Source organism: Pseudarthrobacter sp. 05T312, from assembly GCF_056396685.1.
The window spans coordinates 113,828-225,610 of sequence record NZ_JBFTLY010000004.1; the positions used below are offsets into that span (position 1 = coordinate 113,828).

Sequence of the window (111,783 nt, forward strand, 5' to 3'; positions counted from 1 at the left end):
TTGTTGTCGGCGTCGTCGATGTCCACGATCCGGCCGAAAAGGCCAAAGCTGGTCATGACCTCCACGCCCGGGCCAAACTTCGACTGGAGCTCTGCCTGCTGCTGCTGCGTCTTCTTGTTGCGGCGGAACATCATGAAGATGAACACGCCGAGCATGACGAACAGGAGAATTGACATTGGATCCAAGGGGAATTCCGTTCTTTTGCGTGGTGCTGCTGGTTTTCCAGCGACGTCGGCCTCGCTTCGGCCGGGGTGGTTGGCTGCGCAGGCAGGACGCCTTACAAGTCCTTCCCCAAGCGACGGGGGCGTCAGGGCCACCCGCGAAACAAAGACCCGAGCGTGCCGGGCGTCATACCAGTCTAAAGGGAAAAGCTGAACGGAGCCTGCTATTGGCTCTCCGGGGCCCAGTCCCCGGCTGCTTCGGCGTCCCCGCCGGGTTCGAAAAGGTCCAGCTGTTCCTGCGCGAAGACGCCGGACGGAATGGCGTACCCCAGATGGGTCCAGGCCGGCGCCATCGCGATCCTGCCCCGGGGCGTACGTCCCAGCAGGCCTTCGCGGACCAGGAAAGGCTCGGCCACGGTTTCCACCGTTTCGGTTTCCTCACCCACCGCGATGGCAAGCGTGGACAGGCCGACAGGACCGCCGCCGAACTTGGTAATCAGGGCGTCGAGGACGGCGCGGTCCAGCCGGTCCAGCCCCTTCTTGTCCACCTCGTACATGTCGAGGGCGGCGGAGGCGGCCCGGGCATCGATTTGCTCGACTCCGTGCACCAGCGCCCAGTCCCTGACCCGGCGCAGCAGGCGGTTGGCGATACGCGGCGTGCCGCGCGAACGGCCGGCGATTTCGGCGAATCCTGCGGAGTTGACCTTGAGGTCCAGCAGCCCGGCTGAACGGCGCAGGACCAGCTCCAGCTCCGCGACGGAGTAGAACTCGAGGTGCCCGGTGAAGCCGAACCGGTCGCGCAACGGCCCCGGGAGCAGCCCGGCCCGGGTGGTGGCACCCACCAGGGTGAACGGCGGCAGCTCCAGTGGAATGGCGGTGGCACCGGCGCCCTTGCCCACCACGATGTCGACGCGGAAGTCCTCCATGGCCATGTACAGCATTTCCTCGGCGGGCCGCGACATACGGTGGATCTCGTCGAGGAACAGGACCTCGCCCTCTGACAGCGAGGACAGGATGGCGGCGAGGTCGCCGGCATGCTGGATGGCAGGGCCGCTGCTGAGGCGCAAGGGAGCGTTCATTTCCGCGGCCACGATCATGGCGAGGGTGGTCTTGCCCAGGCCCGGCGGACCGGAAAACAGCACGTGGTCCGCGGTCCGCCCACGCATCCGGGAAGCCTGCAGCACCAGCGAGAGTTGCTTCCGTACCCGGTGCTGGCCCACGAAATCATCAAGGTTCTTGGGCCGCAGGGCCGCTTCGATGGCCCGCTCCTCCGGCTCCTCCCCCGCTGCGACCAGTGACGGTTCAGCCACGGGTGCCTACGCGGTTGCCGGCCCGGGCCCCGTCCTGGCCCAGCCACCGGAGGGTGGTCCGCAGGATTTCCGGCACGTTGCCGCGGAACGATACTTCCGGATCATCGGCGAGGGCCTTGTCGATGCTGGCTGAGGCGTCTTTTTCGGACCAGCCAAGGCTGGTCATGGCGGCCACCACCTGGGGCTTCCAGGCAGCTTCGGCAGGGGTGGCGGCGCCGGCAGCTGCGGGGGTTCCGTGCGGGACGAGCTTCCCGGCCAGCTCCAGCACGATTCGGCCGGCCACCTTGGGCCCGATCCCGGGAACCTTGGTGAAGGTCTTGCTGTCCCCGGTATGCGCGGCAACCCGGACCGCTTCAGGATCGTGGACGGCAAGCACGGCGAGTGCCAGCCGGGGGCCGACCCCGCTGACGCTGAGCAGGACGTCAAAGACTTCCCGTTCGTCGTCGGAAGAAAAGCCGAAGAGCGTCAGCGAGTCCTCCCGGACAATCAAGGACGTGAACAGCTGGCCCTCTTCGCCCACGCGCAGCCGGCTGAGCGTCTGCGGAGTGGCGTTGACGCTCATCCCGGCACCGTTGAGGTCAATCACGGCCGTGGACAGGCCTACGTGCGCTACGGTTCCGCGGAGGAAACTGATCAAAGCCGGGCTCCCGTTGTACTGCCGGACTCGTAAGCGAGAACCCGGCTATCCGAACATATCTACGAATACCCTAGCAAGCGGCAGGGACAATCAGCGTGCACGGCGCGCTTTCGCCTCGGCTTCCGCCCAGGCCCGCTGGGCCGGCGTCAGGGCCGAACTGCCGGGACCGGTGGTGGCCACGGCGGCCCCGCTCCCGGCCCGCCATGCATGGGTGATGGCCAGCGCCAGCGCATCGGCGGCGTCAGCCGGCCGGGGCGGAGCGTCAAGCCGGAGGATCTTGGTGACCAGCTTGGTTACGGCATCCTTGTTCGAGGTTCCGCTCCCGGTCACGGCCGCCTTGACTTCCGACGGCGTATGCAGCGCCACCGGGATGCCGCGGCGGGCCGCCGCGGCGATCACTACGCCGGACGCCTGGGCCACACCCATTACCGTGCTGACGTTGAGCTGCGAGAACACGCGTTCGACGGCGAGGACTTCCGGTTCGTAGCGGTCCAGCCACTCGTCGATGGCCGTGGCGATCACCAGCAGGCGCCGGTCAAGGGTCTCGTCCGGGGACGTGCCCACGACCCCTACCGCCACCATGCTGGCCCGCCGGTTGCGTTCAACATCCACCACGCCGATGCCGCAACGGGTGAGGCCGGGGTCTACGCCAAGGACGCGGAGGGTCACTTCCGGCCCGCCGCGGCCGGCAGGCCGGGGCGGGCCTTGCGTGGTGGTTTAGCTGGCAAAGCCGGACGTCACTCTGATTCCAGGGCGGCCTGGACTTCGTCGCTGAGGTCGGCGTTGCTGTAGACGTTCTGCACGTCGTCGAGTTCCTCCAGGGCGTCTGCCAGCTTCAGGAACTTCCGGGCGCCGTCGACATCGAGTTCCACCTGCATGGAAGGAACGAACTCAACTTCATCAGTGTCGTATTCAATGCCGGCTTCAGCCAGTGCTTCGCGGATGGCCTGGAGGTCACCCGGTTCCGAATGGATCTCGAAGGTCTCGCCGTTGTCCTTGACTTCCTCCGCGCCCGCGTCCAGCACGGCCATCAGGACGTCGTCCTCGCTCAGGCCGTTCTTGGGCAGGTTCACCACGCCCTTGCGGGTGAAGAGGTAGCTGACCGAACCCGGGTCGGCGATGGTTCCGCCGTTGCGGGAGATGGCAAGGCGGACTTCGGAAGCAGCCCGGTTCTTGTTGTCGGTGAGGCACTCGATCAGCAGGGCGGAGCCCTGGGGGCCGCGGGCCTCGTACATGATTTCGGTGTAGTCCACCACTTCACCGGTCAGGCCGGCGCCGCGCTTGATGGCGCGGTCAATGTTGTCGTTGGGGACCGAGGTCTTCTTGGCCTTGGTCACGGCAAGTTCCAGGCCGGGGTTGCCGGCGAGGTCCGGTCCGCCCATGCGGGCGGCAACTTCGATGTTCTTGATCAGCTTGGCGAACGACTTGGCGCGGCGGCTGTCAATGATCGCCTTCTTGTGCTTGGTCGTTGCCCATTTGGAGTGGCCTGACATGGCTTTACGCTTCTCCTCTGATCATGCGGATAAAAAGTTCGTGTACGCGTTTTTCGCCGGTCACTTCCGGATGGAAGGAGGTGGCCAGCAGCTGGCCGGAACGCACTGCGACAATTCTAGCCGCCCCGGGGAGCGCTGCGGCGTGCGATGCCTGGCCGGGGTCCGCAGGTTCCACCTGGGCCAGGACCTCCACGTCCGGCCCCGCCCGTTCCACCCAGGGGCCGCGGATGAAGACGGCGTGCACCGGTTCCACCCCCGAAGCGGTCGCGCTGAAGTCCAGTCCCTTGAAGTCCAGGTCCGTTTCGAAGGACTCCCGCTGCCGGCCGAAGGCGTTGCGGCGGACGGTGATGTCCAGGCCGCCAAAGGTCTGCTGCGGGGCCCCGGAAAGGTCGGTGGCAGGATCGGCGATGTCTGCGGCCAGCAGGATCATACCCGCGCAGGAGCCATAGACAGGAAGGCCCTCGGCAATGTACTTGCGCAGGGGGTCCGCAAGGTCGAAGGCACGCGCCAGCTTATCGATCGTGGTGGATTCGCCGCCGGGAATGATGAGGCCGTCCAGGCCATCCAACTCAGCCGGCCGGCGGACCGCGATGCCCTGTGCGCCGGTGGCTTCCGCGGCGCGCAGGTGCTCGCGGAAGTCGCCCTGGAGGGCCAGGACACCAATCCGAAGGCCCGAGCCCACGCGCGCAGGATCAGCAGAAGGGGGGTTTGTCATCCTTCCAGCATACGGTCCCGGCCTGCCGGCTGCTGCAGGCAGGTGGCCCCCGGCAAAGGTTGCATGCCGCTGCTGGGATATATTCGAAACATGGTCTTCTTCAGTGTTCCGCTCGGCAAGCTGGTCCGCAGGGTCTCCCGGCTGCGCGGCGGCGGCTCCGCACTTCCAGGCCTGGTGGTGGAGAAAATCGACCCCGGCTTCATGCGGCGGACACTCACCACCCTTCCCCACGGCGTGGCTGTGGTCAGCGGCACCAACGGCAAGACCACCACCACCAAAATGGTGGTTGAACTCCTGGAAAGCCAGGGCCTGAAGGTATTCACCAACCGGACCGGCAGCAACTTCACCAGGGGCGTGGCGGCGGCCCTCCTCGGCGAAGTGGACTGGCGCGGCAGGCTGGACGCGGACATTGCCGTCCTGGAACTTGACGAGGCCCACGCCGTCCATTTCGTCAACAGTGTCCCGCCCCGCTATTGCCTGCTGCTCAATGTGCTTCGCGACCAGCTGGACCGCTTTGGCGAGATCGACAAGACCGCACAGCTGCTCCAGCACATCGCCGCCAAGACCACGGGAACCGTGGTCCTGAACCGTGAGGACCCGCGGGTTGCCAGGATCGCGGAAACGCTGACCGGGCAGGACGTCAAGTACTTCGGCCTCGACGATTCCCTGCTGGCCACCTTCCCCAACGACGATGACATGCGCTCCGCTCCCGGGAGCCCCGCCCCGGCGGGCCTGCCCGCAAAGCCGCAGGCCGACGTCGTACTCCGCAAGGTGGGCGCGGACAGCGCCGAATTTGAGTACGACGGCGGTACGGTCACCACGGCGATGAAGCTGCGCGGCGTCTACAACATCTTCAATGCGGCCGCGGCCCTGACCCTCGCCCGCAGCATTTGCGGCGGCGGCGCCGCCACAACGAACCACGAAACCCTGCTGCAGGCGCTGTCCCAGGTGGCGCCCGCCTTCGGCCGCGGTGAAAGCCTGACCGTTGACGGCCAGCCCCTGGACCTGGTGTTGGTCAAGAACCCGAGCGGCTTCCGGCTGGGGCTGAAGTCCTTCCCCGCAGGCGGCTACGCCACCATGATCGCCATCAACGACAACTACGCCGACGGCCGGGACATGTCCTGGCTGTGGGACGTGGAATTCGATTCGCTTCGCGGCGGCGGTGTGGACCTGCTGACCGGGTCGCGCGCCTACGACATGGCACTGCGGCTGCAGTACGACGAAGTTCCAGTGGGGGGTGTGGACACCGACATCCCCGACGCCCTCGCCGCCTTTATCCGGGAAGGCCAGGGCAAACCCAAGCGGATCTTCTGCACCTACACCGCCATGCTCGCCATCCGCCGCGAACTTTCCAAAATCACCACCGTGGAGGTTGTCTCATGAGTCCGGCAGAAGCAACGGAAGCTGGCAACCAGTCCAAAGGCACCCTTCGGGTAGTCCAGCTGTACCCGCGGGACATGAACATCTACGGAGACTGGGGCAATGCCCTGGTCCTCCAGCGCCGCACCGCCTGGCACGGCTATACGCCCGAACTGCTCGAGTACAACGTGGGCGACCCCTTCCCCGAGGACGTGGACATCATCGTCGGCGGCGGCGGGCAGGACAGCGGGCAGCTGGTCATCCAGGACGACCTGCAGGCCCGGGCCGGCCACGTGAAGGAGCTGGCCGAGGACGGCGCCCCCATGCTGGTGATCTGCGGCCTGTACCAGCTTTTTGGCAGGTTCTTCAAAACGCGCACCGGCACCGTCATTCCGGGCATCGGCGTCCTGGACGTGGAAACGCACGGCACGGATGAGCGCCTGATCGGCAACGTCAAGGTCTCAACCACCGAGTTCGGCGAGGTCCTGGGCTACGAAAACCACAGCGGCCAGACCACCCTGGGCAGCGGCGTACGCCCGCTGGGAACCGTGGCAAAAGGGACGGGAAACAACAGCAACGACGGCCAGGAAGGGGCTCGGTACCGCAACATCGTAGCCAGCTACCTGCACGGTTCCCTGCTTCCCAAGAACCCTGCCATCGCCGACTTCCTCATCCGCACCGCCGCGGAGCGCAAGTTCGGCAGCTTCTCCCCCGGCAGCCCTGACGACACCTATGCGGTCCTGGCACGGGAGCACGCCGGACGCCGGCCCCGTTAGGCGGCAACTGCCTGGATTACCGCCACTGGAAGTACTCCCGGTGGATGTTGGCCCGGCGGACACCGGCTGCCCGGAAGGCCCTGCGGAACTGCCGCAGCATGGCATCGGGTCCACCCATGAAGACGGACAGCTGACGTGGCTCCGTGTCCACAGCCGCAAGGACCGCTTCCGGAGTCAGCCGCCCGTCTGTTTCGGTGTCGACCACATGGATATGAAGCCACGGGTGGTTCCTGGCGGTGGCGAGGATCTCATCGGCAAACGGTGAGGGGCCGGCCGAGGTAACGAAGAAGTCCACCTCCCCGGGCACGTCCGTCCCCGCTGTTTCCAGCGACCGCACCCAGCTGAGGAAGGGTGTGATCCCCACGCCGCCCGCTATCCAGACCTGGCGGGCAGTGCCCCTGTGCCGGTCAAAGCGGCCGTAGGGGCCGCCCACAACGGCAGGCATTCCCGGCTGGACCACGTCGGGCAGCCGTGTGGTGTGGTCTCCCAGCGCTTTGACCGTGATGCTGATTCCACCTTCCGGTGCGGGACCCGAGATGGAAAAAGGGTGCCGCTGCCAGCCATCCGCCGTTTCAAGGTAGACCATGGCGAACTGCCCGGGTTTGAACTCCAGCGGACGGCCCAGTGGCCGGAGGGCTACTTCCACCAAGTCTGCAGCGACCGGGCGGACACCGGCCACCTGGTAGTCGTGATGGGGCAGGAACCGCCGCGCCAGCAGTTCCCGGTAAACGTAGAACGCCATCCCCGTTCCGCCAATTGCCACATAACTCCACCGCAGGCCGGGCGCCGCCTCAAACGCGCTGGCATCGAACAGTCCGTGCAGGAACCCGGCTGCGACGAACAGCCCTGTGAGGCGGTGGAAGCCGCGCCAGCGTTCATAACCGCCCAGCAGCCGTACCACCAGGCGGACTCCTTTGGCCTGCAGCGCTGCAACGACCAGGCGTCTGGCCGGGGCGGGCAGCATGGTCCGCCAACGCGGCAGCACCGCCCACACCACCAGGGCGGCCAAGCCGGATATGGCCACCACCGCCAGCGTCTTTCCCACGCTTGTTGCCTCCGGGTTTGAGGCCAGCTCGATGTGCGGCAGAAGCAGGACAGTAGCCGTTATGGCCGCACGGCGGTGCCAGATGGCGGCGTGGTCAATTCCACCGAACACTGGTTCCACGTGCGGAAGGGTGCTGACCAGGACCAGGGCGACGGAATACAGCAGCACGGATTCACCGCCGAAGAGCTGGCCAACGTGCCTGGGCAACGGTTCGCCCGCCGGCCGCGCCAGGTACCAGAAGATGCCGTAGGCAGCCACGACGACTGTTATTGCGCCCGGACCGATCCATCGGAGCGGGATACCCAGGAAGGCAGCTGCCGGCGTCGTTCCATGGTTGCTCATTGAGCAAGGTCCCTTCGTCACTGCCAATCCCGTGCGTCTGCCCTGCAGGACGCGCGAAATGGGGTCCGGACCGGACCCCATAGCCGCAATTGTAGGTATGCCGGCTGGGATCACCACGCCCATTGCATGTGATTGAGAAGCGCGCCCCGCTGTGAAAGGTTTAGCCCATGACCAACCCCCTCCTTGCCGCCAGCCCCCTGCCCTATGGCCTCCCCCCTTTCGAGGCCCTCACCGCAGGCCAGTACGGCGCCGCAATCGAAGAAGGATTGGCAGCACACCTGGCCGAGATCCAGGCCATCACTGGCAACACCCAGCCGGCAACCTTCGAAAACACGGCCCTGGCCATGGAACGCTCCGGACAGCTCCTTAACAGGGCAGCCGCAGCGTTTTACACCTTGGTGTCAGCGGACGCCTCCGCGGAGATCCGGGAACTTGAGACCAGGCTTTCGCCGCGCTTCCCGGCCCACGAGGACGAGGTGTACCTCAATAGAGCGTTGTACGAGCGGTTTGCCGCCATCGATACGGACGGCCTGGATCCCGAATCAGCGCGCCTGGTGGAGGAGTACCTCAAGGAATTCCGCCAATCCGGCATCCAGCTCGACGCACCGGGCCAGGAGCGGCTGCGTGCCATCAACGCGGACCTGGCACGGCTGGGCACGGAGTACGGCCAGCGGGTCAAGGAAGGGATGAAGTCTGCGGCGCTGCTGTTGGAGGACGCCGGCGAGCTCGCAGGCCTGCCGGCTGACGACGTCGCCAGCGCCGCGGAAGCAGCCCGCACTGCCGGACACGAGGGCAAGTACCTGCTCACCCTGGTGCAGCCCGGCAACCAGCCTGCCCTGGCCTCGCTCGAGAACCGGGACGTCCGCCGTCGCCTGTTCGAGGCATCCGTGGCAAGGGGCAGCGGCGGCGGAAACCTGGATGTCCTGGACCTCGCCAAGGACATGGCCGGGTTGCGGGCCGAAAAGGCCCAACTGCTGGGTTTCGCGAACTACGCCGAACTTGTCGCGGACCGCCAGACGGCGCCGGATTTTGAGGCAGTGCAAGCGATGCTGGGCCGGATGGCGCCGGCGGCTGTCCGCAACGCCGACGCCGAGGCAGCTGCCCTGGCGGACGTCGCCGGGCATCCCCTGGAGGCCTGGGACTGGGCTTACTATTCGGCAAAGGTACGGCGGGAGAAGTACGACGTTGATGAGCAGGCCCTCCGTCCGTACTTTGAGCTGGACCGGGTGATCACGGATGGAGTGTTCTTTGCCGCCACGGCGCTGTACGGGATCACCTTCCACCAGCGGCCCGACCTGACGGCCTACCACCCGGACGTCCGGATCTGGGAAGTCCGGGACGGGGACGGAACCGGGCTGGGGCTCTTCCTGGGCGACTACTACGCGCGTGAAAGCAAACGCGGCGGAGCGTGGATGAACTCGCTCGTGGACCAGTCGGGACTGCTGGGCACCAGGCCCGTGGTAACCAATACGCTCAACATTTCCAAGCCGCCGGCGGGCGAGCCGACGCTCCTCACCCTGGACGAGCTCCGGACCCTGTTCCACGAGTTCGGCCACGCGCTGCACGGCCTGTTTTCCAGCGTCACGTACCCCCGCTTCTCCGGCACCTCCGTGCCGCGGGACTTCGTGGAGTATCCCTCGCAGGTCAACGAAATGTGGATCATGTGGCCGGAGGTGTTATCCAACTTCGCGCGCCACCACGTCACCGGCGAACCCCTTCCCCGGGACGTGGTGGACCGCCTGGAGGAATCCCGGCTCTGGGGCGAAGGGTTTGCCACCACCGAGTACCTGGGCGCAGCCCTCCTGGACCTGGCGTGGCACACGCTGGAGCCGGGCGACGTTCAGGATGATGCCCTGGAGTTTGAGGCAAAGGCCCTGGCTGCGGCAGGGATTGCGCATCCGCTGATCCCGCCCCGCTACCGGACGGGCTACTTCCAGCACATCTTCGCCGGCGCCGGCTACGCGGCGGGCTACTACTCCTATATCTGGAGCGAGGTGCTGGACGCCGAAACGGTCGACTGGTTCACGGAAAACGGCGGCCTCACCAGGGCCAACGGCGACCGCTTCCGGCAGGAACTGCTCAGCCGCGGCAACAGCCGGGACCCCCTGGAGTCCTTCCGGATCCTGAGGGGCCGCGAAGCCGGGCTGGATCCCCTGCTCAAGCGCCGCGGCCTCGAGTAACCCCCATCGATTGCTCCGTAAACGCCGTTTTGAGCCTCCAAAAGGGCCGTTACGGAGCAATCGACGGGGTTTCAACAAGCTCAACCAACAACGACACCGGTCCCCCACCTAAAAAGGTGAGGGACCGGCGTCGTAAGTTAAAAACAAAGCCGAAGCGCCAGGCGGTGGTGATCCGGCAGCGTGCGTAAAAGGGGCCCCGCGTCCCGGCTCGCCGCGAAGCGGCTTTAGCGGGACGCGGGGAATAGCACGCAGAGGATCAGCGCCGCCGGGCGCCCCACAACAGCGAAATTACCAGCCGCGCTCGGCGAGGCGGTGCGGCTGGGGGATCTCGTCGACGTTGATGCCCACCATGGCTTCGCCGAGCCCGCGGGAGGCCTTGGCGATCACGTCGGGGTCGTCGAAGAAGGTGGTGGCCTTGACGACGGCGGCGGCGCGCTGGGCGGGGTTGCCGGACTTGAAGATGCCGGAGCCGACGAAGACGCCGTCGGCGCCGAGCTGCATCATCATGGCAGCGTCAGCGGGGGTGGCGATGCCGCCTGCGGTGAACAGGACCACGGGGAGCTTGCCGGCAGCGGCGACTTCCTTGACCAGTTCGTACGGGGCCTGAAGTTCCTTGGCGGCCACGTACAGCTCGTCCTCGGGCAGTGCGGCGAGCTTGGCGATCTCGGAGCGGATCTTGCGCATGTGCCCGGTGGCGTTGGAGACGTCGCCGGTGCCGGCCTCGCCCTTGGACCGGATCATGGCCGCACCCTCGTTGATGCGGCGCAGGGCCTCACCGAGGTTGGTGGCACCACAGACGAAGGGAACGTTGAAGTTCCACTTGTCGATGTGGTTGACGTAGTCGGCCGGGGTGAGCACCTCGGACTCGTCGATGTAGTCGACGCCGAGGGACTGCAGGACCTGGGCCTCCACGAAGTGGCCGATGCGGGCCTTTGCCATCACCGGGATGGACACGGCGTCGATGATCTGGTCGATCATGTCGGGATCGGACATGCGGGACACGCCGCCCTGGGCGCGGATATCAGCCGGAACACGCTCCAGCGCCATGACTGCCACGGCACCGGCGTCTTCGGCGATGCGGGCCTGTTCGACGTTGACGACGTCCATGATGACGCCGCCCTTGAGCATCTCGGCCATGCCACGCTTCACGCGGCTGCTGCCCGTGACGCTGTTCGCGGACGAACCGGCCTCGTTGCTTACATCAGGTGTAGACACAAAAACCCCTATGGGTAGACAGATGATCTTCGCCGGGCATGCGGCGGCAGCTGCCGGAGGTGCACGCACGGGTTGCCGGGTCGCTTGACCGGGCACTTATATACTAGACCCCCGCTGCACGGCAGGCTTAATCATGCTTAATCAGCGGGCGTAGGCTCCGCCAGAGCCTGCCGGCGCACCGAAAGAACGCGCTGTACCACAGTGACGAGGCTCGCCGCCGCCAGGAGGACAAGGGTCGCCAGGAGCACCACCTCCGGCAGCCCCAGTCCGGTCAGGCCTGTGACCACCAGCACCGAAACCAGGCGTTCGGCCCGCTCAGCGATGCCGACGTTGGCGGTAAACCCCAGCGACTCTGCCTTGGCACGGGCGTACGAGACCACCATGCCCAGCACCAGGCACAGCAGGGCGCAGACGGCGATGGCCGCGTTGGTGCCTCCGGTGAAGAACCAAATGGACACCCCGGCGAAGAGTGCACCGTCGGCGATGCGGTCAAGCGTGGAGTCGAGGAAGTTTCCCCAGCGGCTTTTGACGTTCTGCATCCTGGCCATGATGCCGTCCAGGACATCGGAAAAAATGAAGGCGGTAATGAAGACCGTCCCCCAGAAAAGCTGGCCCAGCGGGTAGAAAACCAGGGCTCCGGCGGCAACCCCGGCGGTTCCGAGAATGGTTACCGCGTCCGGGGAGACACCGATTTTCAGGAGCCAGCGGGCCAGCGGGGTGAACAGTGCGGTGAAGAAACCGCGGGCATGCCTATTCAGCATCCGATTCCCCGGGCCAGGCGTCAGCCACTTGCTGCCGGACCTCGTCAAGGGTCTGGGTGATGGCTTTGGTCTGGGCGATGATGGGGAAGAAATTCCCGTCCCCGCCCCAGCGCGGCACAATGTGCTGGTGCAGGTGTGCGGAGATTCCCGCACCACCAACCACGCCCTGGTTCATGCCCAGGTTGAAGCCGCCGGGATTGGAGACCTTTCGGAGGACCCGCATGGCGGTCTGGGTGAGTTCGGCGAACTCCGCTGTTTCCTCGACCGTGAGGTCGGTGTAATCCGGGATGTGCCGGTAGGGGCAAACCAGCAGGTGGCCCGGGTTATAGGGGAACAGGTTCAGCACCACATAGCAGGTCCGGCCACGGTAGACGATGAGCGCTTCTTCGTCTGTGCGGGCGGGGCCGACGCAGAACGGGCAGTCGTCCTCATTTTTGAACTGGTGCTGGCCGCCCTTGATGTAGGCCATGCGGTGCGGAGTCCACAGGCGCTGGAAGGCGTCCGGGACACCGGCGAGGGCAAAGTCGTCGGTAACGCCGGCATCGCCTGGATATCCTGCGCCTGTGTTCTCCTGCACTGTGCTGTTTCCGTTCGGCTAGCTGGTCCGGTTGCGGACGGCTTCGGTGATGCGCTTGACTGCCTCAGCAACAGGCACACCGTTGTCCTGGCTTCCGTCGCGGAAGCGGAATGAAACGGCGCCCGCCTCGGCGTCGTCCCCGCCCGCGATCAGCACGAACGGGATCTTGTCCTTGCTGGCGGTGCGGATCTTCTTGGGGAAGCGGTCCGAGGTCGTGTCCACCTCGGCACGGATACCCGCCGCCTTGAGCTGGCCTACGACGTCGAACATGTAGTCGTTGAATGCCTCCGCCACCGGGATGCCCACGACCTGGACCGGGGCCAGCCACGCGGGGAAAGCCCCGGCGTAGTGCTCGGTAAGGACACCCATGAAGCGCTCCACCGATCCGAAGAGTGCACGGTGGATCATCACGGGACGCTGGCGGCTGCCATCGGCGGCCTGGTACTCGAGCTCGAAGCGCTCGGGCAGGTTGAAGTCCAGCTGGATGGTGGACATCTGCCAGGTGCGGCCCAGGGCATCCTTGGCCTGCACGGAAATCTTGGGGCCGTAGAAGGCGGCTCCGCCCGGATCGGGCACAAGCTCCAGCCCGGACTCCTGGGCCACCTCGGCGAGGGTGGCGGTGGCTTCCTCCCAGGTGGCGTCGTCGCCGACGTACTTCTCAGGGTCCTTGGTGGAGAGCTCCAGGTAGAAGTCATTCAGCCCGTAGTCCTTGAGCAGGTCCAGGACGAAGGTCAGTGTCTTGGTGAGTTCGTCCTTCATCTGCCCGCGGGTGCAGTAGATGTGGGCGTCGTCCTGTGTCATGCCCCGGACACGGGTGAGGCCGTGCACCACGCCGGACTTCTCGTAGCGGTATACCGAACCGAATTCGAACAGCCGCAGCGGCAGTTCGCGGTAGGACCGGCCGCGGGAGCGGAAGATCAGGTTGTGCATGGGGCAGTTCATCGGCTTCAGGTAGTAGTCCTGGCCGGGCTTGCGGACGGTGCCGTCCTCGTTGAGTTCAGGGTCGACGTGCATCGGGGGGAACATGCCGTCCCTGTACCAGTCCAGGTGGCCCGAGACCTCGTACAGGTGGCCCTTGGTGATGTGCGGGGTGTAGACGAACTCGTAGCCGGCCTCGACGTGGCGCTGGCGTGAGTAATCCTCCATCTCCTTGCGGATGATGCCGCCCTTGGGGTGGAAGACAGGAAGGCCCGAGCCCAGTTCGTCAGGGAAGGAGAACAGGTCCAGTTCGGAGCCGAGCTTGCGGTGGTCGCGGCGCTCGGCCTCGGCGATGCGCTCCTGGTAAGCCTTCAGGGCATCCTTGGTGGGCCAGGCGGTGCCGTAGATGCGCTGGAGCTGCTGGTTCTTCTGGTTGCCCAGCCAGTAGGCCGACGACGAACGGGTCAGGGCGAAGGCGTTGGAGATGAGCTTCGTGTTGGGCAGGTGCGGGCCGCGGCAGAGGTCGCACCAGACGGTGGTGCCTTCCTTGCGCTCGACGTTGTCGTAGATGGTGATGTCGCCGGCGCCGACTTCGACGTTCACGCCTTCCCCGGCTTCGGCGGCTTCGTTCTTCTTGCCCAAAAGTTCAAGCTTGTAGGGCTCGTTCTTCATGGCTTCGCGGGCCTCGTCCTCGCTGACCACGCGGCGGACGAACTTCTGGTTCTGGTTGATGATCTTCAGCATCATCTTTTCGAGGGTCTTGAGGTCCTCGGGGGTGAAGGGCTCGGCAACGTCGAAGTCGAAGTAGAAGCCGTCGGTGATGTACGGGCCGATGCCGAGCTTGGCGTCGGGGCGCAACTGCTGCACAGCCTGGGCCATGACATGGGCGGTGGAGTGGCGCAGGACGTTCAGTCCGTCGGGCGAATCAATGGTGACGCCCTCCACCTCGGCGCCTTCGGGAAGTTCCTGGTCAAGGTCCTTCAGCTCGCCGTTGACGCGGGCAACAACAACGTCACGGCGCTCAAAGAAGAGTTCCGCACCGGTTGTCCCGGTAGTCACCTTGGTCTCTTCGCCATCGACGAGAAGGGTGATCTGCTGGGCATCTGACACGGGTGTCTCCTATTCAAAGTTAAGGCTTCATAGCTTGTGGCATACGGGGACCACAGCCAGCCACCGTCAATGCTATCGGTTCCGGTATGGGGCGACCAACGCGGCACACGGGGGCAGCGACGCAGCTCTCACCCGTTGAACCCGGTGATCGCAAGCGTCCTGCTGATGCCATCCAGCGGATGCGGCCCATCTCCGGCGGCATCATGCCTGGACACAGGGGCGGGCCCTGTGCCGGATTCCGGGAAGGGCAGGCTCTCCGTTCGGCTCAGGTCCCACGCCATGGACGCGCTGATGCTGATGCCCCTGGGACCGGTCCTTCTGGTGGTTCCACGGATCAGCAGCAGGCGGGTACCAAACAGCAGCGGACCGGCGCTTTCCTGGGCCTCGTGGAAGAACACTGAATCCACGCAGCCGGTACCGTCATCGATGCTGATGAACACCACCCGCCTTCCGCCGCGCATGGGCGGCGTCTGGGTGGCAACCCGAACCCCCGCCACCAGCACTTCGGTGCCGTTGCGCAGGCTGAGGAGCTTATCTGCCGTGGTGACGCCCAGCCGCTCCAGCAGGGGCCGGTGGCTGTCCATCAAGTGGGTACTGACATCCACGGCCATGAGGTCAAGTTCCGCCCGGACGTTTTCCACCACCGTGGGGGCTGGAAGCCCGGGTTTGATATTGCGCAGTTCGATGTCGCCCAGGGGCAGGGACAACTGCCCTTCCAGGACCTCAACGCCCTTCTTTCCTGTCTTTGCTGTTTGGAGCTGCTGCAGATGGTGCACCAGGTCCGCGCGGTTGGCAGGGCCTCCGGCTTCCCGGTGCAGGGAATCAAAAGCCCCCAGCTGCGCAAGGCGCCTGATGCTGGGCTTGCTCAGCCGCGAGCGCGCCCGAAGGTCCGCCAGCGAGTCGTAAGGCTGGCCGGCGACGATCCGTTTCAGTTCTGCAGCAGACAGGCCGTAGATTCCGTTCAGACTGAGCCGGATTCCGAGCCGGCCCGCATCCGCGCCTGACGCGATCCGCTCCACCCGGTATTCGGCTTTGCTCCGGTTAATGTCCAGGGGAAGGATGGGGATACCCAACCGGCGGGCTTCGGCCACCAGCAGCCGTTTGGGATACATGCCGGGGTCGTGCTCCCACAGGCCTGCAAGGAAAGCTTCGGGGTGGTGTGTCTTCAGCCAGGCGGACTGGTAGGTGGGGACGGCGAAGGCGGCCCCGTGGGCCTTGCAGAAACCGAAACTGGCAAAGGACTTCAATGTCCCCCACACCTTGTCCACTACTTCAGGGGTATACCCGTTGCCCTTGGCATGGCGCCGGAAGTACTCCTCCACCCTGGCTTCACCGGCCTCGTTGCTCAACGCCCTGCGGAATTCATCGGCTTTGGCCAGCCCGCAGCCGGTCATGACATCCAGCGTCTTCAGGATCTGTTCGTGGAAAACCGTGACCCCGTGGGTTTCCTGCAGCACTGGTTTGAGGTCAGGGTGCGGGTAGACCTCGGGGGCGAACCCGTGCCGGTGTTCCAGGAAAGGCCGTACCATGTCCGATTTCATGGGCCCCGGGCGGAACAGGGAAATATCGATGATGAGGTCGTTGAACTCCCGTGGCGCCATCTTGCCGATCAATTCGCGCTGTCCGGGGGATTCGATCTGGAAGCAGCCAAGGGTATGCGTGCTCCTGATCAGCTCATAGGTGGCTTCGTCGTCGAGGGGGACGGCATTCAGGTCGATCCTGCCGTTGGCGGCAATGTAATCCGGCCCCGAACCAACAGGTCCTGCGGGGTGGGTCCCGGCCTCCACCACTTCTTCCTTTGAGGGGTGGATCCTGATGATTTCCCGGACGGCAAAAGCCATGGCGCTTTGCATGCGGACACCCAGGACATCGAGTTTGAGCATGCCCATGGGGTCCATGTCGTGTTTGTCGAACTGGCTCATGGGCAGGCCAAGTCCGCTTGGCTGGACCGGTGTGCGGTCCAGGAGCGTGGCATCGCCCAGGATCACCCCGCATGGGTGCATGGATATGTGGCGCGGCAACCGGTCGAGTCGTTCGGTCAGGTCTACCAGCAGGTCAAGTTGCTGGTTTCCCTGCGCGTCGGACTGCTCCACCCTTCCGGCAAATTCCCGCAGTTCGGGTTTTTCCTGGAGGGCTTCACGGAATTTCCGTGCGGAAAACCGCCACAGCTGCTTGGCGATCTCCCCCACCTCGCCATCATCCATGCCCAGCGCCAGCCCGGCGTCGCGGACTGCACCACGGGCCCGGTATCCGTTCTGCATGCTCATCAGGGTTACGCGCTCGGAGCCGAAACGCTCGAAGATCCGGCGGTAGACGTTGTGGCGTTCGGCGCTTTCGACGTCAATGTCGATGTCCGGGAGCGTGGCACGGTCGTTGGAGAGGAAGCGTTCAAAGATCAGGTCATGCTGGAGGGGGTTCACGTGGCTGACGTCAATCAAGTAGTTGACCAGGCTGGATGCTCCCGATCCCCTGGCTGCCGCCCTGACCCCCATGTCCTGGATCATCCTGGAGACCTCGGCAACAGTGAGGAAGTAGGAGGAAAAGCCCAGGTTGTTGATGATCCCCAGTTCATGGTCCAAACGGGCCAGCATGTCCCGTTCCGCCGTACCTCCGATGCCAGGGAACCGCCTGCCGATTCCCGCATGGCAGCGCTGGAGGAGTTCTGTATGGGGATCCTGGCTGATACCGATGACGGCAGCTTCCGGCACCACGGGCTGTTTCCATCCCATGTCAGTGGCGGGGTCGATCCTGCAGAGGTCGGCGAGCGCCTCGGTCTGCGCCATCAATTGCTTGAGGTCTGCGGCACCATAACCGGCGGCGGAGATGATTTCCTTGCCAAGGCCCAGCATTTGATCCGCTGATTTCAACCACCCCTGGCCAGTGGGTTGCAGCAGTGGTTCCCCTGCCAGTTCAGGCAGGGACTTCAAGGTCCGTGCAGAGTCCAGGACATCTGCGGTTGGTGCGCCGTCCGCTGCGCAATACCGGACGGCGTTGGTGAGGACTGCAGGAACGTGGTGTTCCTCCGCGAGCCGCAGCATGCGCACAGCGTGCGCCGTGCTGAATGGGCTGCCTGGCGCGCTGAGTTGGGAGACGGTTTCCGCCACCACCGTTCCGGCGGGCATTGCGTCAAGCCATTGCTTGAACAGGGTCCTGGGACGCAGGTAGCGCCGCCCGCCCATGGCCCGGCCCACGTCCGAGTCCGGGCCGAGCAGTACCGTCAGCACCGGCTTGAGGGTCTTGGGGTCAAGGGTGCGGGAGGCCAGCTCGGCCCGGGTAACCGCTGCCGGCACCACTCCCCCGGCTTTCCCGGAGGTCCTCGCGTGCGCATCGGAAACAAGCCGGCACAAGGCGCGGTAGCCGGCACCGTTGTTCTGCCCCCTGGCCAGCACCACCACCCTGCCGGCTACCTGGGTGCGGTGATCGCCGTCGTCGTCAAATACCGCAAGGTCCACCCCCACAATGGGGTCGATGCCCGCCGCCATGCAGGCTTTGAGGTGCTTGATGGTGCCGTACAGGCCGTCCCGGTCGGTGCAGGCGAGGGCTGTGGCGCCATCGGCGGCGGCAGCCATGGCCAGTTCCTCCGGCCAGGAAACTCCGTAATGGGCGCTGAAGGCTGTGGAAACGTGCAGGTGGGTAAAGCTCATGCTGTTCCGGGTCAGGCAGTTCTGGGGTGAAGGGCGTCATGGATGCGCACCAGCCGCCAACGGTTGCTGCGGAGATGGCGGGAAAGGTCAAGGGTCAGGGCTTCTTCCCCGGGCTGGTCCTGCGCGGCGGCGGAACGGGAGGCCCCCCGGGCTGGCAGCACCTGGACCCGCCAGATTTCGTGGTCCACTACTCCGGGCCCGCTGCCCAGCGGAGCCCTGCTGTCCTCAGCCCACCACTGCCGGCGTTCGTACCAGCGGACGGGTTCTGCGCAGACGGTGTAGGACACACCGGCCCACACCAATGATTCCGGCTCACCGGTGGCAGCACACGCCACGTCAACGGATTCGCTGAACATGCCCATGCGCACCTCCCGGACCTGGCCCATCACAACTATATTCGAACATGTATTCGAATAAAATCAGTCTACGCCGGGTTCGCACCAAAACATAGGCGGGGGTGGACGGGGCGTGCGGCAGGGAGCAGGATGTTGGCATGAGTACCGATGACGCGCTCCTGAAGCAGGCCAGCATCAAGACCCAGGACTCCACCCTGGTTGCGACGTTCGATATCGACGGCACCATTCCGGTATCGGGCGCCTACGTGGTGGGGCTGATGGGGGCCTCGCCCGACTATTCGGCGCAGCGCCGGCTGTGCATTGAATTCATGAACGGGGAGGCAATCGCCTGCTACTCGTTCAACCGGGACCAGGGAATCGAGGAGGATTTCGACCTGTCCGGAGTGTCCCACTCGGAGAACAGCATCACCGGAAGCTTTCCCATGACGGCCTTGAACGGGCTCGGGAAGGGGCACGTCCTGTCAGCCTTCAGTGAAGCGGACGGCCGGGAGTTCCAGCACGGGGTGCCGGTGGAGGAAGCTCTTTAGGCTTCCTCAGCTGTTTTCTTTGTGGATCCGCAGTTCAAGTTCAATGAATGCGGAGATCATGGCCCGGTAGGTTGCTTCAACGATGTCCGGGTCGATGTCCTTTTTCTCCGCAGCCGACCGCACGTGTTCGATGATCCGCTCCACGCGGCCCGGGGCACGCACTTCCGCGTCGTCGCCCTTCAGCGTGCCGGCGATCCTGATCAGCCGCTCGCGGCGGGCGATCAGGGTGACGATCTGGTCATCGACTTCGTCAACGGCCACCCGGACAGCAGCGAGCTGTTCCCTGTCGGCGCGGGCATCCCGGTCGTTTCCTTGAATTGTCGCCATCATCTGACACTATCGAAGCATGGAGCCCAGAGTCGACTTTATTTCCCTCGGCGTGCGCAGTGTCGAGGAGTCCCGTGCCTTCTACGTTGATGGCCTCGGTTGGCCGGTCCACCGCGAAGTTGCCGGGGAAGTGCTGTTCATCCAGGTGAACCACGGCCTGGTGCTTTCGCTCTGGGATGCCCGCCAGATGCAGGCCGAAGCCGTTACCGGCCGACCTGACGGGATTCCCTGCATTACCTTGAGCCACAACCTTGGCAGCCCCGAAGAGGTGGACAGCGTCATGGAACAGGCCGCTGCCGCGGGGGCAGCAGTTATTGCCGAGCCCGTCACCAAGGCCTGGGGCGGCTACACGGGGTACTTTGCCGATCCCGACGGTTTTCGCTGGGAAGTGGCGTACAACCCCACCTGGGCAGTGGACGACGCCGGTACGGTCACCGTCTGAGGGCAGTACACCCCGCGCAGGGCTGCTAGAATAGCGCTTCCACCGGGCGGATGAGTTCCGGACCGTTGTTGCGGACGTTGCCCACTTCCTTGCCCACCGATTCCACGTGCCAGTCCGCAGCGGCGTCCTTGACCCCTGACCGCACCAGGTCAACCAGCGCGGCGGCATCATCGGCCTGCGGGTCCAGCCAGGCCTCCATGGTGGACTTATCCATGGGCAGCGGCACCCTGTCGTGGAGTTCGGTCAACTTCCCAAAGATGGTGGATTCCGCCCCGGGCGGAGGGGTGTCCGCCGTGAGGATCGAGGTGGACAGCAACCAGCGGCCCGGCTCCCCCTCCGGAACGGACGGGTCCTTCCACCACTCATACAGGCCGGCGAAGGCCAGGCCGCGGTCCCCACCGGGATGGACGTAGTACGGCTGCTTCGCCTTCCCCGGGCCTTGCTTCCATTCGTAGTAGCCATCGGCCGGGACGGCACAGCGTCGGGACTGCACAGCCTTGCGGAAGGCAGGCTTGTCCAGCACCGATTCACTCCTGGCGTTGATCATGCGGGAGCCGATGCCTGGATCCTTGGCCCAGGACGGAACCAGGCCCCAGCGCGCCACGTGCAGCTGGCGCACCTGGCGGGGCGCGGCACTGTCCTCCACCAGCCGCTCCAGCACGATCGGGACGGCGTCGGTGGGTGCGACATTCCACGACGGCGGGATGCTCACCTCATCCTCGAGTTCGGCGTCGAACTCGGCCAGGAGGTCCCCCACGGCTCGTGCCATTACGTAGCGTCCACACATGGCACCAGCTTGCCACCGCGCGCCACAAACTGTCATCCGGGCACCGCAGCAGCCTATCGACACCCGGGAATACCGGCCGCCGCGCTACGGTTGACAGTAAGGAAACCTTTCAAGCGACGTTTAGGAGATCCCTGTGGACTTCACTCCCGAATCCGGCACCATCACCATGTTTTCCACCACGTGGTGCGGCTACTGCAACCGGCTCAAGAAGCAGCTGGACGCCCAGGGGATTGGCTACAACGAAATCAACATCGAAGAGGTGGACGGCACTGCCGAGCTCGTGGAGCAGCTGAACGGCGGCAACCGCACCGTCCCCACGGTCCTCTTCCCTGACGGCACCGCGGCCACCAACCCCTCCGCCGCCGAGGTCAAGAGCCGCCTGGCTGCCTGACCGGCCGCCCCGGACCCCTTGCTGCGGGTCATGCCCCCAGGCTGCTGAAGGAAGCAGTTTCCAGGGTGGCATGGCCCGCATACGTTTTCAGGAGGGCCTGTTCCACTGCGGCCACGTCCACACCCGGCACCAGGTCATTGGCGGCGCCGGCGGTGGCAGGATCCCAGTCCAGGCCAAGCGCCGCGTAACTGTCGGTAAGCACTTTGCGGATCGGGGCGGAGTCCTCCACCACGATCACCGAGCTGAAGAGCCACGCACCGGAGACCACCCTTTGGGCGGTGCCCACCAGTTTCACCCTGCGGGAACTGTCCGTGGCATCGGTTCCGTGGACGCTGAACTCGCCGGGACAGTACTCGCCGGGGATCTCCCCTACCGCCGCCTGCACGCCTACGTGCTGCAGCGCGTCCGCGAACAGGCCGCCGAAGTACCCGAACCGGGCCTTGGATCCGGCGACGGCATCCGTGTCCGGCTCGATGTGGTCCACCACCAGGGTGCCCCGGTGGTAGGCGGCTGCGCGTCCGCCTGCCCTCCGGACCAGGGGTTCGAAACCGTTGTCGCGGCATGCCTGGGCAGCGGCCTTAAATCCCGGCAGGCGCGTATCCCGCTGCCCGAACGCCACCGTGGGCGCGGGCCGGTACAGCCGCAGGGTGGGACCGATTCCGCCGCTTCGCGCCCTCGCCAGCAGCTCCAGCCCGAATTCAAGGTCGCGGCCCGCGCCGAGCGACACATCCTGCCGCACCACGGTGAGCGTGCTGGATCCGGTACCGGTGTGGTGCATAGTGCGGGGCTCCCAGGCATTCAGCGTCGACAGCTTCGGTGGCGACAGGTTCAACACCTGCGGATGGGCAGGCCATCCCTAGGTTACGCCCGACGCCGGCGGCGGCCTTAACGCCCCCGGCGCCCCACCCACAGGGCATGCAGCAGCGGAACGGCGGATGCGGTCATCAGCACATTGCCCAGGGCAACATCGTCGGGCCGGACCACTGCCCCGGCGAGCAGCAGGGCTCCGAAGACCAGGGCGGACGCCGAGCGGCGCACCGCCCGGTCCAGCCGGGCAGCCTGGCGCTCCAGGCGCGGGACGGCAACCTGCAGCGATCCCTCCTCCAGGCGGCCTGCCAGGGCGTCGAGCCGGCCTGGCAGGCGGAAGGCAACAGCGGCGGCGTCGATGGCCTGGCGGGCCGCGTCCTGCACCACGTTGCCCCGCTCGTTCCGCAGCAGCCGGGCGGCGTACGGCTCCACCGAGTCCCAGAGGTTGAAACGCTCGTCCAGGGCACTGCATACTCCGGAGGTGAGGGACATGGCCCGGATGATGAGCAGGAAGTTTTCCGGCAGCTGGAACGGCAGTGAGCGGACCACGTCGCCGAACTCCACTGCGAAGTCACGGAACTCGCGGGGGTCCACGTCGCGGAGTTCGGCGAAGCCCATGCCGCCGAAACGGGCAAAGAGCTGGGTCATGGCGCGCTCCAGGCCAACGCTGTCCGCGGACGGCATCAGGACGCCCACGTCGTTGATGGCCGCCACCAGGCCCTTCCCGTCCCGGGCGGCGGCCGCAATCAGCAGCTTCCGCAGCCCGCTGCGCGTGGAGGCAGTCACCTCGCCCATCATGCCGAAATCGATGAACGTCAGTTTCCAGGGCAGTTCCCCTTCCCCTGGCGGAACCGGGGTGACAAAGATGTTACCCGGATGCGGGTCGGCGTGGAAGAAGCCGTTGGTGAACAGCTGGTCGAACATGATGGACGCGAACACCGGGGCCACGGTTGCTGGATCGATGCCGGCGGCACGGAGGGACTGGACGTCCGTGATCTTGATCGCAGTGACGTCTTCCAGGGTGAGCACCCGGCGGGTGGTCCGCTCCCACACCACGCCCGGAACTTCCACCCGGCTATCACCGGCGAAGTCCGCGGCAAAACGCTCGGCATTGATGGCTTCATGCAGGTAGTCGATTTCCAGCAGGCTGGTCTGGGCGAACTCCTCCACCAACGCCGGCATGTCCGCCCGGCGGGAAACGAGCCGGATGTGGCTGAGCCAGCCGGCAACCCTGCGCAGGGCGGCGAGGTCGACGTCGACAATAGCGCCGATGCCCGGCCGCTGCACCTTCAGGACCACGGCATCCAGGCCGGTGTCCCCGGCATCGACGGAATCCAGGCGTGCCCGGTGCGCCTGGCCCAGGGACGCCGCCGCGATGGGGGCTGGATCGACGGAGGCAAAGACGCGCTCCAGCGGCGTCCCCAGTTCCTGGGCCGCGAGGGCAGAGATGGCGGGGAAGGCCACCGGGGGCACCTCGTCCTGCAGCCCCTCCAGTTCCTTGGTGATTTCCGGCGGCAGGACATCAAGCCGCGAGGACAGGAACTGGCCCACCTTGATCATGAGCCCCCCAAGTTCCACGGCCAGGTCGTGGAACCGCTGGGCGAAGCGCCGCATCCGCCGGGAACGGCTCCGCGCGGCCATCCGGCCGAGTCCCACCCGCGGCAGGAACAGCTCGAACCACCAGGTGGAGGCAAGGTTCCATGCCGCGAAGCGCAGGATCCGCCGGTAGCGCCCGCGGTGCTCCCGCAGGGGTGGCGGAGGGTTGGCCCCGCCCTGGACCGTGGACGCCACCCGGTTCAGTCCTGGGCGAGGATCGCGTACAGGCGGCGGCGGGCCTCATCCAGCACCGCCACGGCCTGGTGCACCTGGTCCTGGGACCCCGTGCGTCCCACCTGCGCCGCGGCCTGGGCCAGCTCGATCCCGGCTTTGGGGAGGGAAGCAACGCCGCCGGACATCTGACCGGCCGGATCCCAGGGGGCCGAGCCATGGGTGGCCGCCACTTCCTCGCGGCCGGCTTCGGTCAGCGAATAGATCTTGCGGCCGTTCGCTTCCTCGGCACTGATCGATCCTTCATCCGCCAGCAGCTGCAGCGTCGGGTACACCGAACCTGCGCTCGGCTTCCAGCTGCCGCCGCTGCGCTCCTCGATCTCCCGGATAATCTGGTACCCGTGCATGGGCTGCTCCGCGAGCAGTGCCAGGACCGCCGCCCGCACTTCGCCTTTTCCGGCCCGGGTTCCGGCCCGCTTCTCAAACCGGGAACGCAGCTCCTCGACGGCCTGCCACATGCCATCGAGGTTGTTTCCGCCAAATCCGCCTGCAGGGTGTGAAGCACGCATGATGAACTCCTTTGCCGATCGCGAACGATATACAACGATACTCAGCGATACATGCCTGCACCATAGCCGGGGAAAGTCAGGATTTGCGCAGTGTCAGGATTTGTTCGGCCCGGCCGAACGGGCCCTGCAGGTCGTGGAGCACGGTGGATGTCAGCCCGATGCCATCGGTGCCGAAGGAGACGGCGTTGTCCAGTCCCAGCCATTCCCCCTGGGGACGGCGGTACATGTGGATCTGCAGGTCCAGGTTGGGGAACGCGTAGCTGCCCTCTCCCGGCGGAACCCGGGCAGCGATGCCGTTGGCTGTATCAACCAGGCCCATGAGCCGGGCCAGGTCGCCGCTGTCGGCGGCGCTGGTCAGCGGGTGGTCGGTGCGGAGCCACACCTTGCCGGACCCAGGGCGGTGGCCCTCAGCCACCCTCATTTCGAGGGAGCGGATGTAGCCGCCGGGCCAAATGGCTGCGGCGTCGTACGGTTTGCATTCGTCCGGGCCGGGAATGGCGGTGTCCTCGACGGCGGCAACGCCGGCGGTATCGCTGGTCAGCATGCGCCACCCGGTGGCGCGGATGGCGGTGCGCCCGCCGGCCACCAGTTCCGCCTGCACCAGTTCGATGGTTTTGCCGGGCCGCAGGGTGGCGGTGTCGATCCGGAATTCCCCGCCGGGAATCAGCCCAAGGATCTCGTAGCTGATGCGGGCCATCCGCATGTCGTCCCGTGGCTGGTGCCGTTCAAGGACGTCCGCCATGAGGCCCGATGCCGGCGCCATGTGCTGTTCGTGGACGTTCCAGGCGCCCTGGGCATGGATGGTGGACCGGAACCGGGCGCCGCCCAGGTCCTGGTAGTAGAAGTTGCCTTCGGCGAGTTCAGGCAGGTCTGCGGTCAAGGCTGGCCCCTTACGGAAATTCAGTGAATTGCCACTAACTCTATCTCCCGGGGACATGGCACGGCACGGCAGCGCAGGCAGCGAAATGTTGGAGGGTGCGGGTGGCAATCGGACTAGAGTAAGGAACTGGTCCTGTCAGCAACCCTCAAAAGAGGTGTTTCATGCGCGTCATCAGCTACAACCTCCGCAAGCACAAGGCCAGCGGCGAGCTCCTCGCCCTGGCCCGGAACCATGACATCGATGCGCTGTGCCTCCAGGAAGTGGACGCCAGCGACCTCCCGGAAACCCTTGGACCCCTGCACCTGGCGGATGCCACGAAGGGCAACCGGCTGGGGCTGGCCATCTACTACCGCACCAGCCGCTTCACCGCCCTGGACACGCAGTCCTTCGCGTTGAAGAAGTCCATGCACGACAGGGTGCTGGCGCCGGCACACGAGCGGCTGATCGGCACCCGGGTGATGGACACCGAGACGCAGCATGAACTGGTGATCGGCTCCTTCCATGCAGCCCCGTTGACGGCATCAAACTCTTTGCGGCGGAAACAGATCCATGCTGCCCATGCGGAACTGCTGAGCATGGGAAGGGGCCTGATGACCCTGATGGTGGGCGACTTCAACTACCCGTTCTTCACCAAGAACCTGGACATGCATATGAAGAACTCCGGGTACGCCCTCTCCCTGAGCAACCGGCGGACCTACACCCGGTACAAGGTGTTCAAGGGCCATTTCGACTTTGCCACGTCCTTGGGCCTGGACATCGCCAGCGTGGAAACGCTGCCGCGCGGAAATTCCGACCACTTGCCCATCCTGGTCACCGCGGAGTACGGCGAGGGGTACTAGCCCCGGTATCCCGGCGCCGGCCCTTGGTCAACGGTCCGGGAGGCCGGCCTACCAGCGCTCGCCGGCCCAGGGTTCGTCAGTGTCCAGCCCGGCGTCCAGCCGTGCCAGCAGGTCCGGCCAGGCCGCGGCGAAACCGGGGTGCAGGTCCAGGGCGTCCACCTCCGCCACCGGGATCCAGAGCAAGGCGATACTTTCGGGGTCGCTGATCACCGGTTCAAAGGATTCCCGCACCCGCACCACCACCGTGGTGTAGGACCAGTAACCATGGTCCAGCACGGAAGTGAACAGCACTTCCACGCTCTCAGACGGGACGGCGGCTTCTTCATAGGCTTCACGAAGGGCGCCGTCAACGGGTTCTTCGCCCTGGTGCAACGCGCCGCCGGGCAGGCCCCAGGTGCCCCCGTTGTGGCTCCAGACGGCACGGTGTTGAAGGAGCACCCCCTTGGCGGGGTCCCACGCGAGGACGCCGGCCGCGCCGAACCGGCCCCAGTAGCGGCCGCGGTCCCCTTCCACCCAGGCGTCCCCCGGGTCACGCGGACCGGTGCGCTGCGGTGAAGTGGCGGACATGCCGGCGGACGGGAAATGATCCATTGGTCCAGTCTGACAGGTGCAGCGGGGGGCTGCAGTCCCGCTGGACCGTCAGGTGCCGTGTCCGTGGTCGACGGCGAAATCGCCGCCGGGATACATGACGGTTTCGTGCCCGTCATCAAAGCGGACAAGGTACGGCGGGTGCCCGCCCTCGCCCCGCACCTCGATGATCACTCCGTGCCGGTCCGTGGACCCCACGGTCCTCCCGTGCACCACGATGCGGTCGCCTTGGGCTGCCTCCATGGCAATCACCTCCCAGCCCCCAGATTACGACTCCGGGCAGCACGGGAACAGGGCGTCATGGCAGGATTCGGATATGCCGTTGAACCTGCTCCTGATCGCCGACACGCACGTGCCCAAGCGGGCCAGGAGCCTGCCGGCGCAGGTGTGGCACGCCGTGGACGAGGCCGACGTGGTGTTCCACGCGGGTGACTGGGTAGAGGCTCCGCTGCTCGACGAGTTCGAGCACCGGAGCCGGCGCCTGCTGGGCGTTTACGGCAACAACGACGGCCCCGACCTTCGCAGGCGGTTGCCCGCGCAAACCACCGCGGTCCTGGACGGGGTGCGTTTTGCGATGGTCCACGAGACCGGCCAGGCAAAGGGCCGCGAACTGCGGTGCGAGGCACTGTATCCGGGCACTGACGTGCTGGTGTTCGGGCACAGCCACATTCCCTGGGACACGGTGTCGCCCGGTGGGTTGCGGCTGCTGAATCCCGGCTCGCCCACCGATCGGCGCCGCCAGCCGGCCTGCACCTACATGGAGGCCGTGGTGGACGGCGGGCGCCTGGCCGAAGTCAGGCTGGTAGAGGTCCAGCGCGGCTGATCGCGGGGCCGCTTGGCAGCGCGGCAACTTTTGCCTAGGCTGGAACGGTAAGCATGCTTAGTTTTTCAAGGCTGCCCTGCGCAGCCTTGCTGCTTCACCATCCCGGGCAACGAACCAGCCCGTGTCCCGCACGAACAGGAGTACCACCATGACCGACCAGTACACCTTCCGTAATCCCGTGACTGCCTACGAAAAGATCTCCCCGCCCAAGCAGCACCAGCCGGAGCCGGGACTTGATGCGGCACTGGCGCCCAAGGCCGACCTCGGCGAAGAAACCTACCGGGGCACAGGCCGCCTCGATGGCCGCCGGGCCATCGTGACCGGCGCGGACTCAGGCATCGGAGCAGCAACGGCGATCGCCTTTGCCAGGGAGGGTGCCGACGTCGTGCTTTCCTACCTGCCGCAGGAAGAGGAGGACGCCGCGCGCATTGCCGGAATCATTGAGGCTGCGGGCCGCAAGGCCGTCAAGGTACCGGGGGACCTCAAGGACTCCGCCGCCTGCCGGGAACTGGTGGACACGGCGGTGGCGGTGCTGGGCGGGGTTGACATCCTGGTCAACAACGCCGGAAAGCAGGTTGCGCAGGAGGACCTGGAAGACATCAGCGACGAGCAGTTCGACCACACCCTGAAGACGAACGTCTATGCCATGTTCTGGGTGACCAAGGCCGCGGTGCCGCATATGCCGGCAGGCTCAACCATCATCAACACCACGTCCATCCAGGCCTACAACCCGTCGCCGACCCTCGTGGACTACGCCACCACGAAGGCCAGCATCAACAACTTCACCAAGGGCCTGGCGCAGCAGCTGGCCCCCAAGGGCATCCGGGTGAACGCCGTGGCACCGGGCCCCATCTGGACCCCGCTGCAGGTCAGCAGCGGCCAGCCCAAGGAGGAATTGCCGGAATTCGGCCAGTCCACTCCCCTGGGCCGGGCGGGCCACCCTGCTGAGCTTGCCCCGGCCTACGTGTTCCTGGCCTCGCCCGAATCCAGCTACGTGGTGGGCGAAACGCTCAACGTCAACGGCGGCAGCCCGACGCCGTAACCCCCCGGCCGCCTGGGCGGTGCGGCGCACACGCTGCCGCCGCACCGCCTCCGCGGTCAGTCCCCCGCGTCCAGGCCGGCCAGGAGTTCGTCGGTGGCCGGGTCCGGTTCTCCGTTGAAGAACTGGGCCAGGACGGTCTTGAACACTGTTTCTCCGGGCGCCGCCCGGAGAAACAGTGTCATGGAGGAGCGGAGCTTCTTGGCATCGATGCCACCGAAGATGTTTTCGGCGGACTGGTCGGCATGGTTCGCCAGGACCAGCGCGCACTCCAGCAGCCGTGGACCCAGCACCTCGTGGTCCAAGTACGCGCGCGCCTCCGCAAGGGACGAAATGGCATACCTGCGTGACGTGTCGCTCTGCCCCAGCCCGGCAAGCTGCGGGAAGACAAACCACATCCAATGCCCCGACTTAGTGCCCACCTGCAGCTCGCCCAGCGCCTGCTCATAGGTTCCGCCGGTGTTTTGCGCGGCAACAAAACGCTCAAGGTCAAACGGCTCATTCATGTGGATCTCCTCGGTGCGTTTCAAATGGACAAGTCTTCTTCAAGGGCGTCCGCTGCCGCCCGGAGCCCGGGGTCCGGATCTTCCCGCCACCGGGCCAGGACAACACCGGCCCGCTGCCGCTCACGCCCGCCCAGCCCCGCCAGCAGCGGGACCAGGACGTCGGAAAGCAGGGGCGCCGCCAGGTCCCCTGCCCGGGCGGAACGGAGGAACCCCTCCAGCCGGGTCAGGTCGGAATGCCGGAGCAGCCTTACCCGCGTCTGCAGCAGCACCACGGCGGCGAGGCGGCGCTCGAACACCGGCCGCGAACCGGGCCGCGGCTGTCCCCACAGGGCGGAGGCCAGCATGACGGTACCGTCGTGGTCCAGGTCCTTGAATTTCCGCAGCGCGTCACGGACCGTCCCCCGGACGGCCCCCACCGACGATCCATAGGAGGCCAGCTGCCCGCCCAGCCGGCTCCCGACGTCGTCGGCCCGGTACCAGGAGCCCTCATTCTGCAGCGTCCGGTCGACGAAGTCCGCCGCCGCCGACACCACCTCCGCGGTCCCGGTCATCGCCCGCGGCCGGACGAGGCGTGCAGGATGCAGAACGGCGTCCACGGCCGCGCTTCCAGGCGGCCCTCGGCAATAGGCTCCCCGCACACCGCGCAGGTACCATAGGTTCCCGCGGCCAGCCGCGCCAGGGCTTCCTCAATCTGTCCAAGCCCGGCCGAGCTTTGTTTCAGGAGCGCTGAAGCCTGGGAGAGTTCGAAGCCAATGGTGGCACCCTCGGGATCGTGCTCGTCATCCACATTGGAGTCCTGGCGCGCCGAATTTGCGGCTTCGATATCTGCCCGCAGCGCCGGCAGCAGTGCCAAGCGCCGCGCCCGCTCCTCTTCGAGCAGCGCGCGGAACCGTTCGAAATCAGGCATGGAAACAGCCTAACGCGTCAATCAGTACCAGTTCAGGGCCACAGAGTGGTTCCAGGCCGCGCACGGGGAACCATACCGGTCCTTGATGTAGCCAAGGCCCCAGTCGACCTGCGTGCGGTAGCTGGTGAGCCAGTCGCTGCCGGCACTGGCGTACTTGCCCGGCGGCAGCGCCTGGGCTATTCCATAGGCACCGGAGTAGGCGTTGGTGGCGGTGGTCAGCCAGCTGGACTCCTTGGTCCACAGCTGGGCCAGGCACAGGAACTGGTCCTGGCCCCACCCGAAGGCGGCCAGGCGCCCGGATGCGTAGCTTTTCGCTCCGGCCGGATCGTTCACCGCGCCGCCGGGAATGGAAGGAACGACGACGGCGGGCGGAACCGGCAGGGCCGGCGCTTCCGGGGCGGCCGGTCCGGGATCGACGGCGGGAAGCGGGGCCGGAACGGGTTGGACACCGCCGGGCTGGTCAGGACCCGCCGGGGCAGGGTTTGCTGCGGGCGCTGGCGCCTTCGGCTGCTGCGCCGCCGCGGCGGCAGCCCTGGCCGCCGCCTCCGCCTGCTGCCGTGCCTGCTCCTCCGCGGCGGCGCGCTTGGCCGCCTGGGCCGCCTCGTAGGCTGCCTGCGCCGCCTGGCCCTGGCGGTACTCACCCTCAAGGGCCGCCGTCGTGCCCTTCAGGGCTGCGAGCTGGGCTGTCAGTTCGCCGCCATGCCGCTGTCCCTCCGCGACTTGCCGGGCCAGCGAATCCTGGGCCGCGCGGGCGGAATCCAACGTTGCCTTCGCCTCCGCGGAAAGCCGCTCCTGCTCGCTCCTGGCAACCTTTTCCTGGTCGGCAAGGGCGGCGGCGGTCTTTTCCGCAGCCGCCGCCTTAGCGACCAGGGCCGCAGTCTTGTCCCCCACGAGCTTTACCAGGTTGAGTCCCTGGACACTGTTGGTTCCCAAGGCATCCAGCGCCACGAAGAACCCTGCGTTGGTTCCGCCGGTCTTGTAGGACTCGACTGCCAAGGCGCCGAGGTCTTTCCGGTACCGCGCCAACTCCGCGTTGACCTGGGCGGCCCGGCCGGACAGTGTTTCCAGGCGGGAAGAAGCTGCCTGCAGCCCGGCGGCGGCGGCAGCATACCCGGCCGCCGAGCGGACGGCCGCTTCCCCTGCCGCCGCAGACTTTGCCTCAAGGCCGGACAGCAGCCCGTTGATGGTGGTGATCTCCGCTGCCTTCGAAGCTTCCGAGGACTGGGCCGCCTGCACGTCTGCCCAAGAGGGGTACCCGCCGGGCGGAGGCGGGTCGTCGGCAGCGGCCGGAAGGACAACGGTGGCGGCCAGGGCAACAGCCACCAGGCTCCCGAGCAAAGGGAACCTGGCGGTGGTCACGAACAGGGGCATAGTCCCGAAGCTTACCGGCGGATTGGTGGGTCACACAGGAAGCCGTTTCCACATTGTTACCGTGAACGGCGGCGCTGGCATCAGCCGAGGTCAGACCGCAGGCAGGCTTATCGTCCACACGTTTGCGCAATTCGAGAGGGCAGCCTCGTATGTTATCTAAATGTGACAATCGGCGTGCACATGGGTTAGGGTCGTCAGGTGTCCCTCCCAGACGGGACATTCCCGTCAGTATGCCGAGCCCTGCCGCTGACCATGGGATCCAACCGCTCCAGTTGGCAGGGACGGGGGAACCAAGTTTCCACGGCCACATGTGGCCTAGGGGTTAAGTCGAAAGCGCCTCCCTCCATCGCGGGGCCGCTTCCGGCCGGGTATCTCCAGCCCGAACCCGACAGCTCACCCCGCAGGCATGGGAGAGGCGATCAACCGTGTCAAAAAATTCCATTCCAGCCCGTCACCGCGCGACTCCGGCCCGCTCCATTGTGCTCGAGGGCCTCGCCGTAACCGCCAAGTCGCAGGCCCGCTCACTGGGCCGCCCGGCGCTTGCTGTGGCAGCAGCGTCCGGCATTGCGTTCGGCGTCGGCGCCCCGGCGCACGCTGGTGTAACCGCACCGGACACCACTGAACAGACCAGCGTGCAGGCCACCGCCCCGGCACCGGCTGCAGCCCCTGCCGCTGCAGCAGGGAATGTCCACACCGTCGTTTCCGGCGACACCCTCGGCGCCATTGCCGCGGCGTACGGCGTCAACCTCAATGACGTCCTGTCCGCCAACGGCCTGGGCCTTTCCTCGGTCATTTACCCGGGCGACCAGATCCAGATTCCCGGCGCCGGCTACACCGCAGCGCCGGCACCGGCCCCTGCTGCAGCACCCGTGCAGGCGGCAGCCGCCACCGCACCGGCCAACACCGGCATGAACATGTCCTACGCCTCCGCCACGCCTGTAGCTTCCACTACCGGCTCGGGCACCGGAGCCGCGATCCTCGCCTCGGCCTACAGCCAGCTGGGCGTCCAGCAGGACTGCACCGCAATGGTTGAGAAGGCACTGCGCTCGGTCGGCAAGTCCGTAGGCGACCTGGCCCCCACCCAGTTCTTCCAGTACGGCACGGTGGTGGGCGCTCCCGCCCCCGGTGACCTGATCATCACCTCCGGCCACGTGGGCGTTTACGCAGGCAACGGCCAGGTTGTCAGCGGCGGCGTCAACGGCTTCGACACGGAGGTGCACTCCATCAGCTGGCTCGGCGGGTACTCCGCAGTGCGCGTAGCCTAGTCTTCGCCGGTCCGGCCCGCTTGGCGGTGCCGACCATTGTGGGAGGGTGGCAGCCGGGAAACCGGCTGCCACCCTCCTGCCGTTAAAGCACTCGACGGGCCGCCGCGGTCAGGTCCCGCAAAACGTCATGTAGCTGCCGAAGTCCTCAGGGGGCCCTTGAAGATAGCGTTCGAGGCCGGGCCGTTCATTGAAGGGGTCGCTGACAGCCGCCAGCAGTTGCTGCAACGGCCCCCGGTCCCCGCCGGTTGCTGCCGACAGCGCCTCCTCCACAAGGTGATTCCGGGGAATGTACGCGGGATTCACGCTGTCCATCAGCTCCGCGGCCGGCTTGAGCTCGTGCCACCGCACCAGCCAGGAATCGAGGGCGGCAAGGTCAGGGACCATGCCGCGCACGGGCCGGCGGTCCCCACGGGCGGCTTTACCCAGGTTGCGGAAGAACAGGGTGTAGTCCACGGGTCCGTCCTTGAGGATGTCGAGGACATCATCCACCAGGGCCCCGGCAACGCCGTTTTCATCGGCGCTGTCCAGGCCCAGCTTGGCCGTCATTCCGCGGGTCCAGGCCTTGCTGTACTGGCCCCGGAAACCGCCCAGGACCTCCACTGCCGGGGCCACGGCTTTCTCCGGGTCCTGGTCAATCAGCGGCAGCATGGCCTCGGCGAGCCTGGCCAGGTTCCATTCGGCCAGGACCGGCTGGTTGGCATAGGCATAGCGTCCGCCGACGTCGATGGAACTGTAGACGGCGGCGGGGTTGAAGGCGTCCATAAACGCGCAGGGCCCGTAATCGATGGTCTCCCCCGAGATGGTCATGTTGTCCGTATTCATGACCCCGTGCACGAAGCCGACGAGCATCCACCGGGCGATGAGCTCTGCCTGGGCGGAAACGACCGCGGCGAACAGCGCAAGGTAGGGGTTGGCGGCACCGGCCGCATGCGGGTAGTGCCTGCTGATGGCATGGTCCGCCAGGCGCTTCAGGAGGTCCATGTTTTCGGTTGCGCGCGCGTACTGGAAGCTGCCAACGCGCAGGTGGCTGCCCGCTACCCGCGCCAGGACGGCGCCGGGCAGCATATCATCGCGCCGGACCTGCCGCCCGGTGGCCACCACGGCGAGCGAACGGGTGGTGGGGATGCGCAGTGCATGCATGGCCTCACTGACAATGTATTCACGCAGCATGGGCCCGACGACGGCACGGCCATCCCCGGCGCGGGCGAAGGGCGTCCGCCCCGAGCCTTTGAGGTGGACGTCCAGGAGGCGGCCCCGCCGGTCAATGACCTCGCCCAACAGCAGGGCCCGCCCGTCACCGAGCAGCGGCGAGTACCCGCCAAACTGATGTCCGGCGTACGCCTGTGCCACAGGTGTAGCACCCGCTGGAACGTGGTTTCCCACCAAAAGCCGCACACCCTCGGGGCTGCGCAGGTACTGCGGGTCAAGGCCCAGGTCTGCTGCCAGTTTGTCATTCAGGACGAGAAGCTCCGGGCTGGGCGCTTCCTCGGCCCGCCAGGGTACGGCGAGTTCCGCCAGTTCCCGGGCGAAACGGCCATCGAACGTGACCGTGGATTCAGCTGCTGCCGTCATGGTTTAACCCTATCGCCGTTGTTGGGCCGGCAGCCTCCCGCTCCGGCTGCCGCCGCCGCGGAACAGGGATGCGGTCAAGGTCCTTGGCGGCGATCACGGTAACCCCCGGGGCCCGCGCCTGGGCCTGGTCTGCCAGGACGGAAACGTCGTCACCGTACCGTGCGGAAAAGTGGGTGAGCACCAGGGTGCGTGCGCCGGCGGACGCCGCGAGGGCCCCCGCCCGCCCGGCAGTGAGGTGGAGGTACCGACCTGCCAGGGCGTCGTCGTCGTCACTGAAGGTCGACTCGGCGACCAACAGGTCCGCCCCATCCGCCAGCTCTTCGGCGCCGGGGCACGGCGCCGTATCCATGATGAAGGCGAAGCGCTGGCCCGGCCTGGGGATGCTTACGTCCTCCAGCCTGACTACCCCAAGGACGCCGTCGCGTTGCAGCCGGCCCACGTCCGGGCCGGCAATTCCTGCCGCCCGCAACCGCTCCGGCAACAGTGTTCGCCCGTCAGCCTCCCGGAGCAGGTAGCCGAACGTCTCGATGCGGTGCTTGAGCGGCCGGACCTCCAGGCCCTCCGCCACGGGCCCGGGACCCGAATGCGGGTGGAGCCGAAGGTCGATTCCGGGTGAACTCACCGACACCAGCGCCCGCACCACCGCCTCGCCGGAGGCCGGATAGTGCAAATGGACGGGGTGCGGCACGCGGTCCAATGCCATGCGGGACAGCACCCCTGGCAGGCCGTAGCAGTGGTCTCCGTGCACGTGGGTGAGGCAGATCCTGGTGATGTGGCCGGCCGCCACGCCGGCGTGGATCATCTGGCGCTGTGTGCCCTCGCCGGGGTCGAAGAGCAGGCCCGCACCGTCCCACCGCAGAAAGCAACCGTTGTGGTTCCGGGTCCGCGTAGGGACCTGGGAGGCGGTGCCCAGTATCACCAGTTCACGCACCCCGGGCGTCCGCCGTCCCCGGGTGCAGGCCCCGCGCGTAGGCTGCCTGGCCGACATGCTGGAGGCAGTCCCCCAGGATGCTGACGAGGCGCACCCCAAAGGTCACCGGCGGATCCCAGTGCCTGTCAACCACGCGGTCCAGGTCGGAGTCGCCGATGCCATCGAGCACCCTGGCGGTCTGGCGGTGAACCGCATCGTAGTACTCCTGGAGCAGTTCCCGGGGCGCCGTGACGGCATCGACCTGCTCACTGGAGTGCCCATAGCCTGTGTCGCGCTCGCCGAGCGGAAGGCCAAAGCGGCCTACGAATCCCTCCGCCATCCAGACCTGTTCCAGGCCCGCGGCGGAGGCCATCTGCGCATCTTCGACCCGGCCCGTATGCCAGATCAGCCAGGCTATCGAATTGCCGTGGCCGCCCGGGCGGTGCTGCAGCTGCGCTGCCTCGAGGCCGTCGAGTGCCTGCCGGACCAGGCCGGGGAGCCGGCCGAAGGCTTCCTGCAGCAGTTCCTTGGATTGCATGGTTCTCCTCCCCCTTCGGGCCGGGCCTGATTCCCGGCCGGCAGGGTTGCTAGCGTTCCAGGTCGTCAGGCTCGAACTCGCTCAGGGGCGAGCCGCCAAAGTTCTCCTCGTCGTCGTTGGCATCGGCCTCAAGGCCAGTGGGGACTTCCCCAAAATCGACGTCCGCGGCGGCTTCACCAAGGGTGGGGGCGTCCGGCGGCACCTGCTCATCGCCGGAGCGGTACCGCGCCTGGGCGCTTTCATCCCGCAGTGCCTGGTCGCTCGGGAAGTCTTCCTCCCCGTCCGCACGGGCCTCGTCCTGCAGCAACGGGTCTTCCTGCCAGCGGTCCGGGTTGTTTTCGGCAGCACCGGGATAGTTGTCCGGCTCCCCCGCTACGGGGTCCAGTTCCAAGGAGGACGCCGCGCCCGGGCTCTCATCCAGAAGGACGTCGTCTTCCGCCACGATTTCCAGTTCATCGTCGGGGACGTTTTGTTCAGTCATGATGGTGCCTTTCTGGTTGACTGTTGGGCAGACAATAGTAAGCATACTGACCAACCAATGCCGATGGAACCTTGGGTGCACACGGCAGGCAAGGAGAAAGCCCATGGAACGGATTGTTCCACCCAACGGGGACGCGGCAGGCCCGTCCCGTCCGCAGTCCTTCACCGCCAGGATGTCGGTGCTGTGGACCGATGGCCTGGGCCGGGCAAGCATACGGGCCGTCCAGACGCTCGCCGTGCTGGCGCTCGCCTGGACGGTGGTGACGGCGGCTGTCCGGGTTCCTCTCGTCACCATCCCGGTCCTGGTGGCGTTGATCCTGGCCTCGGCGATGGCTCCCGCGGTCCGTTGGCTCGCGGCGCGCGGCTGGCCCCGCGCCCTGGCGGTCCTGTCGTCCTTCCTGCTGATCCTGGCCATTGCCGCAGGCGTGGTGGGTGGAATCATCGCCCTGGTCCGCCAGGAAGCCTCCGTGCTGGCGGCCCGGGCAGAAGCAGGAATCGGACAGTTGCAGCAATTCATCACCACCGGACCCGTCGCCCTGACAAACGAACAGATCGATGCCGCCCGCGCGGAGTTCCAGAAATTCCTGGCCGGGGGCACCCTGGGGGCCGACGCGCTGACCGGGTTGAGGACAGCGGGTGAGATTGCTGCCGGCACGGTACTGACGGCGGTCATCCTGTTCTTCTTCCTCAAGGACGGGGAGAAGATCCGGGCCTTCCTGATCGGCTTCCTTCCCGGAAGACGCCAGGGAAAGGCCCATCTCGCTGCCGACCGCAGCATCGTGGTGCTTGGCGGATATGTGCGGGGAACCCTTGTCATTGCTGCCATTGACGCCGTCATCGTGCTGATCGGGCTCCTGGTACTGAGGGTTCCGTTGGCAGTCCCCCTGGCGGCGGTGGTCTTCCTGGGCGGCTTCATTCCCATCATCGGCGCGACCACCGCGGGCAGCCTGGCCGTGCTGGTGGCCCTGGTCGAAAATGGGCCTGTTCCCGCGCTCATCGTCCTGGTGCTCCTGGTGGCCGCCAACCAGTTTGAACACCACATCCTGCAGCCCCTCTTCATGGGCCGGGTACTGCGGATCCACGGACTGGTGATCATCCTGGCCCTGGCGGCTGGAGCCACCCTCGCAGGTGTCATCGGTGCCCTGCTGGCGGTCCCGCTCACCGCCGTCGGCTGGACCATCTACAAGGCCCTGGCAGAAAGCGATGCGCCCGGGCCGGAGCCCGCCGCTCCCGCCGCTCCCGCCGGACCCGGGCCTGCAGGGTCCTGACCAGCGCTTCGGTGACCTTTGGCCCTACAGCCCGGCGGGGGCCGCGGACAGTCTTGAAAGGCAGGAACCCAGTTCACGACGAGCAGGAAGTGCGGCCATGACATCCCAGAAACCCATCGCTGTGGGCACCAACGACTCTGCCCAAAGCCAGGCCGCCGTCCTGTGGGCAGCCCGCCGCGCCCACCGCGCCGGCCTGCCACTGGTGGTCCTCCACGTGGTGGACGACCGCTGGGTTGCCGAGCCCTACCCATGGTTCGGCACACTCCAGCAGGCGGGCGAGGAACTCCTCAAGACCGCCGCAGGACGCCTCGAAGGAGCCGTTCCCCTCACCCCTGCCACTGAACTGCTCACCGGAAGCGTGGGCGGGTCCCTAGCCAAATACTCCAAGAAGACGTCGATGATGGTGATCGGCTCCGGCAGCGGGCACCTCGGCGGCTCCCTTGCCGACCGCGCACTCCAGGTCGCCACCGCCGCCAAAGTCCCTGTCGCCGTCGTCGGAACCCAGGACCTCGAAGGCAGGTCAGGGGTGGTGGTGGGCGTCGACGGATCCCCCGAAGCCTCCCAGGCCGTTGCCTTCGCAGCCGCCGAGGCGGACCGGGAGGGAGACGAGCTCACGGTGGTTTATGCGGTGAGCGTGCCCAACCCCATTGTCGATGCCGGCCTGACCCCGGCCGCGCTTGCCGACCTCATTGTGGATGAGGACAGGGTGGTCCTCTCCGAAACCGTCGCCGGGCTGAAGGAGGACTACCCCGACCTCACCGTCCACCAGCGGCTGGAAACCGACAGGGGCCCGGTGGACGCACTTGTCGACGCCGCCGCCGGAGCCCGGCTACTGGTGGTCGGCAGCCGGGGCCGCGGCGCCTTCAAACGGCTCCTGCTCGGTTCCACGGCCCACGGTGTCCTGAAGCACCTGCCCTGCCCCACCATCATTACCCGGACGCAGGCCGCCAAGAACGCCATCTAGGCCGCAGCGCCGGCCGCCCTGCAACGCGGAAGGTCCACTGCCATGAAGAAGACCGCGGCCATCATCATGCTGATCCTCGGGATCCTGCTGACACTCCCGGGCCTGGCCGCGTTGGCAGGCGGGGCCGTGGCATCAGCCGTGGGAACCATCCAGGGAGATGGCTTCCTGACGTCCGGCACGTCGCGTTTCTCCGTCACTTCCTACGCCCTGACTTCCCCGCGCGCCGACGCCATCGGAGACGATGTTCCGGGCAGGCTGCCCTTCGACGTTGGCACCCTGCGGCTGCGCATCGAACCGGTGGCCCCTGGCAAACCGGTCTTCGTCGGCATCGCCCCGCAGGCGGACGCCGAACAGTACCTCTCAGGGGTTCACCACTCGGAATTGCTCAACATCCGCCAGCGGCCCTTCCGCGCCGAATACCGCGACGTACCGGGCGGCAACCCGGCTTCACCGCCCGCGGACCAGCTGTTCTGGACCGCCTCCGTGTCAGGAACGGGAGCACAGGAGCTTAGCTGGAACATCACGCCCGGCACCTGGGAAGTGGTGGTAATGAACGCCGACGCCTCCGCCGGGGTCGATGTGCAGGCGCAGGCCGGCTTCCGTTCCGACCTGATCCGGCCGGCCGCCACAGGGCTGCTGGTGGGCGGCACCATAGCCCTGCTGATCGGTGTGCCCCTCCTCATTATTGGCGCCACCGGACTGGGCCGCCACGCGGTTCCCCCACCGCCATCCACCGTGGGAACAGTCGCGGCGGGAGGGCGCCCCGGCTACCCTGCACGGCTCTTCGGCGAGATCGATCCGGCCCTTACCCGGTGGATGTGGCTGGTCAAGTGGTTCCTGGCGATACCCCACTTCATCCTGCTCTTCTTCCTCTGGTTCGCTTTCGCCATCACCACCATCGTGGCAGGATTCGCCATCCTGTTCACGGGCCGCTACCCGCGGGCACTCTTCGACTTCAACGTCGGCGTCCTGCGGTGGAACTGGCGTGTGGCCTTCTACGCCTACGCCGCCGTGGGAACCGATCTTTACCCGCCGTTCACGCTCAAACGGGCCAACTACCCCGCCGACTTCGAAGTGGACTACCCCCAGCGGCTCTCGCGCGGACTGGTCCTGGTGAAGTGGTGGCTCCTGGCCATCCCGCACCTGCTCCTGGTGGGCGCCTTCGCGGGGACAACGGGCGCTGTCTGGCGGTGGCAGGGCGACGACAACGTCATCGGCAGCACCTACGAACGGGGATCCGGACTGTCCCTGCTGGGACTGCTGGTCCTGGTCGCGGCAGTGATCCTGCTGTTCACCGGCCGGTACCAGCGCCCACTCTTCGATTTCATCCTCGGCATTAACCGCTGGATCTACCGTGTAGTGGTGTACACAGCGCTGATGCGGGACGAGTATCCGCCCTTCCGGCTGGACCAGGGCGCCGCTGAACCCGGGTGGCCTGCAGCGCCCCTTCCCCCAGCCGTGCCCCCAGCTCCCGGAGCGCCATGACCTTCGTCCCTAGCCCCGGCACGCATCCGCAGGCATGATGGGCGTGACAAACGCGGGTCCAATGAGGGAGCAGACATGAGCATTGCCGGGGCACCAATAGCCAGGATCGTGGTAGGCGTCGACGGGTCGGAAGCGTCCGTGGAGGCACTTCGGCAGGCCCAACGGATGGCCACCCCACTGGGCGCCAAGGTCCAGGCCATCGCCTGCTGGGAATACCCGCAAATGTACAGCGGCTACGTGATGATGGGCGTCGAGGGCTTCGAGGAGGGTGCCCGGAAAGTCCTGGACGACACCCTGGCCCAAGCCTTCGGAGGCGAGGCACCGGCCAACGTCACGTCGACCCTGATCCGCAGCCATCCCCGCGAAGCGCTGATCGACGCCAGCCGCGAGGCCGACATGGTCGTGGTGGGCCGGCGGGGGCACGGCGGATTCGGCGGCCTGCTCCTGGGCTCGGTCAGCTCCGCCATCGTGGCGCACGCCCATTGCCCGGTGCTGGTAGTCCACACTCCGGAGAGCGAACCCGGCGGGTCCGGGGATTCCTGACCACCCGGCGTTCATCGGCCTGGACACTGACCCAATCGCCCAGCAGGTGCGCGGTGCAGAGCGGGCCATCCCGCAGGTGGTCGACCGCGTCACGGCCGCGGGGTACGGTTTCGCCACGCCCGGCGCCCTGCTGGGGCTTTGACGCAGGCCGAAACGGGACCAATGGCTCTCCCCGGCAACCCTGCGGGGGCCCAATACTGGAACGGAAAGCAGACGGCTGGCGTCCGCCTTCATGGGACCGGAGGTCGCGGAAGTGTACGGCTGGAACGATGGCATGGGCCTGTGGGGCTACGTCCTGATGAGCATCAGCATGGTGGTGGTCTGGGGCGCCATCATCACCGGCATCGTGCTGCTGGCCCGTTCCCTGCGGGCCCCCTCCCCCTACGGCACCCACCCACAGCCCCCTCGGATGGCCGAGGACGTATTGGCCGAGCGCTTCGCCCGCGGGGAGATCGACGCTGCGGAATACCAGAACAGGCTGGCCGTCCTGCGCGGCCACCCGGGTACCTGAGACCGTGGCTCCCGCAGGCAAAGGACAGTGGGCTGCAGCCATGCCACTCTCTGAATTCGAGAAACGCGAACTCGACCTGATCAGCAACGCCCTTGAGTCGGAAGACCCAAGGCTGGCAGCCATGCTCAACAAGGATGCCTTTGCCGTTTCACTGCGTACCCGCTTCCGGCGCGGACTTGCGCTGGTTGCCGCGGGCGCGGCCGTCCTGATCCTGGGGCTGGTGGTCCGGGTACCGCTGCTGGGCATCGCAGGTTTCACGGTGATGAACGCGGCGGCCTACTGGGCCATCAAGGACCTCCGCTGGTCCCTGCGCACCACCAGCCGCCATGCCACCCACGTGGAGGGCAACAGCGAATGAACGCCGAACCCGGGACTGCCAAGGATGCCTCCGCCGAGGCAGCGGCACTGCAGGCGGTGGAGGCGCACCATGGCGCCATGCTGCGGCATCTGAACGGGCTGGTGGGCCTGCTCACCGAAGCGGTGGAGGCGGGCGGTTCCGGCGCTGCGGAGCAGGCACAGGCTGCCCTGCTGGACTGGTGCGACAAAGAGCTGGTGCCGCATGCCCTCGCGGAAGAGGGCCCCCTTTACAGCGGCCCCCACGGCATGCCTGAGGGCAGGCTGCTGGTTGACGGAATGCTGGCCGAGCACCAGGCCATCGTGGGACTGGTGGACGAGCTCAGGACGGCCGGGGGCGTTGCGGCCGCCGTGGCCGCGGGCGCCATCCAGCGGATCTTTGCCCTGCACCTGGACAAGGAGAACCGGCTCCTGATGCCTTTGATCGTCGACTCCCCCGGCCTGTCACTCGCCAGGGCCGTCGAAGGGCTTCACGAACTGGTGGGGGAAGAGGCAGCACACCACCATGGGCAGGGCCGGCACACGCACTAGGACCTTCCGGCGCCCGTACGACGACGGCGCCCCCACCGTGCCCAGCCTCACGCGGGCACCCGGCCAGGGCGCCGGAGGCGCCCTGTCGTATTAGGGGGCGGCAGCGGAATGGGTTTCGCCGGCGTCAGCCTTGTCTCTGCCTTCCGGGGCGTGCACCACGAGCACCGGGCAGTAGGCATGGCTCACGCAGGCTGAACTGACCGATCCCGGCACAAAGTTTCCGTGCCCCCGCCTTCCGACAATCAGCAGTGAGGCGTTTCGGCTCGCATCGATCAGCGCGGGGCCGGGCCTGCCCCGTACCAGGCGGGGGTGCACGAAGGCCGGCACCTCACCGAAAGCGTCCACCAGCGTTTGTTGGAGTACCTGGTCGGCGGCATATTTGAAGCCTTCGATCCCCACGGCGAGGTACACCCCGTAGCCGGCTGGAACGTCCCAGCATGCCCAGGCTTCCACCGGCGCCGAGAGCGGCTCCGCCAGGGTCCGGGCCACCCGCAGCGCTGCGACGGACGCCTCGGATCCGTCCACGCCCACAATGATCCTGGGACGCTGGCCGGAGCCAGGCACCGCCGCCCCGTTCCCTTGGTCTGCCACGTTGCCTCCTGTTTCTCCCACCCCAGCGTGGACTGGAACCGCAGCGGAGGACAGGGCCAAAGGTCATCACGGCGGGACGGTGCCACGGTGCCCGGCCGCAGCCGCGGCGGCGACATGCCGGGCCTGCCGGACTTTGGTCCCTTCCCGCGCCCCGCGGCGCAGGGAACAATGGGACCAGGCCCTTCCTGGGGGCCGCCCCGCGCAGGCGGGTTGAATCGTGGAGATTGTGGGAGCGTTCGGTGCAGATGCATGAGACTGGGGCTGACGAAGCGGCGGGATCTCCCGAGCAGGTCCGTGTGTTCATCCTTGATGACCACGAACTCGTCCGGCAGGGACTGAAGGACCTGTTGGAGGGTGAGGGGTTCCTCGTGGTGGGCGAGAGTGGCTCCGCGGCCGAAGCCACGCGGCGTATCCCCGCCCTGCACCCGGACATCGCCATCCTCGACGGCCGGCTTCCGGACGGCACCGGGATCGAGGTCTGCCGGGATGTGCGCTCGCTTGATCCGCGCCTGCGCTGCCTGATCCTCACCAGCTACGACGACGAACAGGCCCTCCGGGGAGCGGTCCTGGCCGGCGCATCGGGGTACATCCTGAAGCAGATCAGGAGTGATGATCTCCTTGCCGGAATCCGGAGGGCTGCTGCCGGCGAGTCCCTCTTTGATCCGGGAGTTGAGCAGCAGATCATTGCTGGCCTGTCCACGGCGCCTACCGACCCCCGGCTGGACGGCTTGAGCGCGCAGGAGAAGAAAGTGCTCGCTTTGATCGGCCAGGGGCTGACCAACCGGCAGATCGGCGATGACCTGTTCCTGGCCGAAAAAACCGTCAAGAACTACGTTTCGTCAATCCTGGCCAAGTTGGGCTTCGAGCGGCGGACGCAGGCAGCCGTCTTCGTCACCAAGAGCTCCACGGACCCTGCCTGACGCCCCGCTGGCCGGGGCTACGCCAGCGGGACCGTCCATGTCAGGCTGGTACCCGTTCCGGGCGCGCTGTCGATGGTGCAACTGCCGTTCAGTTGGCCTGCTCGTTGGCGCATGTTCGCCAGGCCGCTTTCGTGGTCCGGTTCGGTGAAGCCCCGGCCGTTGTCGCTGATGAGGAGCTGCACCTGGTCCGGGCCCACGGCCACCGAGACCTGGATGTCCTCCGCACCTGAATGCCGCAGGGCATTGCTGAGTCCCTCCGACGCCACGCACAGCAGGTGGACGGCCACGTCTTCCCCCACCGAGTCCACCGGCCCGTCCAGGGATACCTTGGGCGTCACCGCGTAGCTGCGGGAGCTTTCCCTGACCACGCGCAGGATCCGGCCGGTCAACGGTTCGCGTTCCTCGTCAGCGGTCCTGAGCGAGTAGATGGTGTCCCGCAGCTTGCGGATGGTGTCATCGAGTTCGGTGGTCACGGCGGCAATCCGTTCGTGCGCTACCGGATCAAGGGTGTAACGGCGCAGGCTCTGGATGCTGAGTCCGGCCGCAAACAGGCGCTGGATCACCAGGTCATGCAGGTCCCGGGCAATCCGTTCCCGGTCGGTGAAAAGGAGGTTCTGTTCACGCAGGGCGTTGACGCGCGCCAGGTCAAGCGCCAGGCCTATGCGGCTCCCAAAAATGGCACTGGATTCCGCCTCCGCCTGCGCGAACACGGGTGACCCGTGGGCGCGGGCCAGCAGGAGCACCCCGTTTTCGGTGGAGCTGTGCCCCAGGGAGCACACCAGGACGGAACCGAGTTTTCCTGCCATCCCGTCGTCGAAAACCTGCCGCGGGTCCCGTGCCACGACTGAACCGCCGTCCAGGATAACGTTGGACACTGCACTGGAGGCCATCAGCTCCTGGCCGGATTGAATGCCCTGGACGCCAAGGGACGACCGGCACCGCAGCGCTCCGTCGCCGGCAGGAACGGCAATGACCGCGAGCACCGAGTCTGAGACCTTCAAAGCGGTGCCTGCAACAAGGTCGAGGTCGTCCGGATCACCCGGCTGGGAGGCCATGATCAGGCGGCTGCTCAGTTCCATGCCTGCCTCCAGCCATTTCTGCCGGCGGCTGCTGTTTTCAAAGAGGCGGGCATTCTGGATTGCCACTCCGGCCGCTGCCGCCAAAGCAACGGCGAGGTCTTCATCCTCCGCGGTGAAGTCCTGCCCGCCCTGTTTCTCGGTCAAATAGAGGTTTCCGAAGACTTCGTCGCGGACGCGGACAGGGACGCCAAGGAAGGTTTTCATGGGCGGGTGGTTCGGCGGGAACCCGGAGGTGATGGGGTGCCGGCCCAGGTCGTGGAGGCGCAGGGGCTTCGGTTCGCGGATGAGCAGCCCCAGGACGCCATGGCCAGTGGGCAGTTCGCCGATGGCACGGATACCTTGCTCATCGATTCCCACGGTTATGAAGTGGCTCAGCGTGCGGTCCTCGCCGATGACCCCCAGCGCGCCGTACCTCGCGCCAACCAGGGCGCAGGCCGAGCGGACAAGGCGGTCCAGGACAGCCTCCAGGCTGAGATCCTGGGCGAGGGCAACCACGGCAGCCAACAGGCCGTTGATCCGTTCCTGGTTATCCGGCGGTTCGTCTCCCCGGGCAGCGAAGTCCCGGAGCGGGTCCTCCACAGTGTCCCTCGTCGGGGAGCGCCACGGCTGCTCAGTGCCCACGTCCCACCTCCTGCGGAAGGAACCTGCGGCGCTGCGGATCCCTGGCGCGGTCTAAGTATCCGAAACGGAAGTGCCGGCCTCCGCCCCCAATTCCGCCTTCACAAGAGCATGAAGACGCTTCTCCTCCAATGGTAGGAGAGCACGGCGAAAAATACCCTCAGTAGTCTTGGTATCGGGCCCGGGCCGTGGGGCGGGACCTTCTTCCCTAGCCGCAGCGGGCCTGCCGCCCTAAGCTACGGCCATGAACAGCGCAGCGACAGAACCGGAAATCAAGGAACTCGGCGTCCACGACTGCTGGCGGTACCTCCGATCGACGTCCCTTTGCAGGATCGCCTTCGCCGACGGGGCCGGGGTGGAAAACTACCCGGTGAACTTTGTTCCCACCAATGGCACGCTGCTCATCCGTACCGGCGAAGGAACCAAGCTGGCCTCCCTTCCGGACCGGAAGGCGGTGGCCGTCGAAGCAGACGGAATGAACCAGTACGGCACCATCGCCTGGAGCGTCATCCTGAAGGGCCATGCCATGGTGGTGTCCGACGACGAGGAAATCAGGGATGCCATGGAGGCGGGCCTGTCCCCGTGGCAGCCCGGCCAGAAAAACGTCCTGCTCCGGATCACGCCGGAGGACATCAGCGGCCGCAGGTTCGTCATCGCCGCCCCAACCCACTGGTGGCCGCCCCGGGAGCCCACCGCAGACTAGGCCGTGCAGCCCCACCCGTCACCACTTACATAGAACCAGCAAAGGATGGTCCCCATGGCACCTGCCAAGCCAATCGCCGTCGGCATCTCTGAAACGTCCGCTGCCAATGCTGCCCTGATGTGGGCAGCTGCCCGGGCCAACAGGCTCCACTGCCCGCTCGCCGTCGTGAACGTTGTTGACGACCGGTGGATGGCAGCAGAAGTCCTGCCCTACCTGGAAGTCCTGCGGGAATCCGGGCTGGGGCTGCTGAAGGAGGCCGGCGAAAAGGCCACCGCCGCCGAACCGGGCTTGGAGGTCTCGCTGCAGCTCCTCGAAGGCGGTGTGGGGGCTGCATTGGGTGATTATTCAAAGAATGCGTCCATGCTTGTCCTCGGGACCAGCGGGCACAACCGCGGCGCCCTGACGGACCGGGCGCTCCAGGCAGCTGCGACGGCCGAGTGCCCCGTGGCCGTCATCGGCGACGGCCAGGCGGAGGGCCGCGGCATCCTTGTCGGCGTGGACGGCTCACGGGAAGCAACCCAGGCGGTAGCGTTCGCGGCCGCCGAAGCTGACGCGCTCGGCGAGGAACTGACCATTCTCTACGCCTTCACCGGCCCCAACCGGTGGATCGCTGCAGGGCTCCCGCAGAGCAGTTTTGCCACCCATGTGGTCGAGGAGGAACGGATCGTGCTGTCCGAAACGGAGGCCGGCCTCCGGCAGGACTACCCGGACCTCGCAGTGCACACGGTCATGGAAACCGTGCTGGAACCGGCCGATGCGTTGCTGCGCGCTGCCGCCGGGGCCCGGCTGCTGGTCCTGGGAAGCCGCGGAAAAGGTGGCTTCGGAAGGTTCGTCCTGGGGTCCACGGCACATGCCGTGCTCAGCCAACCACCGTGCCCCACCGTGATCACCCGGATGCACAAGCAGCACGACGGCTGACCGGGGCCTGCCGCCTCGCCGCGCGATGCCGATACCTGGGGACCACAGCGCACCGGGCCCGGGAGTGGACATCCGCCATTCCCGGGACGGGCTCTCCACCGCCGAAGTACTCGAACGGACCGCTGCCGGGCGCGTCAACAGCGTGCCGACGGCAACCAGCAGGAGCGTCCGCGAGATCGTCCAGGCGAATGTGTTCACCCTCTTCAACGCGGTGGTGGGAGGGTGTTTCATCCTGCTGCTGGTCCTTGGCCAGTGGCGGGATGCGCTCTTCGGCCTGTCGGCAGTCAGCAACTCGCTGATCGGCATCATCCAGGAGTACCGGGCCAAGCGGTCCCTGGACCAGCTGGCCATTTTGCAGGCTGCCAGGAACACGGTGGTCCGGAACGGCGCCCGGGAAACCATCTCCTCCGAGGACCTTGTCCCCGACGACCTCGTGGTCCTCAACGCCGGGGACCAGGTCACCGCTGACCTGTTGCTCCTGGCCGGAGCCCCGCTCGAGGTGGATGAATCCCTCCTGACCGGCGAATCCGAACCGATACCCAAAACCGGCGGCGCGGTGCTGCTGTCCGGTTCACTGATCCTGGCCGGCACCGGCCGGGCCACGGTGCTCCGCGTGGGTCCAGAGACGTTCGCCTACCGGCTGGCAGCCGAAGCACGCAGGTTCTCCCTGGTCACGTCCGAGATCCGCAGGGGGCTGGAAAAAGTCTTTGCCGTCATCACGTGGCTGCTCCTTCCGACGGCCCTGCTGCTTACGAATGCCCAGATGCTGGAGCAGGGCGGCTGGGCCGGGGCCATGGGATCGGGACAGTGGGTCCCGGCCGCGGTCGGCGCCATAGCGGGCATCATGGCCATGATTCCCCTGGGGCTCCTCCTGATGACCAGCGTGGCGTTTGCCGTGGGCGGGCTCCGGCTTGCCAGCCAAAAGGTCCTGATCCAGGAACTTGCCGCGGTGGAGGTCCTGGCCAGGGTGGACGTCCTGTGCCTCGACAAAACCGGGACCTTGTCCTCCGGGGCCATCGAATTCGACGGCCTCCACGACACCGGGAGGGCCCGGGCAGCGGGCTGGCAGGCGGCGCTGGAATGGTTCGGCGGCAACGCTGACGCCAGCAGCACCGCTGCCGCCATCGGAGCCGCCTTTCCGGTCCTGCTGCCGCTTCGTGAGCAGGATTCGGTGCCGTTCTCTTCAGCCCGGAAGTGGAGCTCGGTCACATTCGCGCCGGAGTCGGCGGCCCCGGGCACCTGGATCCTGGGAGCACCCGACGCGGTCCTTGCCTCACCCGGAAGCGCCGCGGCGCACAGCCAGGCCGCGGCCCTTGCCACCACCGGCCTCCGGACCCTTGCCTTGGCGCATCTGCCTGCCCCGCTCCCGCAGGGAGCCCCGGAGGATGGCCTCCCGATGGATCTGGTGCCGGTGCTGCTGCTGACCTTCCGTGAGAGCATCCGCCGTGATGCCGCCGACACGCTCGACTACTTCCGGCGCCAAGGGGTTTCGGTCAAGATCATTTCCGGTGATGACCCCCGGACCGTTGCTGCACTGGCGCGCGCCGTCGGATTTGGAACCGGCGTTGCCTTCGACGCGCGCAGCCTGCCCGAGGACCCCCTCCGGCTTGAGGAGACGGTAGAGGGCTGCGACCTTTTTGGAAGCGTAACGCCGTCGCAGAAGCGGGACCTGATCCAGGCCCTGAAACGGCGCAGACATACCGTGGCGATGACCGGGGACGGAGTGAATGACGTCCTGGCCCTCAAGGAGGCGGACCTGGGCATCGCCATGGACTCGGCGTCACCGGCAACCAAGGCGGTGGCGCGGCTGGTGCTCCTTGATGGACGGTTCGAGAGGCTGCCGGCGGTGGTGGACGAGGGACGCCGGGCTATCAGCAATATCGAGCGCGTCTCCCTGGTCTTCCTCAGCAAGACCGTCTACGCCACGGTCATCTCCGTCGTGACCGGCATTATGCTGCTCGCCTTCCCGTTCCTGCCCCGGCAAATGTCCGCGCTGGACGGCTTGACCATTGGCCTGCCGTCGTTCTTCCTGGCCCTGCAGCCCGGCGGACAGCGCTACGCACCCGGATTCCTGCGGCGCTCGCTGGCCTTCGCCCTGCCGGCTGGTGCCTGCGCGGCCCTGTGCGTCCTGGCCGTCAGCGTCTACGCCCAATCCTGGGAAGGCTACGGCCAGGAAGACGCCCAGTCCGCGGCAACGGTGACCCTGGGCCTGGTGGCGGCGTGGATCCTGGTGCTGGCCTCCCGCCCGCTGAACTGGACCAAGGTCCTGATCCTTGCCGGAATGTACGGGGGGCTGGTCCTGCTGTTCACGGTGCCGTTGACGCAGGACTTTTTCCGTGTGAACGTGCCGCCTGCCGGCCTGCTGGTGCCCGCGGCAGCAGTGGCCGCCGCGGGATGCGTGGCCATCGAAATCATCGGCCGGCTTACCCGCCGCCCGCCCGCCGCGGCCAGCGGACCGGGGCTGGGACCTTTGCCTCTGGAACCGGATTCCCGGGAAGGGGATGGTGGAACTGCCGGGCAACGCGATGGGCCGGCATCCACCTGAGCAGGAGACAACAATGACTGACCTGATGAAATGGTTCGAGAACCGCCGCTCCCCCATGGACGTCATCGAACGGCTTTTTGAAGGCGATGTGGGGACGTCCGCCATCCGGGTTGAAGAAATGGTGGACGGCAATACGCTGGTGGTGCGGGCCGAGCTGCCCGGCGTCGACCCGGAGAAGGACGTGGACGTGACGGTTACAGACGGCGTCCTGACGATCAAAGGCGAACGGCAGGAAAAGCAGGAACACAAGGACAAGGACAGCTACCGTTCCGAGTTCCGCTACGGTTCGTTTGTCAGGCGGATTCCCCTCCCAAGTGGAGTTCAGCAGGGCGACATAACGGCATCCTACAAGGACGGAGTCCTTGAGGTGCGGGCGCCAATGCCGGAGCAGGGACAGACAGCCGCGGCGTCGAAGATCCCCATCAGCAGGGATTGAGGACAGTCAAGGTACGACGCCGGTGCGTGGCCCTGTGGGGGCCACGCATTTTATTGCCCCTTGGCCAAGGCTGCCTCTGCCGCAGCAATAACGGGCAGGGTCCTGACGTAGGTATCCGGGTTCAGCGAGACGGAGTCGATTCCCTGTTTGACCAGGAACTCCGCCAGGTCCGGATGGTTGCTGGGCCCCTGCCCGCAGATCCCGATCTTGATCCCGGCGGCGTGGGCCTTGCTGATCGCCTGGGCAATCATCGACATCACTGCCGGGTCCCGCTCATCGAACAGTCCCGAAAGCTCTTCCGAGTCGCGGTCTACCCCCAGTACCAGCTGGGTGAGGTCGTTGGACCCGATGGAGAAGCCGTCGAAGCGCTTGGCGAATTCCTCCGCCAGGACCACGTTGGAGGGGATCTCGCACATCATGTACAGCTGCAGCCCGTCCACGCCGCGCACCAGCCCCTGCTCCTCCATCGCCTGGATGACCTGGTCGGCCTCCCGCACCGTGCGGCAGAAGGGAACCATGACAATGACATTGGCGAACCCCGCCTGTTCCCGGACCCGTTTCAGTGCCCTGCACTCCAGGGCGAACCCCTCCCGGTAGTGGCTGCTGTAGTAGCGGGATGCCCCGCGGAACCCCAGCATGGGATTCTCCTCCGGCCGCTCGAAGGCACTGCCTCCGATCAGGTGGCCGTACTCATTGCTCTTGAAGTCGCTGAGCCGCACAATCACCGGCTTGGGGTGGAAAGGTGCGGCGATCTTGGCGATTCCCGTGGCCAGTACGTCGATGAAGTACTCCTGCGGGTCCGGGTAGCCGCTGGTGAGCTGACGGATCAGCGCCGACTCCTCCTGGTCCGCCACCTTTTCGGGGTGGACCAGGGCCATCGGGTGGATACGGACCAGGTTGTTGATGATGAATTCCATCCGGGCCAGGCCTACGCCGGCGGCGGGTAAACGCCACCACTTGAAAGCTGCCGCCGGGCTCGCGATGTTGATCATCACGGCCGTGCGGGTGGCTGGCAATGCGTGCATGTCCACGTCTTCCACGGAGAACTCCAACAGCCCCTCATAGACGCGGCCCTCCTCGCCTTCCGCGCAGGACAACGTGACGGGGACGCCGTCGGGCAGTACCTCCGTGGCGTTCCGTGTTCCCACCACGGCGGGCACCCCCAGCTCCCGGCTGACGATCGCGGCGTGGCTGGTTGGACCGCCGTGGTCGGTGATGATGCCCGCGGCCCGCTTCATGATGGGCACCCAATCCGGGTCAGTCATCCGGGTGACCAGCACGGAGCCATCAACAAAGGATTCGATGTCCTTTGCATCCTGGACCACGCATGCCCGGCCTTTGGCGATGGAGTCGCCGATTGCTGCGCCGGTGACGAGGACGCGGCCGGGCTTTTCCAGGTGGTACGTGCGGAAGCTGGATGTGCTCCGGCGCGCCTGCACGGTTTCCGGCCTCGCCTGCACCATGAAGAGGTCGCCGGTCACGCCGTCCTTGGCCCACTCCATATCCATCGCACGGCCGTAGTGGTCCTCAACGGCCACTGCCCACCGGGCCAGCAGGACCACTTCCCGGTCATCCAGCACCAGCGAGCGCCGCTCCCGCTCCGTAGTATCGACCATCCGGGTCCGGGCATCCCCGCCCTGGCTGTAAACCATCTTGCGTTCTTTGGCCCCGATCTCCCTCTCGATGACCGGGCTGAAGCGCTGGTCTGCGAGGAGCCCCTTGAACACCTGGTACTTGTCCGGGTTGATGGTCCCCTGCACCACTGTCTCCCCCAGTCCCCAGGCCGCACTGATGACCACCACGCCGGGAAATCCGGATTCGGTATCGAGCGAGAACATCACCCCGGATGCGCCAACGTCCGAGCGGACCATGCGTTGCACGCCGACGGACAGGGCAACGTCCAGGTGGTCATACCCCTTCATCTCGCGGTAGCTGATGGCCCGGTCCGTAAACAGCGAGGCATAGCAGCGCCGGCACGCGTCGAGGACCCCGCGCTCGCCGGCCACGTTAAGGAAGGTTTCCTGCTGCCCGGCAAAGCTGGCATCCGGCAGGTCTTCAGCTGTAGCACTGCTGCGGACCGCTACGGAAACGGCGGGCTGCCCGGCCCGTTGGCAGAGATTCCGGTAGTGCTCCTGGATATCCGCGGCGATGCTTTCCGGAAAGGTTGCCTGCAGGAAGAGTTCACGGATCGCGGCCCCCGCCTGGCGCAGCGTGAGAGTCCCGGCGCGCTGTTCCTCCATGTGCATCTCGATCCGGGGTTCGAGGTCGTTCGCGGCAAGGAAAGCACGGTAGGCGGAGGCCGTGGTGGCAAACCCCTCAGGAACCCGGACCCCGGCTGATTTCAGTGCCCGGCTGAGCTCCCCGAGGGAGGCGTTCTTTCCTCCCACCGAGGGGATGTCCGCGATCCCGGTCTCCTCGATCCAAATGACGTTGGTGGCAGTAACGGAGGATTCTGCGGCGGCACTCATGGCTCGATTCTTGCCCGGGGGCAGCTGGGGCAGTCAGAGGCTTTGGTCCCGGCGCCCAGTGCCTAAGTGCGGCGCAGCCGCCCCCGGACGGATTTGTGGATCCAGTCCGCCAGCAGGACGGCAGGGGCTGCCAGGAGTGCGAGGAGGAGCCCTTCGGGGGGCGGCGGGGACTGGCCCAGCAGCGCGGCGAGCGACGGCAGGTACAGGCATGCCCCCAGGATGGCCGCTTCTGCGAGCGCGGCCCACACCAGGAGCCGGTTCGTTCCCCAGCCCAGCTTCCATGGGGGCACCGTTGCGCTGCGGCAGGCAAACGCGTTGGCGAGTTGTCCCAGGACGACGGCGGTGAAGGCGGCCCCGGAGGCGGCCATCAGCAGGGGCACCGGTGGGTCCTGTCCCCGGGTCCAGCCACCGCCTGCCAGGACAGCGGAGAACACGGCCAATTCGACGGCTGCTTCAACCGGGCCCAGGATGCAGAACACCCGGATGATCAGGTGCCGGTCCATCAGGTGCCGGCGTTCGGGCGGACGGGACAGCACCCCTCTGCCCGGCGGCTCGGCGCCCAGGGCGAGTGCCGGCAGCAGGTCGGTGCCGATGTCCAGGGCAAGGATCTGGAGGACGCCCAGGGCCAGCGGGAAGTGGCCGCCGGAGAGCGCCCAAATGACGAAGGGGGTCAGTTCGGCCACGTTGTCGGTCAGATGGTAGGTGAGGAACCGGTGGATGTTGGCGTAGGTTGCCCGGCCTTGTTCGATGGCGGCCACAATGGTGCCGAAGTGGTCATCGAGGAGGACCAGGTCCGCGGCTTCGCGGGCCACATCGGTTCCGCTCAGGCCCATTGCCACCCCGATGTCGGCTTCGCGCAGTGCCGGGCCGTCGTTGACGCCGTCGCCGGTCATGGCCACCACGTGCCCGCGGGACTGCAGGGCCTTGGCGACGCGAAGCTTCTGCTCGGGTGAGACCCTGCTGACCACCACTCCGTCACGGTCCAGGAGTGCTCCGAGTACCTGGTCGTCTTCCGGAAGGTCTGCGCCTTCCAGAACGTATTCGGGTGTCCCGGTCAGGCCGATCTGCCGGGCAATTGCCGCCGCGGTGGCAGGATGGTCGCCGGTGACCATGGCTACCCGCAGCCCTGCCTGTCGCGCGGTACGGATCACGTCCCCAACATCCGGCCGCGGCGGGTCCTGCAGCCCGATCAGGCCCAGGAGTTCCATGCCCGTTTCGAGCTCTGCTGCGGACGCGGACTGCCATGTTCCAGGGGCGCCTCCAAGCCGCCTGCGGGCCACCGCAATGACCCGCAGGCCCCGGTTCGCCATCACGTCCACCTGGTCCCTGACCGGGCCAGGCACTGACTCACACACGGGAAGGACGGTTTCCGGGGCACCTTTGCAGAAAAGGTCCTGCCCCAGAATCGCCGACTCCCTGCGCCGCACAGGATCGAAGGGGAACCGCTGCAACGGCACGGGCCCGGCCACGGTGCCCGTCAGCCTGCGTGCCAGGACGTCCATGGCCGCTTCCATCGGATCACCCAGGGCCCGCCATTGTCCGTCGTGAAGCTCAGCGCGGCCCTGGGAAGCGGTGCGGGCGGCGAGCGCGGCCTGGGCAGCCTTCTCGACGCCGCCGCCCTCGATGCGCGCCTCAGGGGCATACCCGTCCCCTGCCACCTGGATGGCGCCGTCGGGGGTGAAGACTTCGACGGCGTTCATCCGGTTCTGCGTCAGGGTCCCGGTTTTGTCCGTACAAATGAAGGTCGTTGAGCCCAGGGTTTCCACTGCTTCCAGGTTGCGGACCAATCCCTGGCGTGCTGCATACGCTGGGCGCCCATGGCCAGGGACAGTGTGACGGTGGGCAGGAGTCCTTCCGGGACCAGCGCCACGGCGACGCCGATGGAGAACAGGAAAGAATCCCGCCATTGGAAACCCACCAGCAGCGAGGCCAGAAAGAAGACCGCCGCAATGCCCAGTGCCATGCCCGCAGTGACCCGGACGATCCGCCTCAGTTCCAGGGACAGCGGTGTTGGTGGCGGAACCGCGGCGCTGGTGAGGGCCGCGATCCCCGCCAGCCTGGTCCTGGCGCCTGTTGCGGTGACGGCGGCCTCCCCGTAACCGTTGACCAGGAACGTGCCGCCCCAGGCCTGGTCCCCTGCGGCTTTGGGCACCGGGTCGCTTTCCCCGGTCAGCATCGATTCGTCCACCGCGCAGGCGGAAGCGGCGAGGAGTGCCATGTCTGCCGGGACCCGGTCCCCGGCCGCCAGCAGCACCACGTCCCCTACCACCAGTTCTCCGGCGTGGACCTTCCGTACCTTCCCGTCCCGCCGGACCAGCACGTCGGCAGGCAGCAGGCCCCGCAGTTTCGCGGCGGCGTGCTGGGCGCGTTCCTGTTGGATGTGGGCGAACACCCCGTTGACTATGACGACGACGATGATCGCCACTGCCAGTTGCGGCATGTCCGCGATGAAGGCCAGCGCGGCGGCGCACCACAGCATGAGGGCGAAGAAGTGCGTCATCTCCCCCCAGAGCTTCCGCCACTGGGACGCGGGCTTCTCCGTGGGGAGCTGGTTGGGGCCCGCCTGCTTCAGGAGTTGCGCCGCCTCCGCAGAGCTCAGGCCCTCCGCGGCCCTCACACGGCGTCCGCCTCCTGTCCTACCAGCAGGACCGGACACACGGAGTGGGCTGCGCAGGCCTTGCTGACCGAGCCCATGGCCGCCTTCAGCAGGCCGCCCTCGCCGTGCCGTCCCACCACCAGCATCTGCGCCCGCCTGCTCTCCTCCACCAGCACCTTTGCCGGTGGCCCGAACTTGATGGTGACGTCGATGTCTTCGGGCCGGTCCCCGGAGAAGGCCCGGCCCAGGGCGTCCTCGACCAGGCGTCCTGCCGCATCCTCAAGCCTGGCGGTGAACTGCCGGTCCGCCCCTTCCAGGCGTGACATCACCAGGTAGTCAGGCATCCCGACGCAGGAGATGACTTCGAGGCGGGTGCCCAAACGGGCTGCCAGTGTGCCCGCGTAGCGGAGCGCGGCGGAGGAGTATTCAGAACCGTCCACACCCACGATGACGGGCTTGGCCCCTGTTTCTGCATTCATGGGAACCACGATCCCGGCCGGGGAATGCCGGGGTAAGGGCCAAAGGTCATGCCGGCGCTCCCGGCCGGAAGTGGCCGGCCCTTGGCACTGCGCCGCAGCTTTCCGGTCGGGCAGGTCTGTCCGGTCAGCGTTGCTTTTTGGGCTCGGCCCCGTGCAGCGCGCGCAGGCCGTTCAGGATAGTGGCCAGGTCCACAAATTCCTGCAGGAGGGCGCCGGCGACGGCGGGTATGTATCCCGTCATGGCGATGGCCATCAGTACCAGGCTGAGTGCTATCCCTGTCCAGATACTGACCAACGCCACGGATACTGTCCGCTTCCCAATGGCCACGGCCTGCGCAACTTTCGAGACGTCGTCGAGCATGATCACCACGTCAGCGGACTCACTCGCCGCCGTGGCTCCCTTGGCGCCCATGGCGATTCCCACATCGGCGGCGGCAAGGACGGGCGCATCGTTGACGCCGTCGCCCACCATCAGGACAGGCCGTTCCTGGATGCCGGCCACCGTGTTGACTTTGTCCTCCGGAAGGCAGTCCGCCTGGACGCGGCCGATTCCCGCTTCTTCGGCAATATGCGCGGCGGTCGCTTGGGCATCACCGGTCAATAGCATGGTGTTCCGCACGCCCAGGCCGTTCAACCGGGCCAGCGTATCCACGGCGTTGCGGCGCAGTGGGTCCTTCATGATCAGGGCACCTGCGTACCGGCCGTCCACGGCCACATGGACCGCCAGCTGCCCGCTGTGGACGGTGGCCTCCTGGAATCCGGTTGAGGAACTCCGCACCAGGCCGGCCTTGCCCACCACAACCCGCCGGCCGTCGCAGACGGCTTCCACGCCGTGGGTGGCGTTCTCCGTAGCCTGCTGCACGGGAAGGAGCGTCAGTCCGGCGGCCGCGGCGGCTTCGATGACGGAGCCTGCCAGCACGTGCGAGGAGTACTGCTCGGCGGAGGCAGCCAGTTGCAGGATCCTCTGGCTGCCCAGTGCCTCGCCTTGGCCTTGCGCCACCTGGATAGCGTCCAGGACCGGGCGCCCCGACGTGAGGGTTCCGGTCTTGTCGAACACCGCTGTCTGCGCCTTCGCCAACTGCTCGAGGGTCCGGGTGTTTTTGATGATGATGCCCTTGTGGGCGGCCTGGCTGGTACCGGCGAGGAAGGCCACGGGCGCGGCGATGAGGAGCGGGCAGGGCGTGGCGACCACCAGCACCTGGGCAAAGCGGAGGGGTTCGCCGGACAGGAACCACGCGGTGCCGGCCATGGCCAGAGCCAGGATGGTGAAGGGAACAGCGTAACGGTCAGCAAGGCGGACCACCGGCGCGCGGCTGTTGGATGCCTCTTCGACCAACGCGATGATCCGGCTGTACTGGGAGTCCGCGGCGGTGGCTGACGCGCGCATGCGGATGGCGGCCACCCCGTTGACAGAGCCGCTGAGCAGGTTATCCCCCATGGTGTGCTCCACCGGCAGGCTTTCCCCGGTCAGAGATGACTCGTCGAGGCTGGCAGAGTCGGACAGGAGTTCGCCGTCCACGGGTACCAGTTCGGAGGGGCGGACCACCAGCACGTCACCCTGGGCTACGTCGCCGATTGGAGTGTCCTCGAGGACCGCACCAGCACCTTCGCGGTGGGCAAAACGCGGCGCCCGGTCCAGCAGGGAGCGCAGTTCACGCGCGGCACGTCCCTGGGCAAAGTCCTCCAGCGCTTCGCCGCCGGTCAGCATCAGGATGACCACCAGGGCAGCGAGGTATTCGCCCACCACCACGGTACTGGCGATCGCCGTCAGTGCCAGGAGGTCGATCCCCCAGCGTCCCTCCCGCAAGGACCGGACCATGCCGGCAGAACGTGCCAACACGATCACGGCCGCATAGGCCGAGGCGAGGACGCGGACCTGCAGTTCCAGGTCGAATTGGAGCAGCACCAGCACCGCTGCGAGCACTGCACAGGTCAGCGCGACGACGGGATACCGTTTCACGAAGCCCCAGGCCCTTTCGACGGGCGACCCCGCGGATTCCCCGGCGTCAAAGCTGCCGGGGCTGCCGCCGGTGGCCGCAGGCGGGGCGGCCTGCTTCCTCATCCAGGACTCTTTGGCAGGTGCTGGTTGCGGTCATCAAGCATGAAACCGAACCTACCCTGCTGCCGACGGCCGGGCTAGGGCATTTGGCCCCGGCCAGCATGGCCTTTAGAGTCCTAAGGCCCTGTCATGCCGGGGCCAGGACCGCGAGGCTGGTGCCATGACTGAACATGGCCCGCAGCCGCAAAAGGTCCACATCACCGAACAGCCCGTGGCAGTGGTCCGCGAACGTGTTCCCATGGACTTGCTCACCGGTTTCTTCGGGCGGGCCTTTGGTGCCGTGATGGCCGCGGTCCAGGTGCAGGGCGCCAGCCCGGCGGGTCCGCCGTTCGCGAGGTACCACGGAATGCCGGGGGAAACGGTGGACGTCGAAGCCGGGTTCGCTGTCGCCGGGGACTTCCACGGCACCGGCGAGGTGGCCAGCGGCGTGCTTCCCGATGCAGATGCCTTTGAAGCCATCCACACGGGCCCCTACGACAGCTTGGGAACCACGTACGACGCCATCCGGCAAAGCATGGAAGCGGACGGCGCCACCCCGGCGGACTCCATGTGGGAGTACTACCTGACCGATCCCGAACAGCAGCCGGATCCGGCCACCTGGCAGACCAAGGTGGTCTGGCCGATCGCCTGAGGCCCGGATCAGGCGAACCAGAACCGGCCGGAACCGTGGCCGGCCATGGAAACCCGCCAGCCGCCAAGCACAGCGGTCAGGACCCCCGGCAACGGCTGTAGGTCACCTCCCAGGGCTGCGTGCCGCGACTGGTTTCTAACCATCCGTCCCGGACGATCTCCTGCCGCAGCCGGGTAAGGCTCGCCTCCAGGCCAGGTGCCCACGCCTCCTCGGGAGGCGTTCGGTTCAGGGGCGGCCCGGGGAACGTGTCACCGGTATAAAGCCGCCGGCCGTCCTCAGCCTTTCCCACGAACCGCAGCTGTGTCCGCCCGTACTGTGAACCAAGCGTGTACAGGATCCGCGCCCACCACTTCACGGATGCAGCATCCTCCAGCTCTATCCGAAGCTGCTCCTCCGTGCCGTGGCCTGAATGGGGGCCATTTGTCGCCATCTCTGCCTCCTGGTGCGGGACCATGATTCAATTCAACAAGCTTCCCAGACCCCGCTGAAGGGCCAAGGGCCCTTGGTCACGGAACCCGGAAGAACCTGAAGCCCGTCGGGCCCTACGGCACTATCCGGCCCGCGGGTCAGGTAGCAGAGTCGGGGCATGACCAGGAACCGTTCCTCATGACTGGCAGTCCGAGCGTCCGGCGCACGCCGGGGGCCGCCGGTGCCCACGTCCAGGCCGGCGACCACCACGGCTGGAAGCTCCTCTACCTTGTGGCGGGCGCGTCGTCCATCCTGTTCGTGCTTCTGCTGATAGCGGCCCTGGTGCTCGACTTCATGGCTCCCCCTCCCGTTCACGGCGGAGCCGCCACCCTTGACTTCATTGCGTCGCACAAGGCGGGCTATGTGGCCGAGCAAATCCTGTGGATACTCCCGAACATCTTCCCAGTCCTTGTTTTTACTGCCCTCTTCGTTGCCCTCTCGGCCTTCCGGAAGAGCTTGCCCCTAATGGCGCTGGTCGTCGGCGCCCTCCCTTGGGCGCTGCTGCTTGCCGTTCCGGTCAGCAGCCGCGGAGCCCTCAACCTGGTCTATCTCAGCGACCGCTTCGTGGCCGCCGGGACCGAGGAGGAACGCAGGACCTATGCCACCGCCGCCGAAGCCATCATCGCCGAAAACAACACCCCGGCCATTGTCGGCGTCCTCTCCGCCCTTGGGATTCTGCTGATGGGACTGGCCATGCTCACGTCCGGCAAGGCAACCTTCCCGCGGTACCTGGCGTGGTTGGGCATTGCCACCGGCGCACTGGGGGTCGTCAGCGAGCTCCTTCGCCACGCAGCCCCCGGCTTCTATTGGGGGTACGGCATTTTGCTGTGGTCGTGGTTCATCGCCACCGGAGTTGCGTTGATCCGTTTGTCGCGCGTAGCGGCCTGAATACCCCGGGCACCTGCGATCAGGGACCTTGGTCCCTAAAAGCGGGGACTTGCCCTCTGAGATGGTGGTTTAGGTCGAAAGGCGCACCACGATGGCGTAGTGCGCCTTGGGTTTTGCCGTGCCGTGCCGGCAGGGCATGCAGCCTCACCAATGGAGGCAGGACGATTGAGGAGAACAAGGCTTATGGCAGGTACGTTCGAACTGTTTGTCGATGATGATTCACAGATTCGGTTCCGGCTTGTGATGCCCGATGGACACGTGCTGGCGGTTTCCGGACAATTTACGGACAAGCGGGCGGCGGCCGCCGCCATCGAGGAGGTCCGCGAGTGCGCGGGCACGGGCTTGATCCAAGACGTGGTACCGTCGCATTCCGGTGTTGTCCGGGTGTCCCCGCAGCACCCACGTTATGCCGTCCACCGTGCGCCCCGGAGGCTGAACAACCTCGGGGCCGCCTGAGCCCGGCGGCGCGGGTCCACAGTCAGAAGCTTGAGGAACTGCCGGATCCGGAGAAGCTGCCGCCGCTGCTGCCGTATCCGGTGGTTCCGCCACCGCCCCTGGCCGAATTAACGCTGCTGACCCCGGTGTTGAAGCCGGAATTGAAGGTGGCCACGGAGAAGAACGTGTAGGACGGGTACACCGTCCCCAGGATGCTCGGTTCGTAGGTACGCTGCCTGCGGTGGTCCGTACCGCCGTGGGCAGTTTCCATCTGTTCACGCATCAGCCGTGCCTCACGGCCTGTCCGGGCGAAGCCCTGGATCACGGTTTCGGCGTGGTTTTCCAGCAGCTCCGAGAGCCGGGAACGGGCGCTGTACAGCCGGTCCAAAGCCTCCTCCGGCGTGATCCGCCGGTCAGCGAGTCCGGCCGTCCAGCGCTCAATGTCCCGCAGGCTTTCGTCCCGGAAGGACCGGAGCGCCGTTGCCGTTGCGGAGTCTCCCTGCCCATGGCGTTTGGCCAGGAGCTGCTCCAGCCCCGCAAGGTCTTTGCGGAAGGGCGCCAGCTGCCGGTCCCAGGCCGTGGGCCAGGAATCGGCGCGGTTCAGCAGGGCATTGCTGTCCGAAATGACGTCATCCAGGGCATCCAGCTCCGCGGCACTGTCAGCGAAGCGGCGGGCCAGCTTGAGGTTCTTCCTGCTGCTCAATGCCCGCTTACCCAGTGCGTGCACCTGGTTGGACAGCTCCGTGGCAGCGGCATATTTGTTGAGGAATGTCCGGTGCTTCTCCAGCACCTGGCTGCCGTAACGGGATGATTCGGGAATGGTGCCGGCGTTCAGTTCGGTGACCTCCAGGTCCATGCTGACGCTGGAGTAGCTGCGGTCCCCGCGTTCGATCTGCCTGCGGCACCGGTTCCTGGTCACGGCGCGCACAACCAGCCATGCCGCTGCCCCCAGGGCGGCGGTTCCGGCGAGGACCCAGGCGGTGACCAAGAACGCCGCCGAGCGGTACCAGGGCTGGTTAATGAGCTCTGCCCCGCGGCGGATGCCGGCAACGGTGCCGTCGGTCCACTGGGCGTCGCGGAACAGGTCCTTGGACGCGTCCTGGATGTCGCTGCGCTGCTCGAGCGACACTTTCCGGTCCTCGCCCATGTAGGTCCCCACGTGCCGGCCCTGGGGGTCGAGGGCGAAAATGAACAGTCCGTCGGCCCATTTTTGGCCGTCCGGGCTGATCCACTCCGGATGCGTGGACCGCGCGAATTTCAGGACCTGTTCGTTGAGGTTGTCCGCCGCCGTGCCGTTGTAGGTGAAGACGGCGACGCGGGTGGGCTCGTAGAACTGGATGCGTTCGACGGCGGGCACCAGCGTGTTCTGGTCAAGCACCCCTGCGGTGTCCTCCACAATGACAGCCACAGGTGCCACCGCGGTGCCGGGCGCCGCGGCGCCCACCAGCAGGGCGGCGAGGGCAAGCACCACCACGGCTATCCGGCGCACGATGCTGCCCATGTTCCTCCCCACTGTTTAGAATCAGGATGAAACCAGGGAGCAGGGCCGCCAAAGGGCCTAAGGTCCTGTGAAGATCGTGTTGGTCAGGAGCGCAGTGCCGTGACGCAGGGTGCAGGATCCATTGTTGCCGGTTTTGACGGTTCGGAGGAGTCGGCGGCCGCGGTCCGCTGGGCGGCACGCCACGCGCACGCCATCGGTTGTTCCCTCCATGTTGTGCACTGTTCGCTGTGGCCGCTCCTGACCCGGCACCTCGGTCCCGTCCCCGGTGTGTCAGGAAGTGGCCTGGAACAGTCCGCCCGGACCATCCTTGATGACGGCGTGGCGGTGGCCACCGCTGAGGTACCCGGGCTTCAGGTCAGGAGCACCCTGCTCCACGGATTTCCGGCGCAGCTTCTTGCTGAAATTTCCGCAGGCGAACGCATGCTGGTTGTCGGCAGCCGCGGCCTGGGCGGCTTCCTTGGCCTCTTGGTGGGCTCGGCGGGCCTGGAGCTGGCAGCCACTGCCACCTGCCCTGTTGCCGTGATCCGGGAGGAACACCACCCGGGCGGCCCCGTCGTCGCCGCCGTCGATGACTCGGGTTCCCCGGCCGCGCTGGATGACGCCTGCGCGCTGGCAGCAGCGTGGCACGCCCCTCTCAAAGTAGTCCACGTCCGGCACCGGCCTGCCGGCTACCAAGTGCCGGAAGGACAGGATGCGGCGCCCGGCGCCCGGGCGGTTCTGGCGTCGGCTTTGGACCGTGCAGCGGCTGCGGCGCCCGCGGTCCATGTCGAGACCGAATTACTAACGGACAGCTCGGTCCCGCACGCCCTCCTCAAAGCCGCTGAAGAGGCCCGGATCATCGTGGTGGGCACGCAGGGCCGCGGGATGCTCAGGGAGACCATCGGTTCAACGGCGCACGCGGTATTGCATCACGCCCGCGGACCCGTCCTTGTCTCACGGCGCGGCGGCTGATGCAGCAGACTGCGGGTGTCAGGCCGCACGACTTCCGCCCCTCCGCCTAAGCTGATCTGGTGACCCCTGTTCCCTCCCCCGGCCCGCTGGACGTTGTGGTCCATTCCGGACCGGCGGACTGGTGGGTCATCCTCGCCGGGTTGGGGCCCCTGGCCGTTCTCACAGCTGCCCTGCTGGCCTTCTACATCAACTGGCGCACGCTCAAGCAGCGCACCGCCGCCGACAAGACAGCGCTCGACCAGAAACGCGAGGCCGACGCCAACGCGCTGCAGCAAAGGACCGAGGCGGACAGCCGCGCTGAGTGGTGGCGCCGGACCCAGTGGGCGCTGGACCGGGCGCTGGATCCTGATGAGGGCACCAAGGCGCTGGGGCTGGCGACGCTGGAAGTCCTGGCCAGGAGCGAACTGGCGCGCAACGAGGAACTCGAGCTGTTCGACATTGCCTGGAAGAGCGTGTCCGGCGACGAGAACGGGGACGATGCCGGGCCCGGGCCAGGTTCCGCGCAGGAGGCCGGGGCCTTCGTGGACGACCGCCTCAACTTAAGCGAGAATGGAACAACGGATGAAGACAGCAGCAAGGAGGTTGGACCATGAGTGCAACGTCGCCTGAACACCGGTACGTCCACGCTCCCCGCAGCAGCGCTGCCAAACCCGTCCAGAAGAAGGCCACCCCGGCCGAGCACCGTGTGCAGGTTGCCGCCGCGCGGCTGCGCGTCACGCTTGATGAGCGGCTGGGACGCGAGACGCCCGCAAAGACCAAGGCGCTGGCCAAGGAACCGATCTAGCGCGCCTTGCGTACGCTTGGGGGTCGACGGCGCGTGGCGGGTTTTGGTGGTCGGCCGTCCGGGGGACGTGTGCAGCCGCCTAGCGCGAACGGATGTGAACAGTGGCCGCCGTAATTCTCGGGTGTGACGCTGACGTGCTGCGCCGCTGGAACTACCGTGCCGTCGTCGAGAAGGTGGCCGGATCGGGAATGTTCCTGGATCGCTGGCGCACGGACGGTTATCCGGGCGTTGTTGGTCCCGGCAGCGAGGCATGGCTCCTCGTAGGGGGCAGCACCGAGGCCGCCAGCGGCCTGATCGGCCACGGGTTCGTGACGTCCCAGCCGTATCAAATTGCGGCTCTTGCGGATCCCGGACCCGCTCGCTGGTTCTTCTGGGTGGCCTGGGATTCACTTCTTCCGTTCGGAGAGCAGGTACGGCCCGGAATCCTGGGCGAGGCACTCCCCGACGACCTTGCGTTGAAGGCGGACGTACCGTCCCTGGTGACCGTGCCGCCGTCGTCCGTTCCTGTATTGCGCCGGCTGTGGAGGGCCCACGCCCGGTCCACGGGGAATCCTCTCGAGGTGGCGGGCGGAGCCTTGCCGCCGGAGACCCTCAGCACCGTCCACGTGAACCGGTACGAGCGCGACCCCGACGCACGGCTGGCCTGCACCGCGTTCCACGGCACGCAATGTGCCGCGTGCGGCTTCTCGTTCGAGTCCACTTACGGTGTGGCGGGGACGGGAGCAATAGGCGTCCACCATGTTGTGCCGCCGGAAATGCTCGACAACACCTATCAGCTTGACCCCATTGCGGACCTTGTCCCGCTCTGCCACAACTGCCATGCCATGGCACACAGCGCGACCCCGCCGCTGACCGTGGGTGAGCTCAGAAGCATCATGTCCGCGGCCGGCCACCTGAAAGGTGAGGTGGTCACGGAGGTGGCCCTCCAGGCGCAGGCAGATGCGCGGCGGATCCTTGATGGCGGCCCGATGTAGGGTTGCTGGACTATCTTGGGACCATGGCGGAGCCGGGCCGGAAAGAGTACGGGGTTGACCCCGAGGAGTTCGGTTCTGCCCAGGTGGATGCAGCCGCCCTGCTGGACGCCGGATTGGGCGACGTCGATTGGTCGGTCCCGCCAGCGGGCGCCGTTCAGTTCACCATCGACGTCCCCAGCGGGAAGCTCGCCGCCATGGCCTTAGGGAATCCGGATGATCCCTGCGTCGTGCTGGTGCCCGGCGCCACCGGTTCGAAAGAGGATTTCTCGCTGATGATGCCTGACCTCGCCGGGGCCGGCTACTACGCCCTGACGTACGATCTGGCGGGCCAGTACCAGTCGGCCGGCGCCGGCCCGGAGAACCTGGTGCCAGCCAGAAAGCACTACGACTACGAGTTGTTCGTGGACGATTTTCTGGCAGTCCTGGAAACCACTGCCACGCCGGCACACGTTGTGGCGTATTCCTTCGCCGGCATTATCGCCCAGCTCGCCTACGTGCAGCGGCCTGGACTGTTCCGGTCCATCACGTTCCTGGGGTGCCCGCCGGAACCCGGCCAGAGTTTCCGGGGCGTGAGCCGTATTGGCCGGTTCAGCACGTGGGTGAACGGCCGCGCGGGTGCAGCCCTCCTGATTTGGAGCATCCGGAGCGGCCGGGTGGCGCACGTGCCGCCGGGACGGCAGCGGTTCGTCAACTACCGGTTCCGTTTCACCCGCCGCGCCTCCGTGCGCGATATCTACACCCTGATGCAGAACGTCCCGGACCTTCGGGCGGAACTGGCGGAGGCGCCGCTGCCCAAATTCGTGGCCGTAGGCGAACATGACCTGTGGCCGCTCCAGCTGCACCGGCTGTTCGCACAGGCAATCCGGGCCCGGATAGGGGTGTACCGGGGCGGGCACAGTCCGTGCGAAACATCCCCGCACGAGTTCAGCCGCGACCTCCTAGCCCTGTACGCCAGGGACGGGGACGCATAACGGGTCCTGTCTGGACGGTGTCCCGGACGTCGTCGGTGCGGTTGAACTTACGACGCCGGTGGGCACCCGTTGCAGATCCACCGCACCCCCGCTTCCCGGGACCATGCCCCCAGGACTAGGATCTTCCGGCACGCCCAACGCCAGGGCGTGGGTCAGGTCAGCGGCAGAGGAAGGACACCGACATGGCCGGAAGCGCAGGAATGAACGGTCCGCATTGGCGGCGGGTGCTGGCAACGCTTGGCAACACGGACGCGAGGATCGCCTACGCGCAGATCGTGCTGGGAGCCGCTCCCGGCGATGTCCTGCCCGGTGTGAAGGAGCAGCGGCGGCAGCGGGCCCTGGCGGCCCTTCTTGAGTCCGGGCTCGTGGGGCGGCAGGCGTCGGGTGTGTTGATTGCGCAGGACTCCGTGTTCAGGGACCTGCTCGCCCAACAGCCGCGCCGGCAGCAGCGGACCGGGCTGGACAAATTCATGCGGCTGGGGCGGATCGAGCGCTACCCAGCCAACGTGGCCGAGCGGCGGGCCCTCTTGGCAAAGATCGCCAACGAGATCATCAAACCCGGCGAAAAGCTCACAGAGAGGCAAATCAACGAGCGGCTGCTCAGCTATACCGACGACGTCGTCCTGCTCCGCCGCTACCTGATCGACTTCGGCCTGCTGCAGCGCACGCCCACCGGCTCCTCGTACTCAGTGGCGGAATAGCCTGCTCCTTGACGGAATAGCCTGCCGCCTGCGGTGTCATGGAGTGCAGTAGCTTGGAAAGTATGAGCGAGTCGCCAGGATTGAAGGCTGCAGGCAGTCTGCGGGGAGCCATGGCTTTCGGCGTGGTCGCACTGATTTGTGTTGTCGCAGGCGGGCTGGTCGCGGCGGTAACCGGTCCGCTGCATCTTGAGCATGGGTCGTGGGCCGCTGCCTACCTGGTACTGGTCGGAGGAGTAGCCCAGGGCGCTTTGGGCATCAGCCAGTACTTCCTGGCGGCGCAACGCTTTGTGGGGTGGAAAGTCATTGCGGAGCTGGTTGCGTGGAACAGCGCCTCCGCCGCAGTCATCGGTGGCACGTTGGTTGGTAACCCCTGGGTTGTTGATGCCGGCGGGGCGCTGCTGGTTGTTTCGCTGGCACTGATGTTCCGGACCGTTCAAGGGCGGGGCGCGATGTCTGGTTGGGTTCTCTGGGGATACCGGGCCCTGCTGGTGGTGATCGCCGTCAGCATACCCGTCGGGCTGGTGCTGGCTCACTTGCGTGCTTCGTGAACTCCCCTGCGGCAGGGCAGGCCGCGCCGCGGATGGGATCTCGCCTAGAATTCTGACATGCCTACACTTGTTCACGAGTTTGCCTGGCCGGACCGGGTCGTCATCGGCACCGTCGGAGCTCCGGGGGCGCGCACGTTCTACCTGCAGGTACGCGCTGGAGCGCAGCTGTTGAGCATCGCCATGGAAAAGCAGCAATCGGCCCTGCTCGCGGAGAAAATCGATGAAATCCTCGACCAGCTCATCACGCTGGACGGCAACCCGTTCAGCGTTCCCACCGGCACGCCCGTCGAGCTGGTTGACAATGATCCGCTGGAGGCGGTTGAGGAGCAGTTCCGGACCGGCGCCATGGGCCTGGGCTGGGACCCGGCAACGGCGCAGGTGGTGATCGAGGCTTATCCCCTCACCGACGCCGATGGTGATCCGGACGACGAATCCTTCGAGAGGGACGACGTCGAGGCCCCCGAAATGCTGTTGGTGCGGATGCCGGTGGGCACCGCCCGAGCATTTACCAAGCGTACGCGTGAGGTGGTGGGTGCGGGCCGTCCGCTGTGCCCGCTCTGCGGATACCCGATGGACCCCGAAGGGCACGTCTGCACTCCTCCCGAGCTGTGATTCCGGCTATCCGGCGGCCACAGACTACGAGGATGCTGGCCCTATGGCGTCCTGGATTTTCTGGAGGGTAGCCGGGCCGGCCGCGATTTCAACGACGCCGCCGTCTGAGTCCAGGGTGATGATCCGGAAGTCGAACGGTACGTCCTGTTGATTGTCGTGGCGGTCAGCTTTCCGCACCGGAATGTCCGCAAGCCCAACTCCGGTGAACGTCATGCCGCGGCCACTGGGCGTCAACGAGTCGTCGACGATCGGCTGGAATTCGATCCTCTGCGCACCAGGGACAGCGATCCCCATCCTCCAGACGCTGCTCAAAGAGCCGGGCGATGAACGCGGGAATCGCAGGAAGACCACCAAGTCGCCATGTTCATCGAGTCTCTCCGCGGCCGTTTGGAACCGCTTCGTCATAAAGAAGACGCCGCCACCGATCATCAGCCCGTAGAAGATGGCGTTGGCCATGGCGTCTTCGAGACTTTGCCCGGCGAAAAGACTGGCAACCAGGATGACAGCGCAGGCCACTGCGCCAACCAGGACGGCCCGGAGCGCGGGATGGATCTCGCCCCACTTCCTCATGGCCACATCCTAGGGGCAGGAGTTTCCCACAGCTACGGCCGCATCACTGGGAACTCTAAGTGATGACGGGCCCGCTCTTGAGCGAACCTTGTGCCGGTGGTGGGTTGCCGTTCAGCAACGGGTCCTATGGTTGAGGCCAGGATCCGGCCGCTGGGGCAGGGTCCTGGAGATGGACAGGGCCGGCGGCTGGAGCATCCCGAGACCGGATGCAGCCCCCCCAAACCGCCGCCGGCCCACACCAGTTGGGTGCGGAAGCCGCAGTTCGCCTAAATATAGGCGTGACAAAAATTTGCGGCAAAAAGTCCTGCCCGTCCACCATCCGCCCAAAATGTCAGACCCTCCCTTCATTATTGGTACATGGGACAGGGCACCGCAGCACGGGCGTTTGAGGCGATCGACGCTGCCCTTTCCGTGCTCCGTGGCGAGGTCGCCAGAGCCGTCTATGGGCCGCCCGCAGACGAAGATCCGTTAGCCGCCGTAGCCGATGAATGCCTGGACATCCTGGCCGGAGTGGCCCGCACCGAGGCCCGCGTCGCGGCCCTGAAAGCCGAGGCAGCGGCCAGGTTTGCGGAGTCAGCGCGGACTATGGCTCCGCCGGACATGCCGGTGCAGGCGCAGGAAATGGCCGTCGCCGCGGAGGTGGGCTGCATCCTGGCCATCGGTGACCGCGCCGCCAGTGCACTTCTGGCACAGTCTTACGCTCTCACCAACTCCCTTCCCCGGACCTTGGAAGCGCTCACGGCGGGAACCTTGTCGTGGCAGCACGCCCGCGTCATGGTGGACGAAACCGCCACCCTCAACCCGGAGGCCGCGACCGCATTGGAAGCCCACTTCCTCGACCCGGAAGCGCCTAACGCCGCCCGGGGGTGCCCCGCCGGGGAGATGCCGGCGTACCGGTTCCGGCACAAGGCCCGCGTTTGGCGCGAACGTCACCACCCGGACAGCATCGAGAAACGGCACGCAAAGGGCATCGAGGAGAGGTGCCTCGAATTCTCTCCGGAACAGGACGGCATGGCGCGCTTGTCCGCACGTCTGCCCGCGGACAAGGCCACGGCCATCTGGAACCGCTACACCGCCATTGCCCGGGGCCTCCAGGGACCCAACGAGGAGCGCACACTCACCCAGCTCCGGGCGAATCTGTTCGCCGCCACTGCACTTCGCGGGGGCACTGGCTGCACCGGTTGCTGCGGACGGAACGGGGTCGGAGTGGACGAGGTCGGGGGCCCACCGAAGGGGCTCGCCGACGTCCCGGTTCCCCGCGCGGAAGTGCTGGTCACCGTCCCCGTATTTTCCCTCCTCGGAGCCACCGACGAACCCGCCATGCTTGACGGGTATGGTCCCATCCCGGCTTCCGTGGCACTGAATCTGGTGGCCAACGGCGCTGAGTCGTTCTACCGGGTGCTTGTGGATCCCCGCGACGGCGCACCGCTGGAGATCGGACGGACCAGTTACCGCCCCGGGAAGGCCATGCGACGGTGGCTGCGGTTGCGGGACGGCAAGTGCCCCTTCCCTGGCTGCAACAACAATTCCCTGGACAACGAAGCAGATCACCTGCTCGCCTGGCATCACGGCGGGACTACTGGGATCAGCAACCTTGGCCAACCATGTCCAAAGCACCATCGGTTGCGGCACATCAGCAGGTGGCGTCCAACGGTTCCATCGAAGAATGAGCCACCCGGCTGGGTTTCGCCCTTAGGACGCAAATACAGGAGTGAGCACCAGGACTGGGAACCGCCGGAGTTGCCTCCGCCACTGCAGGCGCGCGCTGGCATCCTGACTCGACCAGGCCGCAAGGCAATGGTGCCGGGCAAAGGCACAGTGGACTACTTCCGCCTGCCACGGTCCCACGTAGAAGACAGCCTGGCCGAGTACCTCGCCGCGCGGTGAGCTCGGTGGTGTTCTGGAGATTCGTCCCGGGAAGCACAATGGACCCCGCACAGAACGTGCGGGGTCCATTGAAACTGGCTGTCATGAGCCGCCTAAGTACGTTTCAGAGAAACAAGCAGTTAGAAGTCCCAGTCCTCGTCCTCGGTGTTCACGGCCTTGCCGATCACGTAGGAGGAACCGGACCCGGAGAAGAAGTCGTGGTTCTCGTCAGCGTTCGGGGACAGAGCCGAGAGGATGGCCGGGTTCACATCGGTGACGGACGCCGGGAACATGGCCTCGTAGCCCAGGTTCATCAGAGCCTTGTTGGCGTTGTAGTGCAGGAACTTCTTGACGTCCTCGGCCAGGCCCACACCGTCGTACAGGTCGTGGGTGTACTGGACCTCATTCTCGTACAGCTCGAAGAGCAGTTCGAAGGTGTAGTCCTTGATTTCCTGGCGGCGCTCCTCGGACACGGTCTCCAGCGCGCGCTGGAACTTGTAGCCGATGTAGTAGCCGTGCACGGCTTCGTCGCGGATGATCAGGCGGATCAGGTCGGCCGTGTTCGTGAGCTTGGCGCGCGAGGACCAGTACATCGGCAGGTAGAAGCCCGAGTAGAAGAGGAAGCTCTCCAGCAGGGTGGAGGCCACCTTGCGCTTCAGCGGGTCGTCGCCCTGGTAGTAGTCCATGACGATCTGGGCCTTCTTCTGAAGGTTCTCGTTCTCGGTGGACCAGCGGAACGCCTCGTCGATCTCCTTGGTGGAGGCGAGGGTGGAGAAGATCGAGGAGTAGCTCTTGGCGTGCACGGACTCCATGAACGCGATGTTCGTGTAGACGGCCTCTTCGTGCGGGGTGAGAGCATCCGGAATCAGGGAAACGGCGCCCACGGTGCCCTGGATGGTGTCCAGCAGGGTGAGCCCCGTGAACACGCGCATGGTGAGCTGCTGCTCGACCGGGGTCAGCGTGTTCCACGACTGGACGTCGTTGGACAGCGGCACCTTCTCCGGCAGCCAGAAGTTGTTCACCAGGCGGTTCCAGACATCCACGTCCTTGTCGTCCTGGATCCGGTTCCAGTTGATGGCCTCGACGTGGCTAAGCAGCTTGACCTTCTCGGTCATGTCATCCCCTAAGCGTTGGGTGGGTTTCTCTAAGTTAAAGCGTACGACGGCGGGCGGGCACCCGCCGTCGTACTCAACCTCTGGTCTCGACAGGCTCGACCAGCGGGGCTACAGCATGCAGGAGACGCAGCCCTCAACCTCGGTCCCTTCCAGCGCGAGCTGGCGGAGACGGATGTAGTAGATGGTCTTGATGCCCTTCTTCCAGGCGTAGATCTGGGCCTTGTTGATGTCGCGGGTGGTGGCGGTGTCCTTGAAGAACAGCGTCAGCGACAGGCCCTGGTCCACGTGCTGGGTGGCGGCAGCGTAGGTGTCGATGACCTTTTCGTAGCCGATCTCGTACGCGTCCTGGTAGTACTCCAGGTTGTCGTTCGTCAGGTACGGCGCCGGGTAGTACACGCGGCCCAGCTTGCCTTCCTTGCGGATCTCGATTTTGGACGCCACCGGGTGGATCGAGGAGGTGGAGTTGTTGATGTAGGAGATCGAGCCGGTGGGCGGGACAGCCTGCAGGTTCTGGTTGTAGATGCCGTGCTCCATGACGGAGGCCTTCAGCGCCAGCCAGTCAGCCTGCGTGGGGATGTGCACGTCCTTGAAGAGCTCGCGGACCTTCTCGGTCTGCGGCACCCACTCCTGCTCCGTGTACTTGTCGAAGAACTCGCCGGAGGCGTACTTGGACTTCTCGAAGCCGCCGAATGTCTGGCCGGTTTCGATGGCCAGCAGGTTGGAGGCGCGGATGGCGTGGTACACCACCGAGTAGAAATAGATGTTGGTGAAGTCCAGGCCCTCTTCGGAGCCGTAGTGGACCCGCTCACGGGCAAGGTAGCCGTGCAGGTTCATCTGGCCCAGGCCAATGGCGTGGCTCTGGTCGTTGCCCCTGGCGATGGACGGCACCGAGGTGATGTTGGACATGTCGGACACTGCGGACAGGGACCGGATGGCCGTCTCGATGGTGAGGCCGAAGTCCGGCGAGTCCATGGTCTTGGCGATGTTCAGCGAGCCCAGGTTGCAGGAGATGTCCTTGCCGGTCTCGTCGTACGACAGGTCATCGTTGTACGTGGTGGGCTGGGAAACCTGGAGGATTTCCGAGCACAGGTTGGACATGATGATCTTGCCGTCGATCGGGTTGGCCCGGTTAACGGTGTCCTCGAACATGATGTAGGGGTAGCCGGATTCGAACTGGATCTCGGCGAGGGTCTGGAAGAACTCGCGCGCCTTGATCTTGGTCTTCTTGATCCGGGAATCGTCCACCATCTCGTAGTACTTCTCGGTGACCGAGACGTCGGAGAACGGCATGCCGTAGACGCGCTCCACGTCATAGGGCGAGAACAGGTACATGTCCTCATCCTTCTTGGCCAGCTCGAACGTGATGTCCGGGATGACGACGCCCAGGGAGAGGGTCTTGATGCGGATCTTCTCGTCCGCGTTCTCGCGCTTGGTGTCCAGGAACCGGTAGATGTCCGGGTGGTGCGCGTGCAGGTACACGGCACCGGCACCCTGGCGGGCACCAAGCTGGTTGGCGTAGGAGAAGCTGTCTTCAAGGAGCTTCATCACCGGGATGACGCCGGAGGACTGGTTCTCGATCTGCTTGATGGGGGCACCCACCTCGCGGATGTTGGTCAGTGCGAACGCCACGCCGCCGCCGCGCTTGGACAGCTGCAGTGCGGAGTTGATGGAGCGGCCGATCGACTCCATGTTGTCTTCGATGCGGAGCAGGAAGCAGGAGACCAGCTCGCCGCGCTGCTTCTTGCCTGCGTTGAGGAAGGTGGGGGTGGCCGGCTGGAAGCGGCCGTCGATGATCTCGTCCACCATCTGCATGGCCAGCTGTTCGTTGCCGCGCGCCAGGTGCAGCGCAACCATGCAGACGCGGTCCTCGTAGCGCTCCAGGAAGCGCTTGCCGTCGAACGTCTTCAGCGTGTAGGACGTGTAGAACTTGAACGCGCCCAGGAAGGTCTCGAAGCGGAACTTCTTCTTGTACGCGCGGTTGAAGAGATCGCGGATGAAGTTCATCGTGTACTGGTCGAGCGTCTCACGCTCGTAGTACTGGTTCTTCACCAGGTAGTCGAGCTTCTCTTCCAGGTCGTGGAAGAACACGGTGTTGTTGTTAACGTGCTGCAGGAAGTACTGGTGGGCTGCCTCACGGTCGGCCCCAAACTGGATTTCGCCGTTGGGACCATAAAGGTTCAGCATGGCATTCAGCTCGTGATAGCCCAGCCCCTTGTAGGCAGCCGGCATCTCAGGCTTCTGGGCCCTGGTTACTTCTGTGTCTGCGACAGTCGTGTCCAAAACGTGTCCAATCCTTGGTTGACCCGGGTGACGTCTTCCGGCGTTCCCATAAGTTCGAATCGATAAAGGCGGGGTACCTGGCATTTGGCGGCGATGATGTCCGCTGCCATGCAGTAGTTGTCCCCAAAGTTAGTGTTGCCGGCGCCTATGACACCGCGGAGCAGCTGCCTGTTCTGCGGGTTGTTCAGGAACCGGATGACCTGCTTGGGCACGGACCCCTCTCCCCCGGTGCCGCCGTAAGTGGGCACCACCAGCACGAACGGCCGGGTGGCGAGGAGGGGTGCGTCCTTTGCATGCAATGGGATCCGGGCCACCTCACGGCCAAGCTTCACAACGAAGCGGCTGGTGTTCTCGGATGCCGAGGAAAAATAGATAAGCCGGCTGTCCGTGACAACCTGCTCTGGCTGGTGGTGCGAAGTGGCCGGCGGGGACACCTCCACGCGCTGAGCCGCGTGGCGTTGCGAAGTACTTTGCTCTGCTGTTGGTGCTGCCATGGGAGTCACCTCAGCTGCTTGTTGGTTGCCGGCAGGAAAAGCTGTGGCTCCTAGGCCACGGAGGAAACGGCTGACAGCGCGAGTTCCTCGATCTTGTCGGGGCGGAAGCCTGACCAGTGGTCCTGGTCGGTGACAACAACGGGAGCCTGCATGTAGCCCAGTGCCTTCAGGCGCTCGAGTGCCTCGGCGTCCTGGGAGATGTCAACGCTCTGGTAGGTGATGCCCTTCTTGTCGAGCGCGCGGTAAGTGGCGTTGCACTGAACACAAGCAGGCTTCGTGTAAACCGTTACGGTCATTATCCCTGTCCCCTTAGTTGAAATCTTTGGCTGGGCCGGTGTCCCCGTCCAGCTGTATGTAGATACTACATGTAGTGCAGACGCCTCTTTGGAACCCCAAGATGATGTATTACAAGTATGTCATTTAATGCACCGTTAATCCACAGGCAAGGGCTGGAAAAATGCCCGGGATCCCGGGATTTTTGCGGCCTGGGTCCACACCCTGTGGATGGGGTTGAACACATATGCACAGTCCGCGTGTCGTGATTATCGGCGTGTCGCCCGCCCGTCCGGCCACGCGGAAAAGGGTCCCTGACCACTACATGTAGTGGTCAGGGACCCTTGGGACCTGCAGCACACCCGAAGGAAGCTGAACCGGCAGCCCTTCCGGCTATGGCCTGGCGGGATTGAGCCGGGCGATGGCGCTGGACAGCACAGTGGCGAAACCGCACCAGGCCGCGTACGGAGCCAGGGACGCTCCGGCAACCCGGTTCAGCCGGTACGTCCGCCGCACCAGGTCCGCGCTGCTGGCCGCCAGAACGGCTGCCTCGGCAGTGGCCAGCCAGGGCCGGCGGGAGCGCCAGAAGAACCAACTCCAGGAAGCGTTGAGGACCAGGTTGGCGGCCAGCGCGCCCCGGTAGGAGCGCAGTTCCCGGCGGTGGTCCTTCCTGGCCGGGTCCGGACTGTTGGCGGCCCTGTCGTGCTCCGCCGCGCTGTCGAGTGCGGCGGCGGACGTCACGGCAAGGTCCGCATACAGGGCCGTCCACACCAGGGGAAAGGCAATCGCGGGCGGCTGCCAGTCCGGCTTGCGCAGCTTCAGGTACCAACTGCTCCGGGGGTCCGTTGCCGCTCCGCCCGCGGCGGCGGTGGCTACCGTCGCCGCGGCGGTCCATGCCAGGGTCTTCAATTTCATGCGTCCTCCCTTTCCCCGAATGGATACACGGTGCAACCTACAGTTGCGCCTCCCGGCGGTCCAGCACAATCTGCTGCACGTCCAGGTAGCCGGACTGGAAGCCCGCCCGCGAGTAGCACAGGTAGAACAGCCACATCCGCTGGAAGACGGCATCGAAGCCCAGGTCCCCCACCTCGCGGGAACGGGCAAGGAACCGTTCCTCCCACAGCCGCAGGGTGGCGGCGTAGTGGTCGCCCATGCCCATCCGCTCCCGAACCCGCAGGGTGGTGTGCTTCTGGGTCACGCCTTCGATGGCCCGGACTGACGGCAGGAAACCGCCGGGGAAGATGTACTTGTGCACCCAGGTGTAGGCGTTCCGGGTGGCCAGCATGCGCCCGTGCGGCATGGTGATCGCCTGGATGGCCACCTTTCCGCCCGGGGCCAGGACCCGGTCGATCGTCTGGAAATAGATGGGCCAGTACTCATACCCCACGGCCTCGATCATTTCGACCGACACCACGGCGTCGTACTCCCCTTCCACCGCGCGGTAGTCCTGCAGGGCCACTGTCACGCGGTCCGCGAACCCGGCCTCCGCAATGCGTTCCTGCGCCAGCGCCTGCTGCTCACTGGACAGCGTAACGCTGTAGACGGTGGCGCCACGGGCAGCGGCACGCAGTGCAAGCTCACCCCAGCCGGTCCCGATTTCCAGCAGCCGGGTACCCTCGCCCACGCCGGCCTTGTCCAGCAGCCGGTCGATCTTGGCCCGCTGGGCCTCCGCCAGGGAATCCCACGCCACCGAGGACAGCGGGCCGGCCCCGGCGGGAAAGAGCGCCGACGAGTAGCTCATGGTGGAGTCCAGGAAGTTGGAAAACAGTTCGTTGGACAGGTCGTAGTGCCGCGAAATATTGCTGCGGGTGTTCTGTTCGGCGTTGCGCTCCTGGCGCGGCGTCCGCGGCAGGTACAGCGAGCGCAGCTTCTGCAGCGGCATGGGGATCAGCGTGTCCACGGAGGCTGCAAATACCTCGAGCACCGCGGCCAGGTCGGACGCCTCCCAGTCGCCGGCCATGAAGGATTCGCCCAGTCCGATCAGCCCGTTGTCGCCGATCCGCGCCTCGAATGCCGCGGGCCGCAGCATGGTCATCACGGGGGCGTCCGCGCCGCCCATCCCGAGGACCGAACCGTCAGGGTATTCAACGCGCAGCGGCAGCCGCTTGACTGCACCCCTGAACATCAGGCCTGCAGCCTTCCCTGCAACATCGGCCTTCAGGCCCGACGGGGGCTGGGCAACACCGGGCCACAGGGCAGGATCGATGGTGGCGGGCGCAGCCGGGACCCCGCCGGCGGTCCAGGCTGCGGGCGTGTGGGTGGCGGCCGGCCCGAGGGTCTTGTTGTCGACGGAAGCTGAAGCAGTTCCGTTGTCGTCAGTCATTGTCATTGAACTGCCTCCTGTGAGGGGTGATGTGGTCTGGCAACGACGGGCAGGCGTCTTGCCCAGAGTTTAACGCCCTGGACCCGGATCAGGGCGGATACCAGCAGCGGCGCGGCAGGCACCGTCAAAGCAGCCGCGAGGATGTTGGAAATGGTGGCTGGCCTGCGGCGGCCGTCCATGGTGGCCACGAAGGGGCGCTGCCCTTCACGCTCCAGCACAATGGACACCGCAAGCCTGTCCCCGGGCGCCGGGAGCTTCATCCGGTACTGCCCGTCAACGTCGTTGAAAGGTGAAACGTAGAAGGCTTTCGGCACCGAGGCGCGGCCGCCGGGATCGGTGTGCAGCAGGTAGCAGTGCCGCTCGCCATAGGTGTTATGGACCTCGGCCACCACGCACTGCAGTTCCCCGGTGGAGCGGTAGCACCAGAACAGGGTGAGCGGATTGAAGACGTAGCCGAAAACCCTGGCGCTGGTCAGCATGTGGATGGCGCCGCCGTCGGGCTCAATGCCCTGGGTCCGCAGGTACCGCTCCACGTTGGAGCGGATGTCCGCGTCCGGATCGCCCAGATGGTCTCCGGCGCGGAACACCGCGAGCGGCCGGAGCAGCCCGGGCAGGCGCGGCAGGTTGTCGACGTCCACGAACCAGCTGTAGCTCCGGTACATGAACGCATTCTTCAACGGGGTACGCCGCACATGGGAAATGGACGTGCGGTAGATCGAGGCATCCATGGTCATACAGGTTCCGCTGACAGCAGTTCCCGCTCCCCGTCGCCGGTGGAGTCCGCGGAATCGGCGCCCCTGGCAACCGGCCAGGTGCGGCCCAGCTTCTCCGCGGCGCGCACCCCGGAGAGGGCCCCGTCCTCGTGGAAGCCCCAGCCAAGGTAGGCCCCGGCATACGCGATCCTGCCGTCGCCCAGCGCCGCGATGGCCTGCTGCGCTTTGAGGGATTCCGGGGTGTACTGCGGGTGTTCGTACACCATCCGTTCCAGCACGGCGTTGTCCGAGATCAGTTCCGACTCGCCCAGGCTCACCAGGTAGGGGCGGCCGTCCGCGGGCTCGAGCCGCTGCAGCCGGGTGAGGTCGTAGCTCACCAGGACCTTGTCCGGCCGCGCGTCGCACGCCGGAAGCCGGTAGTTCCAGGACGCCTTCGCGTTGTCCGCCGCCGGCAGGACCGCAGGGTCCTGGTGGAACACGGTGTGGTTCACGGAGTAAGGCATGCCGCCCAGCGCCTCCTTCTCCTCCGGGGTGGCATCGGCCAGGAACCCGAGTGCCTGGGCGGGATGGGTGGCGATCACGACCGCGTCGAAGTCTTCCAGCCCGTTCGCCGTTGCGAGCTCCACGCCCCCGGGCAGGCGCCGGATGGCAGTCACGGGAGTGTTGAGGCGAACGTCGGGGAGGGTGGCGGCAAGTTTCTCGACGTATCGCGCCGAGCCGCCTGTTACGGTGCGCCACTGCGGCGAGCCCTTGACGCCCAGCATGCCGTGGTGGCCAAGGAACGTGAACAGGTACCGCGCCGGATAGGCGAGGGCGGTGGTGGGATCGCAGGACCAGACGGCGCTGACCACCGGGGTCATGAAGTGCGAAGTGAAGTAGCTGCTGAACTTTTCCCGCGCCAGGAACTCCCCCAGCGTCAGTTCGGGCACGTCGACTTCGTCGCTGACGGACGACGGCGGGGCGGTCCTGAGCAGTTCCCTCGCCTTCCTGTAGAAACGGGTGACCTCCAGCAGCATCAGCAGGTAGCGGCCGCGCAGCAGGCTGGATGGCTTGGCAATGATGCCGCGGGCGCCGTCGCGGGCGCCGGCGTATTCCAGTCCACAGCCATCGCAGCGGATGGACATGCTCATCTCCGAATCCTGGGTTTCGACGCCAAGTTCCGCGAAGAGCCGCAGCAGGGTGGGATACGTCCGTTCGTTGTGCACGATGAACCCAGTATCCACGCCGATGACGCTCCCATCGGCCTGGGGCAGGTCATGGGTGTGGGCGTGGCCGCCCAGCCGCGAATCGGCCTCGAACAGGGTGACATCGTCCTGCCGGTTCAGTACATAGGCTGCCGTCAGTCCGGCCACTCCGCTGCCGATCACGGCGATGCGCCGTTGGCCGCCTGCATTTCCTGCTGGGTCAAGTGACACTTGCTGCTCCTCTGCTGAACATTTGCCGCTGTGCTGGTGATACAGACGGCAATTCGGCGCGGTCAGGGCATTGGATGGGTGCAGTACTGTGAACTGGTGGTAAATCCCGTGCACCTGAAGACCCTCCTGGAGGTCACGCGGCTGGGCTCGTTCGCTGCGGCAGCCGCAACGCTCGGCTACACGGCCTCCGCCGTCTCCCAGCAGATGTCCGCGCTGGAGCGGGAAACGGGCGTAACCCTCTTCCAGCGCTCGGCGCGCGCCGTGATCCCCACGGAAGCCGCCGTCGTCATGACCCGGCATGCCGCCAAGGTCCTCACCGACATCGAGGCACTCATGGCCGCGGCGTCAAGGACGCAGGACACCGGAAGCCAGGAACTGCGGCTGGGGATCTTTCCCAGCCTGGCCACCTATGTCCTGCCGCGGATCCTCAAGAATCCGGCGTGGAAGAAGCTGGGCATTGACCTGCGGGTTTCCGTGGCGGAACCGGGCCAGACCATCCAGGGGCTGCGCACCGGCGGGGACCTGGACCTGGCCGTGGTGTTCCAGGTGGGCCAGACCGGTTTCGCGTGGCCCAACACCATTAATCGGCAGTGGATCGGCGACGACGACTTCCGGGTGGTGCTGCCGGCCGGGTGGGGTTTCCGGGCCGACGCGAAGGTCGCGGCGGACCACTTGTCGGAGATGCCCTGGATCATGCACCATCCCGGCACCAGCGACGCCATGGTGATTGAGCGGCTGTTTGCCGGCTGCAACCTGCACCCCCGGGTGGTGGCGCACAGCGACGACTTCCACGCCAGCCTGGAGATGGCGGCCGCGGGCCTGGGGGCCGCCCTGGTTCCGGAACTGGCGCTCCGGAACAAGCCAGCGGGGGTGGTGGTGTTGGACGTGCCGGAAATCCGGCTGGCCCGGAACGTCTTTGCGCTGCTGATCAATGACCGGAAAACGGCCCGGGTGCAGCTTTTCGTTGACCTGCTGGCCGAGACTCTCGCCGGAATGCGCACCGCGGTGAATTAGGCGCGAACGCTGGAATGGTCTGCCCTTCGGGTCTATGTTGAGACTATGAACAAGGTAGCGAGCCAGCACTTTGGGGAGATTGAGCTCAACCACGGCATGGATCATCTCTTCGCCGCCAAACATGAGCTGCGCGGCCATCCGCTGGAACTCGACCTGAACATCAACGCCCACGAGCACTTCGATGAAGCCGCACTGCGCAAGGTCGAATACCGGCTCCGCTTCCTGCCTGAACTGGTGGACGAGGTCCGGGAAATGATCGCCGAGGAGCTGGAGCAGGAGGGCACCAGCCCGCAGGAATACCTGCACTTCCACTGCAACGCGCTCAAGGACGAGCAGCTGCACAAGGTCTTTGGCGTCCAGGACCGGAGCCAGCTCACCAACGAGGTGTTCCTCAAGGCCCTGAAACTGGGGCACGTAGCCATCTACCCCGGCCAGCCGGAACGCTATTTCGTCCTGGACTTCACCCTCGGGGAGCACTTCACCGACGAGGTCCTGGTGGCATCCGCTGACCAGGACGGCGTGGTGGACGACGAAATCGTCTGGGAGTCCTAAAGGGGCCTTTGGCACTGGCCCTCCCCCGGGCCCGGTTCCAGCATGAACCCATGAAAGATGTCAGAGCCCGGACCTGGCGGCTTTCGGCCATACTCCTGCTCGCCGGCGTGGCCGTTTCGATTGTCGCCGGGGTGTTCCACGCCGAATCCCACGACGCAAACGACCACGTTGCCTCATTCACCGCCTACGCCGGCAGCGGCACCTGGACCGCCGTCCATCTGGGCCAGTTCATAGGCGTGGCCCTGGTGTGCGCCGGCCTGGTGGCCCTCTGGCCCACCGTCGACGTCCAGCAGTACGCCGTGTCCTGGACTGCCCGCTTCGGTGTTCTCTCCGCGGCTGCCGCCCTGGCGCTTTATGCGGCCCTGCAGGCGGTGGACGGCGTGGCCCTGAAGCAGGCGGTGGATGCGTGGACCGCTGCGCCCGAGCCGGAGAAGGCGGCGCGGTTCGCCACGGCAGAGGGTATCCGCTGGCTGGAATGGGGAATGCGCAGCTACCAGAACTTCCTGCTGGGCGCCGCACTGGTGCTGTGGGGTGTGGCTGTCGCAGCGGCGCGCGACGTTTCCCGCGTGATCGGCTACCTCATGGCGCTGTCCGGACTGGCCTATCTGGTCCAGGGCTGGATTATCGGGGCCTCGGGATTCTCAGCAGCGAACACGCTTCCCACCCTGGTGGGCATTGTAGCCATCCTCGCCTGGACCGTGTGGCTGCTCATCTCCGCCGTGAGGATGAAAGAGACGACGACGGCGGGTCACCGAGAGTGACCCGCCGTCGTCGCGCGTTGTCTTACTTCGCCGTTTCGAGCAGGCCGGCGCGCACGGCCTGGGTGGCCTTGACCAGGTTGCGCAGGGACTCCTCAGTCTCGGCGTAGCCGCGGGTCTTCAGGCCGCAGTCAGGGTTGACCCAGAGCTGGCGGGACGGGACGTGCCTGACGGCGGTGCTGAGCAGCTCGGTGACTTCCTGCTCGCCGGGAACGCGCGGGGAGTGGATGTCGTAGACGCCCGGGCCCACCCCGCGGCCAAAGCCGTGGGCCTCAAGGTCGTGGACCACCTCCATGCGGGAGCGGGCGGCTTCGATGGAGGTCACGTCGGCGTCCAGGCCGTCGATCGCGTCGATGATCACGCCGAACTCCGAGTAGCAGAGGTGCGTGTGGATCTGGGTGGAATCGGCGGCGCCGGCCGTGGCCAGGCGGAAGGAGCCGACGGACCACTTCAGGTAGTCGGCCTGGTCTGCCTTGCGCAGCGGCAGCAGTTCCCGCAGGGCGGGCTCGTCCACCTGGATGACCTTGATGCCGGCGGCTTCGAGATCGGCAATCTCGTCCCGCAGCGCCAGGCCCACCTGGTTGGCGGTTTCGCCCAGCGGCTGGTCGTCGCGAACGAAGGACCAGGCCAGGATGGTAACCGGACCGGTGAGCATGCCCTTCATCGGCTTGCTGGTCAGGGACTGCGCGTACTCCGCCCATTTGACGGTGATGGGGGCACTGCGGGTGACATCGCCCCAAAGGATGGACGGGCGGGTGCAGCGCGACCCATAGGACTGGACCCAGCCGTGGACGGTGACGTCGAAGCCCTCCAGGTTCTCCGCGAAGTACTGCACCATGTCGTTGCGCTCGGGCTCACCGTGCACCAGGACGTCGTAGCCCAGCTCTTCCTGCAGCTCCACCACGCGCTTGATCTCGTCCTTCATGAGCTGCTCATACTGACCGTCGCCCAGTTCGCCCTTGGTGTTGCGCGCACGGGCGGAGCGGATCTCTGACGTCTGCGGGAACGACCCGATGGTGGTGGTGGGCAGCGGTGGCAGGTGCAGCGCCTCGTCCTGGGCCGCTTCACGGACCGCGTAGTCGGACCGGGTGAAGTCCGCTCCGGTCAGGGCTTCGGTGCGGGCCCGTACGTCGTCGCGGTGGACGCCTTCGGCGGCAGCACGGGATGCGATCACGGCCGTTGCCTGGTCGATGGCGGCCTTGGCGGCGGCAGGGTCTGCCAGGTAGGTGGCAAGGGTGGTGACTTCGACGGCTTTCTGGTCCGCGAACGCCAGCCAGCTGCGGAGCTGCGCGGGCAGCTGGGTCTCCTCGTCAACGTCATGCGGGACGTGCTGGGTTGAGGTTGACGTGGAGACTGTCACCTTCCCGGCAGCTGCCTTGAGGTCATCGAGTTTCGCGGCGGAAGCAGCAAGGTCGTTGCGCCAGATGTTGTGGCCGTCCACGACGCCGGCAACCAGGGTCTTGTTGCCCAGGCCCGCCAGTGCTGCGGCGGAGGGAACGGCGCCCTTGAAGACGTCGATGTGCAGGGCGTCGATGTTGGTGGCGGCAAGCGTCCCCAGCTGGCCGGCGAGGGACCCGTACGGGGTGGACACGAGAATCTGCGGGCGGTTGGCCGCCGCGGTGAGGACGTCATAGGCGCGGGCAACTGCTGCTTCGACCTCTGCAGCGGGGGTGTCCTCGTCGACCACCAGCGCGGGTTCGTCGAGCTGCACCCAGCCGGCGCCGGCGGCGGCCAGCTTCTCCAGCAGCTGGACGTACACCGGCAGGATGTCCTCGAGGCGGGACAGCGGCGCGAAGCCGGCCGGGGCGTCGTCGGAGGCCTTGGACAGGAGCAGGTAGGTGACAGGGCCGACGATGTAGGGGCGGGTTTCGATGCCGTGGGCCAGTGCGAAGGCGAACTCGTCGACCTTGGCGGTGGACGCCAGGGTGAACTCGGTTCCGGGACCGAGTTCCGGAACCAGGTAGTGGTAGTTGGTGTCGAACCATTTGGTCATTTCCAGTGGCTGCTGCTCCTTGGTGCCACGGGCCAGGGTGAAGTAGCCGTCGATGTCCAGCTGCCCGGCGGCGTTGAGGAGCCTGCCGAAGCGGGCGGGCACCGCACCCAGGTGGGCGGTGGTGTCCAGGACCTGGTCGTAGTAGGAGAACGTGCCGGGGACGGCCGCGGCTTCGGTCAGTCCGAGGTCCTGGAGGCGCCTGGCGGTGGACAGCTGGATGTCCTTGGCGGCGGCGTCCAGCGCGGCGGCGTCGATCCGGCCGGCCCAGTAGGCTTCGACGGCCTTCTTGAGTTCGCGGCGGCGGCCGATCCTCGGGTAGCCGAGGAGTGAGGCGGACGGGAAGGGAGTGTTGTTTTCAGGCATGGCAAAGTTCCTCAGGTCGGAGGTAGGTCAAAAGGGCGTGGGTTAGCGCTTTAATGCGTGAAGGGGTGCCGGGACGGCGTTCAGCTGGCCAGCTGGGGCCGTGCAACGGCAGCCCGGGCGTGGCTGCTGCGGTGGTGGCGCGGCAGGGCAAGCTTGTCCAGGACTTCCAGCGCGCTTTGGTGCTCGTTGAAGGTGTAGAGGTGGAGTCCGGGAGCTCCGGCATCGAGGGCGGCGTTTGCCAGGTCGACGGTGGCGTCGACGCCGATGTGGAGCCGTTCAATGTCGTTATCGGCAGCCGCGAGGCGATCCATCAGCCTGGGTGCCGGTTCGACTCCTGCCAGCTCTCCCAGCCGCTTGAGGCGGCGGAGGCTGGTGAACGGCATGACGCCGGGGATGATGGGAATGGTCACGCCGGCACGGCGGGCACGGCTGAGCAGGTCCTCGTACTGCGCGGCTTCGAAGAACACCTGGGTGATGGCGAAATCGGCGCCGGAACGCTGCTTGGCGAGCAGCACTTCGACGTCGTGGTCCTCGCATGGTGACTCCGGGTGGCGGGTGGGATAGGCGGCCACGCCAACGGCAATCTTCCCGGCACAGAGCAGGGCCGAACGGCGCTGCTCCACCCGGCGGATGAGGTCGATCAGGTCCTGGGCGTACCGCAGGGACCCGGCCTGCGGCTGGGCGCCGTCCTTGGGGAGGTCGCCGCGCAGGGCGAGGATGCCACGCACCCCGATGTCCAGCAGGTCGCCGATGATCGCAGCGAGTTCCTGGGGGGTGTTGCCCACGCAGGTCAGGTGGGCCAGTGGCCGCAGCGTGGTTTCAACCAGAAGCCGGTTGATGAGCTCGAGCGCGGTGTCCCGGTTGGATCCGCTGGCGCCGTAGGTGACGGAGACGTAGTCGGGCTCGGTGGTCTCCAACTCGCGGATTGTGGTCCACAGGGTCTCCGCCGCCGCGGGCGACCGCGGGGGGAACAGTTCATAGGAGAGCGCCACCGGGGCGGTCTCGGATAGCTGGGGATGTGCGTCAACAAGGCTTGGTGGTGACATTTGCGTCCTTGGCTTTTGGGCCATTGGGGCTGCCTGCCTGAAGAGGCGGACAACCGGCAATGAATTTGAGTTTGGGAACACGGAGGGACTCCACGAGGACGCAGCCGCGACTGTTACGCCTGGAATGAAGTAGTCCGTGAGCAAATGTCAGGCCCACATGGGGGCACCCACACCCTCCGGAGCGGAGGATCGCTGACACGTTACCGCGGTAACTTGTCTACGACTCTAGGGGGCCCGGCGGGCCGGGGACAAGTCGGCGCCGAATTAAGACGCAGTTTTACAGGTTGTTTCTTCCGGCAACAGAATAATGTTCGTCCGGGGCCGCCCTACCAAGGTTGCTCCGGGGCGGCCCCGCCGTTGCCGTCCAGGTACTCCTCCCGTTCGCGCCCGCTGTTCCGCTCCCGTTCGGCCTGCCGGGCACTGTCCTGCAATTGGTCCAGCTGGCCCTGCCGGTTCTCATTGGACGGGTCCGGGGACGTCTTCCCCGCCGGCGCAGGTTCCTGCGGCGCCTTGTTTCCGGCAGCGCCCAGCTTGTCTTTCAGCCGCCCTTCAGCGTCCGACAACCGGCTGCCCGTTCCGCCCTCCGCGTCGTTGGACCGGCAGCTTTCCGGCGCCTGCCCGGCAACGTCCAGCGCCTGCTTGAAGAGGGGAACGGCCGACGCCGGGTCCCCGGTTTGGAGGCGCTGGTCACCCAGGCGTTCAATCACCAGGACCAGGTTCACCCGCACCTGGCATTCGTCACCGGATCCGCCCGCGACCATCGCCAGCGACTGTTCGAACAAGGTCCGGGCAGCCTGGTCGTCCCCGGCCAGCACGGCGGCGTCGCCGGCGGCGAACGGCGCCTTGTGCGGCTCCGCCAGGTTGGCTATTCCAAGGCCGCCGGCCGCACCGCCCACGGCGGATGCGTTTCCAGCCTCGAAACCGGCGGCGGCCTGACGTGCGAGGAGCCCCAGGCTGAGGAGCTTGGCGGCGACACACAGCGCCAGGAGCACCGGCAGGGCGGACCACAGCAGCAGTCGGCGCCTTCGGATGTTGGCGTTCACCGTTTACCCCCGTTGCGGGACGCGGGCCGGAGCCCGTGGAGTTGACGGATGATACCCACCGCTTCGGGCAGTGCCAGCAGGAAAGCTCCGGCGGCGAAGATCCAATAAAGCTCAGTGGCCGCGGCCAGCGAACCGTCCTGGTCTGAACGTTCGGCCCTGCCGGGGCGCGCCTGTTCCATCATGTCCGCCACCGGATCGCCGGATGCACGGTGGAGGTAGGGCACGCCCAGCTGGGAGGCGATGGTCCGCAGCCGTCCTTCGTCGATGACGGACCGCGCGTCCCCGGAGCTGCCGGGCCGGGTGTCCTGCACGTAGGTCGCCGGTGGTGCCGGGGCGCCGCTGCCGCCCGGTCCGCGGGCGTCGGCAGCCTGTCCGGTGTTCTCTTTCATCCGGCCGCCCCCGGAGGTTCCGTAACCCAGCACCGCACCCCCGGCCACCAGCCCGCCGTCGACCTTCATGGCCTCCGGTTCCCTGCCGCTGGTCTGTTCGCCGTCCCCCAGGTAGTACACCAGCCGGGGCCGGTCCGGCCGGCTGTCCCGGGCGGCGGCCAGCCGTTCGGAGAGAACCTGCCTGGCTGCGGTGATGCTGCTGCCCCTGGCGTAGGCGGTCACCTGGGGTTCCATGACGTCCGTGATGGTTTCCAGCGCCAGGGTGTCGGTGCTGAGCGGCATCCGGACGTGTGCCGTGGTGTCGAAGGTGATGACGGAGAAGCGGGCGCCGGGCAACTGTTCGGCGATGGCCATGATGTCCTTGCGGACGCCGTCCAGCCGCGGGGACCCGTTGCCGTAGTCCTCGGCCACCATGCTGGTGGTGGTGTCCACCACGAAGAACACGTTCAGGTCGGCGGTGGCGGATTGTACCGACCCGCCGGGCATGGTGGGCCGGAGGGCTGCCACCAGGACCAGCAGGACGATCCCGCCCCGCCGCAGCGCCTCGCGGCTGGGCAGTGGTGTCCGCTGCAGGGGCCACAGGACCGCGCACAGGATGAGCCCGGACAGCAGCGCAAAGCCCAGCGGCAGGCCCGGCACTTCCGAGAACACGGCCCGCGGTGCTCCCTGGATCGCCGCTGTTTCGGTCTGCTCCACGGCGGTGACAATTCCCGGCACAGCGTCGGGACTGTCAAGGGCGTGGTACGAACCGCCGGTGGACTCCGCAGCGTCACGGAGTTGGGCACCGGGCTGGCCGGCACCGCTGCCGTAGTCAAGGTCGCCCGGATTCAGTGCGTAGACGTGCACGGACCGTTCCTTCGCCAACTGTGTGGCCTGGTCCAGGGTCATGATCGGCTTGCCGGACAGGAAGTTGTCGGTGGCCAGGATGACGGAGCGGGGGCGCGCGGGGGCAGTGTTTCCGTCTGCCGCGTTCCCGGCCGTACCGGAAGGTCCTCCGGTGGCTCCGGGGAAGCTGTTGAGGCAGGATGCCAGGCCGTCACCGATGAGCGAGGATCCCCGGCCGCTCCAGGTGCCGTCCAGGAATCCGGAGCTGCCGGGTTTGCCGTCGAAGGCGTCCTTGGCGGCCTGCAGCTGCTCCTGGGCGTAGGCGTAGTCGTCGGTCAGCGGAAACACCTGGATGGCGCTGCTGTCGAAGATGGTCAGGCCGATCCGCTCGCCGTGGAAGTTCTTCGCCAGGCCGGCGAAGACGTCCACTACTTCAGCGTCGGCGCTGCTCATGGAGCCGGAGGCGTCCAGGCAGAGCATGATGTCGCGGTTGTGCTGCTCCGGACGGATGGTGGTCACATCGGCCGGCCGCGCTGCCGCAACGGCGGTGGCGGCCAGCAGCACCGCGCAGGCGGCCCCGGCGGCTGCCAGCCGGCGGCGGTGCCGGCGGAGGGCTGCCTGGTATTCCGGGAGCGCGGTGAGCCTGTCGGCGTGCGCCACGGGCCGGCGTCGTGCGTTGAATCCCTGGCGACGGCGCAGCGCAACCCACGCCGCTGCGCCGGCGGCCAGAGCGGCGGGCGGCAGCAGCCACCAGAAGATCAGCTCCACGCGCGCACCGCCTCGGAAGCTTTTGCTGCCGATGCGCCCACGGAAGGCAGCGGTCCGGGACCGAATTCGGCGGGGTACAGGGCCTCGATGACGTGTGCTGCCGCCGGGAGCGGGTGCCGGGCCAGGTCCTCGTGCGTCATCCTGGTGGCGTCGACTCCCGTTGCGTCCCGGACGAACCCGCGCAGCAGGAGGCTGACCTGCTGGTGCGCTGCCCGTGCGTCAAGGTTTCCCGCCGCCGCCTCCTGCTCCACATCGCGGATCCGTTGCAGGTACGCCGCTTTGAGCCCGGGCAGGTCCGTCAGGGCGGACCGGGGGCTGGGCCGGCCGGGCGTGGAGCGCGCACGGGAACGCGTGGTGGCGAACGCGACGACGTACCATCCTGCCACCAGGGCCAGGAGTGCCGCTCCGCACCACGTCCAGGCCGTACTGTATTGCAGCGGCCCGTAGAATCCCGGGTCAGCCTGCACGCCGGTGCCTCTCCAGGAGGGCGAACAGGCCGGTGATGACATCCCCGCTGCCGGCTACCTCACCTTCGGTGATCCCGGCCGATTGCAGCATGGCTTTGCGGGCCGCGCCACGTTCCGCGGCGGCTGTGGCGTAGGCAGCCGCCACCACGGAGGATGTGGCCGGCTGCCAGGCCAGGAGGGAGGAATCGGCCACGCTGTAGGAGTCGCCGGCGCACTTCGACTTTGCGTCGTCCAGGGGTGGGGGCACCAGTTCGGCATCCCTGACCGTCAGCCACAGGATCTCGTGCTGGGCGCGCAACCTGCGCAGGAGGCGTCCGGTGGCATCATCCGCAGCCAGTTCATCGGCGACGACGAACAGCAGGTGCCGTCCGCTGATGTTCCGCGCTACATAGTCGAGCTGGTCCCGGATGCTGCTGCCGGGCGCGTCGAGGCCCGTGTGTGAGTCCACGTGCCGGAGCAGCCGTTCAAGGTGTGCCTCTCCGCTCTTCGCCGCGAAGGACCGGGTTGCGGCCGAGTCACCGCACACCAGTCCCACCACGTCGCCGTGGCGGAGGGCCAGGTAGCCCAGGACCCCGAGGGACAGCACGGCGATGTCTTTCTTCACTTCCCCGGACCGCGCCTCCGCCGCCATGTTGCGTCCGGTATCGGCGACCAGGAGGACTGTCTGCCTGCGGACGGCCACGTAACGCCGGATCAGGGGCGAGCCGTGGCGCGCCGAGGCCTTCCAGTCAATGTCGCGGACTTCGTCACCGGGGACGTAGGCGCGCAGGTCGTCGAAGTCCAGGCTGCGGCCCCTGAACACGGAACCGTATTCGCCGTCGAGCATGCCGCGGGCTTTGCGGTGCGCGAAGATGGCAAGCTTTGATTTCACGCGCTGGAGCAGGGTGGCCATGCGGGGTCAAGGAGTCTGGACGGCGGCAACGATGGCATCGATCACCAATTCCACGGGAACCTGCTCGGCCACCGCGTCAAAGTTCAGGATGAGCCGGTGCCTGAGCACCCGGTGGGCCAGCGACCTGACGTCCTCGGGAATCACATGGTCCCGGCCGTTCAGCAGGGCCACCGCCCGGGCTGCCTGACTGAAGGCAATGCTGGCCCGGGGGCTGGCCCCAAACTCGATGAATCCGGCAAGTCTCGCATCAATGTACTGGGACGCGTTCCGGGTCACGTACACCAGCCCCACGATGTAGTTGATCACCGCCGGATCAATGTAGATGCGGGCAGCCAGTTGCTGGACCTCGGTGACGGCGTCCAGGGAGGCCGCAGCGGCAGGCTTCTGCTCCGGGGTGTAGACGCCGGCGTCGATCCTGCGGATGATCTCGGCCTCTTCCGCCGGGCTGGGATAATCCAGGACGTCCTTGAGCATGAACCGATCCATCTGCGCCTCGGGCAGCTGGTAGGTCCCCTCCTGCTCGATGGGGTTCTGGGTGGCCAGTACCAGGAACGGGGAGGGCAGCCGGTAGTCCTGGCCGCCGATGGAGGTCTGGCGTTCCTGCATCGCCTCCAGCATGGCGCTCTGGGTCTTGGCGCTGGAGCGGTTGATCTCGTCCAGCAGCACAATGTTGGCGTGGACCGGGCCGAGCTGGGTGTGGAAGCTGCCTTTGGCGGCATCGTAGATCTGGGTTCCCACGATGTCGCTGGGCAACAGGTCCGGGGTGCACTGGATCCGGCGGAATTCACCGCTGACGGCGTCGGCCAAGGTCTGCGCGGCGGTGGTCTTGGCCAGTCCCGGCACACTCTCCAGCAGGATGTGGCCGCCGGTCAGCAGGCCCACCAACACTGATTCCCGCAGCCGGGACTGTCCAACCACCTTCGCGTCGAAACTGCGTGAAATGTTGGCGGCCACCTGCTGCGCCCTGGCCAGCTCCGCAGGCTGGATTCGTGCGGGCACGCTGGTCGAAAGCACTGGTTTCCCCCTGATGACGTTTTTGGGCGCGCGGTCCGGGCCGGCCGTGTCCCGTCCGCCATCCTATCCAAGCCGGGCAGCCCGGGTCCGGCAATGGGCACCCCTCCCCATGCGGGTCCGGCAGGTCTATCCTTTTGCCATGATTGAGCTCCCAGCCAGTTACAAGGAATATCTCGCCGACAAGAGCCAGGTGGTCATCGACACTGTCAGGCCCATCCTGATGCAGTCCGCGGCCGAAAAGCTGCACGGCGTCCGCGTGGTGGACACCCACCACGGCCACCAGGCGCACCTGGACGACACCCTGCCGTTCGGCGTGGTGCTCGAGGACATCGACTAGCCCCGGACAGCTCCCGACAGGGCCAGCGAATTGCCGGACCCGCGCGCCACGATGGCGTAGAGGGCCAGGACCGGAATTGAATAAAGGATCGAGAATGCGGCCAACTGGCCGTAGGCAACTGCCCCGTGCTGGCCGAAGAAGCTGAAGATCGATACGGCTGCCGGCTGCCTGGCTTCGGAGAGCAGCAGCACGAACGGGACGAAGAAGTTCCCCCAGGCCTGGATGAAGACGAAGATGAACACCACGCCAAGACCCGGCCCCATGAGCGGCAGGACGATTGAACGCAGGCCCGCCAGCCGGGAAGCGCCGTCCACCCAGGCTGCCTCCTCCAGCGCCAGGGGCACGGCATCCATGAAGTTCCTGGTCATCCAGATGGCCATGGGCAGGCTGGTGGCTGCCAGGAACAGCACCGTGGCCGGGAGGGAATCCAGCAGCCGGAACTGCACGAACATGCCATAGACAGGCACCATGATGGCCGTGACGGGCAAACAGGTGCCGAAGAGGATGGCTGACATGAACGGGGTGTTGAAGCGGGAGCGGTAGCGGGACAGAGGGTATGCGGCGAGCACGGCGGCCGCCAGCGTCACGATCCCTGTCCCTGCCGACAGCAGCAGGCTGTTCCACAGTGGCCGGAACAACAGTTCCGGCGTGAGGACGGCGGCGAAGTTGTCCAGGCCCGGCTGTTGGGGGACCTTGACCGCATGGCCGGCCGCAGGATCCAGCGAGCCGAGCACCAACCAGAGAAGCGGCAGCAGGAAGCACCCGCCAATCAGCAGCAGGACCACATCCGCCAGGGTGCTGCGTTTACCGGTCATGGCCTCTGCTCCCTCAGCAAACGAAGGTACGCTCCCCCGAACACTCCGCCGATGAGGATAAGGACCGTAGCGACGGCGGTTCCGTAGCCGATGTCTCCGAACTTGAAGGCTTCCTGGTAGGCCAGGACAGGCAGCGTGGTGCTGCCGTTGGCTGGACCGCCGGCGGTCATGACCCAGATCAGGGTGAAGACGGCCAGGGTCTGCAGCGTGACCAGCATCAGGTTGGTGGCGATGCTCCCCCGGATCACCGGCAGGGTAATGAACACCAGCCGCTGCCAGGCGCCGGCACCGTCCATCTGGGCAGCTTCGGTCAGCTCGCCGGGGACTCCGCCAAGCGCGGAGCGGTAGACCAGCATGGAGAAGGCAGTCCCGCGCCACACGTTCGCCAGGATCACGGCTGCCATGGGAACAACGTAGAGCCAGTCGGTTTCCGCCAGCCCCAGCCGGCCCAGCAGCTGGTTGAGCGTCCCGTCGCGGCTGAAGAAGGCGTAGGCCGCGAACGCCGCCACGATTTCCGGCAGGACCCAGGCGGCGACGACGGCGGTCCCAACAATTGCCGAAACCACCGGGCGTGCGCGCCGCATCAGGACCGCGAGGGCGAGCCCCAGCACGTTCTGGCCCAGGATCGCAGATCCGGCGACGAAGAGGACGGTCAACGCCAAGGACAGCGGAAAAGTTTGGTCCTGCAGCAGCCGCTGGTAGTTGTCCAGGCCCACCCAGTCGGGGTTCCTGGCGTGCCGCCCGGTGAGGCCGGCGTTGGTCAGCGAGGCGTGGAAGGCCCACAGCACCGGGCCGGCGAGGAACACAAGCAAAAGCACGACGGCGGGCAGTACCGGCAGGTACCGGACCACCTGCCGTGTGCGGTGGCTGGCGGGCACCGCTACTTCCGGATGGTCTTGTCGCCGCCCACAATTCCGGCCACGGCCGCGTCGTAATCGGCTGCCGCCTGTTCCGGGGTCCTGTTACCGGTGATCACGGCCTCGGTGGCCTCCTGCACGGCAGCGGAGATCCGTGGGTAGTCGGACGTCGCTGGCCGGTACCGGGTGACTGCGACCAGGCTGGACACGTCCTTCACGAACGGGTTGGCCGACTGGTAGCCGGGGTCGGCAGCGACGTCGGTGCGGACGGCGATCTGCGAGCTGGCCACCGTGAACGCCAGGGAGTTCTTTGCGTTCAGGGCGGTGGTCAGGAAATTGAATGCGAGGTCGGGCTGCTTGGTTTCCGCGCCGACGGCCAACGTCCACCCTCCGGACATGCTCACTGCGCCGGGCGCACCCCCTGATTGGGTGGGGAACGGGGCTACTCCCATGTCCTGCTTGTATTCCGGCCAGGCGTAGCTTCCGCCGTCCTGCCAGAACGACGGCGCATAGGAACCTTCCACGGTTGCGCCAAGTTTTGCCTTGGGGAACCATTCGCCGAAGACTTTCTTCCAGATGTTCGGGTCCAGCGCCTCGGCCGGGGGAACTGCGAGCTTTTCCCCGTAGAGGGTGCTGAGGAACGCCAGCGAATCCTTGAAGCCGGCCGAGCCAACGACCCACTTTTTTGAATCCGGGTCATAAAGGGTCGCCCCCGTACCGTACAGGAGCTCGTAGAAGCCCTGCATCACGCTTCCTTCGCCAGTGCCTTTGCCGGCATACATATTGAAGGGAACCACGTCGGGGTTTGCGGCCTTGATCTCGCGGGCTGTGTCCAGGATGTCCTGCCAGCTGGACGGCTCCCACGGCAGGTCAATGCCGGCCGCCGCAAAAACTTTCTTGTTGTACCAAATGGCGCGCGTGTCGGTGCCCAACGGCACCGCGTACGTGCCGCCGTCGTCCGCTTTGCCTGCTTCCTTGGCAGCGTCGTCGAACTTGTCCCAGTCCCTCCACCCCTCCAGGCGGCTGTCCAAATTCAGCAGGTACCCGGCGTCCACGTCGGAGCGCACCTTGAACGTGTCCTCGTAGAAGACGTCCGGGGCTGTCGAAGGTGACCGCAGGGCCAGGGCCAGCTTGGTGCCGTAGTCGTCATCATTGGCCTGGATGGGCTGCAGTTCGATCGTGACGCCCTGGTTCGCGGCTTCGAACTCTTTCTTCGCATCCTGGAACATGGTGTCCAGTGCCGTGAACGAGTCTGTCTTCTGGTACGCCACCTTGATGGTCCGGTTGCCGCCCGCAGGATCGGCAGGAGTGCACGCTGTGAGGACTAAAACTGCTGCAGCCACCAGCGATGCGGCTTTGGATGCCCGGCGAAACATGGCGCCGTCAGCTTTCCAGCAGGAGCCGCTGGGCGCGGGGCGCGAGCGTATGTTCCAGGACCAGCGAGGCCGCGCCGATGGCGCCCACGTCCTCCCCCACTCCCGTGCCCACCACTTCGATCGGGTGGATCAGGCGGGCGGCGCTGTTGGCGTCCAGCAGCGGCGGGACCAGTTCGAGGTAGCGCTGCGACAGGCAGGTCCAGAACGGGCCGCCGAAGACCACCCGTTCAACATCCAGGGTGTTCGTGACCACGGAGACCGCCCGGGCAACCAGGACAGCGGACTTGTCCAGGATGGCGGCGGCACCTTCGTCCCCTGCGTACGCACGGGCGCACAGCTCGGAAAAGCTTTGCTGGATTTCGGCCGCGCTTCCGGACGGGGCGCCCTCCAGGATGCCCGTGGCGACCGCTTCCGCCACCAGGACCTGGGGAATGGCGGAGGATTTGACGCAGCCGCGCTGTCCGCAGTCGCAAAGAGGTCCGCCCGGGTCCACGATGATGTGGCCGATCTCGCCGGCGTTGCCTGACGTCCCCCGGACAACTTCATCGTTGAGGACGATCCCGCAGCCGATGCCGGTCCCCATGTACATGAACACGAAGCTGCCGGCGCCGCTGGGGCCGCCCGCCCACGTTTCCGCGACGGCGGCGCTTGTCACATCCTTGTCCACCAGCACGGAGTAGCCGGTGGCCTTGGCCAACGCGTCCCGCAGTTCCACGCGGTCCCACCCGGGGAGCAGCGGCGGGTCCACCACGGTGCCGTGGTCCAGGTCGATGGGACCGGGAGCGGCCACTCCGAGTCCCGCGACGCGGGCCTGGTCCACGCCGGAATCCTCCACGAGCTGGGCCAGTTCCGCGGCGATCGTAGCGATCACTGCGGCAGGATCGTTTCCGCCCGGGGTCTTGATCCGGGAGTGCCGCACCACAGCACCCACGAGGTCAAGCACCACGAATGTGGTCACGGCCGGGTCCAGGTGGACCCCGAGGGCGTACATGCCGCCGGGGTTCAGGCGCAGGATGGTGCGGGGCTTTCCGGGGCCACTGCCCTCTTTGCCGGCTTCCACGATCAGGTTCTGGTCCAGCAGGCGGCGGGATATGTTCGAGATGGTCTGCGGCGACAGGCCAACGATCTGGGCGAGTTCCACCCGGCTCAGTCCGCCGGACGTCCTGCGGATTGCGTCGAGGATGACGGTGAGGTTGAAGTCCCCCATCCTGGGCAAGTTGGTTCCGCGCCTCGGAGAGGATTGGCGGATCTCAGACACTGTGTCCCCTAAACGTCTTCGGCTACCCGGCGGTGGTGATGCTTTGAATCGTACGTCAAGCGTCCGCCGCCGCCCACATGTCCGGGCAGCGGCGCGGCGGATGTCGTGGCCGGTGAGGGGCAGGATGGGGTCAGCGGGACCTGCGGGTGCTCCGGGTGACCGTGAACTTTGGGTTTCGGCCCTCCACCACGGTGGGCCCTACGGACCGCTCCAGGGCAGGCAGGTAGGCCAGGTGCCGGTTGTAGACCGTCCACAGCTCGCCCCCTGGAGCCAGGACCCGCCCGGCGGCTTCAATCATCTTCAGCCCGGCGCCGGCGTGGACTCCAGCTCCGACATGAAAGGGCGGATTCAGCAGGACCGCGTCGACTGTCCCGTCGGGAAAGGTGCTGAGCGCATCGTCCTGCAGCACGGAGATCCGGTCCGCCAGCCCGTTGGCGCGGGCGGTGGCCAGCGCGGACTGGACGGCGGCCGCAGACTGGTCGGTAGCCGTTACCGCGGCGTCCGGGAACTGCCTGGCATACATTGCGGCGAGGATGCCGGTGCCGCATCCGAGGTCGACGGCGCGGCGTGCCGGCTTCATGGCGGGCAGGAACGTCAGCAGGAAGCGCGTGCCGATGTCCAGCCTGGCGCCGGCGAAGACAGCGCCGTGCGCGGCAACGTCCAGGTCCAGTTCCACGAGGTGCTCCACCACCGGAAAACGCGGGGAGGCGGCGGCGGTTTTGGGACCGGCCGCGAGGAGGACCCGCGATTTTTGCCGTGCCAGCTGCGGCTGCACCGACACGAAATACCGTTCAAGGACGGCGTTCATGCCCAGTGACATGTGCTTCACCCGCCCGCCTGCAAGCAGCCGGACGCCCGGCGCGGCGTACCTGGCAACGGCGGCGGCGATCTCCTCAAGCTCGGCGAGGGTCTTGGGGAGCTGCAGCAGGACGGTGTCCGCTCCGGCCAGCAGTTCGGGCCCCAGGGGCAACTGCACGAAACCGGACCCGGCGCTGTCCGCCGGAAGCCCGGCAGCCTCCCGCCTGGCGGACAGTTCGGCCGCGTTCAGCCGCAGGGCCCGCTCCCCGGTGATGAGGTCCTGGTGCACGCGCAGCGAGGCCGGGGCCAGGGCCTCGGCGGCGCCGAGAGTGAGCGCTCCATAGCGGTCTCCGATGACTGCCACGGCGCCGCCCGCCCGTCCCAGCTGGACGGCAGTTTCAAGCAGGAGCCGGTCGGTGGCGTCCCAGGCCTGCAGGTTGGGGGCTTCCACATCAGGCCGCCGTCTCAGCCCGTCGAAGATGTCCGCCAGGGTGTTTGCTGCCACCGGTGTGCTGCCGCCTTCTGTCGCCTCTGCCGTCCCCGGCACCCGGGGCATCACCTCCACGTTACCGGCTCGGCCGCCGTCGCCATCGCCGGCAGCTTCAGGATCGCTGCCACTGCTGCCCGTCCGGCACGGTTGGCACCAATGGTGGACGACGATGGGCCGTACCCGACCAGGTGCACGCGGGGCTCGGCCGCCACTTGGGTTCCGTCCATGGCGATCCCGCCGCCCGGACCCCGCAGGTGAAGTGGCGCCAGGTGTTCCAGTTCCGCCCTGAACCCTGTGGCCCAGAGGATGACGTCGGCCCTCAGCAGGGTACCGTCGGCGCGGCGTACTCCCCCGGGTTCAATGGCGGTAAACATGGGCTGCCGCTCCAGCGCGCCCCGTTCCTTCGCCGCACGAAGGGCAGGCGTCCAGATCAGGCCCGTCACCGAAACGACGCTTTGCGGTGGAAGCCCCTTGCGGACGCGCTCCTCCACGAGCGCCACGGCGTCATGGCCAGCCTTGGCATCAAACGCCTCGTCGCGCCACACCGGCTCCCGGCGCGTGAACCAACTGGTCGAGGTGACGCGGGAAATCTCCTCCAGCAGCCCCACGGCAGAGATCCCGCCGCCCACCACGATCACGTGCAGGCCGCGGAACTCATCCGCGGACACGTAGTCGGCCACATGCAGTTGCCTGCCGCCGAACGAGGCACGGCCGGGATAGATGGGCCAGAACGGGCGGGTCCACGTACCCGTGGCGTTGATGAGTGCCTTGGCGCTCCAGTCGCCGTCGGACGTTTCGATCCGCAGCCGGCCGGCCGGATTGCTGTCCTCACGCCTCACGGCACGCACCTTCACCGGCCGGTGGACGTTAAGCCCCAGCTCCGCCTCGTAGCCGGCGAAATAGCGGGTCAGGAATTCCGAGCTTGGTTCCGCGGGGTCCACATCTGGTTTGGCGATTCCGGGAAGGTCGCTGATCCCGTTGACGGTGGCCATGCGCAGGCTCTTCCACCGGTGCCGCCACGCGCCGCCGGGACCTTCCTCGGCGTCAAGCACGGCGAAGCCCAGCCCGCGGCGCTGGAGGTGGTACGCAGCCGACAGGCCTGCCTGGCCGGCCCCGATGACCACCACATCGGTTGGGTCAGGAATCACTCCCCCATGATAGTCGCGGAGGGCTGCCCGGCCTTAGGGTGGGCGCATGGACACTGAAGATGCCGGACAAAGCGGAACCGGAGCGGGCGGGCACGCCGCCAGGCTGGAGAAAGCGCTGGGGGTGGTTTTGGGCACCAGCGACGTCCCGCTGCGGCTGCGGGCATGGGACGGCTCGGAAGCAGGCCCTGCCAACGCACCGGTTCTTGAGTTCAAATCCCGGAAGGCACTGCGACGAATGCTCTGGTCACCGGGGCAGCTTGGCCTGAGCCGGGCGTATGTGGCAGGTGACATCGACGCCCCGGGTGACGTCTTCGCAGCCTTCGCAGCGTTGAGTTCGGCCGGGAAGTTCGCCGAGCCCGGACCGTTCCGGCCGCTTTCCGCCAGCGAAGTCTGGCTGCTGCTGCGCACCGCTGTCCGGCTGGGCGCTGTGGGACCCAACCCTGCCCCGCCGCCCGAGGAGGCGCGGATCGCCAGGAAGGGCAGGATGCATTCCCGGGGACGGGATTCGGCCGCCATCTCGCATCATTACGACGTCGGCAACGATTTTTACGCCCTGGTGCTGGGACCATCCATGGTCTACTCCTGCGCTGTGTGGCCGGACGAAGGCGTCCCTGCCGGCGGAGGGCCGGACAATGGTCTGGACGCGGCGCAGGAAGCCAAGCTGGACCTTGTCTGCCGCAAGCTGGGCCTCCAGCCGGGGACACGGGTCCTCGATGTTGGCTGCGGGTGGGGCAGCTTCGCCCTCCACGCTGCCGCCAAGTACGGCGCCACAGTGGTGGGCGTGACGCTGTCCACGGAGCAGGCCACCCTGGCGCGGAAGCGTGCAGCCGAGGCCGGCCTCACCGACAGGGTGGAGATCCGGGTCCAGGACTACCGGGACGTGGACGACGGGCCCTACGACGCCATCAGCTCCATCGGCATGTCCGAGCACGTGGGACGGGCCCAGACCCCTGCCTACGCAGCAGCACTCTTTGGGCTGCTCCGCCCCGGCGGCCGGCTGCTGAACCATGCCATCTCCTGGAACGCCGGCCCCACCGACCCCGATCCCGACTCGTTCATACCCCGCTACGTCTTCCCGGACGGCGAAATGATCAGCCTGGGCGAAATGGTGTCCGCCCTGGAGACTGCACGGTTCGAAGTCCTCGACGTGGAAGCACTGCGCCCCCACTACGCGCTGACTCTCCGTGCGTGGGTCGGGCGGCTGGAGCAGAACTGGGCGGAAGCGGTGCGACTGGCCGGAGAAGGTCGCGCGAGGGTGTGGCGTCTGTACATGGCCGCCAGCGCCATCGGATTCGAAAACGGACTCACCGGAGTCAACCAGGTCCTGGTGCGCCGCCCGGGCGGGGAGGAACCGCCGTTGCGCCGCACTGGCTGGCTGTGACGAAAGCGCTGTGACGGAAGCGCCCTCCTGCCGGGACGCAACCCGGCAGGAGGGCGGCCTGGTGACCCTGAGGTCAGGCCACTTTACGGCTAGGCCACCGGGGAGGGTCCGCCCGGCTGGGTGAAGTGCTGGGTCTTTTCGATCTGCACCACTTTAGGATCCGTTTCGTCGGCGGCGTAGTCCGTGGGCCGGGTAAGGTCTTCGCCGGTCCGGACCTTGAGGGCCCGCATCACCAGGGTCAGCACGGCGGCGACCACCAGGTTCAGCGCGAACGCCGATACGGCGATGTAGACGCTGAAGTCCGTGCCGGGTATGGGCGCCACCGAGCCACCGAAGTGCGCCTTGGTCACTGGGTTGACCACGTTGTAGGCGGAGACGGTACCGAAGATGATGCCCACGGCCCAGCCGATCAGCAGGGCCCAGCGGTCGAACCAGCGGGTGTAGAGCCCGGCCACCACTGCGGGGAAGGTCTGCAGGATCCAGATGCCGCCCAGGAGCTGCATGTTGATGGCTGCCGACTGGTCCATGGCGATCACGAAAACCAGGGCGCCCACCTTCACCACCAGGGAGACGATCTTGGACACCTTCGCCTCCGTCTTTGGATCGACGTCCGGGCGGATGAAGTCGCGGTAGATGTTCCGGGTGAACATGTTGGCGGCGGCAATGGACATGATCGCTGCCGGCACCAGGGCCCCGATGGCGATGGCGGCCAGTGCGATCCCGGCGAACCAGGCCGGGAAGTGGTCAAGGAACAGCTGTGGGACCACCAGCTGCGGGTTGACGGATCCGTCCAGGTCGATTGGCTTGGTGCCCGCCTTGATGGCCACGAAACCCAGCAGGGCCAGGAAGCCGAGCATCAGGGAGTACAGCGGCAGGATGGCGGCATTGCGGCGGATGGTGTTGCGTGCCTTCGAGGCCAGCACCGCGGTCACCGAGTGCGGGTACATGAACAGCGCCATGGCCGAGCCCAGCGCCAGCGACCAGTAGGCGGAGTAGTTGGCCGCGCCCGGGACGAAGACACCCGCCGGTTTGCCCGTGGCCTGGTTTACTGCGCCGAGCTTGGCCTGGGCTGCACCGAAAATGGTGTCCCAGCCGCCGAACTTGATGGGCAGGTAAATGACGGCCACAATCACGGCAAGGTAGATCAGGAGGTCCTTGACGACGGCGATCATCGCCGGGGCGCGCAGTCCCGAGGTGTACGTGTAGGCGGCCAGCACCACGAAGGCGAGGATCAGCGGCAGGTCGGTCAGCAGGACGTTTCCGGAGCTCCCCAGGCCAAGGACGGTGAGCACAGCCTTGATGCCCACCAGCTGCAGCGCAATGTAGGGCATCGTGGCGACGATGCCCGTAACGGCGACGGCCAGGGAGAGCCAGCGGCTGCCGTAGCGGCCGCCCACGAAGTCCGCCGAGGTGACGTAGCCGTGGCGGTGGGATACGGACCACAGCCGGCTCATGATGATGAAGATGATCGGATACAGGACGATCGTGTACGGGACCGCGAAGAAACCGCTCACAGCGCCGGTGGCCCACATGGCTGCCGGCACCGCCACGAAGGTGTACGCGGTGTACAGGTCCCCGCCCAGGAGGAACCAGGTGATCCAGGTGCCGAAGCCGCGGCCGCCGAGTCCCCATTCGTCCAGGCTGTGCAGCCCCTCCACGTCGGTACTCCGGCGCCATCTGGCTGCGAGGAAGCCCATCACGGCCACGATGACGAACAGCAGCACCACAATGATCAGGGCTGTCCAGTTGATCTCGCGGGTGTTCATGGCCGGTCCCCTCCCAAACCGGCCCCGGCGGTGCCAGTCCCCGCCTTGGGCGGACCACCTGCACGCGCCTCGGCCCGCCGTCGTCGGTCTTCCTTGGTGACCAGCCAGTACGCGCTGCCGGTCAGGACGGCAGAGATCGGCACCCACAGCAGCTGGTACCAGTAGAAGAAGGGCATCCCGGCCAGCCGCGGTGCGTCAAAGGAGTAGAGCTGCGGCATCAATGGGAACAGGATGGCGGCGGCCAGCAGGATACCGGCGCCGATATACGGGCCGGGCCTGGCTGGTCCGCGGATGGCGGTATCGCGCGTCAGGCGCGGTTCATCGGGAAAAGCTCCGCCGTTGCGGCTGTAGCCGTCTGCGTGGGACATCTGTGACCTCCTCGTCAGCCTGTCCCGCTGCCGCCGCTTTGGATGAAAGCTGTCCGGAGGCGGGACGATGTGCCCTCAACCACAGTTGTACCGCGCTTTGACCTGCGCCGGAAGGGTTTCCGGCCAGTATCGGTTGCCGGTGGCAACAAAAAAGGGAACCATCACATGTGATGGTTCCCTTTCCGTATCGGTGGAGCTGAGGGGACTCGAACCCCTGACCCCCTGCATGCCATGCAGGTGCGCTACCAGCTGCGCCACAGCCCCGTACTTTTGTTTTTCCGATCGAATTCCCCGGAGCAACCTGACCAGAGTAATGCACTTTTCCGCTGGACGCCAATCGGCCGTCACCGTCCGCTGTCCACGCCCTGAATGCACCCGCGCTTGGACAGATCACCGGGGAACGCGGGGGTGCAAGGTCCGGGCGCCGGTGCAATCCGGAGCAGCCGGGATGCGGGCACAAAAAAGTCCGCCGGAACCAAACGGTTCCGGCGGACTTCTCCGGTGGAGCTGAGGGGACTCGAACCCCTGACCCCCTGCATGCCATGCAGGTGCGCTACCAGCTGCGCCACAGCCCCGGATTGCTGCTGCCCTTGCGGGCTTTCTTCAGGGTCTCCCCCGAAGCAACTCAAATATCTTAGAACAGCATTTCCGAAAATTCCAAATCGGGAATATTCGCCCCTACTCGCTGTCGGAAACGGCGCCGGCCTTGGCGGACGCGTCGTCACCGAGCTGCAGGTCGACGACGGGGCAGTCCTTCCAGAGACGCTCCAGCGCGTAGAACACGCGGTCTTCCTCGTGCTGGACATGGATCACGACGTCGGCGTAGTCCAGCAGGACCCATCGGCCGCCGGACCGGCCCTCGCGGCGCACGGGCCGCAGGTCCTGCTTAGCGAGCTCTTCCTCGATGCCGTCCACGATGGCGTTGACCTGGCGTTCGCTGGGCGCCGAGGCGATGAGGAAGACGTCGGCGAGGGCCAAACGTTCGCTCACGTCCATGGCGACGATGTCCTGGGCGATCTTGTCCGCGGCGGCCTTGGCGGCCGTACGGGCTATGGCGATGGACGATTCTGTTGCAGTCACGGGACTCCTTGTTTTGGTTAAGTGTTGGTGCCGGCCGGCAGGTCAGCGGGACATGCCGCTGGCGATCAGGATGATGCCGGCGACGAGGGCCAGGATCCCGAACGCGAGGATGCAGAACTGGAGAATGCGGTTCCGGCGGGCCCTGGTAAGCCCGGCGGTTGCGGCATCCAGGGGGTCGAGCCCGTAGGCGGACCGGGCGGGAACCCTGGGAAGGTCTTCGAAAAGATCCTCCGACTGGTCTTCCGGGCGCGAAACCGGCTTTGGACGGCTGGCGGCCTTGGCAGCCGCTTCGGCGCGTGCGATGACCTGCGAGCGGCCGGTAGCCGTATCCGGGGCGGGCGCCTTGGGACGTGTGGCGGGCCTGCGTTTCCCGGCACCCGGTACCTTCGTGCCGGGCACCTTGGTACCGGGCCGGGTGGTGACAGGAACGTGGGAGGTGGCAGGCGGTTTCATGACCGGCCGCTCCACACCCGGAACCTGGACGAACTCAAGGGGCGTCACCATTGCGAGGTTGCTGGCCGTAGACGGGCCCGCGTTGTCTTTTTGCGCCGGACCGCTGCCAGGGGCGCCGGCCGGGCTGCCGGCCTGCTCGGCAAGTTTCTGCCGGGCCATGGCGCGGCGGTTCATGACAGCGGCCCGTTCGGCCAACGCAATCTGCTCAGCCAGGATTTCGGGATCCACGGCTTCCGGATCCAGGGAAGCGATGTGCTCCATCTTGGCAATCTGGTTCCTGGCCTGCGCGGCGATGAGTGCGCGCGCCTCCAGGGCCTGCTCCACCGTCATGCCCTCCGGGGCTCCGGCGGGGGCCGGCGTGGGATTGTCCGCGTTGGGATTGTCCGGGCCTTGTCCTGCCCCGCTGGCGCCTTTGCCCGGCGTGGCGGGCTTGGCGGTACCTGGATTGGCGGTACCTGGCGTCGCGGGCTTGGCGGCCGGTTTGCCGGCGGGAGCAGCGGTGGCCGGAACGATGGGGTTGGCGGCCGTCAGGGCCTGCTCCTTGAGCTGCTGCAGCCGCAGCTGGCGCCGGGTGGGGGGCCCGCCGGCAGCAAGCTGCCCTTCCTTTTCCTCAAGTTCCTTGATGGTGCGCAGCGCCGCCCGGTCGCGGGCGCGGATCTGGGAGGAGCGCTGAGTGGCCGGCTGGTCCGCCGGCGCCTGGGGGCGAACCGCGGGGGCGGCTCCCCCGGCGGAACCGGTGCCGGGCGCAGCGTCCTGGCCGTCCTGCGCGGGCGCGCTGCCAGCCGGCCGGTCGGCGGCTGGCGGGCGCTGCTCCGTGGCAGGCGAGCTGGCCTGCTGGGCGTCCCTGGCCTTCCGGAGTTCCCGGCGGCTGCGGATTGGGGGCTGTTCCTGACTCATTGAGAACTCATTCAGTACTGGCTGGTTCGCGTGCTTCGGACGTTGCGTCATCCACGACTTCCGGTGCGTCCGAGTACAGGCCGTACTTGGCGATGTACTGGACCACCCCGTCCGGGACCAGGTACCAGACCGGGCTGTTGGAGGCTACCCGGGCGCGGCAGTCAGTTGACGAGATGGCCATGGCGGGCACTTCCAGCAGGCTGACATCGTCCCGGCCCATGCCGTCCAGGACGTGCCCCGGCCGGGTCACACCAACGAAGTGGGCGAGCGACCAGAGTTCGTCGATGTCCTTCCAGGACAGGATCTGCGCCAGGGCATCCGCGCCGGTGATGAAGAAGAGGTCGGCGTCGGGGCGCTGCGCCCTGAGGTCGCGCAGGGTGTCGATGGTGTATGTGGGACCGGGGCGGTCGACGTCGACACGGCTGACGGTGAAGCGCGGATTGGAGGCCGTGGCGATGACGGTCATCAGGTAGCGGTGTTCGGGCTCGCTGACCTGTTTATGGGACTTTTGCCATGGCTGCCCGGTGGGAACGAAGACCACCTCGTCGAGGTCGAACTCCGCTGCGACTTCGCTGGCCGCCACAAGGTGGCCGTGGTGGATGGGATCAAAGGTCCCGCCCATCACGCCCAGCCGCAGCCTCCCCCGGGCCCCATTGCGTTGCAGGTTGTGGGAAATGTTAGTGGCCCTGCCCGCGATCGTGCTTGTTGGGGTGCTGGCGGTGCGGATCTGCGTGCTCATCCGTGGCGGCGTGCCGGTTGCCCAGGTTGTTGTAGGACCAGGCAATGAGCATCAGCACCACCAGGATGCCGAACATGGACACGCCGAAGACCCACGGTTCGGCCCACAGCGGCGCGAGCTCCTCGTGGCCTGATTCGCCTGCGGCGGCGACGGACGTGGCAATCTGCTGGAGCAGCATTTTCTCCCCTTGTTCAAGGATTTTCAGGCAGCGGAACCTTCCGCTGCTTTCCGGGTTCTGGTCTATGTTACCGCGTTGCTACCCGCGGACCTGGCCTTCGCCCTGGACGATCCACTTCGTGGTAGTGAGTTCGGTCAGGCCCATGGGACCACGGGCATGCAGCTTCTGCGTGGAGATGCCCACCTCGGCACCGAGGCCCAGTTCGCCGCCGTCGGTGAAGCGGGTGGAGGCGTTGACGATCACGGCCGCCGAATCAACCTCCGCGATGAAGCGCTCGGCGTTGGCGAGGTTGTTGGTGAGGATCGCCTCGGTGTGGCCGGTGGACCAGGTACGGATGTGCCGGACGGCTTCGTCCAGGCTGTCCACCATCGCGACGGCGAGGTCCAGGTCCATGTACTCCGTTCCCCAGTCCTTATCCGTCGCAGGTTCGGTTTCGATCGTGGCGGGCAGTGCGGCGCTGATGCGCCCGTCCACGTGGAGGCGGACACCGGCACTGCGGAGGGCGGAGGCGACGGCGGGCAGCACCGTTGAGCCGGAATGGACCAGCAGTGTCTCCACGGTATTGCAGACACTGGGCCGCTGCGTCTTGGCGTTGAGCAGGATCTCTACGGCCATGTTCTCGTCGGCGGACTCATCGATGAAGATGTGGACGTTTCCCTCCCCCGTTTCGATCACCGGGACGGCAGAGTTGGTGACCACGGTCTGGATCAGGTCGCGGCCGCCGCGGGGAATCAGGACATCCACCCTGCCCCGGGCCTTCATCAGGACGGTGGCGCCCGCACGTCCGTACTGGTCCACGGTCTGGACCGCGTCGGCGGGCAGCCCGACGGATTCCAGGGCCTCGCGCAGGATGCGGACCAGCACCTGGTTGGTGGCTTCGGCCGCGCTGCCGCCGCGGAGGATGACGGCGTTGCCACTCTTCAGGGCAAGTCCTGCGATGTCGACGGTGACATTGGGCCGTGCCTCGTAGATGGCAGCAACCACCCCCATGGGCACATTGACCTGGCGGAGGCGAAGCCCGTTGGGGAGGGTCTGTCCGCGTACCACGTTGCCCACGGGGTCCGGGAGGCCGGCCAGGTTTTCAAGGGCCGCCACGAGTCCGGCGACGCGGGCGTCGGTGAGGGTGAGCCGGTCCAGGAGGGCAGCGGAGGTCCCGTTGGCCTTGCCCCGCTGCACGTCCATGGCGTTGGCGGCGAGAATGGCGGGGACGTTCTCCTGCAGGGCGGCGCCCACCGCACGGAGGGCACGGTCCTTCCAGGCCCGGTTGGCGGTGGCCATCTTGCGGGCGGCGTGGCGGGCGCGGTCGGTGATGGCGTGGACCGCGGACTCCACCTCGGCGACGGACAGGGGTGCCTGGGCCGATGCCGGTTCAGCTGCGGGACCCGGCTGCGCCTGCGCAGCGGTGGGTCCGGAATGTTCAGCAGCGTGGATCAGGGCGTCAGTCATGATCCAAGTTTAGGCGAGGTGGCAGCTCAGACCAGCACCAGGTCGTCTACATGAACAACTTCACGGTTGTAGCCGCTGCCCATTTCCTCGCCCAGCTCATGCGTTGACCGTCCCAGCATCCGCGGCAGTTCCTCGGATGAGTAGTTCACCAGCCCGCGGGCAATGATGGTGCCGTCGGCTCCGGCCAGCTCAACGGCGTCGCCGGCTTCAAAGTCGCCATGCACCGCGGAGATGCCAGCCGGCAGGAGGGACGTGCGGTGGTGCCGCACAGCGCGGACCGCCCCCTCGTCCAGGACCAGCCGGCCCTGCACCGACGCAACGTGCGCCAGCCACAGGAGTCGGACAGGTTTGCGGGAGCCGTTGACGGAGAACCAGGTGCCTACGTCCTCGCCGTTCAAGGCCGCGGCTGCGTTGGGCGTGGACGTCACCAGGGCGTGGATTCCCGATCCTGCCGCCATGCCGGCAGCCTCCACTTTGGTCATCATGCCCCCGGTACCCACGCCGGCCTTGCCGGACTTGCCAATGGACACGCCCTCGAGGTCGTGCGCGCCGGTGACCAGCGGAATGCGCCGGGCACCCTGGGCGGGCGGCCCGTCATAGAGGGAGTCGACGTCGGACAGCAGTACGAGCGCATCGGCGCGCACCAGGTGGGCCACCAGGGCGGCCAGCCGGTCGTTGTCGCCGAAGCGGATCTCGTGGGTGGCTACGGTGTCGTTTTCGTTGACTACCGGGACCACCCCGAGGTTCAGCAGCCGGTCCATGGCGCGGAGGGCATTGGTGTGCTGGCTGCGCCGCATCAGGTCTTCTGCCGTCAGCAGGACCTGGCTGACGGTGACGCCGTGGGCACCGAAGGCCTGGGTGTACCGGGCCATCAGAAGCCCCTGGCCCACGCTGGCCGCGGCCTGCTGGGTGGCCAGGTCCCGGGGCCGTTTGGCCAGGCCAAGCGGCGCAAGGCCTGCCGCGATGGCCCCTGAGGAAACCAGGATGATCTCGGCGCCGGCATTGCGTTTCGCCGCCAGGGCGTCAGCGAGGGCGGTCAGTGACTCCTCCGAGATGCCGCCCTTGATGCTGGTCAGCGAGGAGGAGCCTACCTTGACCACGATCCGGCGGGCCCCGGCCAGCGCGCTCCTGTCCCCCGCAGGCACGCCGGGTACTGCTGTCATGCCCCTAGAGGTCATCGTCCGCTTCCAGTCCGCTTTCCTTGACGGTCTGGGCGGCACGGCGGCCGCTGACGGACTCGGTCCAGATTCCGGCTTTCCGCTCCGCTTCGAGCTCCGCGCGGGCGGCAGCCTTGGCGTCGCGGCGCTCCTGCTGCTCTTCGCGCTTCTGGCTGCGGGTGGGGCGGTCGCCGATATCGGCGAACCGGACGTCGGTGCCGCGCGGCGAGGCCAGGAGCTCAGCTCCTGCCATCATGGTGGGCTCCCAGTCGAACACCACGCCGTCGTCCTCGCCAATGACCACCGTGTCACCGGGCTTGGCGCCCTGCTTGAACAGTTCGGTTTCAACGCCCAGCCGGGCGAGCCGGTCCGCCAGGTAGCCGATGGCCTCTTCGTTGGTGAAGTCGGTTTGCTTGACCCAGCGCACGGGCTTTTCGCCCAGGACGCGGAACAGCGGTTCCAGGTTCTTTTCCTCGCGGCGGATCTTGAACCCGGTTTCGTTGACGGCACGCGGCCGCAGCACGGCCGGCTGCACCTTGGGCGGGGCCGCAGCCACGGCATCCCGGGCCGCCTTGACGATCTCCGCCATGGCGAAGCCGAGCTGGCGCAGGCCTTCATGGCTCGTGGCGGATACTTCGAAGACGCGGTATCCGCGGGATTCGAGTTCCGGACGCACGAACTCAGCCATGTCCTTGCCATCGGGCAGGTCCACCTTGTTCAGCGCGACCAGCCGCGGGCGGTGGTTCAGGGGAACCACTTCCCCGTCCTGGCCGGCATAGCTCATGTCGACGGCGTACTTCTCGAGCTCACCTTCGATGATGGCGAGGTCCGTGAGCGGGTCACGGTCGGATTCCAGGGTGCCGCAGTCGAGTACGTGGACCAGGGCCGCGCAGCGCTCAACGTGGCGCAGGAAGTTATGGCCCAGTCCCCGTCCCTCGCTGGCGCCTTCGATGAGGCCGGGAACATCGGCGATGGTGAACCGCACTTCGCCGGCCTGCACCACGCCCAGGTTGGGAACCAGGGTGGTGAACGGGTAGTCGGCGATCTTGGGGCGCGCAGCGGACATGGCCGCGATCAGGCTGGACTTGCCGGCGGACGGGAAGCCCACCAGGGCGATATCGGCAATGGACTTCAGTTCCAAGACGACGTCCCGGGAATCCCCTTCGATGCCGAGCAGCGCGAAGCCCGGGGCGCGGCGCTTCTGTGAGGACAGGGCAGCGTTGCCGAGTCCGCCCAGGCCGCCGGCGGCTGCCACGAACTCGGCGCCTTCTCCCACGAGGTCGGCGAGGACTTCGCCGTCCTTGGTTTTGACAACCGTGCCGTCCGGTACGGGCAGGATCAGGGTCTCGCCGTTCTTGCCGCCGCGCCAGTCGCCCATGCCGGGGCCGCCGTTGCTCGCGTGCCGGTGCGGTGCGTGGTGGTAGTCGAGGAGGGTGGTGGTCTGGTGGTCCACGCGAAGGATCACGTCGCCGCCGTTGCCGCCGTTCCCGCCGTCGGGACCGCCGAGGGGCTTGAACTTCTCGCGGTGGACGGAGACGCAACCATGGCCGCCGGTTCCGCCGGATACATGCAGTACTACCCGGTCTACAAAGCTGGCCACGTGGATCTCCTCAGATGCTGTTTATGGGGCGCCCGGGGACGCCACATCGATTGTAATGCTGTTAAAAGAACAGTGGAGCGGACCCTCAGGCCCGCTCCACCGCTTCAGAACTGGTTGTTACTCTGCAGCTGCAGCAGCAACGATGTTGACCACGCGACGACCGCGGCGGGTGCCGAATTCAACGGCGCCCGGGGTCAGTGCGAACAGGGTGTCGTCACCGCCACGGCCAACGCCGGCGCCGGGGTGGAAGTGGGTGCCGCGCTGGCGGACGATGATCTCGCCTGCGGAAACGACCTGGCCGCCGAAGCGCTTGACGCCGAGGTACTGAGCGTTGGAATCGCGACCGTTGCGAGTGGAGCTCGCGCCCTTTTTATGTGCCATCTGAAATGCCTGCCTCTAAATTCTGGGGAATCTGTTGAAATACCTGAACAGTAACCGGTGGTTACTTAATGCCGGTGATCTTGACCTTGGTCAGTTCCTGGCGGTGACCCTGGCGCTTCTTGTAGCCGGTCTTGTTCTTGAACTTCTGGATGACAATCTTAGGACCACGCAGGTCCTGGAGGATTTCAGCCGTAACAGTTACCTTGGCCAGGTCAGCGGCGGCGGAGGTGACCTTGTCACCATCAACCAGGAGCAGTGCGGGCAGCTCGATGGTGCTGCCGGCTCCACCGGCGACGCGGTTCAGGGTAACGAAGTCTCCAACGGAAACCTTCTCTTGGCGGCCGCCTGCGCGGACAATCGCGTACACCACTTGGGAACTCACTTCTCTCGACGTTTATTACAAAATTTGCGTGCGGAACCGACTCAAAAAAGTCAGGGTTCCCGCTGTGCCTCAACGCCGTGGGGTCATAACCCAAGTGTTGGCGTAAGCACCGAAGATCTAGAATACGCTAAATCCATCTACGGCCGCAAATGAGGCTGGTTCCGGCGGCCCGGGTGTGGTAGTAACCACACTCCGGCAGGCAGCACCGCAACCATGAACTCCATCATAGCGGCGGTGCTGCCCGCAGGAGTCAGGAATGGAGCCTCGGCGCGTCGAAGAATTCCACTTCCAGGCGGCAGGACTGCTTGAACGCGGTCACCATGGCCTCCCGCTCGGCGTCCGAGGCCTTCCGGCCAGCTGCGTCCACGATGGCGATGGCGCGGCGCGTTGCTTCGGCAAATCCTTCGTCGGCATACGTCCGCAGCCAGGCCGCGTAGGCGTGCCCCTCCGGCTCCAAGGAGGCAACAAACTGGCCGTGCAGCTTTTCGCCCACCTCGGCGTAGAGCCAGAAGCAGGGAAGGACGGCGGCGGCCAGGACGGCGTAGCTGCCCGACGCCGACGCTGCGGTGAGGTGGTCCACGTAGGCCTTGGTGACGGGGCCGAGGCCGTTCTGGGCGGGCCGGGTGCTGAGCCAGGAACGGTGCAGTTCCGACTCCACCTCCAGGCACTGCTGCGAGGACCCGGCCCAGAACAGCTGTTCCGCTTCCGAGGGAGCCAGGGCGCTGGCGCGGGCCAACACCCGGGAGTATCCGTTCAGGTACAGGGCATCCTGGGCCAGGTAGTAGGCGAAGTCCTTCTCGGGAAGGTCCCCGGCGGCCAGGCCGTGAATGAAGTCCAGGGCGTAGATGTCCGCGAGGTCCTGTTGGGCTTCTGCCCAGAGCCGTGCAGCGAAGCCGCCTTCCGCGGGGGCAGGCCGCACATGGTGGAAGTGGTGCACCGGCCCGTTTCCCTGGCCCACCTCGAGCTGCTCCGAGTTTTCAAGGGCGCCTGCCAGCCATGGCTTGACCGTCCGGAGGGATGCCTCCCAGTCGCCCAAGCGAGCCTGGACGGTGGCCATCGCGGAAGACAGGGAACAGCCGGTGCCGTGGCTGTTGCGGGTGTTGATGCGGTTTCCCGGCACCTCCACCACTTCCTGTGCGAGGAGGCCAGCCGTATTGACCAGCGCATCCGGGCAGTCCGCACCCGCCAGGTGACCGCCCTTGACCAGGATGGTGGCGCCGGTGGCGTCCGCCAGGTGCCGCCCCTGCTCCAGCGCGGCCGCCCAGCTGTCGGCAGGGTCCGCACCCACCAGCATGGCAAGCTCCGGCAGGTTGGGAGTGATGAGGTTGGCCAGGGGCAGCAGGTCCCGGAGCGCGGCCTCGGCGGACTCCTCCAGCAGCCTGTCGCCGCTGGTGGCCACCATGACCGGGTCCAGGACCACGACGGCGGGACGGACCTTCTCCAGCCAGTGCCGGACGGTGCGGATCACGGCCTCGTCCCCCAGCATGCCGATCTTGACGGCGTCGATCGAGATGTCATCGCTGACCGCGTCCAGCTGCTGGGCGAGGAAAGCCACGGGAGGAACGTGGACGGACTGCACGCCGCGGGTGTTCTGTGCCGTCAGGGCGGTAATGGCAGCCATGCCGTATCCGCCGTGGGCGGCAATGCTTTTCAGGTCGGCCTGGATGCCTGCGCCCCCGGACGGGTCGGAGCCGGCGATGGACAGGACCCGCGGGACGTCCCGGCCGGTGGGCAGCCCGGTGCGGACGGAGGAGGCAGCTGGCAGGGGCATGGAAAGGGTCGAAGACAAGAGACATCCCTTCGCCGGTACTAGCCGGACAGGTTCAACGGGTCTGGATCTCAGCCGGCCTGCTGCGCGGCACCCCGTGTCGGTTCCTACCCTAGCCCGTGCGCCGCAGCCGGGGAAAAGGGTGACAACGGCCGCCGCAGAATAGACCGCCCCGGAACAGCAGGAATCCCCGCCCCGCACGGTCCACCCGGAAATCCCGGTGGACCGATGCGCAGGACGGGGATTCCTGGCTGGACGCTCCTGTGGCTAGAGTTCCGAGGCAGGCACCCCGACGCCGAGGATGATGGGTTCCTCGGCCGCCTTGCGCGGTTCCGGCTGGTCCTTCGCCGGTTCGGGGGCCTTGGCTGCGTGCGAGTGCCCACCGGCATCAGCCTGGACGTTTTCATGGTGCTGGACAGCGGTCTCGTTGGCGGAACCCTGGGCACGGCTGGCGGCCCGGTGGCGCCGGGGCCGGCGTTGCCGGGACTGCTCCAGCGTGTGGTCCGAATAGTCCTTTTCAGGCGACGCCTCAGGAGCGGCACCGGCGCGGCCTTCTGCCGTCCCGCCGTCGGCCTGCCCTTCCGGCGCGACCTCTCCTGCTGCCTGCACGGCCTCTGCCTGCCTGGCAGGGGCGTTCTCCACGGGGGAAGCCGGCTGGCCCAGGTGGGCGAATGCTTCCGCAAGCCGGTCCAGCGTCAGGGCAGGCTTCGGATGCTGTTCCCCGGCGTGCTCCACGAACGGAAGAGGGACTTCCTCGCCGCCGAACGTGAGGACGGCTGCGGGACGTGCCGGGGCATCGGCGTCGTGCGTCTCCTCAACGGGTACCGGCGCAGGCTCCACGGACGGCACCTGCCGGGCTGCCGCCACCTCGTCGTCGTGCAGGTGGGCTGCATGGGCGGCAGCGGCGATGTTTGCGAGGGCAAGCCTGGTGGCCTCCGCCTTGGCGTGCCGCTCGGCGTCGGACGGGTCCGGCTGGACGGTGTGGACATGCACGGCAGGTGCCGGGGCAGCCTCGGGCTGCTGGCCGCCGCGTCCGCGCCGCCGCTTGCGTTCGGTCCGGACACCGGGCTGGCCGTTGTCGTTCCGCTGCGCTTCCGGGCGCGTTTCCGCCCGGGCTTCGGGCCGGTTGTCGGTGCGCTGGACGTGGTGCTCGGCCGCCACGATGTTGGCCCGGCGGTGCTCCACGGGATCGTCATGGGTCACGACGCCCCGGCCGGCGCAGGCCTCGCACTGCTCGCCGAACACTTCGAGCAGGCCGGTGCCCATGCGCTTGCGGGTCATCTGGACCAGGCCGAGTGAGGTCACTTCGGCAACCTGGTGCTTGGTCCGGTCCCGGCCCAGGCACTCCACCAGGCGGCGCAGGACCAGGTCGCGGTTGGATTCGAGCACCATGTCGATGAAGTCGATCACGATGATGCCGCCGATGTCGCGAAGCCGGAGCTGGCGCACCACTTCCTCGGCCGCTTCGAGGTTGTTCTTGGTGACGGTTTCCTCAAGGTTGCCGCCGCTGCCGGTGAACTTGCCCGTGTTGACGTCCACAACGGTCATGGCCTCGGTGCGGTCGATCACCAAGGAGCCGCCGGAGGGCAGGAAGACCTTCCGTTCGAGGGCCTTGTGGATCTGCTCGTCGATGCGCCAGGCCGAGAAGATGTCCTGGTCCTTGGTCCACTTCTCGAGCCGCCCCACGAGGTCCGGCGCCACGTAGGTGACGTAGGCCTCGATGGTGTCCCAGGCTTCCTCACCGGAAACGATGAGCTTGGAGAAGTCTTCGTTGAAGACGTCGCGGACCACCTTGATTGTGAGGTCGGGTTCGCCGTAAAGGAGCTCGGGGGCCAGGATCTTGGTGGACGTGGACTGGCTTTCGATGCCTTCCCACTGTGCGCGCAGCCGGTTGATGTCGTGCGTGAGCTCTTCCTCGGAAGCGCCCTCGGCAGCGGTGCGGACAATGACGCCGGCGTGTTCGGGCAGCCGGTCCTTGAGGATCCGCTTGAGCCGGTTGCGTTCGACGTCGGGCAGCTTGCGGGAGATGCCCGTCATGGAACCGCCGGGGACGTACACCAGGTAGCGGCCGGGCAGGGAGATCTGGCTGGTGAGGCGGGCACCCTTGTGGCCCACGGGGTCCTTGGTGACCTGCACCAGCACGGTGTCGCCGGACTTCAGTGCGTTTTCGATGCGGCGCTGCTTGCCCTCGAGGTTGACTGCTTCCCAGTTGACCTCGCCCGCGTACAGGACGGCGTTGCGGCCGCGTCCAATGTCCACGAACGCCGCTTCCATGGACGGCAGCACGTTCTGGACCTTGCCGAGGTACACGTTGCCGATCAGCGAATCCTGCTGGGTCTTGGACACGAAGTGCTCGGCCAGGACGCCGTCTTCGAGGACGCCGATCTGGATTCTGTCATCGCGCTGGCGCACGATCATCTGGCGGTCCACGGACTCGCGGCGCGCCAGGAACTCGGCCTCGGTGATGAC

General features: G+C 66.7%; 110 protein-coding genes, 2 tRNA genes, 1 pseudogene and 2 riboswitches (2 of these 115 only partly in view). Of the genes and pseudogenes, 39 read left to right on the top strand and 74 right to left on the bottom strand.

All coding sequences use genetic code 11. The annotated features are described in order from the left end of the window. From yajC to pdxT, 6 genes are all read right to left on the bottom strand, one after another. Positions 1-176, bottom strand: partial view of a preprotein translocase subunit YajC gene (yajC, locus tag AC1DIP_RS08195; RefSeq protein WP_477733445.1) — the start only. It extends 232 nt beyond the left edge of the window; 176 of the gene's 408 nt are visible here — the first part of the coding sequence; its start codon is at positions 174-176; its stop codon lies off the left edge, out of view. Between the two features lie 209 nt (positions 177-385). Further along, on the bottom strand, positions 386-1,471 hold the full coding sequence (gene ruvB, locus AC1DIP_RS08200) for a Holliday junction branch migration DNA helicase RuvB (RefSeq protein ID WP_476211274.1): 1,086 nt from the start codon (positions 1,469-1,471) through the stop codon (positions 386-388). Further along, entirely contained in the window at positions 1,464-2,108 is a 645-nt protein-coding gene (ruvA, locus tag AC1DIP_RS08205) for a Holliday junction branch migration protein RuvA (protein ID WP_477733446.1), read from the bottom strand. The genes ruvB and ruvA overlap by 8 nt, the downstream gene beginning before the upstream one ends. A 90-nt stretch (positions 2,109-2,198) precedes the next feature. Further along, positions 2,199-2,777, bottom strand: a complete 579-nt coding sequence (gene ruvC / locus AC1DIP_RS08210; RefSeq protein WP_141160324.1) for a crossover junction endodeoxyribonuclease RuvC — start codon at positions 2,775-2,777, stop codon at positions 2,199-2,201. A gap of 68 nt (positions 2,778-2,845) precedes the next feature. Beyond that, complete coding sequence (locus AC1DIP_RS08215) at positions 2,846-3,601, bottom strand: YebC/PmpR family DNA-binding transcriptional regulator (RefSeq protein ID WP_141160323.1); 756 nt, start codon at positions 3,599-3,601, stop codon at positions 2,846-2,848. A 4-nt stretch (positions 3,602-3,605) separates the two neighbouring features. Beyond that, the gene (gene pdxT, locus AC1DIP_RS08220; protein ID WP_476211278.1) at positions 3,606-4,316 is read right to left on the bottom strand and encodes a pyridoxal 5'-phosphate synthase glutaminase subunit PdxT; all 711 of its coding nucleotides are present in this window, start codon (positions 4,314-4,316) and stop codon (positions 3,606-3,608) included. A gap of 90 nt (positions 4,317-4,406) precedes the next feature. On the opposite strand from pdxT, the gene AC1DIP_RS08225 reads away from it, so the two are divergent. Continuing rightward, complete coding sequence (locus tag AC1DIP_RS08225) at positions 4,407-5,699, top strand: DUF1727 domain-containing protein (protein ID WP_477733447.1); 1,293 nt, start codon at positions 4,407-4,409, stop codon at positions 5,697-5,699. Beyond that, positions 5,696-6,451, top strand: a complete 756-nt coding sequence (locus AC1DIP_RS08230) for a type 1 glutamine amidotransferase (RefSeq protein ID WP_477733448.1) — start codon at positions 5,696-5,698, stop codon at positions 6,449-6,451. Before AC1DIP_RS08225 ends, AC1DIP_RS08230 begins: the two co-directional genes overlap by 4 nt. A gap of 16 nt (positions 6,452-6,467) precedes the next feature. Here AC1DIP_RS08230 and AC1DIP_RS08235 read toward each other — a convergent pair whose 3' ends face one another. Then, positions 6,468-7,838: a ferredoxin reductase family protein gene (locus tag AC1DIP_RS08235; protein ID WP_477733449.1), complete on the bottom strand. Its 1,371-nt coding sequence runs from the start codon at positions 7,836-7,838 to the stop codon at positions 6,468-6,470. 167 nt (positions 7,839-8,005) lie between these two features. Between AC1DIP_RS08235 and AC1DIP_RS08240 the strand changes: the two genes are divergently transcribed. Next, complete coding sequence (locus AC1DIP_RS08240) at positions 8,006-10,018, top strand: M3 family metallopeptidase (protein ID WP_477733450.1); 2,013 nt, start codon at positions 8,006-8,008, stop codon at positions 10,016-10,018. A 288-nt stretch (positions 10,019-10,306) separates the two neighbouring features. On the opposite strand, the gene pdxS is transcribed toward AC1DIP_RS08240, so the two are convergent. From pdxS to AC1DIP_RS08270, 6 genes are all read right to left on the bottom strand, one after another. Beyond that, the gene (gene pdxS / locus AC1DIP_RS08245) at positions 10,307-11,233 is read right to left on the bottom strand and encodes a pyridoxal 5'-phosphate synthase lyase subunit PdxS (RefSeq protein ID WP_477733451.1); all 927 of its coding nucleotides are present in this window, start codon (positions 11,231-11,233) and stop codon (positions 10,307-10,309) included. A 137-nt stretch (positions 11,234-11,370) separates the two neighbouring features. Next, entirely contained in the window at positions 11,371-11,994 is a 624-nt protein-coding gene (gene pgsA, locus AC1DIP_RS08250) for a phosphatidylinositol phosphate synthase (RefSeq protein WP_476211286.1), read from the bottom strand. Further along, the gene (locus tag AC1DIP_RS08255; protein WP_387565203.1) at positions 11,984-12,571 is read right to left on the bottom strand and encodes an HIT family protein; all 588 of its coding nucleotides are present in this window, start codon (positions 12,569-12,571) and stop codon (positions 11,984-11,986) included. Before AC1DIP_RS08255 ends, pgsA begins: the two co-directional genes overlap by 11 nt. Before the next feature lie 18 nt (positions 12,572-12,589). Further along, on the bottom strand, positions 12,590-14,599 hold the full coding sequence (gene thrS, locus AC1DIP_RS08260) for a threonine--tRNA ligase (protein WP_477733452.1): 2,010 nt from the start codon (positions 14,597-14,599) through the stop codon (positions 12,590-12,592). A gap of 128 nt (positions 14,600-14,727) precedes the next feature. Then, positions 14,728-18,243 (bottom strand): DNA polymerase III subunit alpha, encoded by a 3,516-nt coding sequence (locus tag AC1DIP_RS08265; RefSeq protein ID WP_477733453.1) that lies wholly within the window; start codon positions 18,241-18,243, stop codon positions 14,728-14,730. A gap of 11 nt (positions 18,244-18,254) precedes the next feature. After that, positions 18,255-18,605 carry a DUF6504 family protein gene (locus AC1DIP_RS08270; protein WP_476211893.1) on the bottom strand — a complete coding sequence of 117 codons (351 nt, stop codon included), beginning with the start codon at positions 18,603-18,605 and terminating at the stop codon, positions 18,255-18,257. A 131-nt stretch (positions 18,606-18,736) separates the two neighbouring features. Between AC1DIP_RS08270 and AC1DIP_RS08275 the strand changes: the two genes are divergently transcribed. Further along, entirely contained in the window at positions 18,737-19,126 is a 390-nt protein-coding gene (locus AC1DIP_RS08275) for a hypothetical protein (protein WP_476211292.1), read from the top strand. Positions 19,127-19,132: 6 nt separating this feature from the next. On the opposite strand, the gene AC1DIP_RS08280 is transcribed toward AC1DIP_RS08275, so the two are convergent. Then, complete coding sequence (locus tag AC1DIP_RS08280) at positions 19,133-19,453, bottom strand: chorismate mutase (RefSeq protein ID WP_168223142.1); 321 nt, start codon at positions 19,451-19,453, stop codon at positions 19,133-19,135. 19 nt (positions 19,454-19,472) lie between these two features. Between AC1DIP_RS08280 and AC1DIP_RS08285 the strand changes: the two genes are divergently transcribed. Beyond that, positions 19,473-19,895 carry a VOC family protein gene (locus AC1DIP_RS08285; protein WP_477733454.1) on the top strand — a complete coding sequence of 141 codons (423 nt, stop codon included), beginning with the start codon at positions 19,473-19,475 and terminating at the stop codon, positions 19,893-19,895. Positions 19,896-19,920: 25 nt separating this feature from the next. Here AC1DIP_RS08285 and AC1DIP_RS08290 read toward each other — a convergent pair whose 3' ends face one another. Then, on the bottom strand, positions 19,921-20,664 hold the full coding sequence (locus AC1DIP_RS08290) for an SOS response-associated peptidase (protein WP_477733455.1): 744 nt from the start codon (positions 20,662-20,664) through the stop codon (positions 19,921-19,923). Between the two features lie 151 nt (positions 20,665-20,815). Here AC1DIP_RS08290 and AC1DIP_RS08295 point away from each other — a divergent pair, with 151 nt between their 5' ends. Then, complete coding sequence (locus AC1DIP_RS08295; RefSeq protein WP_477733456.1) at positions 20,816-21,073, top strand: mycoredoxin; 258 nt, start codon at positions 20,816-20,818, stop codon at positions 21,071-21,073. 28 nt (positions 21,074-21,101) lie between these two features. On the opposite strand, the gene AC1DIP_RS08300 is transcribed toward AC1DIP_RS08295, so the two are convergent. The 4 genes from AC1DIP_RS08300 to AC1DIP_RS08315 form a co-directional block, all read right to left on the bottom strand. After that, a complete protein-coding gene (locus AC1DIP_RS08300; RefSeq protein WP_477733457.1) occupies positions 21,102-21,851 on the bottom strand; it encodes a lipoate--protein ligase family protein in 750 nt (249 codons plus the stop codon). Between the two features lie 107 nt (positions 21,852-21,958). Next, positions 21,959-23,671, bottom strand: coding sequence for an ABC1 kinase family protein (locus tag AC1DIP_RS08305; protein ID WP_477733458.1), 1,713 nt, complete (start codon positions 23,669-23,671; stop codon positions 21,959-21,961). 5 nt (positions 23,672-23,676) lie between these two features. After that, complete coding sequence (locus AC1DIP_RS08310) at positions 23,677-24,216, bottom strand: helix-turn-helix transcriptional regulator (RefSeq protein WP_476211309.1); 540 nt, start codon at positions 24,214-24,216, stop codon at positions 23,677-23,679. Positions 24,217-24,292: 76 nt separating this feature from the next. Then, positions 24,293-25,096, bottom strand: coding sequence for a thioesterase family protein (locus AC1DIP_RS08315; protein ID WP_477733459.1), 804 nt, complete (start codon positions 25,094-25,096; stop codon positions 24,293-24,295). Positions 25,097-25,257: 161 nt separating this feature from the next. Here AC1DIP_RS08315 and AC1DIP_RS08320 point away from each other — a divergent pair, with 161 nt between their 5' ends. Then, entirely contained in the window at positions 25,258-25,935 is a 678-nt protein-coding gene (locus tag AC1DIP_RS08320) for an endonuclease/exonuclease/phosphatase family protein (protein ID WP_141160303.1), read from the top strand. A gap of 48 nt (positions 25,936-25,983) precedes the next feature. Here AC1DIP_RS08320 and AC1DIP_RS08325 read toward each other — a convergent pair whose 3' ends face one another. Both AC1DIP_RS08325 and AC1DIP_RS08330 read right to left on the bottom strand, forming a co-directional pair. Further along, positions 25,984-26,526, bottom strand: a complete 543-nt coding sequence (locus AC1DIP_RS08325; protein WP_477733460.1) for an NUDIX domain-containing protein — start codon at positions 26,524-26,526, stop codon at positions 25,984-25,986. 48 nt (positions 26,527-26,574) lie between these two features. Beyond that, complete coding sequence (locus AC1DIP_RS08330; protein WP_476211312.1) at positions 26,575-26,766, bottom strand: DUF1918 domain-containing protein; 192 nt, start codon at positions 26,764-26,766, stop codon at positions 26,575-26,577. A 73-nt stretch (positions 26,767-26,839) separates the two neighbouring features. Between AC1DIP_RS08330 and AC1DIP_RS08335 the strand changes: the two genes are divergently transcribed. Continuing rightward, positions 26,840-27,346, top strand: a complete 507-nt coding sequence (locus tag AC1DIP_RS08335) for a metallophosphoesterase family protein (RefSeq protein WP_477733461.1) — start codon at positions 26,840-26,842, stop codon at positions 27,344-27,346. Positions 27,347-27,494: 148 nt separating this feature from the next. Further along, entirely contained in the window at positions 27,495-28,388 is an 894-nt protein-coding gene (locus AC1DIP_RS08340) for a glucose 1-dehydrogenase (RefSeq protein ID WP_477733462.1), read from the top strand. Between the two features lie 56 nt (positions 28,389-28,444). Here the strand turns inward: AC1DIP_RS08340 and AC1DIP_RS08345 are convergent, their stop codons facing one another. From AC1DIP_RS08345 to AC1DIP_RS08360, 4 genes are read right to left on the bottom strand one after another with little or no spacing between them, the layout of a single operon-like run. Beyond that, complete coding sequence (locus AC1DIP_RS08345; protein WP_476211314.1) at positions 28,445-28,891, bottom strand: DUF1810 family protein; 447 nt, start codon at positions 28,889-28,891, stop codon at positions 28,445-28,447. Positions 28,892-28,911: 20 nt separating this feature from the next. Further along, positions 28,912-29,442, bottom strand: a complete 531-nt coding sequence (locus AC1DIP_RS08350; protein WP_477733463.1) for a DNA alkylation repair protein — start codon at positions 29,440-29,442, stop codon at positions 28,912-28,914. After that, the gene (locus AC1DIP_RS08355) at positions 29,439-29,798 is read right to left on the bottom strand and encodes a TraR/DksA family transcriptional regulator (RefSeq protein ID WP_477733464.1); all 360 of its coding nucleotides are present in this window, start codon (positions 29,796-29,798) and stop codon (positions 29,439-29,441) included. The genes AC1DIP_RS08350 and AC1DIP_RS08355 overlap by 4 nt, the downstream gene beginning before the upstream one ends. 21 nt (positions 29,799-29,819) lie before the next feature. Beyond that, positions 29,820-31,169: an aggregation-promoting factor C-terminal-like domain-containing protein gene (locus tag AC1DIP_RS08360; RefSeq protein WP_477733465.1), complete on the bottom strand. Its 1,350-nt coding sequence runs from the start codon at positions 31,167-31,169 to the stop codon at positions 29,820-29,822. A gap of 251 nt (positions 31,170-31,420) precedes the next feature. Beyond that, positions 31,421-31,591: riboswitch (cyclic di-AMP (ydaO/yuaA leader) on the top strand. Between the two features lie 3 nt (positions 31,592-31,594). Between AC1DIP_RS08360 and AC1DIP_RS08365 the strand changes: the two genes are divergently transcribed. Continuing rightward, positions 31,595-32,434, top strand: a complete 840-nt coding sequence (locus AC1DIP_RS08365; protein ID WP_477733466.1) for a LysM peptidoglycan-binding domain-containing protein — start codon at positions 31,595-31,597, stop codon at positions 32,432-32,434. 108 nt (positions 32,435-32,542) lie between these two features. Here the strand turns inward: AC1DIP_RS08365 and AC1DIP_RS08370 are convergent, their stop codons facing one another. From AC1DIP_RS08370 to AC1DIP_RS08385, 4 genes are read right to left on the bottom strand one after another with little or no spacing between them, the layout of a single operon-like run. After that, a complete protein-coding gene (locus AC1DIP_RS08370; protein WP_477733467.1) occupies positions 32,543-34,006 on the bottom strand; it encodes a protein adenylyltransferase SelO in 1,464 nt (487 codons plus the stop codon). After that, on the bottom strand, positions 33,990-34,937 hold the full coding sequence (locus AC1DIP_RS08375; RefSeq protein ID WP_477733468.1) for a ribonuclease Z: 948 nt from the start codon (positions 34,935-34,937) through the stop codon (positions 33,990-33,992). Before AC1DIP_RS08375 ends, AC1DIP_RS08370 begins: the two co-directional genes overlap by 17 nt. Beyond that, positions 34,930-35,454, bottom strand: a complete 525-nt coding sequence (locus AC1DIP_RS08380) for a mycothiol transferase (RefSeq protein ID WP_477733469.1) — start codon at positions 35,452-35,454, stop codon at positions 34,930-34,932. The genes AC1DIP_RS08375 and AC1DIP_RS08380 overlap by 8 nt, the downstream gene beginning before the upstream one ends. A gap of 49 nt (positions 35,455-35,503) precedes the next feature. Continuing rightward, entirely contained in the window at positions 35,504-35,935 is a 432-nt protein-coding gene (locus AC1DIP_RS08385; protein WP_477733470.1) for a hypothetical protein, read from the bottom strand. A gap of 103 nt (positions 35,936-36,038) precedes the next feature. On the opposite strand from AC1DIP_RS08385, the gene AC1DIP_RS08390 reads away from it, so the two are divergent. From AC1DIP_RS08390 to AC1DIP_RS08420, 7 genes are all read left to right on the top strand, one after another. Beyond that, positions 36,039-37,202, top strand: coding sequence for an AI-2E family transporter (locus AC1DIP_RS08390; RefSeq protein ID WP_477733471.1), 1,164 nt, complete (start codon positions 36,039-36,041; stop codon positions 37,200-37,202). 97 nt (positions 37,203-37,299) lie between these two features. Then, positions 37,300-38,166, top strand: a complete 867-nt coding sequence (locus tag AC1DIP_RS08395; protein WP_477733472.1) for a universal stress protein — start codon at positions 37,300-37,302, stop codon at positions 38,164-38,166. 42 nt (positions 38,167-38,208) lie between these two features. Beyond that, entirely contained in the window at positions 38,209-39,651 is a 1,443-nt protein-coding gene (locus AC1DIP_RS08400) for a DUF4389 domain-containing protein (RefSeq protein WP_477733473.1), read from the top strand. A 75-nt stretch (positions 39,652-39,726) separates the two neighbouring features. Beyond that, entirely contained in the window at positions 39,727-40,194 is a 468-nt protein-coding gene (locus tag AC1DIP_RS08405) for a universal stress protein (RefSeq protein ID WP_477733474.1), read from the top strand. 232 nt (positions 40,195-40,426) lie between these two features. Continuing rightward, positions 40,427-40,705 (top strand): SHOCT domain-containing protein, encoded by a 279-nt coding sequence (locus AC1DIP_RS08410; protein WP_477733475.1) that lies wholly within the window; start codon positions 40,427-40,429, stop codon positions 40,703-40,705. Positions 40,706-40,745: 40 nt separating this feature from the next. Beyond that, complete coding sequence (locus AC1DIP_RS08415; RefSeq protein ID WP_476211329.1) at positions 40,746-41,063, top strand: DUF3040 domain-containing protein; 318 nt, start codon at positions 40,746-40,748, stop codon at positions 41,061-41,063. Next, the gene (locus AC1DIP_RS08420) at positions 41,060-41,590 is read left to right on the top strand and encodes a hemerythrin domain-containing protein (protein WP_476211331.1); all 531 of its coding nucleotides are present in this window, start codon (positions 41,060-41,062) and stop codon (positions 41,588-41,590) included. Before AC1DIP_RS08415 ends, AC1DIP_RS08420 begins: the two co-directional genes overlap by 4 nt. 90 nt (positions 41,591-41,680) lie before the next feature. Here the strand turns inward: AC1DIP_RS08420 and AC1DIP_RS08425 are convergent, their stop codons facing one another. Further along, a complete protein-coding gene (locus AC1DIP_RS08425) occupies positions 41,681-42,181 on the bottom strand; it encodes a universal stress protein (protein WP_477733476.1) in 501 nt (166 codons plus the stop codon). A gap of 245 nt (positions 42,182-42,426) precedes the next feature. On the opposite strand from AC1DIP_RS08425, the gene AC1DIP_RS08430 reads away from it, so the two are divergent. Then, positions 42,427-43,101, top strand: coding sequence for a response regulator (locus tag AC1DIP_RS08430; protein WP_477733477.1), 675 nt, complete (start codon positions 42,427-42,429; stop codon positions 43,099-43,101). 17 nt (positions 43,102-43,118) lie between these two features. On the opposite strand, the gene AC1DIP_RS08435 is transcribed toward AC1DIP_RS08430, so the two are convergent. Next, complete coding sequence (locus AC1DIP_RS08435; protein ID WP_477733478.1) at positions 43,119-44,801, bottom strand: GAF domain-containing sensor histidine kinase; 1,683 nt, start codon at positions 44,799-44,801, stop codon at positions 43,119-43,121. Positions 44,802-45,042: 241 nt separating this feature from the next. Here AC1DIP_RS08435 and AC1DIP_RS08440 point away from each other — a divergent pair, with 241 nt between their 5' ends. From AC1DIP_RS08440 to AC1DIP_RS08455, 4 genes are read left to right on the top strand one after another with little or no spacing between them, the layout of a single operon-like run. Then, positions 45,043-45,501, top strand: coding sequence for a pyridoxamine 5'-phosphate oxidase family protein (locus AC1DIP_RS08440; protein ID WP_477733479.1), 459 nt, complete (start codon positions 45,043-45,045; stop codon positions 45,499-45,501). 54 nt (positions 45,502-45,555) lie between these two features. After that, positions 45,556-46,419, top strand: coding sequence for a universal stress protein (locus AC1DIP_RS08445; protein ID WP_476211337.1), 864 nt, complete (start codon positions 45,556-45,558; stop codon positions 46,417-46,419). Positions 46,420-46,444: 25 nt separating this feature from the next. Continuing rightward, positions 46,445-48,964 (top strand): HAD-IC family P-type ATPase, encoded by a 2,520-nt coding sequence (locus tag AC1DIP_RS08450; RefSeq protein ID WP_476211339.1) that lies wholly within the window; start codon positions 46,445-46,447, stop codon positions 48,962-48,964. Between the two features lie 13 nt (positions 48,965-48,977). Then, on the top strand, positions 48,978-49,400 hold the full coding sequence (locus tag AC1DIP_RS08455) for an Hsp20 family protein (protein WP_476211341.1): 423 nt from the start codon (positions 48,978-48,980) through the stop codon (positions 49,398-49,400). Between the two features lie 50 nt (positions 49,401-49,450). On the opposite strand, the gene ppsA is transcribed toward AC1DIP_RS08455, so the two are convergent. From ppsA to AC1DIP_RS08475, 4 genes and pseudogenes are all read right to left on the bottom strand, one after another. Then, positions 49,451-51,868 carry a phosphoenolpyruvate synthase gene (gene ppsA / locus AC1DIP_RS08460; RefSeq protein WP_476211342.1) on the bottom strand — a complete coding sequence of 806 codons (2,418 nt, stop codon included), beginning with the start codon at positions 51,866-51,868 and terminating at the stop codon, positions 49,451-49,453. Positions 51,869-51,930: 62 nt separating this feature from the next. Then, a pseudogene (locus AC1DIP_RS08465) lies at positions 51,931-54,485 on the bottom strand (cation-translocating P-type ATPase). After that, positions 54,482-54,943, bottom strand: coding sequence for a universal stress protein (locus AC1DIP_RS08470; RefSeq protein ID WP_476211345.1), 462 nt, complete (start codon positions 54,941-54,943; stop codon positions 54,482-54,484). Before AC1DIP_RS08470 ends, AC1DIP_RS08465 begins: the two are co-directional and overlap by 4 nt. 124 nt (positions 54,944-55,067) lie before the next feature. Beyond that, positions 55,068-57,005 carry a heavy metal translocating P-type ATPase gene (locus AC1DIP_RS08475; protein WP_477733480.1) on the bottom strand — a complete coding sequence of 646 codons (1,938 nt, stop codon included), beginning with the start codon at positions 57,003-57,005 and terminating at the stop codon, positions 55,068-55,070. 157 nt (positions 57,006-57,162) lie between these two features. Between AC1DIP_RS08475 and AC1DIP_RS08480 the strand changes: the two genes are divergently transcribed. Further along, entirely contained in the window at positions 57,163-57,633 is a 471-nt protein-coding gene (locus tag AC1DIP_RS08480; protein WP_476211349.1) for a GyrI-like domain-containing protein, read from the top strand. A 76-nt stretch (positions 57,634-57,709) separates the two neighbouring features. Here the strand turns inward: AC1DIP_RS08480 and AC1DIP_RS08485 are convergent, their stop codons facing one another. After that, complete coding sequence (locus AC1DIP_RS08485; protein WP_477733481.1) at positions 57,710-58,063, bottom strand: hypothetical protein; 354 nt, start codon at positions 58,061-58,063, stop codon at positions 57,710-57,712. A 176-nt stretch (positions 58,064-58,239) separates the two neighbouring features. Here AC1DIP_RS08485 and AC1DIP_RS08490 point away from each other — a divergent pair, with 176 nt between their 5' ends. Together AC1DIP_RS08490 and AC1DIP_RS08495 are read left to right on the top strand one after the other, a co-directional pair. Beyond that, entirely contained in the window at positions 58,240-58,989 is a 750-nt protein-coding gene (locus AC1DIP_RS08490) for a DUF4386 family protein (RefSeq protein WP_477733482.1), read from the top strand. A 183-nt stretch (positions 58,990-59,172) separates the two neighbouring features. Then, positions 59,173-59,445, top strand: a complete 273-nt coding sequence (locus AC1DIP_RS08495; protein ID WP_477733483.1) for a YegP family protein — start codon at positions 59,173-59,175, stop codon at positions 59,443-59,445. A gap of 22 nt (positions 59,446-59,467) precedes the next feature. On the opposite strand, the gene AC1DIP_RS08500 is transcribed toward AC1DIP_RS08495, so the two are convergent. Further along, positions 59,468-60,925, bottom strand: a complete 1,458-nt coding sequence (locus AC1DIP_RS08500) for a DUF5129 domain-containing protein (RefSeq protein WP_477733484.1) — start codon at positions 60,923-60,925, stop codon at positions 59,468-59,470. A 99-nt stretch (positions 60,926-61,024) separates the two neighbouring features. Between AC1DIP_RS08500 and AC1DIP_RS08505 the strand changes: the two genes are divergently transcribed. From AC1DIP_RS08505 to AC1DIP_RS08540, 8 genes are all read left to right on the top strand, one after another. After that, the gene (locus tag AC1DIP_RS08505; RefSeq protein WP_477733485.1) at positions 61,025-61,876 is read left to right on the top strand and encodes a universal stress protein; all 852 of its coding nucleotides are present in this window, start codon (positions 61,025-61,027) and stop codon (positions 61,874-61,876) included. A 59-nt stretch (positions 61,877-61,935) separates the two neighbouring features. Beyond that, positions 61,936-62,469: a hypothetical protein gene (locus AC1DIP_RS08510; RefSeq protein WP_477733486.1), complete on the top strand. Its 534-nt coding sequence runs from the start codon at positions 61,936-61,938 to the stop codon at positions 62,467-62,469. Beyond that, positions 62,466-62,660, top strand: a complete 195-nt coding sequence (locus AC1DIP_RS08515) for a hypothetical protein (protein WP_477733487.1) — start codon at positions 62,466-62,468, stop codon at positions 62,658-62,660. The genes AC1DIP_RS08510 and AC1DIP_RS08515 overlap by 4 nt, the downstream gene beginning before the upstream one ends. 101 nt (positions 62,661-62,761) lie before the next feature. Further along, entirely contained in the window at positions 62,762-63,634 is an 873-nt protein-coding gene (locus AC1DIP_RS08520) for an HNH endonuclease (protein ID WP_477733488.1), read from the top strand. Positions 63,635-63,657: 23 nt separating this feature from the next. Then, positions 63,658-64,605, top strand: coding sequence for an alpha/beta fold hydrolase (locus AC1DIP_RS08525; RefSeq protein WP_477733489.1), 948 nt, complete (start codon positions 63,658-63,660; stop codon positions 64,603-64,605). Positions 64,606-64,787: 182 nt separating this feature from the next. Then, on the top strand, positions 64,788-65,306 hold the full coding sequence (locus AC1DIP_RS08530) for a DUF2087 domain-containing protein (RefSeq protein ID WP_476211364.1): 519 nt from the start codon (positions 64,788-64,790) through the stop codon (positions 65,304-65,306). Between the two features lie 62 nt (positions 65,307-65,368). Further along, the gene (locus tag AC1DIP_RS08535; protein ID WP_476211365.1) at positions 65,369-65,854 is read left to right on the top strand and encodes a hypothetical protein; all 486 of its coding nucleotides are present in this window, start codon (positions 65,369-65,371) and stop codon (positions 65,852-65,854) included. A gap of 57 nt (positions 65,855-65,911) precedes the next feature. After that, complete coding sequence (locus AC1DIP_RS08540; protein WP_476211366.1) at positions 65,912-66,466, top strand: DUF3090 family protein; 555 nt, start codon at positions 65,912-65,914, stop codon at positions 66,464-66,466. A 24-nt stretch (positions 66,467-66,490) separates the two neighbouring features. Here AC1DIP_RS08540 and AC1DIP_RS08545 read toward each other — a convergent pair whose 3' ends face one another. Further along, positions 66,491-67,036: a hypothetical protein gene (locus AC1DIP_RS08545; protein ID WP_476211368.1), complete on the bottom strand. Its 546-nt coding sequence runs from the start codon at positions 67,034-67,036 to the stop codon at positions 66,491-66,493. 357 nt (positions 67,037-67,393) lie between these two features. On the opposite strand from AC1DIP_RS08545, the gene AC1DIP_RS08550 reads away from it, so the two are divergent. Next, entirely contained in the window at positions 67,394-68,923 is a 1,530-nt protein-coding gene (locus tag AC1DIP_RS08550) for an HNH endonuclease signature motif containing protein (protein WP_477733490.1), read from the top strand. 119 nt (positions 68,924-69,042) lie between these two features. Here AC1DIP_RS08550 and nrdF read toward each other — a convergent pair whose 3' ends face one another. From nrdF to AC1DIP_RS08590, 8 genes are all read right to left on the bottom strand, one after another. After that, positions 69,043-70,017: a class 1b ribonucleoside-diphosphate reductase subunit beta gene (nrdF, locus tag AC1DIP_RS08555; RefSeq protein ID WP_015937302.1), complete on the bottom strand. Its 975-nt coding sequence runs from the start codon at positions 70,015-70,017 to the stop codon at positions 69,043-69,045. 108 nt (positions 70,018-70,125) lie between these two features. Further along, the gene (nrdE, locus tag AC1DIP_RS08560; protein ID WP_477733491.1) at positions 70,126-72,246 is read right to left on the bottom strand and encodes a class 1b ribonucleoside-diphosphate reductase subunit alpha; all 2,121 of its coding nucleotides are present in this window, start codon (positions 72,244-72,246) and stop codon (positions 70,126-70,128) included. Between the two features lie 20 nt (positions 72,247-72,266). Next, positions 72,267-72,737 (bottom strand): class Ib ribonucleoside-diphosphate reductase assembly flavoprotein NrdI, encoded by a 471-nt coding sequence (nrdI, locus tag AC1DIP_RS08565; protein WP_476211896.1) that lies wholly within the window; start codon positions 72,735-72,737, stop codon positions 72,267-72,269. Positions 72,738-72,841: 104 nt separating this feature from the next. Then, a complete protein-coding gene (nrdH, locus tag AC1DIP_RS08570; protein WP_013601222.1) occupies positions 72,842-73,087 on the bottom strand; it encodes a glutaredoxin-like protein NrdH in 246 nt (81 codons plus the stop codon). A 370-nt stretch (positions 73,088-73,457) separates the two neighbouring features. After that, positions 73,458-73,979, bottom strand: coding sequence for a TspO/MBR family protein (locus AC1DIP_RS08575; protein ID WP_477733492.1), 522 nt, complete (start codon positions 73,977-73,979; stop codon positions 73,458-73,460). Between the two features lie 37 nt (positions 73,980-74,016). Further along, on the bottom strand, positions 74,017-75,393 hold the full coding sequence (locus AC1DIP_RS08580; protein WP_477733493.1) for a class I SAM-dependent methyltransferase: 1,377 nt from the start codon (positions 75,391-75,393) through the stop codon (positions 74,017-74,019). After that, entirely contained in the window at positions 75,390-76,121 is a 732-nt protein-coding gene (locus AC1DIP_RS08585) for a DUF1365 domain-containing protein (RefSeq protein ID WP_477733494.1), read from the bottom strand. Before AC1DIP_RS08585 ends, AC1DIP_RS08580 begins: the two co-directional genes overlap by 4 nt. Beyond that, positions 76,118-77,515, bottom strand: a complete 1,398-nt coding sequence (locus AC1DIP_RS08590) for an NAD(P)/FAD-dependent oxidoreductase (RefSeq protein WP_477733495.1) — start codon at positions 77,513-77,515, stop codon at positions 76,118-76,120. The genes AC1DIP_RS08585 and AC1DIP_RS08590 overlap by 4 nt, the downstream gene beginning before the upstream one ends. A gap of 96 nt (positions 77,516-77,611) precedes the next feature. Between AC1DIP_RS08590 and AC1DIP_RS08595 the strand changes: the two genes are divergently transcribed. The 3 genes from AC1DIP_RS08595 to AC1DIP_RS08605 are packed head-to-tail and all read left to right on the top strand — an operon-like array spanning position 77,612 to position 79,842. Further along, positions 77,612-78,529, top strand: coding sequence for a LysR family transcriptional regulator (locus tag AC1DIP_RS08595; protein ID WP_224026280.1), 918 nt, complete (start codon positions 77,612-77,614; stop codon positions 78,527-78,529). Between the two features lie 45 nt (positions 78,530-78,574). After that, positions 78,575-79,081, top strand: a complete 507-nt coding sequence (locus tag AC1DIP_RS08600; RefSeq protein WP_476211380.1) for a DUF2004 domain-containing protein — start codon at positions 78,575-78,577, stop codon at positions 79,079-79,081. A gap of 50 nt (positions 79,082-79,131) precedes the next feature. Then, a complete protein-coding gene (locus AC1DIP_RS08605) occupies positions 79,132-79,842 on the top strand; it encodes a DUF4386 family protein (protein ID WP_476211381.1) in 711 nt (236 codons plus the stop codon). A gap of 22 nt (positions 79,843-79,864) precedes the next feature. Here the strand turns inward: AC1DIP_RS08605 and metE are convergent, their stop codons facing one another. From metE to AC1DIP_RS08640, 7 genes are all read right to left on the bottom strand, one after another. Continuing rightward, positions 79,865-82,195: a 5-methyltetrahydropteroyltriglutamate--homocysteine S-methyltransferase gene (metE, locus tag AC1DIP_RS08610; protein ID WP_477733496.1), complete on the bottom strand. Its 2,331-nt coding sequence runs from the start codon at positions 82,193-82,195 to the stop codon at positions 79,865-79,867. Positions 82,196-82,275: 80 nt separating this feature from the next. After that, the gene (locus AC1DIP_RS08615) at positions 82,276-83,241 is read right to left on the bottom strand and encodes a methylenetetrahydrofolate reductase (protein WP_477733497.1); all 966 of its coding nucleotides are present in this window, start codon (positions 83,239-83,241) and stop codon (positions 82,276-82,278) included. A 326-nt stretch (positions 83,242-83,567) separates the two neighbouring features. After that, a complete protein-coding gene (locus tag AC1DIP_RS08620; protein WP_477733498.1) occupies positions 83,568-84,284 on the bottom strand; it encodes a hypothetical protein in 717 nt (238 codons plus the stop codon). Then, positions 84,281-86,266, bottom strand: coding sequence for a VWA domain-containing protein (locus AC1DIP_RS08625; protein ID WP_476211386.1), 1,986 nt, complete (start codon positions 86,264-86,266; stop codon positions 84,281-84,283). Before AC1DIP_RS08625 ends, AC1DIP_RS08620 begins: the two co-directional genes overlap by 4 nt. After that, positions 86,257-86,733 (bottom strand): hypothetical protein, encoded by a 477-nt coding sequence (locus tag AC1DIP_RS08630; RefSeq protein ID WP_476211388.1) that lies wholly within the window; start codon positions 86,731-86,733, stop codon positions 86,257-86,259. Before AC1DIP_RS08630 ends, AC1DIP_RS08625 begins: the two co-directional genes overlap by 10 nt. Next, positions 86,723-87,625 (bottom strand): DUF58 domain-containing protein, encoded by a 903-nt coding sequence (locus AC1DIP_RS08635; RefSeq protein ID WP_476211390.1) that lies wholly within the window; start codon positions 87,623-87,625, stop codon positions 86,723-86,725. The genes AC1DIP_RS08630 and AC1DIP_RS08635 overlap by 11 nt, the downstream gene beginning before the upstream one ends. Before the next feature lie 6 nt (positions 87,626-87,631). Then, complete coding sequence (locus tag AC1DIP_RS08640) at positions 87,632-88,639, bottom strand: AAA family ATPase (RefSeq protein WP_476211392.1); 1,008 nt, start codon at positions 88,637-88,639, stop codon at positions 87,632-87,634. Positions 88,640-88,748: 109 nt separating this feature from the next. On the opposite strand from AC1DIP_RS08640, the gene AC1DIP_RS08645 reads away from it, so the two are divergent. Then, complete coding sequence (locus tag AC1DIP_RS08645; RefSeq protein WP_476211394.1) at positions 88,749-88,976, top strand: hypothetical protein; 228 nt, start codon at positions 88,749-88,751, stop codon at positions 88,974-88,976. Here the strand turns inward: AC1DIP_RS08645 and AC1DIP_RS08650 are convergent. The 6 genes from AC1DIP_RS08650 to AC1DIP_RS08675 all read right to left on the bottom strand — a co-directional run bounded on the left by AC1DIP_RS08650 (position 88,973) and on the right by AC1DIP_RS08675 (position 95,718). Beyond that, on the bottom strand, positions 88,973-89,791 hold the full coding sequence (locus AC1DIP_RS08650; RefSeq protein ID WP_476211395.1) for an ABC transporter permease subunit: 819 nt from the start codon (positions 89,789-89,791) through the stop codon (positions 88,973-88,975). The genes AC1DIP_RS08645 and AC1DIP_RS08650 overlap by 4 nt on opposite strands. Then, a complete protein-coding gene (locus AC1DIP_RS08655) occupies positions 89,788-90,669 on the bottom strand; it encodes a carbohydrate ABC transporter permease (protein WP_477733499.1) in 882 nt (293 codons plus the stop codon). Before AC1DIP_RS08655 ends, AC1DIP_RS08650 begins: the two co-directional genes overlap by 4 nt. A 2-nt stretch (positions 90,670-90,671) precedes the next feature. Next, complete coding sequence (locus tag AC1DIP_RS08660; protein ID WP_476211397.1) at positions 90,672-92,024, bottom strand: extracellular solute-binding protein; 1,353 nt, start codon at positions 92,022-92,024, stop codon at positions 90,672-90,674. Between the two features lie 7 nt (positions 92,025-92,031). Next, on the bottom strand, positions 92,032-93,231 hold the full coding sequence (locus AC1DIP_RS08665) for an ROK family transcriptional regulator (protein ID WP_477733500.1): 1,200 nt from the start codon (positions 93,229-93,231) through the stop codon (positions 92,032-92,034). Between the two features lie 181 nt (positions 93,232-93,412). Next, a complete protein-coding gene (locus AC1DIP_RS08670) occupies positions 93,413-94,585 on the bottom strand; it encodes a class I SAM-dependent methyltransferase (protein WP_477733501.1) in 1,173 nt (390 codons plus the stop codon). Positions 94,586-94,635: 50 nt separating this feature from the next. Next, positions 94,636-95,718 carry an FAD-dependent oxidoreductase gene (locus tag AC1DIP_RS08675; protein WP_477733502.1) on the bottom strand — a complete coding sequence of 361 codons (1,083 nt, stop codon included), beginning with the start codon at positions 95,716-95,718 and terminating at the stop codon, positions 94,636-94,638. A gap of 46 nt (positions 95,719-95,764) precedes the next feature. Between AC1DIP_RS08675 and AC1DIP_RS08680 the strand changes: the two genes are divergently transcribed. Next, a complete protein-coding gene (locus AC1DIP_RS08680; RefSeq protein WP_476211403.1) occupies positions 95,765-97,099 on the top strand; it encodes a class I SAM-dependent methyltransferase in 1,335 nt (444 codons plus the stop codon). Positions 97,100-97,188: 89 nt separating this feature from the next. Here AC1DIP_RS08680 and mctP read toward each other — a convergent pair whose 3' ends face one another. From mctP to AC1DIP_RS08755, 15 genes are all read right to left on the bottom strand, one after another. After that, positions 97,189-98,865: a monocarboxylate uptake permease MctP gene (mctP, locus tag AC1DIP_RS08685; RefSeq protein WP_476211404.1), complete on the bottom strand. Its 1,677-nt coding sequence runs from the start codon at positions 98,863-98,865 to the stop codon at positions 97,189-97,191. Beyond that, positions 98,862-99,233, bottom strand: coding sequence for a DUF3311 domain-containing protein (locus AC1DIP_RS08690; RefSeq protein WP_476211406.1), 372 nt, complete (start codon positions 99,231-99,233; stop codon positions 98,862-98,864). The genes mctP and AC1DIP_RS08690 overlap by 4 nt, the downstream gene beginning before the upstream one ends. A gap of 191 nt (positions 99,234-99,424) precedes the next feature. Next, positions 99,425-99,497, bottom strand: a tRNA-Ala gene (locus AC1DIP_RS08695). Positions 99,498-99,735: 238 nt separating this feature from the next. Continuing rightward, positions 99,736-99,808, bottom strand: a tRNA-Ala gene (locus AC1DIP_RS08700). A gap of 103 nt (positions 99,809-99,911) precedes the next feature. Further along, complete coding sequence (gene rsfS / locus AC1DIP_RS08705) at positions 99,912-100,313, bottom strand: ribosome silencing factor (RefSeq protein WP_476211407.1); 402 nt, start codon at positions 100,311-100,313, stop codon at positions 99,912-99,914. A gap of 42 nt (positions 100,314-100,355) precedes the next feature. Beyond that, complete coding sequence (locus AC1DIP_RS08710; protein ID WP_477733503.1) at positions 100,356-101,663, bottom strand: hypothetical protein; 1,308 nt, start codon at positions 101,661-101,663, stop codon at positions 100,356-100,358. Positions 101,664-101,670: 7 nt separating this feature from the next. Further along, positions 101,671-102,402, bottom strand: coding sequence for a nicotinate-nucleotide adenylyltransferase (gene nadD / locus AC1DIP_RS08715; protein ID WP_477733504.1), 732 nt, complete (start codon positions 102,400-102,402; stop codon positions 101,671-101,673). Beyond that, entirely contained in the window at positions 102,341-102,580 is a 240-nt protein-coding gene (locus AC1DIP_RS08720; RefSeq protein WP_141160230.1) for a hypothetical protein, read from the bottom strand. Before AC1DIP_RS08720 ends, nadD begins: the two co-directional genes overlap by 62 nt. A 78-nt stretch (positions 102,581-102,658) precedes the next feature. Then, positions 102,659-104,026: a glutamate-5-semialdehyde dehydrogenase gene (locus tag AC1DIP_RS08725; RefSeq protein WP_477733505.1), complete on the bottom strand. Its 1,368-nt coding sequence runs from the start codon at positions 104,024-104,026 to the stop codon at positions 102,659-102,661. Positions 104,027-104,052: 26 nt separating this feature from the next. Continuing rightward, positions 104,053-105,189 carry a glutamate 5-kinase gene (gene proB / locus AC1DIP_RS08730; protein WP_477733506.1) on the bottom strand — a complete coding sequence of 379 codons (1,137 nt, stop codon included), beginning with the start codon at positions 105,187-105,189 and terminating at the stop codon, positions 104,053-104,055. A 4-nt stretch (positions 105,190-105,193) separates the two neighbouring features. Beyond that, positions 105,194-106,783, bottom strand: coding sequence for a GTPase ObgE (obgE, locus tag AC1DIP_RS08735; RefSeq protein ID WP_477733507.1), 1,590 nt, complete (start codon positions 106,781-106,783; stop codon positions 105,194-105,196). Positions 106,784-106,900: 117 nt separating this feature from the next. Continuing rightward, on the bottom strand, positions 106,901-107,164 hold the full coding sequence (gene rpmA, locus AC1DIP_RS08740) for a 50S ribosomal protein L27 (protein WP_009372867.1): 264 nt from the start codon (positions 107,162-107,164) through the stop codon (positions 106,901-106,903). A 61-nt stretch (positions 107,165-107,225) separates the two neighbouring features. After that, positions 107,226-107,534 carry a 50S ribosomal protein L21 gene (gene rplU, locus AC1DIP_RS08745; RefSeq protein WP_003803420.1) on the bottom strand — a complete coding sequence of 103 codons (309 nt, stop codon included), beginning with the start codon at positions 107,532-107,534 and terminating at the stop codon, positions 107,226-107,228. 262 nt (positions 107,535-107,796) lie between these two features. Then, positions 107,797-109,317, bottom strand: coding sequence for a bifunctional hydroxymethylpyrimidine kinase/phosphomethylpyrimidine kinase (gene thiD / locus AC1DIP_RS08750; protein ID WP_477733531.1), 1,521 nt, complete (start codon positions 109,315-109,317; stop codon positions 107,797-107,799). 7 nt (positions 109,318-109,324) lie between these two features. Then, a riboswitch (TPP riboswitch) is annotated at positions 109,325-109,422 on the bottom strand. A gap of 159 nt (positions 109,423-109,581) precedes the next feature. After that, positions 109,582-111,783 carry the 3' portion of an Rne/Rng family ribonuclease gene (locus tag AC1DIP_RS08755; RefSeq protein WP_477733508.1) on the bottom strand. Its footprint extends 1,224 nt past the window's final position, so only the last 2,202 of its 3,426 coding nucleotides appear in the window; its start codon lies off the right edge, out of view; the stop codon is at positions 109,582-109,584.

Coding starts and splice junctions, on each gene's coding strand:
- AC1DIP_RS08340 (WP_477733462.1), top strand. CDS start 27,495: ATGACCGACCAGTACACCTTCCGTAATCCCGTGACTGCCTACGAAAAG.
- AC1DIP_RS08330 (WP_476211312.1), bottom strand. CDS start 26,766: ATGGAGGCAGCCCAAGGCGACCGCATCGTGGTGCACGGGAGGACCGTG.
- AC1DIP_RS08310 (WP_476211309.1), bottom strand. CDS start 24,216: ATGCGTGCTTCACACCCTGCAGGCGGATTTGGCGGAAACAACCTCGAT.
- AC1DIP_RS08235 (WP_477733449.1), bottom strand. CDS start 7,838: ATGAGCAACCATGGAACGACGCCGGCAGCTGCCTTCCTGGGTATCCCG.
- AC1DIP_RS08550 (WP_477733490.1), top strand. CDS start 67,394: ATGGGACAGGGCACCGCAGCACGGGCGTTTGAGGCGATCGACGCTGCC.
- AC1DIP_RS08485 (WP_477733481.1), bottom strand. CDS start 58,063: ATGGCGACAAATGGCCCCCATTCAGGCCACGGCACGGAGGAGCAGCTT.
- AC1DIP_RS08415 (WP_476211329.1), top strand. CDS start 40,746: ATGCCACTCTCTGAATTCGAGAAACGCGAACTCGACCTGATCAGCAAC.
- pdxT (WP_476211278.1), bottom strand. CDS start 4,316: ATGACAAACCCCCCTTCTGCTGATCCTGCGCGCGTGGGCTCGGGCCTT.
- AC1DIP_RS08540 (WP_476211366.1), top strand. CDS start 65,912: ATGCCTACACTTGTTCACGAGTTTGCCTGGCCGGACCGGGTCGTCATC.
- AC1DIP_RS08230 (WP_477733448.1), top strand. CDS start 5,696: ATGAGTCCGGCAGAAGCAACGGAAGCTGGCAACCAGTCCAAAGGCACC.
- AC1DIP_RS08665 (WP_477733500.1), bottom strand. CDS start 93,231: ATGGGGGACTTCAACCTCACCGTCATCCTCGACGCAATCCGCAGGACG.
- AC1DIP_RS08215 (WP_141160323.1), bottom strand. CDS start 3,601: ATGTCAGGCCACTCCAAATGGGCAACGACCAAGCACAAGAAGGCGATC.
- AC1DIP_RS08335 (WP_477733461.1), top strand. CDS start 26,840: ATGCCGTTGAACCTGCTCCTGATCGCCGACACGCACGTGCCCAAGCGG.
- AC1DIP_RS08575 (WP_477733492.1), bottom strand. CDS start 73,979: ATGAAATTGAAGACCCTGGCATGGACCGCCGCGGCGACGGTAGCCACC.
- AC1DIP_RS08530 (WP_476211364.1), top strand. CDS start 64,788: ATGGCCGGAAGCGCAGGAATGAACGGTCCGCATTGGCGGCGGGTGCTG.
- nrdH (WP_013601222.1), bottom strand. CDS start 73,087: ATGACCGTAACGGTTTACACGAAGCCTGCTTGTGTTCAGTGCAACGCC.
- AC1DIP_RS08680 (WP_476211403.1), top strand. CDS start 95,765: ATGGACACTGAAGATGCCGGACAAAGCGGAACCGGAGCGGGCGGGCAC.
- AC1DIP_RS08265 (WP_477733453.1), bottom strand. CDS start 18,243: ATGAGCTTTACCCACCTGCACGTTTCCACAGCCTTCAGCGCCCATTAC.
- AC1DIP_RS08585 (WP_477733494.1), bottom strand. CDS start 76,121: ATGACCATGGATGCCTCGATCTACCGCACGTCCATTTCCCATGTGCGG.
- AC1DIP_RS08285 (WP_477733454.1), top strand. CDS start 19,473: ATGGAGCCCAGAGTCGACTTTATTTCCCTCGGCGTGCGCAGTGTCGAG.
- nrdF (WP_015937302.1), bottom strand. CDS start 70,017: ATGACCGAGAAGGTCAAGCTGCTTAGCCACGTCGAGGCCATCAACTGG.
- metE (WP_477733496.1), bottom strand. CDS start 82,195: ATGCCTGAAAACAACACTCCCTTCCCGTCCGCCTCACTCCTCGGCTAC.
- nadD (WP_477733504.1), bottom strand. CDS start 102,402: ATGAGCACGCAGATCCGCACCGCCAGCACCCCAACAAGCACGATCGCG.
- AC1DIP_RS08580 (WP_477733493.1), bottom strand. CDS start 75,393: ATGACAATGACTGACGACAACGGAACTGCTTCAGCTTCCGTCGACAAC.
- AC1DIP_RS08395 (WP_477733472.1), top strand. CDS start 37,300: ATGACATCCCAGAAACCCATCGCTGTGGGCACCAACGACTCTGCCCAA.
- AC1DIP_RS08500 (WP_477733484.1), bottom strand. CDS start 60,925: ATGGGCAGCATCGTGCGCCGGATAGCCGTGGTGGTGCTTGCCCTCGCC.
- AC1DIP_RS08600 (WP_476211380.1), top strand. CDS start 78,575: ATGAACAAGGTAGCGAGCCAGCACTTTGGGGAGATTGAGCTCAACCAC.
- AC1DIP_RS08455 (WP_476211341.1), top strand. CDS start 48,978: ATGACTGACCTGATGAAATGGTTCGAGAACCGCCGCTCCCCCATGGAC.
- AC1DIP_RS08240 (WP_477733450.1), top strand. CDS start 8,006: ATGACCAACCCCCTCCTTGCCGCCAGCCCCCTGCCCTATGGCCTCCCC.
- AC1DIP_RS08405 (WP_477733474.1), top strand. CDS start 39,727: ATGAGCATTGCCGGGGCACCAATAGCCAGGATCGTGGTAGGCGTCGAC.
- AC1DIP_RS08720 (WP_141160230.1), bottom strand. CDS start 102,580: ATGCTGCTCCAGCAGATTGCCACGTCCGTCGCCGCCGCAGGCGAATCA.
- AC1DIP_RS08430 (WP_477733477.1), top strand. CDS start 42,427: ATGCATGAGACTGGGGCTGACGAAGCGGCGGGATCTCCCGAGCAGGTC.
- AC1DIP_RS08225 (WP_477733447.1), top strand. CDS start 4,407: ATGGTCTTCTTCAGTGTTCCGCTCGGCAAGCTGGTCCGCAGGGTCTCC.
- AC1DIP_RS08690 (WP_476211406.1), bottom strand. CDS start 99,233: ATGTCCCACGCAGACGGCTACAGCCGCAACGGCGGAGCTTTTCCCGAT.
- AC1DIP_RS08545 (WP_476211368.1), bottom strand. CDS start 67,036: ATGAGGAAGTGGGGCGAGATCCATCCCGCGCTCCGGGCCGTCCTGGTT.
- AC1DIP_RS08515 (WP_477733487.1), top strand. CDS start 62,466: ATGAGTGCAACGTCGCCTGAACACCGGTACGTCCACGCTCCCCGCAGC.
- proB (WP_477733506.1), bottom strand. CDS start 105,189: ATGACAGCAGTACCCGGCGTGCCTGCGGGGGACAGGAGCGCGCTGGCC.
- AC1DIP_RS08615 (WP_477733497.1), bottom strand. CDS start 83,241: ATGTCACCACCAAGCCTTGTTGACGCACATCCCCAGCTATCCGAGACC.
- AC1DIP_RS08325 (WP_477733460.1), bottom strand. CDS start 26,526: ATGGATCATTTCCCGTCCGCCGGCATGTCCGCCACTTCACCGCAGCGC.
- AC1DIP_RS08410 (WP_477733475.1), top strand. CDS start 40,427: ATGGGACCGGAGGTCGCGGAAGTGTACGGCTGGAACGATGGCATGGGC.
- AC1DIP_RS08345 (WP_476211314.1), bottom strand. CDS start 28,891: ATGAATGAGCCGTTTGACCTTGAGCGTTTTGTTGCCGCGCAAAACACC.
- AC1DIP_RS08400 (WP_477733473.1), top strand. CDS start 38,209: ATGAAGAAGACCGCGGCCATCATCATGCTGATCCTCGGGATCCTGCTG.
- AC1DIP_RS08450 (WP_476211339.1), top strand. CDS start 46,445: ATGCCGATACCTGGGGACCACAGCGCACCGGGCCCGGGAGTGGACATC.
- AC1DIP_RS08645 (WP_476211394.1), top strand. CDS start 88,749: ATGCGGGTCCGGCAGGTCTATCCTTTTGCCATGATTGAGCTCCCAGCC.
- AC1DIP_RS08385 (WP_477733470.1), bottom strand. CDS start 35,935: ATGACTGAACAAAACGTCCCCGACGATGAACTGGAAATCGTGGCGGAA.
- thiD (WP_477733531.1), bottom strand. CDS start 109,317: ATGCCCCTGCCAGCTGCCTCCTCCGTCCGCACCGGGCTGCCCACCGGC.
- AC1DIP_RS08440 (WP_477733479.1), top strand. CDS start 45,043: ATGAACAGCGCAGCGACAGAACCGGAAATCAAGGAACTCGGCGTCCAC.
- AC1DIP_RS08475 (WP_477733480.1), bottom strand. CDS start 57,005: ATGAGGAAGCAGGCCGCCCCGCCTGCGGCCACCGGCGGCAGCCCCGGC.
- AC1DIP_RS08480 (WP_476211349.1), top strand. CDS start 57,163: ATGACTGAACATGGCCCGCAGCCGCAAAAGGTCCACATCACCGAACAG.
- AC1DIP_RS08280 (WP_168223142.1), bottom strand. CDS start 19,453: ATGGCGACAATTCAAGGAAACGACCGGGATGCCCGCGCCGACAGGGAA.
- AC1DIP_RS08320 (WP_141160303.1), top strand. CDS start 25,258: ATGCGCGTCATCAGCTACAACCTCCGCAAGCACAAGGCCAGCGGCGAG.
- AC1DIP_RS08355 (WP_477733464.1), bottom strand. CDS start 29,798: ATGCCTGATTTCGAACGGTTCCGCGCGCTGCTCGAAGAGGAGCGGGCG.
- AC1DIP_RS08420 (WP_476211331.1), top strand. CDS start 41,060: ATGAACGCCGAACCCGGGACTGCCAAGGATGCCTCCGCCGAGGCAGCG.
- AC1DIP_RS08650 (WP_476211395.1), bottom strand. CDS start 89,791: ATGACCGGTAAACGCAGCACCCTGGCGGATGTGGTCCTGCTGCTGATT.
- mctP (WP_476211404.1), bottom strand. CDS start 98,865: ATGAACACCCGCGAGATCAACTGGACAGCCCTGATCATTGTGGTGCTG.
- AC1DIP_RS08370 (WP_477733467.1), bottom strand. CDS start 34,006: ATGACGGCAGCAGCTGAATCCACGGTCACGTTCGATGGCCGTTTCGCC.
- AC1DIP_RS08445 (WP_476211337.1), top strand. CDS start 45,556: ATGGCACCTGCCAAGCCAATCGCCGTCGGCATCTCTGAAACGTCCGCT.
- AC1DIP_RS08660 (WP_476211397.1), bottom strand. CDS start 92,024: ATGTTTCGCCGGGCATCCAAAGCCGCATCGCTGGTGGCTGCAGCAGTT.
- AC1DIP_RS08495 (WP_477733483.1), top strand. CDS start 59,173: ATGGCAGGTACGTTCGAACTGTTTGTCGATGATGATTCACAGATTCGG.
- AC1DIP_RS08300 (WP_477733457.1), bottom strand. CDS start 21,851: ATGCACCACACCGGTACCGGATCCAGCACGCTCACCGTGGTGCGGCAG.
- AC1DIP_RS08470 (WP_476211345.1), bottom strand. CDS start 54,943: ATGAATGCAGAAACAGGGGCCAAGCCCGTCATCGTGGGTGTGGACGGT.
- AC1DIP_RS08605 (WP_476211381.1), top strand. CDS start 79,132: ATGAAAGATGTCAGAGCCCGGACCTGGCGGCTTTCGGCCATACTCCTG.
- ppsA (WP_476211342.1), bottom strand. CDS start 51,868: ATGAGTGCCGCCGCAGAATCCTCCGTTACTGCCACCAACGTCATTTGG.
- AC1DIP_RS08270 (WP_476211893.1), bottom strand. CDS start 18,605: ATGGGCATGTTCAGCGAATCCGTTGACGTGGCGTGTGCTGCCACCGGT.
- rpmA (WP_009372867.1), bottom strand. CDS start 107,164: ATGGCACATAAAAAGGGCGCGAGCTCCACTCGCAACGGTCGCGATTCC.
- AC1DIP_RS08725 (WP_477733505.1), bottom strand. CDS start 104,026: ATGACTGACGCCCTGATCCACGCTGCTGAACATTCCGGACCCACCGCT.
- AC1DIP_RS08275 (WP_476211292.1), top strand. CDS start 18,737: ATGAGTACCGATGACGCGCTCCTGAAGCAGGCCAGCATCAAGACCCAG.
- AC1DIP_RS08380 (WP_477733469.1), bottom strand. CDS start 35,454: ATGCAATCCAAGGAACTGCTGCAGGAAGCCTTCGGCCGGCTCCCCGGC.
- AC1DIP_RS08290 (WP_477733455.1), bottom strand. CDS start 20,664: ATGGCACGAGCCGTGGGGGACCTCCTGGCCGAGTTCGACGCCGAACTC.
- nrdE (WP_477733491.1), bottom strand. CDS start 72,246: ATGCCGGCTGCCTACAAGGGGCTGGGCTATCACGAGCTGAATGCCATG.
- AC1DIP_RS08350 (WP_477733463.1), bottom strand. CDS start 29,442: ATGACCGGGACCGCGGAGGTGGTGTCGGCGGCGGCGGACTTCGTCGAC.
- AC1DIP_RS08360 (WP_477733465.1), bottom strand. CDS start 31,169: ATGCCCCTGTTCGTGACCACCGCCAGGTTCCCTTTGCTCGGGAGCCTG.
- AC1DIP_RS08490 (WP_477733482.1), top strand. CDS start 58,240: ATGACTGGCAGTCCGAGCGTCCGGCGCACGCCGGGGGCCGCCGGTGCC.
- AC1DIP_RS08390 (WP_477733471.1), top strand. CDS start 36,039: ATGGAACGGATTGTTCCACCCAACGGGGACGCGGCAGGCCCGTCCCGT.
- AC1DIP_RS08635 (WP_476211390.1), bottom strand. CDS start 87,625: ATGGCCACCCTGCTCCAGCGCGTGAAATCAAAGCTTGCCATCTTCGCG.
- AC1DIP_RS08525 (WP_477733489.1), top strand. CDS start 63,658: ATGGCGGAGCCGGGCCGGAAAGAGTACGGGGTTGACCCCGAGGAGTTC.
- AC1DIP_RS08710 (WP_477733503.1), bottom strand. CDS start 101,663: ATGAGTCAGGAACAGCCCCCAATCCGCAGCCGCCGGGAACTCCGGAAG.
- AC1DIP_RS08535 (WP_476211365.1), top strand. CDS start 65,369: ATGAGCGAGTCGCCAGGATTGAAGGCTGCAGGCAGTCTGCGGGGAGCC.
- pgsA (WP_476211286.1), bottom strand. CDS start 11,994: ATGCTGAATAGGCATGCCCGCGGTTTCTTCACCGCACTGTTCACCCCG.